Source organism: Austwickia chelonae NBRC 105200 (genome assembly GCF_000298175.1).
Taxonomy (GTDB): Bacteria; Actinomycetota; Actinomycetes; order Actinomycetales; family Dermatophilaceae; genus Austwickia; species Austwickia chelonae.
In genome coordinates this window covers 1-114194 of record NZ_BAGZ01000003.1, presented here as the reverse complement: position 1 = coordinate 114194, position 114194 = coordinate 1, and the positions used below count along the sequence as shown (strand labels likewise).

Annotated in this window: 105 protein-coding genes, 1 pseudogene and 1 riboswitch (1 of these 107 running past the window's edge); of the genes and pseudogenes, 64 read left to right on the top strand and 42 right to left on the bottom strand. The window is 67.9% G+C overall.

The genetic code is table 11. The features are described from left to right. From AUCHE_RS02265 to AUCHE_RS02250, 4 genes are all read right to left on the bottom strand, one after another. Positions 1 to 805 carry the 5' portion of a glycerate kinase gene (locus AUCHE_RS02265; RefSeq protein WP_006501640.1) on the bottom strand. The gene continues 317 nt to the left of window position 1, outside the view, so the window shows 805 of its 1122 coding nt (coding positions 1-805); the start codon lies at positions 803 to 805; the stop codon falls past the left edge of the window. Positions 806 to 982: 177 nt separating this feature from the next. Next, positions 983 to 1870: a 1,4-dihydroxy-2-naphthoate polyprenyltransferase gene (locus tag AUCHE_RS02260; protein WP_006501639.1), complete on the bottom strand. Its 888-nt coding sequence runs from the start codon at positions 1868 to 1870 to the stop codon at positions 983 to 985. Then, entirely contained in the window at positions 1870 to 2148 is a 279-nt protein-coding gene (locus AUCHE_RS02255) for a PLD nuclease N-terminal domain-containing protein (protein WP_006501638.1), read from the bottom strand. The genes AUCHE_RS02260 and AUCHE_RS02255 overlap by 1 nt, the downstream gene beginning before the upstream one ends. A gap of 61 nt (positions 2149 to 2209) precedes the next feature. After that, complete coding sequence (locus tag AUCHE_RS02250) at positions 2210 to 3535, bottom strand: AMP-binding protein (RefSeq protein WP_040321263.1); 1326 nt, start codon at positions 3533 to 3535, stop codon at positions 2210 to 2212. A 119-nt stretch (positions 3536 to 3654) separates the two neighbouring features. Here AUCHE_RS02250 and AUCHE_RS02245 point away from each other — a divergent pair, with 119 nt between their 5' ends. Next, positions 3655 to 4410, top strand: a complete 756-nt coding sequence (locus AUCHE_RS02245) for an SDR family oxidoreductase (RefSeq protein ID WP_006501636.1) — start codon at positions 3655 to 3657, stop codon at positions 4408 to 4410. Positions 4411 to 4461: 51 nt separating this feature from the next. On the opposite strand, the gene AUCHE_RS02240 is transcribed toward AUCHE_RS02245, so the two are convergent. Then, entirely contained in the window at positions 4462 to 5448 is a 987-nt protein-coding gene (locus tag AUCHE_RS02240) for a 1,4-dihydroxy-2-naphthoyl-CoA synthase (protein ID WP_040321260.1), read from the bottom strand. Positions 5449 to 5652: 204 nt separating this feature from the next. On the opposite strand from AUCHE_RS02240, the gene AUCHE_RS02235 reads away from it, so the two are divergent. Then, on the top strand, positions 5653 to 7674 hold the full coding sequence (locus AUCHE_RS02235) for a phosphate acyltransferase (protein WP_006501634.1): 2022 nt from the start codon (positions 5653 to 5655) through the stop codon (positions 7672 to 7674). 33 nt (positions 7675 to 7707) lie between these two features. After that, positions 7708 to 8721 (top strand): o-succinylbenzoate synthase, encoded by a 1014-nt coding sequence (locus AUCHE_RS02230; RefSeq protein ID WP_006501633.1) that lies wholly within the window; start codon positions 7708 to 7710, stop codon positions 8719 to 8721. Positions 8722 to 8752: 31 nt separating this feature from the next. On the opposite strand, the gene AUCHE_RS02225 is transcribed toward AUCHE_RS02230, so the two are convergent. Genes AUCHE_RS02225 through AUCHE_RS02215 form a run of 3 tightly spaced genes read right to left on the bottom strand, consistent with a single transcriptional unit; the run spans position 8753 to position 12029 of the window. Beyond that, a complete protein-coding gene (locus tag AUCHE_RS02225; RefSeq protein WP_006501632.1) occupies positions 8753 to 9619 on the bottom strand; it encodes an adenosylcobinamide-GDP ribazoletransferase in 867 nt (288 codons plus the stop codon). Continuing rightward, positions 9616 to 10752 carry a nicotinate-nucleotide--dimethylbenzimidazole phosphoribosyltransferase gene (cobT, locus tag AUCHE_RS02220; RefSeq protein ID WP_006501631.1) on the bottom strand — a complete coding sequence of 379 codons (1137 nt, stop codon included), beginning with the start codon at positions 10750 to 10752 and terminating at the stop codon, positions 9616 to 9618. Before cobT ends, AUCHE_RS02225 begins: the two co-directional genes overlap by 4 nt. Continuing rightward, positions 10749 to 12029 carry a class I SAM-dependent methyltransferase gene (locus AUCHE_RS02215; protein ID WP_006501630.1) on the bottom strand — a complete coding sequence of 427 codons (1281 nt, stop codon included), beginning with the start codon at positions 12027 to 12029 and terminating at the stop codon, positions 10749 to 10751. The genes cobT and AUCHE_RS02215 overlap by 4 nt, the downstream gene beginning before the upstream one ends. Before the next feature lie 409 nt (positions 12030 to 12438). Between AUCHE_RS02215 and groES the strand changes: the two genes are divergently transcribed. Both groES and groL read left to right on the top strand, forming a co-directional pair. Beyond that, complete coding sequence (gene groES / locus AUCHE_RS02210) at positions 12439 to 12735, top strand: co-chaperone GroES (protein ID WP_006501629.1); 297 nt, start codon at positions 12439 to 12441, stop codon at positions 12733 to 12735. Positions 12736 to 12865: 130 nt separating this feature from the next. After that, positions 12866 to 14482, top strand: coding sequence for a chaperonin GroEL (groL, locus tag AUCHE_RS02205; RefSeq protein WP_006501628.1), 1617 nt, complete (start codon positions 12866 to 12868; stop codon positions 14480 to 14482). Positions 14483 to 14574: 92 nt separating this feature from the next. On the opposite strand, the gene AUCHE_RS02200 is transcribed toward groL, so the two are convergent. After that, positions 14575 to 14871 (bottom strand): WhiB family transcriptional regulator, encoded by a 297-nt coding sequence (locus AUCHE_RS02200; protein WP_006501627.1) that lies wholly within the window; start codon positions 14869 to 14871, stop codon positions 14575 to 14577. 178 nt (positions 14872 to 15049) lie between these two features. Here AUCHE_RS02200 and AUCHE_RS17670 point away from each other — a divergent pair, with 178 nt between their 5' ends. From AUCHE_RS17670 to AUCHE_RS17870, 10 genes and pseudogenes are all read left to right on the top strand, one after another. Further along, positions 15050 to 15181: a hypothetical protein gene (locus AUCHE_RS17670; RefSeq protein WP_281242636.1), complete on the top strand. Its 132-nt coding sequence runs from the start codon at positions 15050 to 15052 to the stop codon at positions 15179 to 15181. 131 nt (positions 15182 to 15312) lie between these two features. Further along, on the top strand, positions 15313 to 15822 hold the full coding sequence (locus AUCHE_RS02195) for a sigma factor-like helix-turn-helix DNA-binding protein (RefSeq protein ID WP_162137212.1): 510 nt from the start codon (positions 15313 to 15315) through the stop codon (positions 15820 to 15822). Next, on the top strand, positions 15822 to 17309 hold the full coding sequence (locus AUCHE_RS17185; RefSeq protein ID WP_006501625.1) for a hypothetical protein: 1488 nt from the start codon (positions 15822 to 15824) through the stop codon (positions 17307 to 17309). The genes AUCHE_RS02195 and AUCHE_RS17185 overlap by 1 nt, the downstream gene beginning before the upstream one ends. Positions 17310 to 17440: 131 nt before the next feature. Beyond that, positions 17441 to 18958: an IMP dehydrogenase gene (gene guaB / locus AUCHE_RS02185; RefSeq protein WP_040321184.1), complete on the top strand. Its 1518-nt coding sequence runs from the start codon at positions 17441 to 17443 to the stop codon at positions 18956 to 18958. Between the two features lie 61 nt (positions 18959 to 19019). Further along, positions 19020 to 20141, top strand: a complete 1122-nt coding sequence (locus tag AUCHE_RS02180) for a GuaB3 family IMP dehydrogenase-related protein (RefSeq protein WP_006501623.1) — start codon at positions 19020 to 19022, stop codon at positions 20139 to 20141. A 99-nt stretch (positions 20142 to 20240) separates the two neighbouring features. Further along, positions 20241 to 21863 (top strand): succinic semialdehyde dehydrogenase, encoded by a 1623-nt coding sequence (locus tag AUCHE_RS02175; RefSeq protein WP_074788487.1) that lies wholly within the window; start codon positions 20241 to 20243, stop codon positions 21861 to 21863. Between the two features lie 64 nt (positions 21864 to 21927). Then, on the top strand, positions 21928 to 22485 hold the full coding sequence (locus AUCHE_RS02170) for an NYN domain-containing protein (RefSeq protein WP_006501621.1): 558 nt from the start codon (positions 21928 to 21930) through the stop codon (positions 22483 to 22485). Between the two features lie 98 nt (positions 22486 to 22583). Further along, positions 22584 to 23390: an SURF1 family protein gene (locus AUCHE_RS02165; protein ID WP_006501620.1), complete on the top strand. Its 807-nt coding sequence runs from the start codon at positions 22584 to 22586 to the stop codon at positions 23388 to 23390. Then, entirely contained in the window at positions 23387 to 23767 is a 381-nt protein-coding gene (locus AUCHE_RS02160; protein ID WP_006501619.1) for a DUF3817 domain-containing protein, read from the top strand. Before AUCHE_RS02165 ends, AUCHE_RS02160 begins: the two co-directional genes overlap by 4 nt. 484 nt (positions 23768 to 24251) lie before the next feature. Beyond that, a pseudogene (locus AUCHE_RS17870) lies at positions 24252 to 24452 on the top strand (serine O-acetyltransferase); the annotation flags it as partial. A 154-nt stretch (positions 24453 to 24606) separates the two neighbouring features. Here the strand turns inward: AUCHE_RS17870 and AUCHE_RS02150 are convergent. Then, complete coding sequence (locus AUCHE_RS02150; RefSeq protein ID WP_006501617.1) at positions 24607 to 25026, bottom strand: helix-turn-helix domain-containing protein; 420 nt, start codon at positions 25024 to 25026, stop codon at positions 24607 to 24609. Positions 25027 to 25137: 111 nt separating this feature from the next. On the opposite strand from AUCHE_RS02150, the gene guaA reads away from it, so the two are divergent. The 3 genes from guaA to AUCHE_RS02135 are packed head-to-tail and all read left to right on the top strand — an operon-like array spanning position 25138 to position 27916. Next, positions 25138 to 26715 carry a glutamine-hydrolyzing GMP synthase gene (guaA, locus tag AUCHE_RS02145; RefSeq protein ID WP_006501616.1) on the top strand — a complete coding sequence of 526 codons (1578 nt, stop codon included), beginning with the start codon at positions 25138 to 25140 and terminating at the stop codon, positions 26713 to 26715. Between the two features lie 4 nt (positions 26716 to 26719). Next, positions 26720 to 27517 (top strand): nuclear transport factor 2 family protein, encoded by a 798-nt coding sequence (locus AUCHE_RS17365; RefSeq protein WP_006501615.1) that lies wholly within the window; start codon positions 26720 to 26722, stop codon positions 27515 to 27517. 3 nt (positions 27518 to 27520) lie between these two features. After that, a complete protein-coding gene (locus tag AUCHE_RS02135) occupies positions 27521 to 27916 on the top strand; it encodes a hypothetical protein (protein ID WP_006501614.1) in 396 nt (131 codons plus the stop codon). Between the two features lie 89 nt (positions 27917 to 28005). On the opposite strand, the gene AUCHE_RS02130 is transcribed toward AUCHE_RS02135, so the two are convergent. The 3 genes from AUCHE_RS02130 to hemG all read right to left on the bottom strand — a co-directional run bounded on the left by AUCHE_RS02130 (position 28006) and on the right by hemG (position 31561). After that, the gene (locus tag AUCHE_RS02130) at positions 28006 to 28608 is read right to left on the bottom strand and encodes a superoxide dismutase (protein ID WP_006501613.1); all 603 of its coding nucleotides are present in this window, start codon (positions 28606 to 28608) and stop codon (positions 28006 to 28008) included. A 164-nt stretch (positions 28609 to 28772) separates the two neighbouring features. Then, positions 28773 to 29978: a TIGR04053 family radical SAM/SPASM domain-containing protein gene (locus AUCHE_RS02125; protein WP_006501612.1), complete on the bottom strand. Its 1206-nt coding sequence runs from the start codon at positions 29976 to 29978 to the stop codon at positions 28773 to 28775. Then, positions 29975 to 31561 carry a protoporphyrinogen oxidase gene (gene hemG / locus AUCHE_RS02120; protein WP_006501611.1) on the bottom strand — a complete coding sequence of 529 codons (1587 nt, stop codon included), beginning with the start codon at positions 31559 to 31561 and terminating at the stop codon, positions 29975 to 29977. Before hemG ends, AUCHE_RS02125 begins: the two co-directional genes overlap by 4 nt. A gap of 218 nt (positions 31562 to 31779) precedes the next feature. On the opposite strand from hemG, the gene AUCHE_RS02115 reads away from it, so the two are divergent. The 3 genes from AUCHE_RS02115 to AUCHE_RS02105 are packed head-to-tail and all read left to right on the top strand — an operon-like array spanning position 31780 to position 34842. Continuing rightward, positions 31780 to 32664: a phosphatase PAP2 family protein gene (locus tag AUCHE_RS02115; protein ID WP_006501610.1), complete on the top strand. Its 885-nt coding sequence runs from the start codon at positions 31780 to 31782 to the stop codon at positions 32662 to 32664. A gap of 49 nt (positions 32665 to 32713) precedes the next feature. Then, positions 32714 to 34051, top strand: coding sequence for a Mur ligase family protein (locus AUCHE_RS02110; protein WP_006501609.1), 1338 nt, complete (start codon positions 32714 to 32716; stop codon positions 34049 to 34051). Continuing rightward, positions 34048 to 34842, top strand: a complete 795-nt coding sequence (locus AUCHE_RS02105; RefSeq protein WP_006501608.1) for a type 1 glutamine amidotransferase — start codon at positions 34048 to 34050, stop codon at positions 34840 to 34842. The genes AUCHE_RS02110 and AUCHE_RS02105 overlap by 4 nt, the downstream gene beginning before the upstream one ends. Positions 34843 to 34934: 92 nt before the next feature. Here AUCHE_RS02105 and AUCHE_RS02100 read toward each other — a convergent pair whose 3' ends face one another. Both AUCHE_RS02100 and AUCHE_RS02095 read right to left on the bottom strand, forming a co-directional pair. Further along, positions 34935 to 36077: a lysylphosphatidylglycerol synthase transmembrane domain-containing protein gene (locus AUCHE_RS02100; RefSeq protein WP_006501607.1), complete on the bottom strand. Its 1143-nt coding sequence runs from the start codon at positions 36075 to 36077 to the stop codon at positions 34935 to 34937. 77 nt (positions 36078 to 36154) lie between these two features. Further along, positions 36155 to 37036 carry a PIG-L deacetylase family protein gene (locus AUCHE_RS02095; protein ID WP_006501606.1) on the bottom strand — a complete coding sequence of 294 codons (882 nt, stop codon included), beginning with the start codon at positions 37034 to 37036 and terminating at the stop codon, positions 36155 to 36157. Positions 37037 to 37220: 184 nt separating this feature from the next. Between AUCHE_RS02095 and AUCHE_RS02090 the strand changes: the two genes are divergently transcribed. Both AUCHE_RS02090 and AUCHE_RS02085 read left to right on the top strand, forming a co-directional pair. Next, positions 37221 to 38384 (top strand): glycosyltransferase family 4 protein, encoded by a 1164-nt coding sequence (locus tag AUCHE_RS02090; protein WP_040321183.1) that lies wholly within the window; start codon positions 37221 to 37223, stop codon positions 38382 to 38384. A gap of 5 nt (positions 38385 to 38389) precedes the next feature. After that, complete coding sequence (locus AUCHE_RS02085; protein WP_052024769.1) at positions 38390 to 39139, top strand: NUDIX domain-containing protein; 750 nt, start codon at positions 38390 to 38392, stop codon at positions 39137 to 39139. 51 nt (positions 39140 to 39190) lie between these two features. Here AUCHE_RS02085 and AUCHE_RS02080 read toward each other — a convergent pair whose 3' ends face one another. After that, complete coding sequence (locus AUCHE_RS02080) at positions 39191 to 39964, bottom strand: DeoR/GlpR family DNA-binding transcription regulator (protein WP_006501603.1); 774 nt, start codon at positions 39962 to 39964, stop codon at positions 39191 to 39193. Between the two features lie 243 nt (positions 39965 to 40207). Between AUCHE_RS02080 and AUCHE_RS02075 the strand changes: the two genes are divergently transcribed. The 7 genes from AUCHE_RS02075 to pcrA all read left to right on the top strand — a co-directional run bounded on the left by AUCHE_RS02075 (position 40208) and on the right by pcrA (position 49563). Further along, positions 40208 to 41251: an autoinducer 2 ABC transporter substrate-binding protein gene (locus tag AUCHE_RS02075; protein WP_006501602.1), complete on the top strand. Its 1044-nt coding sequence runs from the start codon at positions 40208 to 40210 to the stop codon at positions 41249 to 41251. Positions 41252 to 41416: 165 nt separating this feature from the next. Beyond that, positions 41417 to 42919: a sugar ABC transporter ATP-binding protein gene (locus AUCHE_RS02070; RefSeq protein WP_006501601.1), complete on the top strand. Its 1503-nt coding sequence runs from the start codon at positions 41417 to 41419 to the stop codon at positions 42917 to 42919. Continuing rightward, positions 42916 to 44085 (top strand): ABC transporter permease, encoded by a 1170-nt coding sequence (locus tag AUCHE_RS02065; RefSeq protein WP_006501600.1) that lies wholly within the window; start codon positions 42916 to 42918, stop codon positions 44083 to 44085. The genes AUCHE_RS02070 and AUCHE_RS02065 overlap by 4 nt, the downstream gene beginning before the upstream one ends. Beyond that, positions 44078 to 45100, top strand: a complete 1023-nt coding sequence (locus AUCHE_RS02060; protein ID WP_006501599.1) for an ABC transporter permease — start codon at positions 44078 to 44080, stop codon at positions 45098 to 45100. The genes AUCHE_RS02065 and AUCHE_RS02060 overlap by 8 nt, the downstream gene beginning before the upstream one ends. Then, on the top strand, positions 45097 to 46572 hold the full coding sequence (locus tag AUCHE_RS02055) for an FGGY-family carbohydrate kinase (protein WP_006501598.1): 1476 nt from the start codon (positions 45097 to 45099) through the stop codon (positions 46570 to 46572). The genes AUCHE_RS02060 and AUCHE_RS02055 overlap by 4 nt, the downstream gene beginning before the upstream one ends. A gap of 95 nt (positions 46573 to 46667) precedes the next feature. Continuing rightward, positions 46668 to 47018 (top strand): hypothetical protein, encoded by a 351-nt coding sequence (locus tag AUCHE_RS02050; protein ID WP_006501597.1) that lies wholly within the window; start codon positions 46668 to 46670, stop codon positions 47016 to 47018. 106 nt (positions 47019 to 47124) lie between these two features. After that, on the top strand, positions 47125 to 49563 hold the full coding sequence (pcrA, locus tag AUCHE_RS02045; RefSeq protein WP_006501596.1) for a DNA helicase PcrA: 2439 nt from the start codon (positions 47125 to 47127) through the stop codon (positions 49561 to 49563). Between the two features lie 59 nt (positions 49564 to 49622). On the opposite strand, the gene AUCHE_RS16040 is transcribed toward pcrA, so the two are convergent. After that, the gene (locus AUCHE_RS16040; RefSeq protein ID WP_006501595.1) at positions 49623 to 50471 is read right to left on the bottom strand and encodes a M23 family metallopeptidase; all 849 of its coding nucleotides are present in this window, start codon (positions 50469 to 50471) and stop codon (positions 49623 to 49625) included. Between the two features lie 529 nt (positions 50472 to 51000). Between AUCHE_RS16040 and AUCHE_RS02035 the strand changes: the two genes are divergently transcribed. After that, the gene (locus tag AUCHE_RS02035; RefSeq protein ID WP_006501593.1) at positions 51001 to 51393 is read left to right on the top strand and encodes a cobalamin B12-binding domain-containing protein; all 393 of its coding nucleotides are present in this window, start codon (positions 51001 to 51003) and stop codon (positions 51391 to 51393) included. Positions 51394 to 51420: 27 nt separating this feature from the next. Here the strand turns inward: AUCHE_RS02035 and AUCHE_RS02030 are convergent, their stop codons facing one another. The 4 genes from AUCHE_RS02030 to rpmG all read right to left on the bottom strand — a co-directional run bounded on the left by AUCHE_RS02030 (position 51421) and on the right by rpmG (position 53926). Further along, complete coding sequence (locus AUCHE_RS02030) at positions 51421 to 52926, bottom strand: hypothetical protein (protein ID WP_006501592.1); 1506 nt, start codon at positions 52924 to 52926, stop codon at positions 51421 to 51423. Positions 52927 to 53123: 197 nt separating this feature from the next. After that, positions 53124 to 53384, bottom strand: coding sequence for a type B 50S ribosomal protein L31 (locus tag AUCHE_RS02025; RefSeq protein ID WP_006501591.1), 261 nt, complete (start codon positions 53382 to 53384; stop codon positions 53124 to 53126). Positions 53385 to 53453: 69 nt separating this feature from the next. After that, on the bottom strand, positions 53454 to 53759 hold the full coding sequence (gene rpsN, locus AUCHE_RS02020) for a 30S ribosomal protein S14 (RefSeq protein WP_006501590.1): 306 nt from the start codon (positions 53757 to 53759) through the stop codon (positions 53454 to 53456). Then, the gene (gene rpmG / locus AUCHE_RS02015) at positions 53759 to 53926 is read right to left on the bottom strand and encodes a 50S ribosomal protein L33 (protein WP_006501589.1); all 168 of its coding nucleotides are present in this window, start codon (positions 53924 to 53926) and stop codon (positions 53759 to 53761) included. Before rpmG ends, rpsN begins: the two co-directional genes overlap by 1 nt. A 65-nt stretch (positions 53927 to 53991) precedes the next feature. Between rpmG and rpmF the strand changes: the two genes are divergently transcribed. Then, the gene (rpmF, locus tag AUCHE_RS02010) at positions 53992 to 54171 is read left to right on the top strand and encodes a 50S ribosomal protein L32 (protein ID WP_006501588.1); all 180 of its coding nucleotides are present in this window, start codon (positions 53992 to 53994) and stop codon (positions 54169 to 54171) included. An 84-nt stretch (positions 54172 to 54255) separates the two neighbouring features. Here rpmF and rpmB read toward each other — a convergent pair whose 3' ends face one another. Continuing rightward, a complete protein-coding gene (rpmB, locus tag AUCHE_RS02005) occupies positions 54256 to 54492 on the bottom strand; it encodes a 50S ribosomal protein L28 (RefSeq protein ID WP_006501587.1) in 237 nt (78 codons plus the stop codon). 108 nt (positions 54493 to 54600) lie between these two features. Between rpmB and AUCHE_RS02000 the strand changes: the two genes are divergently transcribed. The 4 genes from AUCHE_RS02000 to AUCHE_RS01985 all read left to right on the top strand — a co-directional run bounded on the left by AUCHE_RS02000 (position 54601) and on the right by AUCHE_RS01985 (position 59637). Then, the gene (locus AUCHE_RS02000; protein ID WP_006501586.1) at positions 54601 to 55701 is read left to right on the top strand and encodes a GTP-binding protein; all 1101 of its coding nucleotides are present in this window, start codon (positions 54601 to 54603) and stop codon (positions 55699 to 55701) included. 138 nt (positions 55702 to 55839) lie between these two features. Then, positions 55840 to 57027 (top strand): ADP-forming succinate--CoA ligase subunit beta, encoded by a 1188-nt coding sequence (gene sucC, locus AUCHE_RS01995; RefSeq protein ID WP_006501585.1) that lies wholly within the window; start codon positions 55840 to 55842, stop codon positions 57025 to 57027. 15 nt (positions 57028 to 57042) lie between these two features. Next, entirely contained in the window at positions 57043 to 57930 is an 888-nt protein-coding gene (gene sucD / locus AUCHE_RS01990) for a succinate--CoA ligase subunit alpha (protein ID WP_006501584.1), read from the top strand. A 240-nt stretch (positions 57931 to 58170) separates the two neighbouring features. Then, positions 58171 to 59637: a C4-dicarboxylate transporter DctA gene (locus AUCHE_RS01985; RefSeq protein ID WP_006501583.1), complete on the top strand. Its 1467-nt coding sequence runs from the start codon at positions 58171 to 58173 to the stop codon at positions 59635 to 59637. Positions 59638 to 59811: 174 nt separating this feature from the next. Here AUCHE_RS01985 and AUCHE_RS15405 read toward each other — a convergent pair whose 3' ends face one another. The 4 genes from AUCHE_RS15405 to AUCHE_RS01965 form a co-directional block, all read right to left on the bottom strand. Then, complete coding sequence (locus tag AUCHE_RS15405; protein WP_006501582.1) at positions 59812 to 60627, bottom strand: polysaccharide deacetylase family protein; 816 nt, start codon at positions 60625 to 60627, stop codon at positions 59812 to 59814. A gap of 58 nt (positions 60628 to 60685) precedes the next feature. Beyond that, the gene (locus AUCHE_RS01975; RefSeq protein ID WP_006501581.1) at positions 60686 to 61591 is read right to left on the bottom strand and encodes a glycosyltransferase family 2 protein; all 906 of its coding nucleotides are present in this window, start codon (positions 61589 to 61591) and stop codon (positions 60686 to 60688) included. Then, positions 61588 to 62631: a glycoside hydrolase family 26 protein gene (locus AUCHE_RS15400; RefSeq protein WP_074788486.1), complete on the bottom strand. Its 1044-nt coding sequence runs from the start codon at positions 62629 to 62631 to the stop codon at positions 61588 to 61590. The genes AUCHE_RS01975 and AUCHE_RS15400 overlap by 4 nt, the downstream gene beginning before the upstream one ends. 87 nt (positions 62632 to 62718) lie before the next feature. Continuing rightward, the gene (locus AUCHE_RS01965) at positions 62719 to 63753 is read right to left on the bottom strand and encodes a YveK family protein (RefSeq protein ID WP_162137211.1); all 1035 of its coding nucleotides are present in this window, start codon (positions 63751 to 63753) and stop codon (positions 62719 to 62721) included. 516 nt (positions 63754 to 64269) lie between these two features. Here AUCHE_RS01965 and AUCHE_RS01960 point away from each other — a divergent pair. The 5 genes from AUCHE_RS01960 to AUCHE_RS01940 all read left to right on the top strand — a co-directional run bounded on the left by AUCHE_RS01960 (position 64270) and on the right by AUCHE_RS01940 (position 69941). Continuing rightward, a complete protein-coding gene (locus AUCHE_RS01960) occupies positions 64270 to 65223 on the top strand; it encodes a glycosyltransferase family 2 protein (protein ID WP_006501578.1) in 954 nt (317 codons plus the stop codon). A gap of 119 nt (positions 65224 to 65342) precedes the next feature. Next, a complete protein-coding gene (locus AUCHE_RS01955) occupies positions 65343 to 66602 on the top strand; it encodes a hypothetical protein (RefSeq protein ID WP_143115120.1) in 1260 nt (419 codons plus the stop codon). Continuing rightward, positions 66599 to 68140, top strand: a complete 1542-nt coding sequence (locus AUCHE_RS01950) for an MATE family efflux transporter (RefSeq protein WP_143115119.1) — start codon at positions 66599 to 66601, stop codon at positions 68138 to 68140. Before AUCHE_RS01955 ends, AUCHE_RS01950 begins: the two co-directional genes overlap by 4 nt. Beyond that, complete coding sequence (locus tag AUCHE_RS01945; protein ID WP_006501575.1) at positions 68137 to 69321, top strand: glycosyltransferase family 4 protein; 1185 nt, start codon at positions 68137 to 68139, stop codon at positions 69319 to 69321. The genes AUCHE_RS01950 and AUCHE_RS01945 overlap by 4 nt, the downstream gene beginning before the upstream one ends. Then, positions 69318 to 69941 (top strand): acyltransferase, encoded by a 624-nt coding sequence (locus AUCHE_RS01940; protein WP_052024766.1) that lies wholly within the window; start codon positions 69318 to 69320, stop codon positions 69939 to 69941. Before AUCHE_RS01945 ends, AUCHE_RS01940 begins: the two co-directional genes overlap by 4 nt. A 71-nt stretch (positions 69942 to 70012) precedes the next feature. On the opposite strand, the gene AUCHE_RS01935 is transcribed toward AUCHE_RS01940, so the two are convergent. The 5 genes from AUCHE_RS01935 to AUCHE_RS16880 form a co-directional block, all read right to left on the bottom strand. Further along, positions 70013 to 71386 (bottom strand): glycoside hydrolase family 26 protein, encoded by a 1374-nt coding sequence (locus AUCHE_RS01935; protein WP_006501573.1) that lies wholly within the window; start codon positions 71384 to 71386, stop codon positions 70013 to 70015. A 111-nt stretch (positions 71387 to 71497) separates the two neighbouring features. Further along, positions 71498 to 72412, bottom strand: coding sequence for a glycosyltransferase family protein (locus tag AUCHE_RS01930; RefSeq protein WP_006501572.1), 915 nt, complete (start codon positions 72410 to 72412; stop codon positions 71498 to 71500). 390 nt (positions 72413 to 72802) lie between these two features. Continuing rightward, positions 72803 to 73891, bottom strand: a complete 1089-nt coding sequence (locus AUCHE_RS01925) for a hypothetical protein (RefSeq protein WP_006501571.1) — start codon at positions 73889 to 73891, stop codon at positions 72803 to 72805. After that, positions 73884 to 74630, bottom strand: a complete 747-nt coding sequence (locus AUCHE_RS01920; RefSeq protein WP_217994333.1) for an RNA polymerase sigma factor — start codon at positions 74628 to 74630, stop codon at positions 73884 to 73886. The genes AUCHE_RS01925 and AUCHE_RS01920 overlap by 8 nt, the downstream gene beginning before the upstream one ends. Further along, complete coding sequence (locus tag AUCHE_RS16880) at positions 74593 to 75261, bottom strand: prepilin peptidase (protein WP_006501569.1); 669 nt, start codon at positions 75259 to 75261, stop codon at positions 74593 to 74595. Before AUCHE_RS16880 ends, AUCHE_RS01920 begins: the two co-directional genes overlap by 38 nt. Positions 75262 to 75369: 108 nt before the next feature. Between AUCHE_RS16880 and AUCHE_RS16875 the strand changes: the two genes are divergently transcribed. The 5 genes from AUCHE_RS16875 (at position 75370) to AUCHE_RS01890 (ending at position 80247) form a co-directional block, all read left to right on the top strand. Next, the gene (locus tag AUCHE_RS16875) at positions 75370 to 76623 is read left to right on the top strand and encodes a cell division protein PerM (protein WP_006501568.1); all 1254 of its coding nucleotides are present in this window, start codon (positions 75370 to 75372) and stop codon (positions 76621 to 76623) included. After that, entirely contained in the window at positions 76620 to 77246 is a 627-nt protein-coding gene (gene purN / locus AUCHE_RS01905; protein WP_006501567.1) for a phosphoribosylglycinamide formyltransferase, read from the top strand. The genes AUCHE_RS16875 and purN overlap by 4 nt, the downstream gene beginning before the upstream one ends. A 2-nt stretch (positions 77247 to 77248) precedes the next feature. After that, positions 77249 to 77325: riboswitch (ZMP/ZTP riboswitch) on the top strand. A 52-nt stretch (positions 77326 to 77377) separates the two neighbouring features. Further along, the gene (gene purH, locus AUCHE_RS01900) at positions 77378 to 79000 is read left to right on the top strand and encodes a bifunctional phosphoribosylaminoimidazolecarboxamide formyltransferase/IMP cyclohydrolase (protein WP_006501566.1); all 1623 of its coding nucleotides are present in this window, start codon (positions 77378 to 77380) and stop codon (positions 78998 to 79000) included. Positions 79001 to 79111: 111 nt separating this feature from the next. After that, on the top strand, positions 79112 to 79963 hold the full coding sequence (locus AUCHE_RS01895; protein WP_006501565.1) for a bifunctional methylenetetrahydrofolate dehydrogenase/methenyltetrahydrofolate cyclohydrolase: 852 nt from the start codon (positions 79112 to 79114) through the stop codon (positions 79961 to 79963). Then, complete coding sequence (locus tag AUCHE_RS01890) at positions 79960 to 80247, top strand: DUF3017 domain-containing protein (protein WP_006501564.1); 288 nt, start codon at positions 79960 to 79962, stop codon at positions 80245 to 80247. The genes AUCHE_RS01895 and AUCHE_RS01890 overlap by 4 nt, the downstream gene beginning before the upstream one ends. Positions 80248 to 80343: 96 nt before the next feature. On the opposite strand, the gene AUCHE_RS01885 is transcribed toward AUCHE_RS01890, so the two are convergent. Then, positions 80344 to 81189: a Rossmann-like domain-containing protein gene (locus tag AUCHE_RS01885; protein ID WP_006501563.1), complete on the bottom strand. Its 846-nt coding sequence runs from the start codon at positions 81187 to 81189 to the stop codon at positions 80344 to 80346. Positions 81190 to 81479: 290 nt separating this feature from the next. Between AUCHE_RS01885 and AUCHE_RS01880 the strand changes: the two genes are divergently transcribed. From AUCHE_RS01880 to AUCHE_RS01865, 4 genes are read left to right on the top strand one after another with little or no spacing between them, the layout of a single operon-like run. Further along, positions 81480 to 82487: an ABC transporter substrate-binding protein gene (locus AUCHE_RS01880; protein ID WP_006501562.1), complete on the top strand. Its 1008-nt coding sequence runs from the start codon at positions 81480 to 81482 to the stop codon at positions 82485 to 82487. Beyond that, a complete protein-coding gene (locus tag AUCHE_RS01875; protein ID WP_006501561.1) occupies positions 82484 to 83524 on the top strand; it encodes a FecCD family ABC transporter permease in 1041 nt (346 codons plus the stop codon). The genes AUCHE_RS01880 and AUCHE_RS01875 overlap by 4 nt, the downstream gene beginning before the upstream one ends. Continuing rightward, positions 83521 to 84318, top strand: coding sequence for an ABC transporter ATP-binding protein (locus AUCHE_RS01870; RefSeq protein WP_006501560.1), 798 nt, complete (start codon positions 83521 to 83523; stop codon positions 84316 to 84318). The genes AUCHE_RS01875 and AUCHE_RS01870 overlap by 4 nt, the downstream gene beginning before the upstream one ends. Before the next feature lie 37 nt (positions 84319 to 84355). Next, the gene (locus AUCHE_RS01865; protein ID WP_006501559.1) at positions 84356 to 84901 is read left to right on the top strand and encodes a GNAT family N-acetyltransferase; all 546 of its coding nucleotides are present in this window, start codon (positions 84356 to 84358) and stop codon (positions 84899 to 84901) included. A gap of 109 nt (positions 84902 to 85010) precedes the next feature. Here the strand turns inward: AUCHE_RS01865 and AUCHE_RS01860 are convergent, their stop codons facing one another. After that, complete coding sequence (locus tag AUCHE_RS01860; protein ID WP_006501558.1) at positions 85011 to 86003, bottom strand: malate dehydrogenase; 993 nt, start codon at positions 86001 to 86003, stop codon at positions 85011 to 85013. Positions 86004 to 86155: 152 nt separating this feature from the next. After that, positions 86156 to 86944 carry a hypothetical protein gene (locus tag AUCHE_RS16440; protein WP_006501557.1) on the bottom strand — a complete coding sequence of 263 codons (789 nt, stop codon included), beginning with the start codon at positions 86942 to 86944 and terminating at the stop codon, positions 86156 to 86158. Between the two features lie 182 nt (positions 86945 to 87126). Here AUCHE_RS16440 and AUCHE_RS01850 point away from each other — a divergent pair, with 182 nt between their 5' ends. The 4 genes from AUCHE_RS01850 to AUCHE_RS01835 all read left to right on the top strand — a co-directional run bounded on the left by AUCHE_RS01850 (position 87127) and on the right by AUCHE_RS01835 (position 91915). Then, positions 87127 to 89346, top strand: coding sequence for an NADP-dependent isocitrate dehydrogenase (locus AUCHE_RS01850; RefSeq protein ID WP_006501556.1), 2220 nt, complete (start codon positions 87127 to 87129; stop codon positions 89344 to 89346). A gap of 184 nt (positions 89347 to 89530) precedes the next feature. Then, positions 89531 to 90511 (top strand): hypothetical protein, encoded by a 981-nt coding sequence (locus AUCHE_RS01845; RefSeq protein WP_006501555.1) that lies wholly within the window; start codon positions 89531 to 89533, stop codon positions 90509 to 90511. Between the two features lie 4 nt (positions 90512 to 90515). After that, on the top strand, positions 90516 to 91397 hold the full coding sequence (locus tag AUCHE_RS01840) for a helix-turn-helix domain-containing protein (protein WP_006501554.1): 882 nt from the start codon (positions 90516 to 90518) through the stop codon (positions 91395 to 91397). Continuing rightward, complete coding sequence (locus AUCHE_RS01835) at positions 91394 to 91915, top strand: 2'-5' RNA ligase family protein (RefSeq protein ID WP_074788512.1); 522 nt, start codon at positions 91394 to 91396, stop codon at positions 91913 to 91915. The genes AUCHE_RS01840 and AUCHE_RS01835 overlap by 4 nt, the downstream gene beginning before the upstream one ends. Here the strand turns inward: AUCHE_RS01835 and AUCHE_RS17665 are convergent. Next, on the bottom strand, positions 91861 to 94743 hold the full coding sequence (locus tag AUCHE_RS17665; protein WP_074788485.1) for a serine hydrolase: 2883 nt from the start codon (positions 94741 to 94743) through the stop codon (positions 91861 to 91863). The genes AUCHE_RS01835 and AUCHE_RS17665 overlap by 55 nt on opposite strands. Before the next feature lie 650 nt (positions 94744 to 95393). Between AUCHE_RS17665 and AUCHE_RS01825 the strand changes: the two genes are divergently transcribed. The 6 genes from AUCHE_RS01825 to AUCHE_RS01800 all read left to right on the top strand — a co-directional run bounded on the left by AUCHE_RS01825 (position 95394) and on the right by AUCHE_RS01800 (position 102684). Beyond that, complete coding sequence (locus AUCHE_RS01825) at positions 95394 to 96524, top strand: mannose-1-phosphate guanylyltransferase (RefSeq protein ID WP_006501551.1); 1131 nt, start codon at positions 95394 to 95396, stop codon at positions 96522 to 96524. Positions 96525 to 96877: 353 nt separating this feature from the next. Further along, positions 96878 to 97918, top strand: coding sequence for a BMP family lipoprotein (locus tag AUCHE_RS01820; protein ID WP_006501550.1), 1041 nt, complete (start codon positions 96878 to 96880; stop codon positions 97916 to 97918). A 95-nt stretch (positions 97919 to 98013) separates the two neighbouring features. Further along, complete coding sequence (locus AUCHE_RS01815) at positions 98014 to 99639, top strand: ABC transporter ATP-binding protein (protein WP_081578088.1); 1626 nt, start codon at positions 98014 to 98016, stop codon at positions 99637 to 99639. Beyond that, entirely contained in the window at positions 99636 to 100817 is a 1182-nt protein-coding gene (locus AUCHE_RS01810) for an ABC transporter permease (protein WP_006501548.1), read from the top strand. The genes AUCHE_RS01815 and AUCHE_RS01810 overlap by 4 nt, the downstream gene beginning before the upstream one ends. After that, on the top strand, positions 100814 to 102256 hold the full coding sequence (locus tag AUCHE_RS01805; protein ID WP_006501547.1) for an ABC transporter permease: 1443 nt from the start codon (positions 100814 to 100816) through the stop codon (positions 102254 to 102256). The genes AUCHE_RS01810 and AUCHE_RS01805 overlap by 4 nt, the downstream gene beginning before the upstream one ends. Continuing rightward, positions 102256 to 102684, top strand: coding sequence for a cytidine deaminase (locus AUCHE_RS01800; RefSeq protein WP_006501546.1), 429 nt, complete (start codon positions 102256 to 102258; stop codon positions 102682 to 102684). The genes AUCHE_RS01805 and AUCHE_RS01800 overlap by 1 nt, the downstream gene beginning before the upstream one ends. 88 nt (positions 102685 to 102772) lie before the next feature. Here AUCHE_RS01800 and argE read toward each other — a convergent pair whose 3' ends face one another. Next, complete coding sequence (gene argE, locus AUCHE_RS01795; protein ID WP_006501545.1) at positions 102773 to 103942, bottom strand: acetylornithine deacetylase; 1170 nt, start codon at positions 103940 to 103942, stop codon at positions 102773 to 102775. 182 nt (positions 103943 to 104124) lie between these two features. Between argE and AUCHE_RS01790 the strand changes: the two genes are divergently transcribed. Next, entirely contained in the window at positions 104125 to 105408 is a 1284-nt protein-coding gene (locus AUCHE_RS01790; RefSeq protein WP_006501544.1) for a thymidine phosphorylase, read from the top strand. Positions 105409 to 105542: 134 nt separating this feature from the next. Next, positions 105543 to 105896 carry a cupin domain-containing protein gene (locus AUCHE_RS01785; RefSeq protein WP_006501543.1) on the top strand — a complete coding sequence of 118 codons (354 nt, stop codon included), beginning with the start codon at positions 105543 to 105545 and terminating at the stop codon, positions 105894 to 105896. Here AUCHE_RS01785 and AUCHE_RS01780 read toward each other — a convergent pair. Further along, entirely contained in the window at positions 105865 to 106797 is a 933-nt protein-coding gene (locus AUCHE_RS01780; RefSeq protein WP_217994332.1) for an RDD family protein, read from the bottom strand. The two genes, AUCHE_RS01785 and AUCHE_RS01780, sit on opposite strands and share 32 nt — an antisense overlap. Positions 106798 to 106899: 102 nt before the next feature. On the opposite strand from AUCHE_RS01780, the gene AUCHE_RS01775 reads away from it, so the two are divergent. Beyond that, positions 106900 to 107895 carry a stage II sporulation protein M gene (locus AUCHE_RS01775; protein ID WP_040321179.1) on the top strand — a complete coding sequence of 332 codons (996 nt, stop codon included), beginning with the start codon at positions 106900 to 106902 and terminating at the stop codon, positions 107893 to 107895. A gap of 34 nt (positions 107896 to 107929) precedes the next feature. On the opposite strand, the gene AUCHE_RS01770 is transcribed toward AUCHE_RS01775, so the two are convergent. From AUCHE_RS01770 to AUCHE_RS01750, 5 genes are all read right to left on the bottom strand, one after another. Next, positions 107930 to 109255 (bottom strand): DUF58 domain-containing protein, encoded by a 1326-nt coding sequence (locus AUCHE_RS01770; protein ID WP_006501540.1) that lies wholly within the window; start codon positions 109253 to 109255, stop codon positions 107930 to 107932. 62 nt (positions 109256 to 109317) lie between these two features. Beyond that, positions 109318 to 110451 carry an AAA family ATPase gene (locus AUCHE_RS01765; protein ID WP_006501539.1) on the bottom strand — a complete coding sequence of 378 codons (1134 nt, stop codon included), beginning with the start codon at positions 110449 to 110451 and terminating at the stop codon, positions 109318 to 109320. After that, positions 110448 to 111587, bottom strand: a complete 1140-nt coding sequence (locus AUCHE_RS01760; RefSeq protein ID WP_006501538.1) for a DUF4350 domain-containing protein — start codon at positions 111585 to 111587, stop codon at positions 110448 to 110450. Before AUCHE_RS01760 ends, AUCHE_RS01765 begins: the two co-directional genes overlap by 4 nt. Further along, positions 111584 to 112273: a DUF4129 domain-containing protein gene (locus AUCHE_RS01755; RefSeq protein ID WP_006501537.1), complete on the bottom strand. Its 690-nt coding sequence runs from the start codon at positions 112271 to 112273 to the stop codon at positions 111584 to 111586. Before AUCHE_RS01755 ends, AUCHE_RS01760 begins: the two co-directional genes overlap by 4 nt. Beyond that, positions 112270 to 113355 (bottom strand): hypothetical protein, encoded by a 1086-nt coding sequence (locus AUCHE_RS01750; protein WP_006501536.1) that lies wholly within the window; start codon positions 113353 to 113355, stop codon positions 112270 to 112272. The genes AUCHE_RS01755 and AUCHE_RS01750 overlap by 4 nt, the downstream gene beginning before the upstream one ends. Positions 113356 to 113563: 208 nt before the next feature. On the opposite strand from AUCHE_RS01750, the gene AUCHE_RS01745 reads away from it, so the two are divergent. Continuing rightward, the coding region (locus tag AUCHE_RS01745; RefSeq protein ID WP_006501535.1) for a PH domain-containing protein at positions 113564 to 114194 on the top strand (631 nt) is incomplete at its 3' end.

Here is a 114194-nt window from a genome sequence, read left to right as displayed (position 1 = left end):
CGACGTCGATCCCCGGGCGCATCGTCGCGCCCAGCACGGCCTGGGCGGCATAGCCCACACCACCGGCGGCTCCGGCTCCGGGACGCCCGGTGTCATCCCGTCCGGTGGCCTCGGTGACGATCGCCGAGTAATGCGTCAGTGCCTTCTCCAACTCCGCGCACATAGCTTCGTCGGCGCCCTTCTGCGGGGCGAAGATCGCCACGCAGCCCTGCTCGCCGAGCAGCGGGTTGTTGACATCACTGGCCAGGGTGATCCTGCTGTGGGCGAGCGCCGGGTGCAAGGTCGTCAGGTCGAGAGTGGCCAGGCGGGCCAGCGCGGCGCCGCCGGGAGGCAGGTCGTTGCCCTGTTCGTCGAGCAGACGCGCGCCCAGGGCCTGCAGCATTCCTGCGCCGCCGTCGGTGGAGGCGCTCCCCCCGATGCCGAGCACGATGTCCCGCACTCCGGCGTCGAGGGCGGCGACCATGACATCGCCCACGCCGCGGCTGGTCGCGCCCAGGGCGTCGCGGCGTGCTCCTGCCCGGACGATCCCGCAGGCGTCGGCCATCTCGACGACCGCCTGCTCGCCACGGATCGCATAGGAGGTGTTGGTGGGTTCGCCGAAGGGCCCGGACGCGGTCACCGCCACCCGGGTGAAACCGGCGGTCTCGGCGGCGTCGAGGGTGCCGTCGCCGCCGTCGGCGATGAGGGTTGCGCTGACCTCCAGGTCGGGGACGGCGTCGCGCATCCCTTCGCTGATCGCGGTCAACACCTGGGTTCCGGTCAACGAACCCTTGAACTTGTCGCAGGCCACCAGGACGCGAGCCATGAACGGATGCTCCTCGAGATCGGCGCCCGTGGGCTGCCGAGCGCGACGGATGATGTAGAACGAGCGGGTTCCCCGTCGGTGGGAAAACTCGCTTCAGGGCATTCTCGCCTCTTCGCGAGGATCGCGCGAGGACTTTCGCGCAATGCCCTCCTCAACTCTCCCTCTCGGGGGATGCCGTCACGAGAGGGGGGTCGGTGCGAGCCACATCCCCAACCCCAGGAGCATCCCGTAGGCCAGGGTCAGTTGTCCGATCGAGCCGAGCACCGAGATCAACGCCGGACCCTTGGCTCCCTTGAGGACGCGGAAGACCGGACGGACGGCGAGCGCGAAGGACACGACCGCTGCCAGCGCACCTCGGTGGAAGGTCCCGGCGGTCACCGCGCAACCCAAGGCCAGGAGGATCATCAGGACGAAGGCGATGCGGGCCCGCTTCTCGCCGAGCCGGACCGCCAGGGTGCGTTTCCCGCTGACCGAGTCGCCCGGGATGTCCCGGATGTTGTTGACCATGAGGATCGCGCAGCTGAGCGAACCGCAACCCACGGCACCGGCCCAACCGGCGGGAGAGAGCGCCAGGGCCTGGGTGAACTGGGTGCCCAGCACGGCGACCAGGCCGAAGAAGATGAAGACGAAGACCTCGCCCAACCCCATGTAACCGTAGGGGCGTTTGCCTCCGGTGTAGAACCAGGCTGCGACGATGGCCGCGACGCCCAGGAGCAGGATCCAGTACGTATTGGCCAGCGCGCTCAGGGCCAGGCCGGCCAAGGCTGCGAAACCGAACCAGCACATCGCCATGAGCTTGACGTCCTCGGGGCTCGCCAGCTGCTGGCCGACCAGACGGATCGGTCCGATCCGGGCATGGTCGGTGCCACGGATCCCGTCGGAGTAGTCGTTGGCGTAGTTCACGCCGATCTGCAAGCAGATCGACACCACGAGCGCCAGGATGGCGGCACCGGCGGAGGGTCTGCCGAGGGCCGCGGCCGCGCCGGTCCCGATGACCACGGGTGCGATGGCAGCGGGCAGGGTGCGCGGGCGTGCGCCTTCGATCCATTGGGGGACGGTCGCCATCACAAACTCTTCAGGAAGTCGGGGTCGTCATCGGGTCCGCGGGGTCCTTTCGGCCGCGGAGGTTCTCGTAGGCGTTTCAGCAAGGAGGAATTGTCCTGTCCGTACGGTCGGCCGACCATGAACCAGACGACACCGCCCACGCCGGGGAAGGCCAGGACCATCATCACCCAGGTGGTCTTGGGCGGCCCCGAGATCCGCTCCTCGTCGGTCTGGATGCAGTCGGACACCGCATAGACCGTGAAGGCCAGGAGCGCCAGCATCAGCACCACCCGCAACACGTCCCACTCCTTGGTCTGATTTTTCGTCGGCGGGAGCCGACCTGGTCGCAAGCCGACCCGTTCAGCCCGGGACGGCAGGTCGATCACCGCTGTTCATTGTGTCAGCTCCGCTGAGGAACCTCTGCAGGACAGCGGCGCGGTCGACCTTGCCGACACCGATCGTCGGCAGTGAGGGGAAAACCGCCAGACGCCGGGGAAGGGCGTAGTGCGGCACTTGTCCACGTAGACGCTCGCGAAGCTGCGAAAGTTCCGGGGGGAGCCCCTCCAGAAAAGGGGTGATCGCGTCGGATTTGCTTGCAGAAGAAGCAAAATCGATACTCGCCCTGTCAGGATCTGCCGGTGGGACAGGAGCGAGCGCCACTGCCACGACCTGACCCCAGTGCGGGTCCGGCACCCCGACGACCACCACCGTCCACCCCGGCCGGACCAGCCCCGCCAAGGCACCCTCCACCACCGACGGCAACACCTTCATCCCCCCGGTGACGATCACGTCGTCGACCCGCCCCCGCACCGCGAGCACCCGCCGCCCGGTCCGCGGATCCTCCTCCCAACGGCCCAGATCGTCGGTGCGGAACGACCGGCCCCCCACCGACGCACCGAACACATCGCGGGACCGAGCGGCATCACCCAGATAACCGGCAGCCACCATCGGCCCGGAAAGGACGATCCGACCGACCCCCGCTGGCGAACCCGCCGACTCCAGAACGACCCCGGCACAGGACAACGGCACACCGTCGTAGACACAGCCCCCGCAGGTCTCACTCGACCCATAGGTCGTCACCACACGAACGCCCAGCTCACGGGCCCGCCCGACCAGCGCAGGATCGGCAGCCGCGCCCCCGACGAGAACCGCCGCAAAAGGACGCAGCGCAGCCACCCCCTCGGCGCAGCCCACCAGACGGTGCACCTGAGTGGGAACCAACGAGACATAGGACGGAGCACTCCCCGCCGCACGGTGCACCCGGGCCGCAGCATCGACGAACTCCGGCACCCGGAACGACCCGGACGACATCGCCGTCACCCGACCACCTCCGCAGACAGCCCGGAAGATCACCTGCAAACCCGCCACATGATGAGCCGGCAGCGCCAACAGCCAATCACCCGGGCCGTCCAACCGCTCCTCCGTGGCGCGCGCGCTCGCCCGCAGCGCCGCCGCGGTCAGCAGCGCCCGCTTCGGAACCCCCGTCGACCCGGAGGTCCCGACCGCAACGACCAGATCGTCGGGCAACTCTCCCGGATCATGTCCGGGCAGGACAGGCCGTGGCCCGTCCGCAGCGAAAGGCACCACGGCAGGCCCGGAGCCCTCCGCGGCGGCACGCAGAGCCCCCGCCACCTCCAAGGCGCGCTCACCCGGACGCACGGGGAACAGGACCAGGTCACGGGACACAACGACACCATAGGTGACCGGTCCGGCGCGCAGGGAAGACGTCCGCGGAGCGCCGCCCACCACCCGAGTACCCTGCCCACCCGGACCGATCCGACCACCGAAACGGGGAGAATGACCGCATGACGAATCGTGGAGTGGCAGTGGTGACCGGTGCGAGCAGTGGCATCGGCAGGGCGACCGCCCGCAGGCTCGCGCAGGACGGATTCGAGGTGATCGCCGCCGCCCGGCGGCTCGACCGCCTGCAGGAACTGGCCGCCGAGACCGGCTGCCGGGCCGTCCGGTGCGATGTCACCGACCCCGATGACGTCGCCGCACTGGCCGCGGAAGCCGGCGACCGGGTCACCCTGCTGGTGAACAACGCCGGCGGCGCCATCGGTCTCTCCCCGGTGGCCGAGGCCGACCTGGCCGAGTACCGGATGATGTTCGAGACCAATGTGCTGGGCACCGTCGCCGTCACCAAGGCGCTCCTGCCAGCCCTCGTCGCCTCCGGGCAGGGCACGATCATCACGATCACCAGCATCGCCGGCCAGACGGCCTACGAAGGCGGAGGTGGTTACAACGCCGCCAAGTTCGCCGAGGTCGCCGTCAGCGACGCCCTCCGTCTCGAACTCAACGGGCAACCCGTCCGGGTCTGCGACATCGCACCGGGCATGGTCGAGTCCGACGAGTTCTCCCTGGTGCGTTTCGACGGGGACGCCGAGAAAGCGGCGAAGGTGTACGAAGGCGTCGACCGCCCCCTCACCCAGGAGGATGTCGCCGAATGCATCGCCTGGGTGGCCGAACTGCCGCACCACGTCAATGTCGACAAACTCACCGTGAAACCGGTGGCCCAGGCTGCGGCACACAAGGTGCACCGCGGCCCCATCTACCGCTGATCCGGCCGGTGCCGGTGGGCCCGGAGCCATCCGAACCCACCGGCACGATGCTCAGAAATACCAGGGGAAGGGCGACCAGTCGGGGTCGCGTTTCTCCAGGAACTGGTCGCGGCCCTCGACGGCCTCGTCCGTCATATAGGCCAGACGGGTGGCCTCCCCGGCGAAGACCTGCTGACCGACCAGGCCGTCGTCCACCAGGTTGAAAGCGAATTTCAGCATCCGCTGCGCCTGCGGGGACTTGCCCAGGATCTCCCGGGCGACCTGAAGGGCCTCCGTCTCCAGATCGGCGTGCTCGCACACCAGGTTGACCGCGCCCATCCGGTGCATGTCCTCCGCCGAATAGGTACGGCCGAGGAAGAAGATCTCCCGGGCGAACTTCTGCCCCACCATCCGGGCCAGGTAGGCCGAACCGTACCCGGCGTCGAAGGAGCCCACATCCGCATCGGTCTGCTTGAACCGGGCATGCTCCCGGGAGGCCAGGGTCAGGTCGCAGACCACGTGCAACGAATGCCCACCCCCGGCGGCCCAGCCGTTGACCAGGGCGATCACGACCTTCGGCATCGTCCGGATCAACCGCTGCACCTCCAGGATGTGCAGACGCCCACCCTCGGCCTTCACCCGGGCCTCGTCCACCGACGAGGCGGTCTCGTCGCCGACCGCGGTCGCGTCCTGCGACGCGTACTGGTACCCGCTGCGGCCACGGATGCGCTGGTCGCCCCCGGTGCAGAAGGCCCACTTGTCGGCGGCGCCGGTGCCCTGCGGTCCGGGCCCGTTGCCGGTCAGGAGGACCGCCCCGACATCAGGGGTCATCCGGGCGTGGTCCAGGGCGCGGTAGAGCTCGTCCACGGTGTGCGGGCGGAAGGCATTCATCACCTCCGGACGGTCGAAGGCGATCCGGACGGCGCCCAGGGTGCGCCCCGGGACCGGTCCGGGCAGCACGCACCGGTGATAGGTGATGTCGGTGAACTCGAAGCCCGGCACCGGGGCCCAGGCCTCCGGATCGAAGGTCGGTGAGATCGGTTTCTCCGCTGGGGTCATGGGATCGCTGGTCACGTCGTCGATCCTAGGGGCCCCTCCGGGAGCACGGACAGCGAAGATCCGCCGCCAAGAACGACCTGCTAGCGGCGAATCCGCTTGTCCTCATGCGAAAAAGATTCGGAAATGCGCGTGAGCGGCCGATGTGACACCTGCAGGAGCCACACCCACCGGACCCGCACCGGCACACACCCGAGGGAGCCGCTCATGGCCCGCCGTATCCTCGTCGTCCCGCTGAACCCCGGGGCGGGGGTCACCTCCGCCTGCCTCGGACTGGTCCACGCCCTGGAAGGACGACACCTGTCGGTGGGTTTCGCCAAACCCTTCGGGGAGGTGCGTGGCGCCGTCGAGGACAGCTCCACCAGTCTGTTCCGCCTGGCGACCTCACTACGACCACCGCAACCCATCGACGCCGCCGACCTGGAGAACCGGCTCGCGCTGGGACGACTGCCCGGCGTGATGACCAATGCGGTGGAACTGATCTCCGAACTCGACGACGACCACCAGATCCTCGTCCTGGAGGGAATGGTGCCCTCGCGCGAGCAGTTCTACGCCAGCAGGATCAACGTCGAGCTGGCCCGCTCGCTGGACACCGAGGTCGTCCTCGTCGGCACCGTGGAGGACCACGACGTGACCAGGTTCGCCGAGCTGGCGGCCACCGTCGCCCAGGTCTACCAGGTGCACGGCCGGAGCCGGGTCGTCGGCGTCGTCGCCAACCGGGTCCCCGAGGAGGTCGACCACGCCGAGCTGGTCGACGCCCTGGGCGCCCACGACCTGTCCTGCGCGGCGATCGTCGACGACTACGACGAATTCGGGCGGCCACGGATCTCCGACCTGGTCCGTGACCTCGGCCTCGAGGTCTTCTCCGGCGACCTGTCCCGCCGGGTCTCCTCGACCGTCATCGCCGCACAGACGGTCCCCGGATTCCTGCCCTATCTGACCGACGGCGCCCTCGTCGTGGCCCCCGGTGACCGCCACGACGTCCTCATGGCCGTGGCCCTGGCCGAAGCCGCCGGTATCCGACTGGCCGGACTGCTGATGACCGTCGGCGTACGCCCCGACCCGCAGGTGATGAACCTGGTCGGACCGGCCCTCTCCGGGGAGCTTCCGCTGCTCTCCACCTCGGAGGCGACCTTCCCCACCGCTACCCGCATCGTGAACATGGACCACCGTATCCCCGCCGACGACGAGGACCGGGCCCGGCGGGTGATGGAAATCGTCGCCCAGAACTACGACCAGGCCTTCCTCGACGGTCTTCCGCTCCGGGCACAGACCACCCGGACGACCCCCGCCCAGCTCAAGGCCTTCCTGCGTGCCCAGATGTCGCGCGGCCACATCCACCTGGCCGTCACCGATGTCACCGACCACCGCCTGATGAGAGCCCTGTACCTGCTGCAGAGGCACGACGCGTTGAGATTCACCGCACTGGTGGACCGGTCCGTCCTGGACGAGCAACTGGCACTCTTCGGGGAGTCACGTCTCCCGATCAACGTCCGGGTGCTGGACCCGGCCGAGGGGTCGGCCACCGCTGCCGGACTGCAGAAGGAGCTGGCTTCGGCCGGGCTGCATCTCCCGCAGGATTCGCCGTTGCTGCACGCATTGGCCCTGATCCGCGACGGCGAGGTCGACGGGCTGGTCGGCGGGCTCGACGAGACCCGCTCCCATTTCCTGGACACCGTCCAGGCCGTGATCCCCCTGCTCGACGAAGCCCCGGTCATCTCTGCGGCCCAGGCCGTCCTGCTGCCCGACGAGGTCGTCTTCGTCGCCGACACCTTGTTCACCGCGCATCCCGATGCGGCCTCCGCCGCGGCCATCGCCGTCCGCACCGCGGAGACGGCCCGCATGTGTGGGGTGTCGACCCATGTCGCCTTCATCGCACCCAGTTCGTCGTCCCCGACCGCTGAGGCGGACCGCGCGACGATCGCCGCCGCCCGGGCCGTCCTGGCCGAGCACCGCCCCGACCTGGTGACCTGCGGCCCGGTCTCCTTCCACCAGGCGACGACCGGTTCCGTCCCCGGCCGAGGAAACCCCTCGGTCTTCGTCTTCCCCGACGTCGCCTCCGCGGCGGCCACGGCGAAAGCACTCGACCAGGGGAACGGCACCCAGGTCTATCCGCCGCTGCTCCAAGGGCTGTCGAAAGCGGTGAATCTGCTGCCCAAGGATGCCGACGTCGGCCAGATCATGGATCTCATCGTGGCGACGGCGGTCCAGGCCGCCGACCTGGGCTGAACCGGGCCGCGGGTTCCCGACTAGCCTGGGCGGATGGTTGAGCCCAGCGTCGGCGTGCCCGTCCCGCCGCCGGACCTGTCGGAGGTCCTCGCCGGGGCGCGGGTCGTCCGCATCCCCCTGAAGGTCCGCTTCCGCGGCGTGGACGAGCGCGAGGCCCTCCTGGTGCGCGGTCCTGCCGGGTGGGGCGAGTTCGCGCCCTTCCTGGAGTATCCGGACCGTGAGGCGGCCCGTTGGCTCGGCGCAGCCCTGGAAGCGGCCTGGATCGGGCATCCGGAGCCGCGGCGTCGCTCCGTCGAGGTCAATGCGACCGTCCCGGCCGTCACCCCTGACCGGGTGGCCTCGGTACTGGCCCGGTACGACGGGTGCCGCACCGTCAAGGTCAAGGTCGCCGAACGCGGTCAGAGTCTGGCGGACGACCTGGCCCGGGTGGCGGAGGTGCGTGCGCTCGTGGGCGCCGGGGCTCGGATCCGGGTCGACGCGAACGGTGCCTGGACGGTGGAACAGGCTGTCGAGGCGATCTCCAGGTTGGCCGGCCACGACCTGGAATATGTCGAACAGCCGTGTGCCCGGGTGGAGGAGTTGGCCAGGTTACGTCGGGAGCTGGCCCGCTCCGGGGTGGATGTCGCGGTCGCTGCCGACGAGTCGATCCGCAAGGCGAGTGATCCGCTGGCGGTCCGTGATCTGGGTGCGGCGGACCTGATCGTGGTGAAGGTGGCCCCGTTGGGCGGTGTCCGTAGGGCGCTGCGGATCGTGGAGGAGGCCGGTCTGCCCGCAGTGGTCTCCAGCGCCCTGGACACCTCTGTGGGCATCGCTGCCGGGCTGGCCTTGGCGGCGGCACTGCCCCGGCTGGAATATGCTTGCGGGCTGGGGACGATCGGCCTGGCTGCGGGGGATGTCGCCCGTGATCCTTTGCTTCCGGCCGGCGGGATGCTCGAGGTGCGGCCGGTGGTCTGCGACGAGGAACTCATGGCGAGGTGGGCGGCGCCGCCGGAGCGGGTCGACTGGTGGCGGGACCGGTTGATCCGCTGTCACCGTCTCCTGGGCTGATCCGGTCGTCTGCCGGGTTCGCCGGTCGCGGTCAGAGCAGGACCACCAGGAACAGGGCGACGGCCGCGATCTCGACCAGCGCGCCCAGGACGTCCCCGGTGATCCCCCCGAGTCGACGCACGACGAAGGCCAGGGCGAGTTCGCAGGTCAGAAGGGCGCTGAGGACGGCTGCCAGGGCGTTCGCCGGGACCGGGGTCCCGGGGAGGAATACGGTCGTCGAGGGATCTCCTCCGGCGGTGACGGTGCAGGTCGTGACGCCGAGGACGGCAGCGGCCGTGGCTGTCCAGCACAGGGTCCACCGCCACCAGGGCACGGCTCCGGCGACGGCTTCGCCGAGTCCTTCGGGGCGGGCTGCGGGGACACCGATCCGGGTGCCGGTGGCCAGTGCCGCCCGGGACGCGGCGATCAGCACCGCGGCGACGGCCCATCCCCAGGGACGGGCGAGGATCGGCCCGAGGCAGGTCGCCTGCAGGATCAGGACGACGATCAGCGCGGAGGCGCCCATCGGGCCGACGTCTCCGCGGCGCATGACGTCCAGGGCGCGTTCCCGGTCCCAGGAGGCGCCGAGTCCATCGACGGTGTCGGCCAGGCCGTCGGCGTGGATGGCCCGGGTGAGGGCGAGTACGAGACCGACGGTGACCAGCCCCGCCGCGGTGGGGGGGATTCCTGCGTGGGCGAGGAGTCCTCCGGCAGCGGCGGAGAGCACGGCCACCGGGATCATCACCACCGGGCCGATGACCATCGCCCAGCCGGCGACCCGGGGATTGACCGCGGTCGGTGGCGGGGTCGGGATGACGGTGAGGGTCCCGATGGCCAGGGCGAAGGCGTCGCGGGGCAGGACCCCGGGACCTTGCCCGGGGCGGGATTTGGAGGTGCTGGGGTCCTGCCCGGTGCTCACGGTTGCGGGGTCCTGTCGGTGACATTGTCGGGGTGGTCGACGTCGGTGAGCTCGCTGAGCAGCGCGAGTTCCCTGATCCCGGCGACGGCGGTGCGCACGATCGGGACGGCGCAGACGGCGCCGCTGCCTTCGCCGAGTCGCATGCCCAGGTCGACGATGGGGGTCAGTCCGAGTCGGCTCAGGGCTTGCCCGCAGCCGGGTTCGGGGGAGAGATGTCCGGCACGCATCCAGGCGCGGGTGCCGGGTTGCAGGGATTCGGCCATGACGGCTTCGGCGGCGGAGATGACTCCGTCGACGAGCAGGGGGACGCCTTGCCGGGCGGAGCTCATCATGAATCCGGTGGCGGCGGCGAGGTCGGCCGATCCGAGGGCGGCGAGGCGGTGCAGCGGGTCGTGGCGGCGGGCGCCGATCCGGGCGATGGCGGTTTCGATGACTTCGGTCTTGCGGCGTAGCCCTTCGTCGTCGACTCCGGTTCCGCGTCCGGTGGCGGCGGGCACGGGCAGGTCGTAGGTGGCGGCGATGAGCGCGGTGGCGGCGGTGGTGTTGCCGATGCCGACGTCACCGGCGATGAGGAGCTGGGCGCCGTCGGCGATCTCCTCGGTGGCGATCCGGGCGCCGAGTTGGAGCGCGTCCCTGGTTTCGTCGAGGGTGAGGGCGTCGCGCAGGTGGAAGGGTTCGCTGCCGCGTCGGATCTTGACCACGGGGCTGGCGTGGGCGGGCAGGGGGATGTCGATGTCGTCCAGGCAGGAGATGTCGACGACGCGGACGTGGATGCCGTGTGCCGAGGCGAGGGCGTTGACCCCGGCGGTGCCTTGGGCGACGCCGGTGGCGATGGCTGTGGTCACCGAGGAGGGGTAGGCGGAGACTCCGTGGGCGGCGACGCCGTGGTCGCCGGCGAAGACGACGACGCGGACGTCGTCGAGGGGGGCGGGCGGGAGCTGTTCCTGGCAGGCGCTGATCCAGGCGGCGAGTTCTTCGAGCCGGCCGAAGGCGCCGAGGGGTTTGGCCTGGGCGTCGCTGTAGGTGCGGGCGTTCTCGTAGGTCTGCGGTGAGGGCGGCGGCAGTGTTGTGCTCCGGGTGGTGTCGCCGGTGGGGACGTCGAGGGGGGTGTCCGTGGTGCTGATGGTGTTCATGCGGTGTGCTCCGACGTGGTGTGCGTGGCGGGTCGGGGGTTGACGGCGAGGAAGAACTGTTTCTCGCCGATGCGGGTGATGATGCAGGTGAGTTCGTGGCCGCGGCCGTCGAGCCGCAGGTCTTTGCGGAGCCGGTCCGGGTCGAGGGTGATGCCGCGTTTCTTGATGGTGAGTCGTCCGATGCCTCGGTCGCGGAGCCAGCTGCGCAGCGTCTTGTGGTGCAGGGGGAGTGCGGCGATGATCTGGTACCGCCGGGCGTAGGCGACGTCGGAGGATGTTCGGGCGGCGACATAGCCGGCTCCGGGGGCGAGCTCGTACCCGTCGGTGGCGGCGACGAGGGCGCCGGTGAGTCCTGCACGGACGACGGCTTTGTCCGGGTCCCAGATCCAGTCGCCTTCGGCCGGTGGGGCGGTGGCGGTGGGTCGGTCTTCGCCGGGGAGGGCGTCGTCCTGGGTGAGGGTGAGGTCGACGGCGGGGGTGGTGCCATCGGCCGACGACGGTCGTAGGACGAGTGCGGTGCGTCCGGGGTGGGTGACGAGGGGCCCCCACCAGAGGGCGCATTCGAGGACTTCTCCGGAGTAGGAGGTCCATTGGGCTTCGCAGCCGGCGGGGACGGCGGAGTGGGCGAGCGAGGGGCTGAGTTTGGCGCCGGTGGCGGGGATGCGGGCGGCGGTGTCCAGCAGGGTGTCGAAGGTGGGGGTGAGTTCGTCGAGTCGGAAGGTGCGTCGGGTGCGGCCTCGGGCGTCGTGGTGTCCGGGGCGGCGTCGTGCCGGGTCGAACCAGGCCCCGTCGGTGGGTTCGATCTCGGTGGCGACGGTGGCTGCGTCGCCGACCCTGGTCCGGGCGTCGGGGAAGTAGCGCAGGTTGGTTCCGGCGATGGCGGCGGTGGCGGGGTCCTGGTCGACGGCGGTGACGCGTAGTCCGAGTGCGGACATGGCCATGGCGTCGGCGCCGATTCCGCAGCCGAGGTCCCAGACGTGTTCGATGCCGGCTTGGCGGTAGCGGGAGGCGTGCCGGGCGCCCAGTTCGAGGCGGGTGGCTTGTTCGAGCCCGTCGGGGGTGAAGAGCATTCCGGCGGCGAAGTCGCCGAGTTTTCCTTGGGCGCGGGCGCGGAGTCGGCCTTGGGTGAGGGCGGCGGAGACCAGTTCGGGGTCGTATCCGGCTTCGCGCAGTGAGGCTCCGAGGTGGAGCGCGGTGGTGTCGTCGTAGGGCGGGAGCGAGCTGAGCAGCGCCCATCCTTCGGGGGAGAGCAGTTTTTCGACGACGCCTATTTCCATGGTGTTCATCCTGCCGCACGGGGTACGGGGGTGGACTGCGGCCCGGCCGGGGCGTCGTCGGTGCGGCGCGGTGGCGGGTGCGTCCGCCGGGGGAGGGTCGAGTGCTCTTCGGGTTCCGGCGGGGTGAGTTCTCCTCCCCTGTGGGCGGTCCGGGACGTCTGCTGGTAGGTGGGGCGCGGACGCCCCCGTGTTGGCACTCGAGTTGACCGAGTGCTAAGACCGGGCCTAAATTCGCTTTAGCACTCCATGCGGGCAAGTGCTAAACGCAGTCGCTCGCACCGGAGTGGATCAAGATCGCTTCCGTACAGCGTGCTTGGCGACCCCCGCGACGGCGTCAGGTGTGCGCAGGGAGTTGCCCATCAGTCCACCCGTGCCCAGGCGGGCACGGCCGAAGCGAAAGGTTCCTACCGTGTCGGTTTCCATCAAGCCGCTCGAGGACCGCATCGTCGTCAAGTCCAGCGAGGCCGAGCAGACCACCGCATCCGGACTGGTCATCCCGGACACCGCCAAGGAGAAGCCCCAGGAGGGCGAGGTCCTCGCCGTGGGCCCCGGGCGCGTCGACGACAACGGCAACCGCATCCCGCTCGACGTCAAGGTCGGCGACAAGGTCATCTACAGCAAGTACGGCGGCACCGAGGTCAAGTTCTCGGGCGAGGAGTTCCTCATCCTCTCCGCTCGCGACGTCCTCGCGATCGTCGAGCGCTGACCGCTCGTAGGCGATACCTCTGACGGCGCCCCGGCCCCACCTTCCACCAGGTGCGCGCCGGGGCGTGCGTCGTCCGTGAGCACCCCCGGTCGGTGAACCCGGCCCCCAGACTGCAGAGAGAAGGACTGACATGGCCAAGGAGCTGGAGTTCAACGACTCCGCCCGCAAGGCACTGGAGCGGGGAGTCGATGCCCTCGCCAACACCGTCAAGGTGACCCTCGGCCCCAAGGGCCGCAATGTGGTCATCGACAAGTCGTGGGGTGCTCCCACGATCACCAACGACGGTGTGACGATCGCCCGTGAGGTCGAACTCGAGGACTCCTACGAGAACCTGGGTGCGCAGCTCGCCAAGGAGGTCGCCACCAAGACGAACGACATCGCCGGTGACGGCACGACCACCGCGACCGTGCTGGCCCAGGCCATGGTGAAGGAGGGTCTGCGTAATGTCGCCGCAGGTGCGGCGCCCTCCGGGCTGAAGAAGGGTATGGACGCCGCGGTGGCCGCCGTGTCGGACAAGCTGCTGTCCAACGCGCGTGAGGTCGAGGGGAAGACCGAGATCGCTCAGGTCGCCGCCCTCTCCGCGCAGGACGCCACCATCGGCGAGCTGATCGCCGAGGCCTTCGACAAGGTCGGCAAGGACGGTGTCATCACGGTCGAGGAGTCGCAGACCGCGTCGACCGAGCTCGAGTTCACCGAGGGGATGCAGTTCGACAAGGGCTACCTCTCGCCGTACTTCGTGACCGACTCCGAGCGGATGGAAGGCGTCCTGGAGGACTGCTACGTCCTGATCAACTCGGGCAAGATCTCCAGCGTCCAGGACCTGCTTCCGCTGCTGGAGAAGATCGCCGGCGCGAAGAAGCCGCTGCTGGTCATCGCGGAGGACGTCGAGGGCGAGGCCCTGTCCACCCTGGTGCTCAACCGCATGCGTGAGGTCCTGAAGGTCATCGCCGTCAAGGCGCCGGGCTTCGGTGACCGCCGCAAGGCGATGCTGCAGGACATGGCGATCCTCACCGGCGCCACGGTCATCTCCGAGGAGGTCGGCCTCAAGCTGGACGCCGCCGGATTGGACATGCTCGGTGTCGCCCGCCGCGTCGTCGTCTCCAAGGACAACACCACCATCGTCGAGGGTGGCGGCCAGCAGGACGAGGTCGACGCCCGCGTCGCCCAGATCAAGCAGGAGATCGAGCGCAGCGATTCCGACTGGGACCGCGAGAAGCTCCAGGAGCGTCTCGCCAAGCTCGCCGGTGGCGTCTGCGTCATCAAGGTCGGCGCGCACACCGAGGTGGAGCTCAAGGAGAAGAAGCACCGCATCGAGGACGCCATCTCGGCGACTCGCGCGGCCATCGAGGAGGGCATCGTCGCCGGTGGTGGGACCGCTCTGGTCCACGCTTCCGAGGTCGTCGACACCCTGGCGCTCTCCGGTGACGAGGCCACCGGTGCGGCGATCATCAAGAAGGCTGCCGCCGAGCCGCTGCGTTGGATCGCGGAGAACGCCGGCATGGAGGGCTATGTCGCGGTCGCCAAGGTGCGCGAGCTGCCCGTCGGCCAGGGTCTGAACGCGGCCACCGGTGCCTACGGCGATCTGATGGCTGCCGGTGTCATCGACCCGGTCAAGGTGACCCGTTCCGCGCTGCGCAATGCTGCGTCGATCGCGTCGATGGTCCTGACCACCGACACCCTCGTGGTGGAGAAGAAGGTCGAGGAGGCTGCTCCTGCAGCCGGTCACGGCCACGGTCACGGTCACTGAGCCGACCTGACCCCAGACGGATGGCCCGCCCCCTGCACAGGGGGCGGGCCATCCGTCTTCCTGACCTCGGGTTAGGGTGGGGCCGTTCAGGGTCAGCTCGCGGCGGGAACCTGTCTTTCGTTGAGGTGGATGGATTCTCGCTCGTCTTCGGTGAGAGCGCCCCAGACTCCGTAGGGTTCCCGGACCTTCAGCGCATGGGTTCGGCACTCGACCAGGACCGAGCAGCGTCGGCAGACGCTCTTGGCGGCCTCGTCCCGCCGCCTGCGGGCGGAGCCGCGTTCACCTTCTGGATGGAAGAAGACATCGGGGTCCGATGTCCGGCACCTGCCGGCGAACTGCCATTCCCACTGGTCGGCTAGGGGTCCTGGCAGCCTCGATATCTCGGCCACGATGTCTCCTTACGGGTGATGGTCCACCAGGTTGCCGCGTTCTGGTCGGCGTCTGGCAAGGTGAATGAGAGAATGACTCTCTTCACCGGTCGTCGGACGCACGCCCGACGGGGCGTCAAGTCACGGGGTACCCGCTGAGGGGCCGGCCAAAACCTCTGGGAGGAAGAAAGACCAGCCCATGAGCCAACAGTCAGGAGAACAGCCTGTGATCGGGGTGCTGTGGGCGTCAGCCATCCGTGAGGACCCCGACGGGTCGGATGTCCGCGCCGGACGCCGTGAGAGCGGCCAGGAGAGGGAGTTCGACGGATGACGGGGGGCCACTCCAGGGGAGGGAGTGACTATCACCGGCGAGGACCGTTCGACCGGACGGGAATGGAACGCCATGGTGAGACGTCGGAGTCGGGGAGACCTTCGGAGTGGTCGGCACTGACCGAGCTGGCGATGGATGCACGCGCCGGTGAGGAGGAGGCGCGTGAGCGCCTGGCCGCCTGCGTCCATGACCGCGCCTATCGGTACAGCAGGGCGAAGCTCCCGCAGTTCCCGCAGGTGGCTCTGGCTGCCGAACGGGTGGCGCAGGCAGTGTGTGTCGCCGCGTTGGTCGAGCTTCTGTCGTACGACGAGTTCGCGCAGCCCTTCGACGAAGTGGTTCACACGATCTGTGCACGGGCGGTGGGTGAGGCCTGCCAAGCCGTGATGGACGAGTCGGAGCGGGGCGAAGAGCTGCCCGAACTGCTGGGGGGCAGTTCCGACGAGACCTGGGAGGCCTGGCATCTGTTGGACCAGCTTCCCGAGCAGCAGCGGGAACTGCTGATCCTGCGAATAGCGGTCGGACTCTCCGCCGAGGAGACCGGAGATTCGTTGGGGATGCCGGTGGGCTCCGTGCGTGCGGCGCAGCACCGTGCGCTCGTCCGTTTGCAGCGTCTGATGTACGAAGCCAGGGGTGAAGAGTGATGTCGGGCGATTTCTACGACGTGGACGATCAGCTCCTCGACGCATTGGCGCGGGGGGAGCTGATCTTCGACGATCCGACGGCTCTGCTCCTGCAGGCCTGGGCTGAACCGGTGCTGGTCGACGCTGCGGGATCGTGGCGTTCCTTCAGCCTGGAAGCGGTGGAGGAACGCGCTGCGGACGTCCTCCAAGAGGTCGTCGGCGCGGGCTGGGCCGGTCCGAAGGCTGGGGTCTCCGGGATCCTGGCCGCGGCCGGGCTGTCGGCTTCCACCGTGTTGTTGCGTGACGCCCCGGAGCATTTCGTGGACATGGCCAGGTTCGAGGCAGGGGCCGGGTCGCGGCAGTCCTTGAACGCCGGCCCTCCGGCGGGTCCGATGCGCCCGCCCGGTCGTCCTCCGGCGGGGCCTCGTCCCGGACCGGACCCCGAGACGGCCGGCCCGTCCACCGAGGACGTCCCCGTGCCGCGGGCGGAGGAGACGCGCTATCAGCAGGGTGGTCATCGCCCGGCCGCGCAGGATCCACACACCGAGCCGGTGGAACCGGTCGAGGCCGGCAGGGCTCCGGGGAACGCGGGGCAGGGTGACGCGCCCGGGAACCCGGTAGTTCCTGCGCCGCCTACCGCTCCGATCGAGATGTCCCCGGCCGGTCAGCAGAAGGCTCGCGGGCCGGTCCCGGAGCAGGACGGCGGGGGACACACCCGGGTCCAACCGGTGGCGGGGCGTACCGTGGCGGCACCGGTGGTGGCCGCGGCGACGGCGCGGGTGGCAGCGGTCGACCGCGGGTACGACGCCGAGGCCGGGAGCCCTCGGGAGGAGGCTCATACCCGGCGGATGCCTCCTGCTGCGGCGACCGCGTCCCTCGACCGGGACGCCACGGGCGACTCGGGCCGTTCTCCGGCGAAGACCCAGATCGCGGCTGCCGGGCCACCCAAGGGTGTATTGGCGACACTCGACGACCGGAACGAGGAGTTCTCGGCATCGGAGGAACGTCCGGCCAAGGGTGCGGTGGGTACGGCTGCGGTCGGCGGCGGCGTGGCCCTGTGCATCCTGGGGTCGGTGGCCTTGGCGATCGCCGGAGTCGATGTCCCTCTGCTGTCACCGATCGTGCGTCCGGTGAAGATCCAGAACCAGAACAACAAGCCGTCGTCGACGATCACGACGAAGAGCACTGCGGGCGCGACTTCCTCGCCGTCGTCGTCGAGCGTGGGGAATCGCACCTCGCCGGTGTCGGTGCCTGCCCATCGACCCAGTGACCCGGGTCGCCCCACGGTGGCCTCCCCGAAGGCTCCGACGCCGTCACGGGTCCAGCCGACGATCCGGGATCATCCGGTTCCGCCTCCGCCGCCGGCCGCTCCACCGGTTGCGCCTCCGCCGCAGCAGCCGCCGCCTCCGGTTGCGCCTCCGCCGGTTCCGCCGAAACCGCCGGTGCAGAAGCCGCCGGCGCCGAAACCGCCTCCGGTTGCGCCTCCGCCGGCGCCGGAAGCGCCTTGACCTGGGTCCGTCCTGGCGGCACGGTCCTCTTCGGACCATCCGCCAGGGCGGGTACTCGGCTGCCCGGGAGCTGCGGTGTCGTCCGGTCCTGCCGGGCGGGGTGACGCTCGCCTCGGTCTTAGACTGAGGTGATGAACGATGCGACCGGACCCGACCGGGATCCCTTTGCCACGATCGGCCTGACCTACGACGACGTGCTGCTGCTGCCCGGCGACACGGACGTCATCCCCAGCGAGGCCGATACGGCCACCCGGATCAGCCGCAATATCGTGGTGCAGATCCCGCTGGTCTCCGCGGCGATGGATACGGTGACCGAATCCCGGATGGCGATCGCGATGGCCCGGCAGGGCGGGATCGGCATCCTGCACCGGAATCTGTCGATCCAGGACCAGGCCCACCAGGTCGACGTGGTCAAACGTTCGGAGTTCGGCATGATCACCGATCCGGTGACGACCAGCCCTGATGCGACCTTGGCCGAGGTGGACGCCACCTGCGGCCAGTTCCGGATCTCCGGTCTACCCGTCGTCGACGACAGCGGTCTGCTCGTCGGCATCATCACCAACCGTGATCTGCGTTTCGAGACGGATTTCTCCCGCCGGGTGCGCGATGTCATGACGAAGGCGCCCCTGGTGACGGGGCCGGTCGGTATCGACAAGGAGGCGGCGCTGGCTCTGCTGGCGAAGAACAAGATCGAGAAGCTGCCGCTGGTCGACGCGGCGGGGCGGCTCTGCGGTCTGTTCACCGTGAAGGACTTCACGAAGTCCGAGCAGTACCCCTTGTCGACGAAGGACGATGCCGGTCGGCTCCGGGTAGGTGCGGCGGTCGGCTTCTGGGGTGACTCCTGGGAGCGGGCGACGACGCTGGTTGAGGCCGGGGTCGATCTGCTGGTGGTCGACACCGCCAACGGCCACGCCCGCGGCGTCACCGACATGATCCGCCGGTTGAAGTCCGACCCGGCGACGAAGGGGGTCGATGTCATCGGTGGCAATGTGGCCACACGTGCCGGAGCACAGGCCCTGGTCGATGCGGGCGCCGACGGGGTGAAGGTCGGTGTCGGGCCGGGGTCGATCTGCACGACCAGGGTCGTGGCCGGGGTCGGGGTGCCTCAGGTGACCGCTATCCATCAGGCGAGCCTGGCCTGTCGTCCGGCCGGGGTCCCTCTGATCGGTGACGGTGGCCTGCAGTACTCGGGGGATATCGCCAAGGCTCTGGTGGCCGGGGCCGACACGGTGATGTTGGGTTCGCTGCTGGCCGGGTGCGAGGAGAGTCCCGGCGAGTTGGTCTTCATCAACGGCAAACAGTTCAAGCAGTACCGGGGGATGGGTTCGCTCGGGGCGATGCAGTCCCGTGGCCGGGCGAAGTCCTATTCGAAGGACCGTTATTTCCAGGGTGATGTCACCGACGACGACAAGGTGGTCCCTGAAGGGGTGGAGGGCCAGGTCGCTTACCGCGGGCCTCTCGCGGCGGTGGTCTACCAGCTGGTGGGTGGTCTGCGTCAGTCGATGTTCTACGTGGGTGGGCGGTCGATCGACGAGCTCCAGAGCAAGGGGAGGTTCGTGCGGATCACGGCGGCCGGGCTGAAGGAGTCGCACCCGCACGACATCCAGATGACCACGGCGGCCCCGAACTACACCGGTAATTCGCGGTGATCGGAGGCCCGTTGCCGGGCACCCTCCGTCCGCGGGGTCGAACCGTAGGTAGATTGGTGCAGTGACCGACATCGAGATCGGCCGCGGAAAGCGCGGCCGCAGGGCGTACAGCTTCGACGACATCGCGATCGTGCCTTCACGACGCACCCGCACTCCGGAGGATGTGTCGATCTCCTGGCAGATCGACGCCTACCAGTTCGATCTGCCTTTCGTGGCGGCTCCGATGGATTCGGTGATGTCCCCGCAGACTGCTGTCGCCTTCGGTGAAGCCGGCGGGCTGGGCGTTCTCGACCTGGAAGGTCTGTGGACCCGTTACGAGGACCCGAGCGAGTTGTTGGCGGAGATCGCGGAGCTGTCCGAGGAGGCCGCGACCTCCCGGATGCAGGAGATCTACGCCGAACCGATCAAGCCGGAGTTGATCACCGAGCGGTTGCGCCATCTGCGTGACGCGGGTGTGGTGGTGGCGGGTGCGCTGTCGCCGCAGCGTACGCAGGAGCATTGGAAGACGGTCGTCGACGCCGGGGTCGACATCTTCGTCATCCGTGGGACGACGGTGTCGGCCGAGCATGTCAGCTCGCAGGCCGAGCCGTTGAACCTGAAACGTTTCATCTACGAGCTGGACGTTCCGGTCATCGTCGGGGGGGCTGCTTCCTATACCGCTGCCCTGCATCTGATGCGCACCGGTGCCGCCGGTGTCCTGGTCGGTTTCGGTGGGGGAGCTGCGCACACGACCCGCCAGACCTTGGGCATCCACGCGCCGATGGCCAGCGCGGTGGCCGATGTGGCTGCGGCCCGTCGGGACTACCTGGACGAATCGGGTGGCCGTTATGTCCACGTCATCGCTGACGGCGGTATCAGCCGTAGTGGTGACGTGGTGAAGGCGGTGGCCTGCGGTGCGGATGCCGTGATGATCGGTGCGGCGCTGGCCAGGGCCGAGGAGGCTCCCGGTCGGGGGCGCCATTGGGGTTCGGAGGCGCACCACCCGGATCTGCCTCGTGGTGAGCGGGTATACGTGGGGACGGCCGCGCCGCTGCAGGAGATCATGGTCGGCCCCGGCCGTACCGCCGACGGTACGACCAATTTCGCTGGGGCGCTGCGCCGTTCGATGGCGACCACGGGGTACAGCGATGTGAAGGAGTTCCAGCGCGTCGAGGTCATCGTGGCGCCGTACACCGCGGGCTGAGGGAGATGCTCACCTGATCGGGCACGACGAGGGCGGGCCGGGGTTCTTCAGGACCCTGGCCCGCCCTCGTCATGCTCTCGGAGGCCGTACGGTGGGGGTATGACTGCGACGACCGGTGTGGACGCTGCTTTTTCCGGATCGGGTGGGCGGCCTGGCCCTGCCGATGATCAACCGCATCACGTGTTGGATCCCGTATGGGTGCGGCGGTTGACCTCGCTGGCGGTGACCTCGCCCCGGGCGGAGGAGATCACGGCGGTGACACCGATGAACGGCAAGGCCCTCGCCCGGATCCCGTTGTCGTCCCCGGAGGATGTCCGCGTCGCGGTGGACGGGGCCCGGGCCGCACAGCCCGCCTGGGCGGCGTTGCCGCTGTCCGCGCGGGCGCAGGTGCTGTTGGACTTCCACGACCTGGTGCTCGCTCATCAGGTCGAGTTCCTGGATCTGATCCAGTTGGAGAGCGGGAAAGCCCGCCTGCACGCCTTCGAGGAGATCGTCGACGTCTGCCAGGTGTCGCGTTATTACGCCCGGACGGCGCAACGCCATATCGGACCTCGCCGACATGTGGGGCTGATCCCGGGGTTGACGCAGGTCACGGAGCTGAGGCATCCCAAGGGTGTGGTCGGTATCGTGGCGCCTTGGAACTATCCGTTGTCGATGGGCGTCACCGATATCCTGCCGGCTCTGATGGCGGGGAACAGCGTCGTGGTGCGTCCTGACCTGCAGACGTCGTTGACCTTGCTCCTGTGCGCGGATCTCCTGCGCAGGGCGGGGCTTCCTCCGCAGGTGTTGCAGGTCGTCCTGGGGCGGGGCAGCGTGGTCGGCAACGAACTGTTCGAACGGTGCGATTACATCGGTTTCACCGGGTCGACCAGGAACGGCAGGAAGGTCGCCGAACAGGCCGGTCGGCGGTTGGTGGCCTGTTCGTTGGAATTGGGTGGGAAGAACCCGATGTACGTGGCGGCGGACGCCGATCTCGACCGTGCGGTCGAGGGCGCGGTGCGGGCCTGTTTCGCCTCCGGCGGGCAGCTGTGTGTGAGCATCGAACGGTTGATCCTGCACGAGGCGATCGCGGACGATTTCCTCTCCCGGTTCGTCCCGGCTGTCCGTTCGATGAGGTTGGGCCCGCAGCTCACCTTCGACGCCGACATGGGCAGCCTGGTTTCTGCCGAGCAGTTCGACGTGGTCCGTCGGCATGTGGACGACGCCCGGGAGCGGGGCGCCGTGGTCCTGGCCGGTGGGCGGGAACGTCCTGACCTGGGGCCGTGGTTCTACGAGCCGACGGTGCTCAGCGGGGTCACCGAGGAGATGACGGTCTGTCGGGAGGAGACCTTCGGCCCTGTGGTGTCGATCTATCGGGTCGCGGGCGACGACGAAGCGGTCGACCTGGCCAATGACACCTGTTACGGGTTGAATGCGTCGGTGTGGACCAGGGATGTCGGGCGCGGGCGGGAGCTGGCTGCTCGGATCCAGGCCGGGACGGTCAACGTCAACGAGGGCTACGGGGCCGCTTATGCGTCGACGGCGGCTCCGATGGGTGGTTTCAAGTCTTCCGGGGTGGGCCGTCGCCACGGCGCGGAGGGCATCTTGAAGTACACGGAGGCACAGACGATCGCTGTGCAACGGGTGCAGGGCCTGGGTGTGCCGCCGCAGCTGTCGGTGGCCCGGTTCACCGACACGATGTCGTTCTTCCTGAAGGCTATGAAGGTGCTGGGTAGGCCGTGAGCAGGTGTCCGGGGCAGGATGGGAGTGCGGCGCGCCGGTGTCCGCCTCTGGAGGGAGCGTGACCATGTCCGCATCGGACGATGTGACCTACTTGCTCGTCGATGGTGAGAACATCGACGCGACATTGGGTGGGGGCATCCTCGGGCGGCGACCGCGCCCGGAGGACCGGCCCCGCTGGGACCGGGTGAAACGTTTCGCCGAGGAGCACTGGGGCCAGCCTGCGGTGCCCTTGTTCTTCCTGGCGGTCAACGGGGAGATCCCGATGCCTTTCGTGCAGGCTCTGATCGCGGTGGGTTACAAGCCGGTTCCCTTGTCGGGGCAACCTGATCAGAAGGTCGTGGACATCGCGATCCAGCGCACCCTGGAGGCTCTCCAGGAGCATTCGGCAGATGTGATGCTGGTCAGCCACGACGGTGATTTCCTGTCGTACATCGACGATCTGAACGACGGCCGTCGGCTGGCGGTTCTGGGTTTCGCCGAATTCCGCAATGCGGGTTTCTCCGCCTTGGGTCCTCAGGTGGAGCTGATCGACCTGGAGTACGACGTGAATGCGTTCACCGAGCGTCTGCCGCGTCTGCGGGTCATCCCGATCGACGAATTCGACCCGGCGGACTTCCTCTGAGGGGTGCGACCCGGCCGTTCGGGCCGCTCGCCGGTCGTGCGGGGAGAGGGGCGCGTCTTCGGCCCTGTCCCGGTGGCGTCGTGGTCTAGCCTGGCCACGTGCTGCGGACCGCTCTGACGCCGAAATGGCTGGCTCTGCTCGTCCTCGTTCTCGCGGTCGTCGTCGGTTTCGCGGCTCTGGGCCTGTGGCAGTGGGACACTGCGCACGAGCGGGGGGTCGCGGAGGCGACGAAGGAGGCGGCGGCGAAGCCGGAGGCGCCGCTGGTCCAGGTGATGCCGACCGACGGGACCTTCCCGGTGGGTGCCTTGGACCGGAAGGTGTCCATGACCGGGACCTACGAGGCGTCCGGGCAGGTGTTGGTTGCTGGGCGTCGGCGCGGGGAGACGGAAGGTTTCTGGGTGGTGGCGCCCTTGCTGGTCGAGGGTTCTCGGGGGCGTTCGGGTGATCCGGTGCGGATCCCGGTGTTGCGGGGTTTCGTCGCCGCCGGGGTCGAGGCGCAGCCTCCGCCGACCGGCCGGGTGGAGGTGAAGGGGGTGCTTGCGCAGGGGGAGCCGCCGCCGAATCAGTTCCGCCCGCTTCCCGAGGGCCAGGTGGCGACCTTGAATGTGCCGACCTTGCTGAACCGGTGGGGTGGTGAGGTCTACAACGCCTTCGTCTTCACGCTCTCCCAGTCACCGGCGGTTGATGACGACATGTTGACCCCGGTGCCGCCGCCGGCTCCGGGAAGCACCCAGTTGAACTGGCGCAACCTGGGTTACGCCCTGCAGTGGTTCTTCTTCGCCGCTTTCGCCCTGTACATGTGGTGGCGGATGGTGCGGGAGGAGAGCCGGGTGCGGGCGGTCCTCGCGGAGGCACAGGCCGTCCCTGCCGATTCGTCCACAGGTAAAGGAGAACCAGCGAGATGACCACGCCGTCCTCGCACATCATCGCGAGTCAAGAGGAGATCCGTCGGGCGCTCACCTTCTTCAAGGTGATGGCCGTCGTGGTCGGGATCGGGCTGCTCGTGCTGGTGTTGGAGATGATCCTCAAGTACGGGGTGGGGTTGCAGGGGCGGGACAACCCGTTGTGGTGGTGGCCGCAACCTCACGGTTTCCTCTACATGGTGTACGCGGTGGCCACGTTCTTCCTGAGCCTGAAGGTCCGCTGGCCGTTGGGCAAGCTGATCTGGGTGCTCCTGGCCGGGTGCATCCCGTTCCTGTCCTTCGTGGCGGAGGCCAAGGTGGTCGGTGAGGTTCGCGCTCTGATGGCGGAACGAGAACAGTCGGCAGGCTTACGGATGTAGGCGATCGGCCTCAACTCTACCCTTACGTAAGGGTAGAGTTGAGGCCGACCAAGCGCCGTTGCGCGCAATTCGCGCGTCGCACCGTGAAGGACGTCTCGTGAACACATCGAACACCTCGCTCCGGTCCCTCACCCCCGTGCCTCAGGACACACAGAACCCCACCCCAGCCAAGGACGGCTCCTCTTCCCGACACCCGTGGGCGGACGAACTGGGCAAGCGGTATCCGATCGTCAACGTCCTGCGCGAAGACCGTCATCGCAACGGCGGGATCCGCACCCCCGGTTTCCAGACCATCGCCTGCCACCGACTGGCGAACTGGGCCGAGAGCGACGAAGCACCGAAAGCGCTGCGCGCACCGGTGGGCAGGATGGCCCGAGCCGGTCTGCTGGTGGCCCGGGGGGTCTACGGCATCGAACTGCCCGCCAGTGTCGTCCTGGGACGCCGGGTCAAGGTCGCCCACCAGAGCGGGATCATCGTCCACCCGGATGTAGTCATCGGCGACGACGTTCTGATCAGGCAGAATGTCACGATCGGTCTGCGGGAGGACATCCAGGGCGACGCCTCCGAACACGTTCCGCGCATCCGTTCGGGCGCCTCCCTGGGCGCCGGCGCCGTGGTGGTCGGGCCGGTGGTCGTCGGCGAAGGCGCCGTGATCGGGGCGAACACCGTGGTCACCCGGGACGTGCCCGACGGCGGCACGGTCTCCCCACCGCGTTCGATCATCCGCGGACCCTCCGGGACGGACACCAGGGGCGAGCACGACCGCAAGCCGCCATCGGACAGTTCCCCTGCCGACCGCGCAGGGAAGTGAACCCGGCCGGCTGGATGTCCGACCCCGCTCAGTTGCGGTGAACGATATCCCTGGTCGCTGCACGCAGACGGTCCCGCAGCAGCCGGGACGGACCGAGAATCCGTTCGATCTCCTCGATGGCCTGGGCGACGGCGTCCTCACCGTCCTGCACCAAGGAGGCATCCTCCTGCGTTCCCTGACCGGTCTCGATGGCCCGGCAGGCGTCGACGATCGGCCGGATCTGCTCCAACGACAGACCGACCAGCTTCAGACTCATCACGAGGCGCAACCGCTCGATGGCTTCCGCGTCGTAGATCCGGAAACCGCCGGCCGTCCTCCCCTCCGGGGTGACCAGACCGAGATCCTCGTAATGGCGGATGGAACGCAGACTCAACCCGGTGAGTTCGGCGACGTCCCCGATCTGCAGAGGCCGACTCGGGATGGGCCCGGTGCCAGGAACGGTGAGCATGTGGTGACTCCGAGGTACGTTCAGATAATCGCATCATCCTAGCGAAGCGTCCTGCTGCTCCGGGCGGTCGAGGGTCGGAGCCTTCCCCGGTGGGCCGCTAGGCTTGTTCCTGTGAGCAAGGATCCCCACGCGCATCCCGTCCTCGTGATCGACTTCGGTGCGCAATACGCACAACTCATCGCCCGTCGGGTGCGTGAGGCCGGAGTTTACTCGGAGGTCGTCCCCCATACGGCCGCTGCCGCGGACGTCCTGGAACGAGAACCGTCCGCCATCGTCCTGTCGGGCGGGCCGTCCAGCGTCTACGCGGACGGCGCGCCCTCCCTGGACCCGGAGCTCCTGCGCGCAGGCGTACCCGTCTTCGGGATGTGCTACGGATTCCAGGCCATGGCCCAAGCCCTCGGTGGCGAGGTGGCCCGCACCGGCCTCTCCGAGTACGGGGCGACCCCGGTCACGGTCAGCGACACCGAATCCACCCTCTTCACCGGCCAACCGCACGCCCAATCGGTGTGGATGAGCCACGGCGACTCGGTCACCCGCGCACCCGAAGGCATGTCGGTCACCGCGTCGACCCCGGGAGCCCCGGTCGCCGCCTTCGAGGACGACGAAAAACGCCTCTACGGGGTGCAATGGCACCCGGAGGTGCTGCACACCACCTTCGGCCAGCGACAACTGGAGAACTTCCTGCGCCGCGGGGCAGGCCTGACCGCCGAGTGGAACCCCGAGTCGATCGTCGAGGACCAGGTCGCGCGGATCCGCGCCGAGGTCGGCGAGGACCGCGTCCTGTGCGCGCTGTCCGGAGGAGTGGACTCCTCGGTGGCCGCAGCTCTCGTCCAGAAGGCCGTAGGGTCGCAGCTGACCTGCGTCTTCGTCGACCACGGCCTGTTGCGTCAGGGCGAGGCCGAGCAGGTTCAGAAAGACTTCGTGGAAGCCACCGGCATCGACCTGGTCACGGTCGACGCCTCCCAGGACTTCCTCGGCGCGCTCGCCGGCGTGAGCGACCCCGAGGAGAAACGCAAGATCATCGGACGGGAGTTCATCCGCACCTTCGAGCGGGCCGCCCGGGAGATCGTGCAGGACCGGGGCGACGAGGAGCACCCGGTGAAATTCCTCGTGCAGGGCACCTTGTACCCCGATGTCGTCGAATCCGGTGGCGGCAGCGGTACCGCGAACATCAAGAGCCACCACAATGTGGGCGGTCTGCCCGACGACCTGCAGTTCACCCTCGTGGAGCCGCTGCGTGACCTGTTCAAGGACGAGGTCCGTCAGGTGGGGCTCGAGCTGGGTGTCCCCGAGGCGATCGTGTGGCGCCAGCCCTTCCCCGGACCCGGCCTGGGGATCAGGATCGTCGGTGAGGTCACTCAGGAACGTCTGGACGTCCTGCGCGCCGCCGACGCCATCGTCCGTGAGGAGCTCACCCAGGCCGGTCTCGACCGGGAGATCTGGCAGTGCCCGGTCGTCCTGCTGGCCGACGTACGTTCCGTGGGGGTGCAGGGCGACGGGCGTACGTACGGTCATCCGGTGGTTCTGCGTCCGGTCAGTAGCGAGGACGCGATGACCGCGGACTGGACCCGCGTGCCCTATCCGGTGCTCGCGGCCATCTCCACCCGGGTCACCAACGAGGTTCCTGAGGTGAACCGGGTGGTACTCGACGTGACCAGCAAGCCCCCGGGCACCATCGAGTGGGAATGACGTCGTGAGCCTCGGCAGACGCCCGCAGGTCCTGATCAATCTCGCAGTGATCGGGATGAACCTGCTGGTGCTGCCGAACTGGTTCTCACCTGGGCGTTTTCCGCTTCAGGCGAGATTGGCCTTCGTGGCTGTGCACGTGGTGGTGATCGCCCTGTGCTCGTGGTGGTTGTCGCGAGCGCTGGGCGTCAACCCGTTCACCCGTCTTCGTCGACCTGTCTACACCCCTTATGCCTTGGAACCGGATGAGGAAGGCCCCTCCTCCGCCTCGTCGTCCGGGGGCAGGCCCGGGAAGGGGAGCGGTCAGAGGTGGGGAAGGTCGGGGGAGTTCCGCGAGTTCGACCCGCACGAGGAGGAAGCCGACCCGCCGGTCGCTCCTGCCGGGGAAGATGCTCCCACGGAGGCGGGTGGGGCCGTAGCGTGTACCTCCATGAGCGAGGGACACACGTCAGATCATCGGCGCCGGACGGTTCAGCGTTACTACGAGGCTCTCGACCGTGACGACCTGGACGCGGTGCTGGAGTGCTTCTCCGGTGACGTCCTCTATCGGAGGCCGGGGTATCCGGTGATGACCGGTTCCGAGCAGCTCCGGGCGTATTACAGCGACGAACGCCGCTTGGCGCGGGGTCGCCATTCCGTGCGGAATCTTCTGGTCGACGGGCAGCAGGTCGCGGTTCAGGGCACCTATGAGGGGGAGCTGAGGGAGGGCGACCGGACCGTGGTCGATTTCGCGGCCTTCTTCGTGGTCGACGGTAACGACCGGATCTGTGAGCACGCCACGTACTTCTACGTCGAGCATGTCTGATCCGTGAAGTACGCGTTTCAGGCTTGTTCTTCAGCGGCGTCGGCGTTGGCGGTGCCCTTGGGCGTGCAGCTTCTGGTGGGGGACGAGGGGGCGGGCTTCTCGGGGTGGGTGCCCTTGGCCGGAGTAGAAGCTTTCCTCCTGATCTGCCTGATCGTCATGGCTGTGCTGAGGGGTGATCGTTATTTGGAAAGCCTTTTCCAGGTCCTGGGGATAGCGGCGTCGGCGTTGGCGGTGCCCTTGGGCGTGCAGCTTCTGGTGGGGGACGAGGGGGCGGGCTTCTCGGGGTGGATGCCCTTGACCGGAGTAGAAGCTTTCCTCCTGATCTGCCTCGCCGTCCTGGCTGCCTGCAGGGCAACGTTCTCCGCCGAGAGGAACAACACCCCGAAGGCCCCCGCCTGAGACAGCACGACGGGCCGGAGCGACAGCGCGGGAAAACCCGCGACATCGCCCCGGCCCGTCGGCGCGAACCGGTGGACGCAGACCGTTCGTCAGAGGGCCGTGCCGCGTGCAGCGGCGAAACGGCGGGAGACATCGTCCCAGTTGACGATATTCCACAGCGCCGACACGTAATCGGCCTTGACGTTCAGGTACTGCAGGTAGAAGGCGTGCTCCCACACGTCGAACACCAGCAGCGGGGCGGCACCGAAGTTCACATTGCTCTGGTGGTCGTAGTGCTGGCTGACGATCAGACGACCGTCGAGGGGCTCGTAGGCGAGCATGCCCCAGCCGGATCCCTGGATGGTGGTGGACGCCGCGGTCATGTGAGCCTTGAAGGCCTCGAAGGAACCGAAGTTCTTCTGGATGGCCTCGGCCAGCGGGCCGGTCGGCTCGCCGCCGCCCTGCGGGGAGAGGTTCTCCCAGAAGATGGTGTGCAGGGCGTGTCCGGCCAGGTTGAACGCCAGGGTCTTCTCTAGGCCGACGATGGAACCGAAGTCGTTCTTGTCCCGTGCGTCGGCCAGCTTCTCCAGGGTGTCATTGCACCCCTTGACATAGGTGGCGTGGTGCTTGGCGTGGTGCAGCTCCATGATCTGGCCGCTGATCGCCGGCTCGAGGGCCGCGTAGTCGTAGGGCAGGTCGGGCAGGGTGTACATCATGCCTCCTGGCATCTCGTGAGCGGTGCCCCACACACCCTAGTCGGGGTGGGGAAGAGTTGCGACATATCACCTTTCGTCCGGTGTGACATGTCATCCACTCTCGAACGTACCAGGAACGACCGAAGTGCCCCACTTCCCGACCGGGACGGGAAACCCTCGGATCAGGCGTGGGCATGCCCCGGACGTCGTACCGTGCGCATCGCCGAAGGCACGTACACACAGGTCGGATCCGAACCCAGGATGTCCCCGGTCACCGCATAGGCGTGTGAACGCGAACCCCCACAGACCTCGTTGAACTCGCACACCCCGCACTTGCCGTGGAATTCCTCGGGATGCCGCAGCGAGACCAACAGCGGATCGGTGCGATAGATCTCCGGGAAAGGCGTCTCCTTCACGCTGCCGCAGTGCTGCGGGAAGAAACCGGACGGATAGACCAGCCCGGTGTGCGAGATGAACGCGAACCCCCGGCCCGAGTTCACATCGATCGGAGGACGGGGCTTACGGCGGCGCACCGTCGCATCGGCGAGCAGATCGGCCGTGGCCGCGCGCAGCCGCCGGTACAGATCACCGTGCGGGACCTGCGAGGACGTCGTCTCCCCGTCCTGAGCCTTCGCCCGCATCCGCGCCCGCTGGATGGCGACCCGACGGTAGTGCGGAGCCTCCGTCGTCTTCACCGCGATGAGATCGGAGACATCGTGCAACCAGTGCAGGACGTCCTCGGCCTCGGCCGCGGTCAGCGTCTGCAGGGCGGACCCGCGCCCGGTCGGCACCAGGAAGAAGACACTCCACAACGACGCGCCGAGGGAATGCACCAGGCGCAGCAGCTCAGGCAGCTCCTCCACGGTGTCCCGCGTGATGGTCGAATTGATCTGCAGCCGGTAACCCAGTTCCTTCGTCCAGGCCGCAGCCTGCAGGGTCGCGTCGAAGACGCCGGGCACGCCACGGAAACCGTCGTGGATCTCGGCGCGGGCGCCGTCCAAGGACAAGGAGATCGCATGGACTCCGCTCTCCCGGAAGACCTTCAACGACTCCGGGGTCATCCGGGGAGTCACCGACGGCGAGAGCGCCATGTGCAGGCCGAGATCGGCGCCGTAACGCACCAACTCGGGCAGATCCGCCCGCTCGAAGGGGTCGCCGCCGGTCAACACCATGATCGGATGGGGTTTGCCGAAGGAGGCCACGTCGTCCAGCAGGGCCTTGCCCTGCTCGGTGGTCAACTGGTCCGGGTGGGCGACCTTCTGGGCATCGGCCCGGCAGTGCTTGCAGACCAGCTGACAGGCCCGAGTGGTCTCCCAGATGACGATCATGGGTCGTTCGCCGGCGTCATGATGCAGATGGCGGACGACACGCTCGGGCGTGACGGTCATGAAGCCTCCTCGGCGTCGAGATGTCGGACCAGCTGCTCGGCCGCGGTGTTCGCCGACGCGATACATGCGGCCAGACCGATGCCGTCGTAGGAGGCACCGGCGAGCACGACCCCGGGAAGATGTTCGTCGATCTCCGCCCGGATGTCGGCGACCCGGTCGAGATGCCCCACCGTGAGCTGAGGCAACCCCTGAGGCCAGCGTTGCACGCGGACCAGGGTGGGTGCCACCGACAGCCCGGTGAACTCCCGCAGATCCGCCAGGAGCCGCTCGACGAGCTCGCGGTCGTCCAACCGGTCGACCAGGTCCTGGCCGTCGCGCCCCGCGGACAGACGCACCAGATGGAGATCGCCGCCACCGTGCTGCGGCCATTTGGCCGACAGACTGGTCATCGCCTTCAACAGGGTGCCCGTCGTCGACGGCACGAGGAGACCGTTGGCCTGCAGCCCGGGAACCCCCGCCACCTCCTGGGCCGGGAAGCCGAGAAGCACGGTCACCGTGGAGGAGATCCGCGTCTGGGCGAGGGTGTCCGCCGCGCGGGGAAGCACCGGCTGCAGCAACTCCCGGGCGGCATTCGCCGGCACGGCCAGGACGACGGCGTCGGCCTCGGTGACGCCCTCGCTCGTCGTCAACCGGTAGCGCCGAGGTCGGGGTGCGCTCTCGCCGCCGCCAGGGGCGGCTTCCACCGTCTCGACCCTGGCCCCGAGGACGACCTCGACGTCCACCTCGGCCAGGAGACGGTCGACGACCTCCCGGAGACCTCCCCGCCAGGACAGGAAGTCCATCCGGGGAGCGGTACGCGGCGGAGCCGGCGCGAAGGCTCGCGGCAGCGCCGCCACCACCTTCTCCCGACGGGCCGGCGGCAGGAGCCGAGTCACCGCACCGGCGACCCGGCGGGGCAGATCCCCCACCTTCAACGGCATCAACGACCGGCCCTGCGCCGCGGCGGACACCAGGGTCGGCGTGGTGGCACGCAGGCTCAACTGGTGGACATCGCCGGAATGCAATCCGCCCAGCAACGGATCCACGAAACGGTCGACCACCTGACGGCCGAACCGGCCGGCGACGAATTCCCCGACGGCGACATCCTGGCCCGGCCCGAGCTGCGGTGCCGATCGCAGCCGGGCGGCCACAGGTTCCATCCCGGCGCGGAGCAGCCCGGGCAAGGACATGACCCGGCTGGCCAGGACCGGGCGCAACCGGGTGGGCCCGGCCGGACCGACCCCGGCCGGCAGGCGACGGCGTCCGCGAGGCGTCCACAGATAGCTCTCCCCGGCGCGGGCGACGATGCGTTCGTCGAACAGTCCGAGTTCCTTCAACAACGCGACCCCCTGCGGGGCCATGGTGTGCATGGCCTCGGCGCCCAGGTCGACGGGCACGCCCGGAGGAGGCGGATCGTCCTGATCCGAGGAGGTGTGGCCGGGGCGTGGCCGCGGGATGTCCACGGTGAGGATCTGCCCGCCGAGCCGGTGATCGCTCTCGTACAGGGTGACCCGGTGACCGGCCAGGGCGAGCCGACGCGCGGTGGTGAGCCCGGTGATCCCGCCGCCCACGACGACGACATGCCGGGCCTGTGAACCTTCCATCTGTCGTTTCCCTCCTGCGCATCCTCTCGCCCTCCTGCGAGCGGGCCTGCGCGACCATCCTAGGGCGGCAGGGTGTCGGCAAAGCCGGGGGATGCTCGCGCAGGTCATATCCGGTGTGGACGGGTTCGGGCGTCAGCCCTGTCGGGACCTTCAGAGCAGCCCATCCGTTCCCAGCTGGCTCACAGGAAAGGGGAAGGTCCGTCTCCCACCATGGCGTCATGGCCCTTCTTCCCACCCGCGCTGTGTCCGCGGTCCTCCCCGGTGGGCGCAAGGCCAGGGGCGCGGCCGTCGGATACGGATTCATCCTCATGGCAGCAGCATCCGTCGTGATGGCACTCCTGGTGCATTTCTTCCTTCAGGACGCTCGAGGCCAGGAACTGGAACGACGCATCCTGCGAGGCGTCGGCACGAGCTCCCTCATCGACCAGGTCCTCCAGGGCGGACTGGAACTGGTCAGCGTCGGAGCGATCGTCCTCGCCCTGGTCGTCCTGGCGGTCTTCGCCGTCATGCGTCGCCGGGCCGACCTCGGCCTGGGTGCGGCGATCCTCGTCGCCGGAGCGAATATCACCACCCAGGTGTTGAAGTACGGAGTACTGGAACGCGCCGACTTCGGTTTCTCCCGTCACAACTCCCTACCCAGCGGACATGTCACCGTCATCACCTCGCTGCTGATCGCGGCCGTTCTGGTGCTCCCCGCGGCCTGGCGTCCGATGCTGGCCCCGGCCGCAGCCTTCCTCGCGACCGGCGCAGGGGTGGGCACCATCGTCCTGAGCTGGCACCGCCCCAGCGACGTCATCGCGGCCTACGCGGTGGTCCTGTGGTGGGTGGGGGCCATCGTGGCCAGCCTGGCCCTGGCCTGGCGGCAGCAGGGGCCGGTCCCCCGTGGGCTGTGGCGGCCCTTCGGCTACGTCGTCGGAGGTTTCCTCGCCGTGGTCGTGGCCGCGATCCTGATGCTCGTCTCCGGGGTCTCCCCCCGCCAAGGGACCTACGACCTCGCCCTCGGACTGGCCGCACTCCTCCTGGTGGCCCTGTGCTGCGCCGCGGTGATCAGTCTGGCCGCCTATGCCACCGATCTCCTCGGCGACGACCGCGGGACCGGCTGAGTTATTGACGGTGAGCGGTGCTCGCTAGGGTGTGAGCGTGTTGAGGACCATGACCGCCGTCGCTGCCGGCAAGGCCGCCATGCTCGCCGCTCGCGTGCGTGGAGGAGGATCAGCTCTTCCCGGCCTGATCGTCGAGCGAATCGATCCGTCGTTCCTGGCTACCTCCTTGTCCCGAGTCAGGGGCGGGATCGTGGTCGTCAGCGGGACGAACGGCAAGACAACAACGACCAAGATGCTCGCCGAAGTGCTGCGGGCACACGACAAAGAGGTTTTCAGTAACCCGACGGGAAGCAACTTCACCCGCGGTGTGATCTCCTCGCTGCTCGGCAAGGTAGGAGTCGACGGCCGGATCCAGGCCGACTTCGCCGTGGTCGAGCTCGACGAAGCCCACTCGATCCCCTTCGCCCAGGCCGTCGCGCCGACCCATGCCCTGCTGCTCAACGTGGCCCGTGACCAGCTCGACCGGTTCGCCGAGATCGACCACACCGCGGAGCTCCTGGCCCGGCTGGCCAGCTACACCACCACCGGGTTCGTCCTGAATCGGGACGACTCCTTCATCTCCCGCATCGCCGGACGACTCGAGGAAGCACCACGCTCCCAACGGCCCGTCCCGCCCCGGATCGGATACTTCGGCGTCCACCCGGACATCGCCGACCGGCTGCCGGAACTGCTCGAAGCCGACCTGCGCTCGGACGAGGAGACGAACCTGCCCGACCTCGGCGCCGGAGACGGACTGCTCCGCCCGATCGACGAGAACTCCTTCGAGATCCTCTTCGGGGACGGCACCGCGGTCGGACCCCTCAAACTGCGCCAGCGAGGACTGGCCGCCATGATCAACGCCACCGCGGCGACGACGATGGCCCGGCAACTCCTCGGCACCGAATTCGACGTCGCCGCCGCCGAACGTGCCCTGCGCAACGTGGCACCGCCCTTCGGGCGCGGTGAGGTCGTCGACGTCGACGGCCAACCCCTCGAACTCGTCCTGGTGAAGAACCCGGCCGGCTTCACCGTCGCCCTGGGCACCTACGGTTCCTCCCCGGTCGCCACCATGATCGCCATCAACGACGACTACGCCGACGGACGGGACGTCAGCTGGCTCTACGACGTCTCCTTCGACTCCCTGGCCGAACGGGGCGTCGCCATCACCAGCGGCGTCCGCGCCTACGACATGGCTGTCCGTCTGCACTACGACGACATCACCACGTACGCCCAGGAGACCGACCTGGAAAAGGCCCTGGAACAGTTCCTGGAGACCTACCCGAACGAACCCAAACGGATCTTCTGCACCTACACGGCGATGATGGCGCTGCGGCGGATGCTCGCCGCCCGCTACGGCCTGGCCGCCATCGGCGAGGACACCCCCGGGAAGAGCGAGAGGCTGTCATGAGCACGCAGGATGTCGTCGTCACCCACCCGGAGGGGGAGAGCAAGGGCACCGTGGTGCTCGTGCACATCTACCCCAAGGAGATGAGCATCTACGGCGACCTGGGCAACACCCGGGTCCTGCAACGCCGGCTCAACTGGCACGGATACAGCTGCCGGCTCCACCGCCACCACCCCGGACAGGACTTCCCCGAGGACGCCCACATCGTGCTGGGCGGCGGAGGCCAGGACTCCGGACAGGCCCGGGTGGAATCCGACCTCGACCGCAACGGGGACGTCCTGAAGGCCCTGGCCGACGACGGCTGCCCCATGCTGATGATCTGCGGGATGTACCAGCTGTTCGGCAACGCCTTCGTGACCCTCGAAGGACGCCGCCTGCCCGGCCTGGGCATCCTCGACGTCACCACCACCGGGAACACCACCCGCATGATCAGCCCCGTCGTCCTGGAAACCGACTACGGCAAGATCGTCGGCTACGAGAACCACTCCGGGGCGACCGTCCTCGGACCGGGTCAGCAAGCCTTCGGACGGGTCCTCCACGGCTACGGCAACAACCCCGAGGACGGCACGGAAGGCGCGCGCACCAAACGAGTCTTCGGCACCTACCTGCACGGACCGATCCTCCCCGCGAACCCGGTCTTCGCCGACGCGCTCATCGCCGCCGCCGTCGAACGCGGACTCGGTCGCCCCTTCGACTCGGAGGACATCGACGACACCCTGGCCGTCCAGGCCCGGGAACGTCAGATCACCAGGCTGCTTTCCGGTAAGGAGAAGCGCGACCGCAAAGGGGCCTGACCGGGCACGGACAGCCACCGTCCGGTAGATCCCCCGCCTGTCGTGGGCCGCCCCGTCCATCCCGACGGGGCGGCCCACGACGGCATATCGGCTCAGTGGAAGGCCGGCAGACGACCGGGCGGCAGATCGTCCGGATCGTCCTGCTGGCCGACGTGGTAGTGACGCCTGGTCGCCGTCCACGCACCCGCGGACAACAGACCCAACGGGATCTCCAGGATGTGGCTGTAGATCGCGAAGAGCACCACCGCCGCCGCAGCAGCTGCATGGTCGGCCCCGAAGGCGATCATCAGACCCGCCGCGAGCTCGGTCACCCCGATACCCCCGGGAGTGACCGGGACCATCGTGAGCATCCGGGAGAGCGCATAACAGGCGAAAGCCTGCGACCAGGGCAGGTCGATCCCGAAAGCCGTCATGCACTCGCGGAAGAGGAAGAAGTAGATCCCGAGGAAGCCGGCGATGCCGAAGGTCAGCCGGAGCCACCCCGGCCGGATCACGTCGATCACCCTGGAACGCATGTCGACGGCCAGGGCCTCCACATCCTGGTGATATTCCTTCCGGAACAACCGCAGCGCCGGCTTCACCACCCGGTCCAGCGCACGTCCGATCCGGTGAGCGCCCTTGTCGGAGGCGATGATCCCGACGGCCAGGGAGATCATGACCGCGGCCACCGCGACCGCGCCCCACCCCCCGACCACGATCAGATGCGGCAGGTCGGTCGCGCCGTCGGCCAGCAACCACAGGATGGCGACCATCGGCAGCATCGCTCTGACCAGCAGGTTCCAGATGGTCGTGATGATCAGCGATGTGCCGATATTGCGGTGGCTGAATCCCCAGGAACGGAAGATCGCGTACTGGGCTGCGACACCCATGGCACCTCCGCCGGGCATCGCATTGGAGACCCCCGAACCGCACAGGTTCACGATGAGTGCAGGCGTGTGCCGCAGCCCCGGCAATGACGCGGACAAGGTGAAGGTGTAGGAGTACAGCCCACCCATCATCAACATGAACAGGAAGAAGGCCTTCGCCCAGCCGAGCCGCTGGAGCTCGGCGACGATCTGGGCCCACGAGGTGTGGGTGATCCAGGGCAGCACCCACCCCAGCAGGAAGGTCGCCGCGCCGATCCCGACGACGACCTGCACCAGTCGGGTGATCCGGTCCGAGGTCTTCGACCTCCCCGGCCCGGACGAGGGGACGGCTCCGGGGCCGGTGTCTTTCGCCGGTTCAGCGTGCTCCACAGGACCCCCCGATCAGGACGGTGTATCGGCGTCGGCCGTGAACGGGCGAAGTCGCCGAAGCGGTGACGGGCAACGGGTCACAGACCCACGAAGACATCCTTCTCGAGAGTACCCGCAGATGTCCGGAAGGTCGGATATCTCGTGGTGCGTCGTCGACGAACAGACTCCCCGGGCGCCAGACCGGACGCATCGGCGAACCACTCCCGACCGAAGGCCAGGGTATAGAGCGGGCCCGGCAGCCGGAGGAAAGCCGCCAAGGTGCGATCCGCCCCGTCGTCCGCCGCCGCCTGCGAGGCATGCGCAGCCATCGACGCCCGCTTGGCCGCGATATGCCGACGGACGTCGACCCGGAAGGTGATCTCCTCCCGCGGTGAATAGGAACGACGGAAGACCGTCGGGTCGAAGTCCGACGGAAAGCGGTACACCTTCCCCACGAGCTCCACCGACCGGGCGATCACCTCACGGGGGACCGTGGCCTCCAACAGTCGAGGCGTCCCGGCGAGCAGCGCGGCCCGACGTGCCACCTCGTGCACCCGCACATGATCCCGGTGACCGTACCCGCCGTTGGCGTCATAACCGAGCAGCACCTTCGCCTGCTCGGCCCGCAGGATCTCGACGAGCCGGTCGGTCACCTCCTGCGGGTCGGCCCGTAGGAAACGTTCCCGCCCCGGCGGATCCGGCGGGATCTCACCGGTCATCCCGGAATCGGCATAACCCAGATGGACGACCTCGGCCACTCCCAGGGCAGCCGCGCTGGCCCTCAACTCGTCCAGTCGACGCTCACCGAGCGTACGTCCGTCGCCACCCCGGTAGCCCTGCGAGGTGAGCCCCTGATCGCCGTCGGTGGCCACGACGAGCACCACCCGGTGCCCTCGCGAGGCCGCCTCGGCGAGTGTGCCCGCCTCGAGGAGGGCCTCGTCGTCGGGGTGTGCATTGAAGGCGACCAGAGTGTGACTCATGGTGACGATGATGGCGGACGGCGGGCAGGCCGGACATCTCCGGTGCCCTCGGGGTGTCCGCAGGTCCGGTTCTCCGGTCGGTTCACCTGCCGGTCACCCGATGTGCGGGACATAGTGGCTTTTTGGTTGATTTTGCGAGCGCTGGCTCCTGTTCGGCCGGGTGAATGTGTGATCCTTGGGCATTGTGAAGATCGCCCTCTTGTCCGACTGCTACCTGCCGCGTCTGGGTGGGATCGAGGTCCAGGTCCGTGATCTCGCATACCACCTGTTGGCGGCGGGGCACGAGGTGGAAGTGTTCACCGCTACCCTCGGCGACCACGACGAGCGCGGGGGCGTGGTCGAGGTCGTGGACGGTCTGCCGATCCACCGGATGGGCATCGAGCTGCCCGGGCGGCTGCCGATGAACCCTCTGGCCGCGCCGGAGACGAAGCGTCGGCTCGCTGCGGGGTCCTTCGACGTCGCCCACGTACACATGGGTATCACCAGCCCGTTCACCGTGGACTGCACCCGGGTGGCCCTGCAACTGGGGTTGCCGGTCTCCATGACCTGGCATTGCATGCTCGGGCCGGCCGAGCCGCTCTTCCACATCAGCCAGATCGCCCGGATGTGGGCACGCTGCGGGGTCGCGATGAATGCCGTCTCCCGGGTGGCCGCCGGGCCGGTGCAGCGGGCGTTGGGCCCGTGGGGCACCTGCCATGTCCTGCCCAATGGCATCGACGCCTCGACCTGGTGGCGGGAGCCCTCGGACCAGGCTGCCCTGCATCCGCCGTCCCGGGAGGGTGAACTCCAGGTGGTCTCGGCGATGCGTCTGGCCAACCGGAAACGTCCGTTGCCCTTCCTGCAGGTGATGCGGCGGGTGCGGGAGATGATCCCCGAGGTCCCCTTCCGGGTGACCATCCTGGGCGAGGGACGCCAAGGGCCTCTGGTGCGGGCCTATGTGAAGCGTTTCGGCATGACCGACTGGGTTGATCTGCCCGGCCGGGTCAGCCGGCCGGAACTGTTGAACCTCTACCGCAACAGCCATATCTACGCCTCGCCGGCGAAGCTGGAGTCCTTCGGTATCGCCGCGCTGGAGGCGCGTTGCGTGGGCCTCCCGGTGGTGGGCCGGGCCACCAGCGGGTGCGTGGAGTTCATCGAGGACGGGGTGAACGGCTGCCTGGCCGTGGACGACGACGGCATGGCCGAGGGAATGGCCCGGCTGCTCTCGGACCACGACCTGCGGGAGAGCATGTGGCATCACAACATGACCTGTCCCCCCGAGCACGACTGGCCGAGGGTCGTCGAGCTGACCATCGAGGAATATCGCCGGGCTGCCACCTTGCGTGGGTTGTCCCTGGCCGGTCGGTGAATCCGGTGTCGGGTCCGTCGACGGCCGCCGCGGGGATCGTGGTGCGGGCCCGGTGCGGCCCGGAGGAGGTCGTCCTCGCCCGTCTGCGGCACGGCCAGGATCCGGAGGATCTGCTGATCCGTCTGGGGTGGCGGGTGGAGCGTCCGCTGCGGGCGATCCGGCTCGGGGCGGACGTGCTGGTGGAGTTCTCCGTGCGGGCGGCCGCGTCGTGTTCCCCGCCGACTCCGTGGCGTGAGCTGGGCCCGGCCGCGGGGGCGACAGATGTCGAGAAAGTGGATGTCGTACGCCGGCAGCGGGTTTCGGCGGCCGTGCTGGTGGTTGCCGACCTTCTGCAGGGCATCGGCCCCGGGGGGAGGTCGGTGCTCGCCGCCCGCTACTCGGGGACGGTGGTGCGCTGGGAAGGCTCGTGGGGCCTGCCCGGCGGAGGACTCGACCCGGGGGAGGAACCTGCCGAGGCCGCGGCCCGGGAAGCCTTCGAGGAGACCGGGCAAGATGTCCAGGTGGGTGAGCTGGCCTTCGTGCAGAGCGCCCACTGGGTGGGCCGTTCGCCGACGGGCGTCCTGGAGGACTTCCACGCCGTACGACTGGTGTACCGGGGTAGCTGCCTCCGGCCGGTCCGTCCCGTGGTGCATGACCTCGGCGGCACGACGGCAGAGGCGGCCTGGGTGGAGCTCTCCCGGGCCGGGCAGCTCGACTGGGCTCCGGGGCCGCGGGAACAGTTGACCGTCCTGGGCGTGCTGCCGGCGCAGACCTGAGCGGTTCCGGGGCCGGCCGTCGGGAGACGCCGGCTCTTCCGCCGTGCCGGATCAGCGTGGATCGTCCTCGGCGGTGAGCATCCGTAATCCGGCGGGGAACGGACGAGGATCCTGCGGGGGGCGGTCCGTCACGACGAGATCGGCCTCGGCGAGCGGGGCGATGAAGCCTGCGTGGCGGGCGCCGAAGGCCGAACCGGTGGCGAGGACACATCGTTGTCGGCCCGCCCGGAGCATCCCGCGTTGGGCCGAGACCCGCCCGGGGACGGTGGTCGTGTACCCGGAGTCGGGGTGGATGCCGTCGACCTCGACCAGGGCCCAGTCGGTGGGGTGATCGGCGAAGAAGTCGGCGGTGGCCGGGCCGGAGGTCACGAGCGGTCCGTTTCCCTCGCGGAGCTCACCTCCCGCGATATGGACCCGGAAGGTCGCCTGCCGGGCCAGGATGTCCGCAGTACGCAGGTCGTTGGTGACGACGGTGAGCTCCTCGAGGTCCAGGAGCAGGGGGAGGAGCGCTTCGCTGACGGGGCCGCCGCTCAGGGCGAGGCACTGGCCCGGGGTGAGGAGCCCGCGGACGGTACGGGCGACGGAGGCGTGTCGTCGTTGTTCCCGGGCCGGGTCGGTGCTCTCGGCGCGGCGCGGGTCGGCCTCGGGTCTGATCCGTACGCCGCCGTGGAGCCGTTCGACGAGATCCGCCCGGGCGAGGGCCTGCAGGTCGCGGCGAATGGTGGAGGTGTCCACCTCGAGGTGGCCGGCGAGGACCTTGACCTCCATGTACTCGCCGGAGCGCAGCCGTCCCAGGATCATCCGTTGCCGGTCGTTGAGTCTCATCCCGGTCCTCCCCGTCCGGTGGTTTCGTCCTGCGTCCACGGTACGCACGACGGGCCGAGCTGCCTGGTTAGGGGACCTGGGCCGGGGCGTGTCGGCGAGGTGTCCGGACGGAGCAAGGAAGCGCGTCAAGGGACTTGACAGCCCCCCGCCCGTGCGAGACCTTTTAACCGCGGTGCACGTTTTCGTGCATCTTGTGCCTTGGACCGTGTGGTCGCAGTGCGCCGTTCTCGAGGGGGAGGAAACATGCGCCTTTCACCTGTCGTGGCTGCCGCGCTGCTCCTGTGTCTCCCGCTGTCCGCCTGCGGGTCGATCGACGCCGACCGCGCCGGACGGCCCGGGGGAGGCCGCGCGCCCGCCGCCGAGGGCGTCGACCAAGGCGCCTATGTCAACGTGGTGAAACTCACCGGCATCGCCTGGTTCGACCGGATGAAGATCGGCGTCGAGGACTTCGGCACGACATCGGGGCGCAAGGTCACCCAGGCCGGTCCGGCGACCGACAGCCCCGAGCAGCAGGCCTCCCTCATCCAAGGCCTGATCGCCCAACGCCCGGCCGGGATGGGCATCATCCCCTCCGACCCCCAGGCCGTCGACGCCGTGGTGAAACAGGCCCGCGGTGCGGGCATCCGCGTCGTCACCCACGAAGCACCCCAACTGACCAGCCCGGACGCCGACGTCGAAGCCTTCGACAACGCCGACTACGGCCGGAAGATCCTCACCGGCCTGGCCGCCTGCATGAAGGGCGAAGGTCAGTATGTCCAGTTCGTCGGCAAACTCACCGCGACCTCGCACATGGCCTGGGCCAAGGCCGTCGCCGACGAACAACGATCCGCCTTCCCCGCGATGGAACGCCTCGGCGAACCCGTGGAGAGCATGGACAGCGCAGAGGTCGCCTACGTCAAAGCCAAACATCTCCTGCAGACCCACCCCCGACTCAAAGGATTCTCCGGTGCCTCCAGCCAGGATGTCGTCGGGATCGCCCGGGCCGTCTCGGAGGCCGGACTCAACCACGAGACCTGCGTCCACGGCACCGGGGTCCCCTCGGAGACCAAGCATTTCCTGGCCGACGGCGCCATCGACGCGATCTACTTCTGGGACCCTGCCAGAGCCGGGAAAGCCGTGATGAAAGCCACCCAGCTGCTCGCCGAAGGAAAGAAACTCTCGGACGGGGAGGACCTCGGCGTAGAGGGATACCGCCGACTGCGGCAGTCGAAGGACAACCCGCTGGTCTTTCTCGGAGACGCCGCGCTCTCGGCGACCAAGGACGACGTCATGAAGTACGACTTCTGACGTCCCTGCGGGGTGGACGCCCTACACGCCCGCCCCGTACGGCCGCGCCCGGGACCACCCTTCCCCTCCCTCGCCGAAGGCCCGGGTGCGGCCGATCATCCGTTCCCCACGATCCTCCCCGGCGGCCAGCGCCGAAGCGGAGGAGTCGACCGGCAGGAGACCACAGTGAGCACCGAGGCCACGACCCCCGCCCCGATCGTGCGGGCCGTGAACGTGTCGAAACGTTTCGGCGGGGTGGTGGCACTGCGGGGGGTCTCGGTCGACTTCCACCCCGGCGAGGTCCACTGTCTCGCCGGCGAGAACGGCTGCGGGAAGTCCACCCTGATCAAAGTGATCAGCGGCGTGCACCGTCCGGTCACCGGGCACGTCGAGATCGACGGCCAGGAATACGCACGACTCGGGACGGCCCAGGCCCACAGCCTGGGGATCGAAGTGATCTATCAGGACTTCTCTCTGCTGCCCAACCTGAGCGCCGCCGAGAACATCGCCCTGCCGGGCTTCGTCGCCGAACGGCGGATGTTCATGCGCCCCAAGAAGAGCCGACTCATCGCCGAGGCCGCACTGGACCAGATCGGAGTGGACCTCCCCCTGGACGTCCCGGTCGAACAGCTCACCGTCGCCGAACGACAGCTGTGCGCGGTGGCCAGGGCGATGGCCCACGACGCCCGCTTCATCGCCATGGACGAACCGACCACCGCACTGACCTGGAAAGAGGTCGACGCCCTCTTCGACGCCGTCCACCTGCTGAAGGAACGCGGCGTCTCCATGGTCTTCGTCAGCCACAAGATGCAAGAGGTCTTCTCCATCGCGGACCGGGTCACCGTCATGCGCTCGGGCCGGGTCGTCACCTCAGGACTGCCCGAGGACTTCAGCCACGCCAGCCTGACCGAACGGATGACCGGACGCTCCTCCGATGAGATGCCCGCGCCGCCCCCGCCACAGCAGGGCGACAAACCGGCCCTGTCGGTCCGCGGCATGACCCACGAGCCGCTCTACGCCGATGTCAACCTCACCGTGGGGCGCGGCGAGATCGTCGGGGTGGCCGGCCTGCTCGGCTCGGGACGCACCGAGATCGTGGAAGGGATCAGCGGGATCAGACCCGCACCCCGCGGAATCATCGAGGTCGCCGGACGACGCATCCGACCCCGCTCCCTCAACGACGCCATCGACGCCGGTATCGCCTATGTCCCCGAGGACCGACTCACTCAGGGGCTCTTCCTCGACCAGTCCGTCGGCGACAACCTGATCGCCACCCGGGTCGGACGACGCGGAGGGCAGAGCCACTCCCGGAACGCTCTCCGCGCCGCCCAGGAGCAGGCCGTCGATTCGCTGAAGATCACCACCGACTCCCTGACCGGCCCGGTGCGGGCCCTCTCCGGCGGCAACGCCCAACGGGTGCTGCTCGCCAAATGGTTGATGGGCGAGCCGCAGGTACTCATCCTCAACGGTCCGACGGTCGGCGTGGACGTCGGCAGCAAGTTCGACATCGTCGAGGCCCTCCACGAACAGAGCCGCCGAGGAGTGGGCATCCTGCTCCTGTCCGACGACATCCCCGAACTGGTCACCACCTGCCACCGTGTGCTGGTCGTCCGCAGCGGACGGATCGTGGCCGAACTGACCGGTGACGAACTGACCGACGACGCGTTGGTGGAGGAGATCTCGGCATGACGTCCACGACGACGAAAACAGCCCGACCGGCGAGGCGCGCCACCAGGCCACCACGCCTCCCCGCGCTCCGCAGGTTCCTCGCCGCCCAGGAGAACCTGGTCCTGGGGCTGATCCTGATGATCCTGGCGGTCGTCGTGATTCAGGTGCCCGGCTACTGGCACGTGGAGACCCTGTTCACCGTCCTGCGCGCCTCCATGGTGGACATGGTCTTCGCCCTGGGCGTGCTGCTGGTGCTGGTCGCCGGAGGCATCGACGTCTCCTTCCTCGCCGTCGGGGCCTTCTCCGCCTATGTCGCCTGCAAGATCGCCCTGGACGGCTCGGAGACCAGCCCCGCCTGGACGATCTTCCTGATCGCGGTGGCGATCGGCGCCGTGATGGGGGTGATCAACGCCCTGGTGGTCATCGCCATGCAGGTCTCCACGCTGATCGCCACCCTGGCCACCTCGGCCGTCTACCTCGGGGTGCTCTTCGCCGTGGTGGGGGCCAATGTCATCACCGTCGTCCCCGAATCCCTCCGGGAGGTGGCCAAGACCCAGCTGTGGGAGGCCCCCGGCGCGGTACGTGGTGTCACCCGCCTCAACATCCTGATCCTGCTCGTCGCCCTGTGCTGTGTGGCGGTCGCTTTCTTCCTGCACGGCACGGTGGCCGGCCGGTCCGTCTTCGCGATCGGTGGGGACGCCGAGTCCGCGGCCCGCGCCGGTATCCGGGTGGACGCGTTGCGGATCCTGGTCTTCGCCCTCGCGGGGGCGCTCGCCGGGACGGCGGGGATCATCCAGGTCACTCTGGCCGGACGGGCCGATCCGACCACTTTCATGGGTCGGGAACTCGATGTGATCGCGGCTGTGGTGATCGGGGGCGCGGCGGTCACGGGGGGTCGGGGCACGGTGCGGGGGGTCTGTCTCGGTGTCGTCCTGGTCTCCTTGATCTCCACCTCCCTGGTTCCGCTGGGGGTGCCGAGCATCTGGCAGAAGGCGGTGGTGGGTGTCCTGCTCCTGGTGGGTGTCCTGTTGCAGAGTCTGTCGTCCCGGGTGCGGACGGAACGTCCCATCCTGGACGGTGACGCCCCGCCACCTCGGGTGCGGGGCACAGATCAGGAGGGTGCCCGGTCGCCGTCCGGGGAGGCTTTGTCCGCAGGCGCGGGGCGGGGGGTGTCCGCAGATGTCTGACCAGGGTGTGCAGTCCCGCTTGCGGGGGTTGATGCGGGCCGGCGGCGACCGGGCCGGTCTGCGTAGGATGCTCGTCGTGGCGGCCACGATCTTCGTGGTCTTCTCCGTGGCCGCTCCGCAGGCTTTCCTGTCGATCGACAATTTTCAGTACGTCGCCTTGTCCTCCCCGGAGATCGTCCTCATCTCCTTGGCGATGTCCTTGGCGATGTTGACCGCGGGGATCGATCTGTCGGTGGTGGCGGTGGCGAACCTGAGCGCCATCGCTGCGGCTCAGGTCATGGGGAGTTGGTCGTCCTCGCCGTGGGGGACGGCCGCGGGGGTCGCCGCTGCGCTCGGGGTGGCCCTGGCCTGTGGTCTGGCGAACGCCTGGTTGATCGCGAGATGTGGGATCCCGCCGATCCTGGCGACCCTGGGCAGTTCTCAGCTGTTCGCGGGTCTGTCGTTGGTGTGGTCCGGGGGTGCGGTGGTCAAGGGGTTTCCGCCGGAGTTCACCCGGTTCGCGCTGACGACCTTCGCCGGGATTCCGTCGCTGTTCTGGACGATGGCCGGGGTGGCCGTCCTGGTGGCCTGGCTGGTCGGTGGTACCAGGTTGGGTTTCCGGATGAGGATGGTCGGGGACAATCCGCAGGCGGCGGATTTCTCCGGGATCGATCGGGCCCGGGTGCTGGTCTGGACCTATGTGCTCAGTGCGGGTCTGGCCGGTGTCGCGGGGCTGGTCATCTCGTCGCGGGCGTCGGGGGCCAATTCCCAGTACGGGGCGTCGTACGTCCTGTTGGCCATCGTGGTGGCCGTCCTGGCCGGGGTGGACCCCGACGGCGGGCGGATCACTGTGGTCGGGGTGGTGATCGCGGTGGTCACGATCCAGATGCTCGGGTCCGGTTTGCTTGCTCTGCAAGGTAGTTCGCATGTGGTGAATATCGCGCAGGGCCTTTTGCTGATCGGGATGGTGCTCTTCAACACCTGGGGTCCACGTGCCGTCGATCATCTTCGTTCCAGGAAGGTTCCCCTCTCATGAAACCGGTCGTTCTCGGCATCGACATCGGGACAGGAAGTACCAAGGGCGTCCTGGTCACCGCGGACGGGACGGTCGTGGCGACCGCTCGTCGTACGCACCGGATCTCCCTGCCGCATCCAGGCCACGTGGAGATGGACGCCGAGCGGCAGTGGTGGGGGGACGTGACCTATATCTGCCGTGAACTGGCCTCGCCGGAGCACGAGGTGGTGGCGATCTGCGTGTCGGGGCTCGGTCCTGCCGTGGTGGCGGTGGACCAGGACTGGCAGGCATTGCACCCGGCGGTGCTCTACGGCATCGACACCCGGGCCCATGAGCAGATCGCGGGGATGACCGCCGAGCTGGGCGAGCAGGAGATCCTGCGACGCTGCGGCAAGAGTCTGTCCTCCCAGGCGGTGGGGCCGAAGTTGCGTTGGCTGCGGGAACATCGGGACGTCCCGGCGGCGGCACGCTGGTGCTCTTCGCACACCTTCGTCGCCGGCCGGTTGACCGGACGATGGTTCCTCGACCACCACACGGCCTCCCAGTGCGACCCCCTCTACGACGTGACGGCACAGGAATGGGCGCAGGACTGGTCGGAGAAGGTCCTGCCCGGGGTGCGTCTGCCCGATCTGGTGTGGCCTGCTGAGGTGGTGGGGCGGTTGACCCCTCAGGCGGCGGCGGCGACGGGGCTTCCGGCGGGGGTCCCGGTGGTGGCGGGCACGGTGGACGCCTGGGCGGAGGCGCACAGCGTCGGCGTGCACCGGCCCGGCGACCTGATGATGATGTACGGCTCGACGATGTTCCTGGTGCAGGTCCTGCCTGCACCGACGGTGGATGCAGCATTGTGGACGACCAGCGGGGTGACCCCGGAGTCGCACACCTTGGCGGCCGGGATGTCCACGTCGGGAACCTTGCTGGAGTGGGTGTCCGATCTGGTGTCGGAGGAGTTCGCCGCGTTGTTGGCCGAGGCCGAGGACGTCCCGGCGGGTTCCGACGGCCTGGTGATGCTCCCGTATCTGGCGGGGGAGCGTTCACCCTTGTACGACTCCGATGCCCGTGGCGTCCTGGCCGGCTTGCGGTTGACCCACACCCGGGGCCATCTGTTCCGAGCCGCCCATGAGGGGATCGCGTACGGGGTGCGTCAGATCCTGGAGGTCATGGAGCGTTCTGCCGGTGCGCCGGATCGGGTGGTCGCGGTGGGTGGGGGCACCCGGGGCGGTCTGTGGACGCAGATCGTCAGCGATGTCTGTGGGATCGAGCAGATCGTCCCGGAGACGACGACGGGGGCGTCGTACGGGGGCGCTCTGTTGGCGGCCGAGGGGGTCGGATTGGTGCCGGCGGGAACGTCCTGGATGCGTACTGCCGGGGTGGTGCGTCCACGAAAGCAGGTGCAGCGCCGTTATCAGGAGTTGTACCGGGTGTATCGGGACCTGTATCCGAGCACGAGGGGCTCGATGCACACGCTGGCCCGGCTGCAGGAGTGCACCGACTGAGTCGGCCCGGGGCCGGACGGGGTGTATGGCCGCCGCGGACGGGAAAGGCGATTCGGAGGAGCCTGGCGGGGGACCGCGCAGCCTAGGCTGTGACTATGGTCCTTGCTTTCCAGATTCTCGGCATCGTGCACATTGCGGTCGCTGCGCTCATCGTGGGCGGTTATGTGCTTTTCCTGTCCTCGAACCAGGTGCACCCGTTGATGGTCTGGGCGGCTCGGGCGCAGCTGCTCCTGGGGCTGGCGATGGTGGGTCTGGCCGAGGGCGGCAAGGTGCTGCTTCTCAACCATGGTTGGGTGGCGGTCAAGCTGGTGGTGGCGCTGGCCGTGGTGGCCTGTTGCGAGATCGCCGCGGTGAGGCACCGCCGGGGCAGCGCGGCGCCGGTCCTGGTGCATACGGCATTGGGGTTGACCTTGGTGAACATCTTGGTGGCCTACGCCTTCCGATGATCCCGGGCGAGGTGTGCCCTCTTCTCCGGGACGTCTCCGCCTGCCCTCCCAGGGATGCAGCTCCGGTAGGTGGGGGCCGGTTCGCCGCCCTAGGATGGACGCCGCGATGAGCCTTTTCGATCTTCCAGACGAGTTGCCCCTTCCCGGTTTCGCCATGGCACCGACGGGAGGTGACGTGGGTGCCGACGGGGTGCCACGGTGGGCGCGGCCCGGTTCCTCGGAGCGGTCTGCAGACGCTCCGGCCCGGGCTGTGGAGTCGGCCACCGTCCTGGACGGTGAGTCCCTGCTGGTGGGCTTGAACGAGCAGCAGGCCGAGGCGGTGCGTCACACCGGGGGCCCGCTGTTGATCGTGGCGGGGGCCGGTTCCGGCAAGACCCGGGTGTTGACCCACCGGATCGCCTATCTGATGGCCGAGCGGGAGGTGAAGCCGTGGGAGATCCTGGCGATCACCTTCACCAACAAGGCTGCCGCGGAGATGCGGGAGCGGGTGTCCGCGCTGGTGGGCCCGTCCGCCCGGTCGATGTGGGTGAGTACCTTCCACAGTGCGTGTGTGCGTATCCTGCGCCGGGAGAGCGAACGGGTCGGTCTGCCGTCGAATTTCTCGATCTACGATTCGGCGGATTCCCAGCGGTTGATGTCCATGGTCTTGCGCGACCTGGATCTGGATCCGAAGCGTTATCCGCCGCGGAGTTTCTCCGCGCAGGTCTCGAATCTGAAGAACGAGCTGGTCGACGAGGAGACCTTCGCCTCGCGGGTCTCGGAGACGAATCCGGCCGAGCGGGTGCTCGCGGAGGCGTACTCGGGATACCAGCGGCGTCTCCGCCAGGCGCAGGCCTTGGACTTCGACGATCTGATCATGACGACGGTGAACGTCCTCCAGGCCTTCCCCGAGGTCGCCGACCATTACCGCCGTCGTTTCAGGCATGTCTTGGTCGACGAGTACCAGGACACCAACTATGCCCAGTACGTGCTGGTCAAAGAGTTGGTCGGTCCGGAAGGCCCGGAGGACGGCCGTGTGCCCGGCGAATTGTGCGTGGTGGGTGACGCGGACCAGTCGATCTATGCCTTCCGGGGGGCGACGATCCGCAATATCGTCGAGTTCGAGCAGGACTATCCGCAGGCTCGGACGATCCTGTTGGAGCAGAACTACCGGTCGACCCAGACCATCCTGCGTGCGGCGAATGCGGTGATCTCCCGGAACACCTCGCGGCGGCCGAAGAATCTGTGGACGGATTCCGGGGAGGGCGCGAAGATCGTCGGCTATGTCGCGGACTCGGAACACGACGAGGCTGCTTTCATCGCCCGCCGGATCGACGAGCTGGGCGATCGGCACGGGGTCCGTCCTGGAGATGTCGCGATCTTCTACCGGACCAATGCGATGTCGCGGGCCTTGGAGGAGGTCCTGGTGCGGGTCGGTCTGCCGTACAAGGTCGTGGGCGGCACCCGGTTCTACGAGCGTCGTGAGGTCAAGGACGCGCTGGCCTATCTGCGGGTGATCGCGAACTCTGCGGACACGGTCAATCTGCGGCGCATCCTCAATGTCCCCAAGCGTGGCATCGGGGACCGGGCGGAGGCCTGCATCGCTTCCTTGGCGGAGCGGGACGGGATCACCTTCGCCGAGGCGTTGACCCGCCCGGAGGATGCCCCGGGGTTAGCGACTCGTTCGGCGGCGGCGATCACGCGTTTCGTGGCTCTGCTGGACGAATTGCGTGCGGTGGACGAGAGCGGCGCCGGGGTGGCTGCCGTGGTCGGCGCGGTGGTCGAGCAGAGCGGTTATCTGGAGGAATTGCGTCAGTCACGTGATCCTCAGGACGAGACCCGGATCGAGAATCTTGCCGAGCTGGTCGCGGTCGCTCAGGAGTTCGACGAGGCTCGGGCGTCTGCGGAGGACCTCTCCCCGGAGACCGCCTTGGCCGACTTCCTCGAGCAGGTCGCCTTGGTGGCCGATTCGGACGACATCCCCGACGACCCGTTGGCGGAGTCGCAGGGTGTGGTCACGTTGATGACTTTGCACACGGCCAAGGGCCTGGAGTTCCCGGTGGTCTTCCTGGTCGGCATGGAGGACGGGGTCTTCCCGCATGTCCGGAGTCTGGGGGAGGCCCAGGAGCTGGAGGAGGAGCGGAGACTGGCTTATGTCGGGATCACCAGGGCCAGGGAACGGCTGCATCTGACCCGCGCTGCTACGCGTTCTGCCTGGGGTGCTCCGCAGTACAACCCGGCGTCGCGTTTCCTGGAGGAGATCCCGGCCGAGGTGATCGAGTGGGAGCGGGTCTGCCCGGTGAAGGGCGGCCGGATGGCGGGGCGGGAGGCGTCCTCGCGCCGGGAGCCGGCGGTGGCGACCCTGTCGGGTCGGTCCGTGGGTCGCGGTGGTGGGCGGGCGCCGTTGTCCTTGTCGGCAGGGGATCGGGTCACCCATGACAGTTTCGGACTGGGCAAGGTGGTCCGGGTCGAGGGCGAGGGTGACAAGACGGTCGCTCATGTCGACTTCGGTGGCGACCAGGTGAAGCGGTTGCTGCTGCGTTATGCGCCCTTGGAGAAGCTGTGAGGGTGCCTTCTCCCCTGGGGTGAGCAGGAGGAGAAGTCGGTGGGATCAGCCTGGGGTGATCAGCGCGCGGACAGTCCGCGCGCTGCCATCCACGGTTCGGGGTTGATCGGGGCGCCGCCGCCCGGTCGGATCTCCAGGTGCAGGTGGGGGCCTGTGCTCTGCCCGGTGTTGCCGAGCTGGCCGACGAACTGTCCCGGCTGCACCTTCTGGCCGACGCGGACTGCGATGGAGTTCATGTGGCCGTAGTAGGAGACGGTGCCGTCCCAGTAGCGGATCTGGACGATATTGCCGTATCCGGACATCTGCCCGGCATAGGTGACGACCCCGGAGGACATGGCCCGCAGGGGGGTGCCGAGCGGCGCGGCGAGGTCGATGCCGTAGTGGAAGGTTCCCCATCGGGGGCCGAATCCGGAGGTGAAGGTGGCGCCGGTGACGGGGGCATTCCAGGTTCGGCTCAGGTCGACGACCGGCTTGGGGGGCGCAGGCGGTGGCGTCTGTACGGCGGGGGTGGCCGGCGCCGGTGTGGCTGGCTCGGGGTCGGGCGTGACCGGTGCCGTCGCGGTAGGGGGCGCGGCGGGAACGGGGGGGCCTGCCTCGGGTGCCGGTGAGGGAGCAGGGGTGGTTTCGGGGGCCTTGGGCTCCTCGGTCTGCGGGGACATCATGAGGGCGGCGGGTCGCACGATCGCATTCGCCTGGGTGATCTCGCCGAGGGGGGTGTTGGTCGCGGTCTGGACGAGCGCGAAGGTGGCGCCGAGGCTGACTGCGGAGACGGAGACCGGTTTGACGAGCGAGGGTCCGAGCTTTCGCTTTCCGGAGCGGTGACGGCCTGACGGGCCGGTGTTCGCGGAGGGTCTGGCGGTCGAGGTGCCGTAGGCGGGCCTGTGTCGGCCGTTGTAGGGAGAAGACACGTGGTGAATCCTGGGTGTTGAGACGTCCGAAGGGCTGAACATCGTGGACATGAGCGTCTTTATGAAGTTGCGACCTAAACGTTATCTCATGGTGATGCTCTGCCGCGAGTGACATGTATGCGGAAGGCGAACTCATTTCCGAAAGGGCGTTGACCTGCGAGTTCAACATTTCGGGTGAGAAGCCTCCGTTATCTTGCTCGGTCAACTCCGATCCAGCAAGCGCTCAGGAAAAACTCAAGAAAGGATTTTTCTGGGGCGGTGGCGGGGCCCGTGCCGGTCGGAGAAGAGCGACGCCCAGCCTCGTGACGTCCAGTTCTGTTGACTGTTCAGTCTTCCCACAAGCCGTGCCGGGGGCGCTCCGCCCGGGGGGCTCCGACGCAGTGGAAACCGAGTGGAAACTCGACATGAGAAATTTCACAGAGATGTCACCCGCCACCGGTCGACACCCGTCATCACCCGATGACGGCACCTGCGATGTCCGCGACGCCGGATCCCCCGCAGGCGCGGCGACCGCCGTTAACCTGGCCTCATGACTGACTCTCCACTGCGGATCGTCGTGGCCAAACCGGGGCTGGACGGGCACGATCGGGGCGCCAAGGTCATCGCACGGGCCCTGCGCGACGCCGGGGTGGAGGTCGTCTACACCGGCCTGCACCAGACCCCTGCTCAGATCGTGGAGGCCGCCATCCAGGAGGATGCCGACGCCATCGGGTTGTCCGTCCTGTCCGGAGCACACATGACGCTCTTCGCGAAGACGACGGAACTGCTCAAGGAACGTGGCGCGCAGGACATCGTGATCTTCGGAGGCGGGATCATCCCCGAGGGGGACATCCCGCTTCTGGAGGAGCTCGGCGTCGCCAAGGTCTTCACACCCGGGGCCACGACCACCGAGGTCGTCGACTGGGTGCGGACCCACCTCTGAGACCTCGGGCGGTACCGCCCGCCGGGCTCAGCCGCCCTGCCGACCCGCCTGCTGCCGCATCGCGGTCAATCCGAGGCCCCCGGCGAGCAGGAGCACCGCGTAGAGACCGGTGGCGATGATCTCCGTACCGGAGGTGGGCAGCCGCCCCGCCAGGGGTGCGGCCGCCTCGGCGACGGCTGCGGCCGAACGTACCGGGACGCGCTGCGGCGCCGAGCTGGTGATCCGATCGGGCGGACCGGTCAGGATCGAGGGCGCATTCAATCCCGGGAGAGGGTCCGAACCGGCTGCGGCCGGTGGGGCCGGCGCCTGACCCGGTGCCTGGGCCGGAACCGGCGGTGGCTGTGGCGCCATCGGGGCCTGGGCCGCGGAGTTCGCAGCACCGGGGTAGAGGACGAGGCCCGGTTGGTTGCGCAGCGGGGCTGTCGGCGCGGGTGGTTCTGTCACCGGTACGAGAGGGATCCCTCCGACCGGACGGTCGGGGTCGGGCGGGGGTGCCACGGGCGCGGGGGGTTCTTCCGCCAGTCGGGCGGCGAGGGGGACCGGCACTTCGGGGCCGTCCGTGCCGCCGTATCGCTGTCCCGGGGACCAGGCCGCCACGGTGGGCGAATCCACGGAACTCCCGTTGAGGGTGCTCTTCCCGGCGATCCGGTAGCCCTCGGCCCGGAATCCGTTGGTCCGAGCGGTGATCTCGAGGAGGTAGTGGTGCCCGCTGCGCAGGCGGTCCGGCGGGACGACGGCACCGCCCGGCCCTGGCCCGCCCTCGTGGCAGGTGAGGTCACTGATCTTGGCCCGTTCGTCGGCGCCGGGTCCCCATACGTCCCACAGGCTGGCATCGAGGCAGTTCAGACCTTCGCCCAGACGTGCGTCGAGCGAGAGTCGCGGAGCACGGTAGAGGGCGAGTTGGGAGAGGGTCGCGCTGCGGACCTGGCCGTGGACGACATTGCCTTTTTCCACGACGGCGCCGATCTGGGCGGTGGTGGTGCTGCGGAAAGGTTTCCCGGCGCAGGTGGGGCACGGCGGCATCGTGATCGGCGTGGACATCCGCATCGCTTCTTTACCGGTGAGGACGGTCCAGTCGACGATGGTGGTGCTGCCGGGTGCGTACCGTTCCCTGGGCAGGTCCAGGAAGACCGAGCCGGCGAAGGATGTCACGGGTGTCCGGGATGCCGACCGGTTGAACCGGAAGGTGACGGTCCCGTTGGCGTCCACGGACATGGTGACTCCGGGGAGGGCGTACGTCCCGCTGAGCACCTGTGTCCCGGCGGGGAGCCGTGGCCGGAAGACGACCTGGGAGCCGGGGGTGGTGGGGCATCCGGCGGGGAAGGTGCCGTTGAGCTTGATCTGTCGTGGTTCCCAGTAGTCGGGGGCCGGGACAACCTGTGGCTCGACACGGGGTAGGCAGGAGTGGGTGGGACGGGGCGTGACGGAGGCACTCGGCGCGGCGGCGGCCTGCCCGGCGAAGGCGCTCAAGGGCAGCAGCAGTGCCGTGACGCCGATGATTCGGCGGTTTCGCAGCCATGCGAGTGGAGGCATGAGGGGGAGCTCCTAGCAGCGGTCTGTGCTCAGGTATCCGATCGTCAGGCCTGTGGGCGAATTGAGAAGAACCGGACAACATTCTCTCCCAGCCTTCTTCGAAATCGGGGGAAGGCCTCGAGTGAACTTGAGCTTGGCTGCCGCGGGTGGGGCCCTGCGTCGTGGCGGCCCCACCCGTCGGAGTGGATGCTGACGGGTCAGCGAGCGTCGTTGCGCTTGGCTCCGTAGCGACGGTTGAACCGTTCGACGCGTCCTGCGGTGTCGACGATCTTCTGCTTACCGGTGTAGAAGGGGTGGCTGGCGGAGGAGACGTCGACGTTGACGCAGGGGTAGGTGTTGCCGTCCTCCCATTCGATGGTCTCGCGGGGGGTCGCGGTCGACCGGGTGAGGAAGGCGTATCCGGCGGCGGCGTCGCGGAAGACCACCGGTCGGTATTCGGGGTGGATTCCCGGTTTCATGAGGGCTCCTGTCTGGAAGGCTGTGCGGCGTCCGGGGAGCTGGTGTGGTCCAGGGTTCCTGGACCTGTTTCACCAGCTGGACTTGGTGACTCCGGGGAGTTCTCCGTCGTGGGCCATCTGGCGGAGCCGGACCCGGGAGATGCCGAAGGTGCGGAAGTAGGCGCGGGGGCGTCCGTCGACGGCGCAGCGGTTGCGCAGGCGGGTGGCGCTGGCGTCGCGGGGCATCTTCTGCAGGCGGGCCATGGCTGCGGCTTTGTCGTCGTCGCTGGTGTGCGGTGAGGCGATAGTCTTCTTGAGGGTCGCGCGCTCTTCGGCGTAGCGGGCCACGATCTCGCGGCGCTGCTGGTCCTTGGCGATCTTGCTCTTCTTCGCCATCAGCGTTCCTCTTTGAATTCGACGTGGCGGCGCACGACGGGGTCGAATTTGCGCAGGATCATCCGATCGGGGTCATTGCGTCGGTTCTTGCGAGTGACGTATGTATAGCCGGTGCCCGCAGTGGAGCGGAGCTTGATCACCGGCCGTACATCGGAGTACTTGGCCATGGGCCTGCCTTTCACTGAACTATCATGAGAATCATACTCAAATACATCGACCACGAGGAGCCCTGATGGCTGTCCCCAAGCGCAAGATGTCGCGCAGCAACACCCGTTCCCGCCGGGCCAACTGGAAGGCCACCTCGGCCGACCTGGTGCCCGTCGCCGTTGGCGGGGAGACCTACCGGGTCCCCCGTCGCCTGGTGCGGGGTGTCGAGCGCGGCTATGTCGACCCTGCGACCGTGGGCATGTGAGCTGACGGATCGAGTGGTGACGAGCGGGTGGGCCCTGTCGGGTCCGCCCGCTCGTCGCATTCCCGGCGAGGCGGGGATGCGGGGTCAGATCTTCTCGCCGCGCGCCTGGATCCGCTTGACGGCGGCCTCGATGCCGATGGAGTCGATCGTCTTGATCGACGAGGCCGACAGGCGCAGGGTGACCCGGCGGCCCAGGCTGGGCACGTAGTAGGTCTTCTTCTGGATATTGGGGTCGAATCGACGGGAAGTGCGTCGGTGCGAATGGCTGATGGTCTTTCCGAAACGAGGTTCGGCGCCGGAGAGCTGGCAATGGCGGGACATGACGTGCTCCTTGTGATGCGTTCTCTCCCGCTCTGCGGGGCGAGGTGTCTGATCCTGTTAGCCTAGGAGAACGATTCTCATTAATAAAATCTGCCCGGAGGTAAATCAGTGCCGCCTGTCCCGGTACACATCGTGGTCGGCCTCGATGCCCCCGATCAGGCCCTCGCCGCCATGGGGTTGCACGTGGACCTGACCGGCTCCGCCGTCGTCTCGGTGACGGTCGACGCCACCCAGGGCGAAGTGCGTTGGGTGGTCTCCGATCTCACCGGCATCGCCGAACAGGACCACGAGGATGTGGCCCACCCCTGCCTGACCTGTTCGATCCGGGAAGCCCTGCTGCCGATGCTGGTCCGGCTCGCTTCGTCCGGACGATGGTCATCCCTGATCGTGGTGCTCCCCGTGGCCGCCGACCCGCTGCCCATGACCCTCGCCGTCGCCGAGGGAGAAGTCCGAGGACGCCCCGTCGCCGACACCCTCGAGGTCGCCTCGGTGGTGGCCGTGATCAGCTGCACGGATCTCTGCTCAGGTGTCTTCGACGACCCGCTCCTGAACGAACTCGGCCTCAACATGGTGGAGGACGACCAGCGCGCCTACGGAGAAGTGCTCGTCTCCCAGATCGAGTTGGCCGATGACATCGTGCTCGTCCACGGACGCCCCGACGAGTCCGACGCGGCCCTCCTCGACCACCTACGTCGCCCCGACAGCCGACTGCACCACGGGATGGAGACCTTCGGCGGGTGCCCCACCGCAGCCGAACGCCACCACGACGTCCAGGCTTCCCGCACCTTCGTCGATCCCCGGTACCGGCGACCCTCCGGTGCAGCACCCTCCGGAGGCATCGTCACCATCGAACTGACCAGTTGGAAACCCTTCCACCCCGAACGACTCCTGGAGCGCATCGAGGATCTGGGCTCAGGTGACCTCCGCGGGCGCGGAGCCTTCTGGTTGCCCGGCCGTCCCGGCCTGGCCATCGCCTGGGAGGCCGCCGGTGCAGCACTCTCCATCGGCGCCGTGGGCCTGTGGGAGGACGCCGAACGCGCCACCCACTTGGTGGTCACCACCGACGAGGAGACGGCTCAGGTCGTCAGCTCGGCCTTCGACGCCGCCATCATGACCGATGCCGAGATGATCAGCGCCCAAGCCCGCTGGGCAGGCCGCGACGACGGCTTCGGGGAATGGCTGGGGGATATCGAATCCGGCGCAGCTTGAACAGGCACGACCCGACCGTCCGCACCGGGCGGCCGGGTCGTGATCTTTCTGCAGATCGGCGGCTTCTCCGCAGCTCCTCGGCCTGACCGTTCGGTAGGATCGGCCCCGGGTCAGACCATCAACGACGAGGGAGCTGCCGTGGACCTTTTCGAGTACCAGGCGCGAGATGTCTTCGAGAAGCACGGTGTGCCCGTGCTCGCCGGGAAGATCGCCGAGACGCCGGAACAGGCCAGGGCCGCCGCCGAGGAGATCGGCCCGCAGAGCGGCGGCGTCACCGTCGTCAAGGCCCAGGTGAAGACCGGCGGCCGCGGCAAGGCCGGCGGCGTGAAGGTCGCCAAGTCCGTCGACGAGGCCGAGCAGCTCGCCAGCCAGATCCTCGGCATGGACATCAAGGGCCACAAGGTCCGCGTCGTCATGATCGCTCAGGGTGCGCAGATCGAGGAGGAGTACTACTTCTCGATCCTGCTCGACCGCGCCAACCGCAACTACCTTGCGATGTGCAGCAAGGAGGGCGGCATGGAGATCGAGCAGCTCGCCGTCGAGCGCCCCGAGGCCCTCGCCCGCATCGCCGTCGACCCCAACGTGGGCATCGACGAGGCCAAGGCCCAGGAGATCGTCGAGGCCGCGCGCTTCGACGCCGAGACCGGCGCCAAGGTCGCCCCCGTGCTGCAGAAGCTGTGGGACGTCTACCAGAACGAGGACGCCACCCTCGTCGAGGTCAACCCGCTGGTCAAGGTCGCCTCCGGTGACATCGTCGCCCTGGACGGCAAGGTCACCCTGGACGACAACGCCACGTTCCGTCAGCCCGAGCACGCCGGCCTGGTCGACGAGGCCGCCGAGGACCCGCTGGAGGCCAAGGCCAAGGCGATGCACCTCAACTACGTCAAGCTCGACGGCAACGTCGGCATCATCGGCAACGGCGCGGGCCTCGTCATGAGCACCCTCGACGTCGTCGCCTACGCCGGTCAGGACCACACCGGCGGCGTCGCCAAGCCCGCCAACTTCCTCGACATCGGCGGCGGCGCGAGCGCCGAGGTCATGGCCAACGGCCTCGACGTCATCCTCGGCGACGAGCAGGTCAAGTCCGTCTTCGTCAACGTCTTCGGCGGCATCACCGCGTGTGACGCGGTCGCCAACGGCATCGTCGGCGCCCTGAAGACCCTCGGCGACAAGGCCACCAAGCCGCTCGTCGTCCGGCTGGACGGCAACAACGTGGTCGAGGGCCGCCGCATCCTGGCCGACTTCGACCACCCGCTCGTGACCATCGAAGAGACCATGGACGGCGGGGCGCGCAAGGCCGCCGAGCTGGCCGCCGCGGCGAAGTGAAGGACTGAATAACTCATGGCAATCTTCCTCAACAGCGACAGCAAGATCATCGTCCAGGGCATGACCGGCTCGGAGGGCATGAAGCACACCCAGCGCATGCTCGCCTGCGGCTCGAAGATCGTCGGCGGCGTCAACCCGAAGAAGGCCGGCACCGAGGTCGAGTTCGACGGTGGCGTGAAGATCCCCGTCTTCGGCACGGTGAAGGAGGCCATGGACGCCACCGGCGCCGACGTGTCCGTCGTCTTCGTGCCGCCGGCCTTCGCGAAGTCCGCGGTCATCGAGGCCGTCGACGCCCGGATGCCGCTGCTCGTCGTCATCACCGAGGGCATCGCGGTCAAGGACACGGCCGAGTTCTTCAACTACGCCAAGGAGAAGGGCGGCACCCGCATCATCGGCCCGAACTGCCCCGGCATCATCAGCCCCGGACAGTCCAACGCCGGCATCACCCCCGCCGACGTCTCCGGCCCCGGCAAGCTCGGCCTGGTCTCCAAGTCGGGCACGCTGACCTACCAGATGATGTACGAGCTGCGCGACATCGGCTTCACCACCGGCCTCGGCATCGGCGGCGACCCGATCATCGGCACCACGCACATCGACGCGCTCGAGGCCTTCGAGAAGGACCCCGACACCGTCGGCATCGTCATGATCGGCGAGATCGGCGGCGACGCCGAGGAGCGGGCGGCGGCCTACATCAAGGAGCACGTCACCAAGCCCGTGGTCGGTTACGTGGCCGGCTTCATGGCCCCCGAGGGCAAGACGATGGGTCACGCGGGCGCCATCGTCTCCGGCGGGTCGGGCACGGCCGACGCCAAGAAGGTGGCCCTCGAGGCCGCCGGCGTCAAGGTCGGCAAGACGCCCACCGAGACCGCGAACCTCATGCGGGAGATCATCAAGAACATGTGAGCTTGCCCCACACGGGGTGGAGACGCCGTAGGCCGGGGAAGGCTGCGGCGTCTCACCTGTCTGTCGCCGATGGCCGAGGAGGGGGTCGCCCGTTCGGAGACGGGCTCTTCCCTTTCTGGACGCTCGTCCGCCTGGCGCAGTCATCGACCGTCAAGCGCTTGAAGGTCGGGCGGGCCTCCGACAGGCGTCTCCACTCCTTAGAGTTTGCTCTCCCTCTGAGCAGGCATCGAAGGAGATGACATGGCGAACAAGGCCTATACGGCGGGAGCCCCGACCGTCGCGGATCCACCCCAGCCTCACCGGGATCGCACCCACTGGCTCTATATCGCCGTGATCGTCGCTGTGGTCGGCGGCATTGCCTTCGGTGCGTTGGCTCCGGAAGCGGCGAAGGAGATCAAGTGGCTCGGTGACGTCTTCGTCAAGCTGATCAAGATGATGATCAGCCCGGTCATCTTCTGCACGATCGTGCTGGGTATCGGCTCGGTCGCCGCGGCGAAGAATGTGGGCAAGGCGGGCGGGATCGCACTGCTCTACTTCGTCACGATGAGCACCTTCGCCCTGGCGATCGGTCTGGCGGTCGGGAACCTGATCCAGCCCGGTCATGGCCTGACCGTGGTCAAGGGCGGCGGTGACAAGTACGCCAAGGCTGCCGAGGGCAGCGGGGGCACCGTCGCCTTCCTGAAGTCGATCGTCCCCGAGACGCTGTTCAGCGCTTTGACCGCAGGGAGCGTCCTGCAGACGCTGTTCGTCGCGCTGTTGGTCGGGTTCGCCATCCAGCGGATGGGGAGTCAGGGGCAGCCCCTGCTCACCGGGATCGGACATCTGCAGAAGCTCGTCTTCCGCATCCTCACCATGGTGCTCTGGCTCGCGCCCATCGGCGCTTTCGGCGCGATCGCTGCTGTTGTCGGGGAATCCGGGACGGCCGCGGTCACCGAGATGATCAAGTTGATGATCGGCTTCTACATCACCTGTCTGCTCTTCATCGTGGTCGTCCTCGGGACCATCCTGGCCGTGGTGACCCGGCAGAACATCTTCAAGTTGATGAAATATCTCGGGCGGGAGTATCTGCTCATCTTCGCGACCTCGTCCTCGGAGTCGGCGCTGCCCAATCTGATGGCGAAGATGGAGCATGCCGGTGTGTCTCGGGGAACCGTGGGCATCGTGGTTCCTACGGGGTATTCGTTCAATCTGGACGGCACGGCCATCTACCTGACGATGGCTTCGATCTTCATCGCCGATGCGATGAACAAGCCGTTGAGTCTGGGAGAGCAGGTCGGTCTGCTCGTCTTCATGATCATCGCGTCCAAGGGGGCGGCCGGGGTCACCGGTGCCGGTCTGGCTACGTTGGCGGGTGGTCTGCAGAGTCACCGTCCGGAGCTGATCGACGGGGTGGGCATCATCGTCGGCATCGACCGGTTCATGTCCGAGGCCCGTGCGTTGACGAACTTCTCGGGGAATGCGGTGGCCACTCTCCTGGTCGGCCGGTGGACGGGCACCGTGGATCTGGAGCAGACGCGTCGGGTTCTTTCCGGACAGGATCCGTTCGACTACACCACGATGGTCGACGCACATGACTCCGAGGTGCATGTCGGCGTGCATCCCCCGGCGCCGGTGAACCCGGCGGATCGGATGCACCCCACGCCTTATCCGGTGACGGTGGGGGCTTCGGGGGAAACGGTGGCCGACGTACCGGCGCCGAAGCCCTGACGGTGGATCGGGTGGGACCTGGCCATGAGGCCGCCAAGTCCCACCCGACGGAGGCGAGCGTATCCACGTGGTGGGGGCTGCCGTCAGGAGCTGCCTGCCGGCTTCCACCCTTCGACGGGAAATGGTGGACGAAAGTTGGTGTAGATAAACGAAATTCGATGAATTTCGGGGTGTCTATCCGGCTGGGACCGCCGCTCGCGCGGCGGCTTTCCGCTCGAACCAGGGCACCCGTGCCTGGGGTGCTGCCGTAGCCAGGTCGCTCAATCTCAACGCGACATACCCCTCGTCGAGTACCGCCCGAGCCAGACGCCGGGTGAGCTCGCCCCGGTCGAAGCTCGGGACGGAGGTCGTCCCCTCGGCATCGGGCAACATCCCGGAGGAGGCATCGTGCAACAGCAGGATCCCCCCGGGATGCAGCGCGGCGACGGCCCGGTCGACCAACACCTGTGTGGGGACGTCTTCCCAGTCCCTGGCCCAGGCCGTCCAGACCGGGATGTCCAGTCCGGCGGCGCGGAGCGCGACCAGCTGAGACATGCGGATCGCTCCGTAGGCGGGCCGGTACCACCGGACAGGCCGTCCGGTCAGCCGGGACAGGGTCGCCCGTGCGCTCAGGATGCTCTGGACCGACACCCGGAAGTCGAGGGCCGAGACCCTGTCGTGGTCGAGGCCGTGCAGGCCGACCTCGTGGCCTTCCTCGACCATCCGTCGGACGAGCTCGGGGTGACGGATGGCGTTCTCGGCCAGGACGAAGAAGGTCGCCGGGACTCCGATGTCCCGGAGCGCGTCCAGCACCTGCGGGGTGTGATCGGGATCCGGCCCGTCGTCGTAGGTCAGGGCAATGATCCTGCGGTCGGTGACCGCGGAGCTGAGCACCGTGAACGGACTGCTCAGCAGCGCGAGTGGCCCGATCTGGGGGCCGAGACGTTCGAGGGGGCGGGGCCCGCTCTCATAGGCACAGACATAACGACGTCGGACGAGGACGATGCTCACGGTACGGTCCGTCTCTGGAGAGGTGGGACGCCTGCCGGGAGAGGCAGTGCGCGGGATGTCAGCTTCGGGGGAGCGGCGGTGGGGAGGCCTCCGGCGAGGGCGTGGCGGTGCGGCGTCCGAGATGCCACGCCAGCTGCCAGGTCACCCCACGTACGGTGGGGACCAGGAAGAGGGTGCGCAGGGCCGCGCCGACCGAGGACTCCGGGAGATGCTGACCTTGGGAGCGTTCCACCGGCGTCACCTGGGGGGCGAGACTGCCGTAGCGCTCCTCCAGTCGGGTGTAGCCCCGACCGTAGTCGAGTCCCTGCCGGAGCGTGCCGCCCAGCGTCGAACGGAGTCGGGTGTGCACCATCATGTCCGGGGCGTACTCCAGTGGAGTTCCGCGCAGCTGGACCCGCCAGCACAGGTCGGTGTCCTCCAGGCAGGGCATTTCCTCGTCGAAGCCGCCGACGTCCAGGAAGATCTGCCGGTGGATGGCCATATTTCCCGATCCGGCGTGGGGGAGTCCCAGGCTGTTGCTGCTCCCCGGCTGGAGACCTTCCTGCTGTTCCATACGGCGGGTGCGGGCCAGGCGCTCGGAGTTGAGCCGGGTGACGTCGATCTGGCCGGCGACGAACGGGTGGCTGTCCATGGCGGCGCAGGCTGCTGCCACCCAGCCGGTTCCGACGATGTCATCGGCATCGCAGAAGGCGACCCACTCTCCCTCGGCGGCCTCGACGCCGCGGTTACGGGCGTGTGCCGGTCCGCGGCGTTCTCCGGCGTCGATCACCCGCAGCGGGATCCTGTGGGCATAGGTCTCCGCGATCGCGACCGAGTGATCGGTGGACCCGTTGTCGGCCAGGATCACCTCCCATGGCAGATCGCAGTTCTGGGTGGCCAGGGACTCCAGTTGTTCGGCAAGAGTCTCCGAAGCGTTGAAGCAGGCGATGACGACGCTGAGTTTTGCCGGGGATGACCTTTTCATGAACTCTTTCCCCATTCTGCTTTGAAGTGGGCCCCGGCCTTCGGGAAATTTTTGACGAGAGAGTGGGTGTCACCCTCATTGTCCCATTCGAAATATGAATGCATGACGACTCGATTTGCCGGATCTTTGATGAATCCGTTCATGCGATCGACAAAATCGCTGTTGTCGTCTCCGCCCGGATATTTGGTTCCGGACCAGAGGCCCCATTCCGGGAAAGCCATGGGTTTGTTGCGAGCCCGTGCAAAGTCCGTCCAAAATTTCAGACCACGTTCGCCACCGTAGATGACGTTGTCCCACATGAAAGTGGAACGTTGCGCGCGGCATTCTTGGTCGCAGTCCGCTGGATATGGATACCCTTTCGGGTGGAATCCGGTGTCATAGATATCTATCCCGATGACATCCACCACGTCATCCCCGGGGTAAAAGCGGCTGGCGTCCTGAGTGACACCTTGGCTCCCGTTTCCCGGGTTCCAGATCAAGGTGAAGCGTTGCCCGGGGGTGGACCGGAGGACGGAGGCAATTCTGCGGAAGTAAGCATTGAACGATGCGGGATCCGTGGCATAGGAATACGAACCCTCCATGTTGTATTCCCAGCCGACCCGGATCATGGCATCTGCATATCCGCGTTTGACGAGTTCCTTGCCGAGGGTGGCGAAGTGGGCGTCATAGGCGCCCTTGGCGCCGGAGGCGTTGTCGGCGTTCTCCTTCAACGGACGCATCGGTACGGAGAGCACCAACCGGTAGGGCGAGCCCGCCCAGTGGTCGAAGAGATAGGACGGGTTGGAGAGCTGCTGCCAGGTCGCCGCGGCCTGGAAGTCGATCACGGCGTCGACCGGCTTGCCCAGCCAGGAGACGAACTCCTCGACCTGGCCGCGCTGGGTCCCCCGGAAAACCCCGGTCAGAGGTGGTTGCCCCGGCCCGGGCAGGACGGGATTGGCCGGGCCGGTGGGGGCAGCTGCGGACGTGACGGGAGGAGCTGGTTCCTTTCCGGTGCCGCAGGCGGTCGTCAGGAGGAGTGATGCTGTCACCAGCGCGGTCATGAATCGGGTGAGATCGTTCCTGCGCGCTGAATGAGCGACCATCTGTCTGTATTTCCCCTGGTCTGTAGCTGTGGAGGGTGGAGCGGGTCAGGAATTGTTCTTGATATGGACCCGTCGGGACGACGAGGGGGTGGTGCGGACGTTGATGGGCTGCGTGGTGGGCGGCCCGTTCAGTGCGGCTCCGGTCTCCTCGTCGAAGTCGGTGACCACCACGCCGATCACCGGGATCCCGGCTTGTCTGGTCACGGTCCGGGTCGTGTCCAGGGGGAGGGCGAGAGTGATCGGTGAGCACATGGCGATGACACCGTCGACCGCCTTCCCGTAGGCCACCACTCGATAGTCCTCGGCGATCTCCTCTGCGCTGATCAGGGTGATGGCGGCCTGGCGGCGCAGAGCCACGGCCGAGTCGATGTCGGTGAGGTCCTCGAGGCTGCGGATGGACACGGCCGGTTCGATGTCGCGCAGGGCCCGGGCCAATTGGCGGGCGGCCAAGGTGGCGTGTTCGGGCAGCCCCGGGGTGATCACCATCAGGACCAAGGGGGAGCTGCCGGCTGCGGCGTAGACCCCGGCCAGGCCTCGCTGCAGACGTTGTTCCCCACCTTCTCCGCAGCTGTCGGCGATCACCGGGACGCCGAGGCGGTCCGCGATGCGGCGGGCTCCTCTGATGCGGGGCGAGAGCAGGTGGCGGACGGTCAGGAAAGCGAGTGTTCCCAGCGCGCCGAAAAGGCCTGCGAAAACAGCATCCCGAAGTGGCTGGGGTGCAGTGGGTTTGCTAGGAGGCTGGGCGTTTTCGCGTAAAGCCAGGCCGTCTCCGTAGACGGACGCCTTGGTGTTCAGATCGTTCAGAGCCGCCGGGGTGTCGCTTCCCTTCGGCAAATTCTTGGCCTGTCCCTTGTTGGACGACTGTACATGTTCTGAATATGCCGACGTGACAGCGTTAACGATCTCTGCGGCCTGTTCCGCAGTGGGTGCTTTGGCGCTCACGACCACGACTCCGCCCTCCTTCTGGGCGACGGCGCGAACGCGTTCCCTCAGCTCCTCGGCGCTGGGCCCGCCCTTCAACTTGGAGTGGGCGGCGTTGATCACCGGTCGGGATTTGATCAGCTCCGACTGATTGACCATGAAGCGTTGAATGTCATAGCTGGGGCTCAGGTTGAACGGGTCGAATTCTTTGCTCGCGGAGAATACCAACCGGGCTGATGCCTCATAGGTTGTCGCCCTTGTCGAGGCGAACAGATATCCAGCTATAAAGAGGATGACTAATGCCGCGGCCGGGAGATAGCCATATTTCGCAAGGGCTAATCCTAGGCCCCGAACCCGGTTATCCATCACTTCCCCTTAGATGCTGCAGTGAGCTGAGCTCCTTTGCTCCGAGCCTCCTGCTGGCCGCTAGTCGTCGGTTCCCCCTGACCGGCGGCGGATGCCGGCCTAGACAGACTGATGGTCTGCCGTATGGCAGTATTCCACAGGAGGCGACTGTGATGAAATCATGGGCTACGATAATATGCACTGTGCCCCGCCAAGTGGGCAAGAAGCTATCGTCAAGATCTATCCCATGAGCTGGTATAGGGGCTGGGAGACAAGAGCTTTCACCGGACCCACGATCCTTTCTGGGACCGACAAGGGGGAGTCCTGTTAGTGGCTGTACCACAGTTCGAGATCGTGCTTGTCTCCTACCGCAGTGCCCCCCTGGTTGAACGTCTCGTTCATGCCTGGGGAGAGGCCATCTCCGTGATCGTGGTGGACAATGCAAGAGATGTCGATGGTTTGTCCTCTCTTCCGGAAAGTTGTCCCTGGGTAACTTATGTCGACGGCCAAGGGCAGGGATTTGCCCGGGCCGCCAATAAAGGTGCTTTACGGTCAAAAACGCCATATGTCATATTCGTCAATCCGGATTGCACGCCCACGGTCGACGATCTCTCGAATCTGGTCGAAGGTCTCAGCCAGGACCACACGGCGCTCTCCCACGCCGCCACCATGACGAGCCATGACGGTGAGATCGAGATCGGCGTCGGCGGATGGGAACCTTCCGTCCGTCGGGCCCTCGTGTTCGGTTTCGGTCTGCACAAGGCCCTGCCCTCCTCCGGTCTCTACGCCAAGCCGTCCCACAGCCAGCACATCGAGGTCGACTGGACGACCGGAGCCTGCATGGCTGTCCGCCGCCAGGACTTCCTCCGGGTCGGAGGTTTCGACGAGAGCTTCTACGTCTACTGCGAGGATCTCTCCCTGGGACGACGGGCACGCAACGTCGGCCTGCGCCAGGTCCTGCGCGCCGACGTGAAGGTCAAGCACGGCGCAGGGAATTCCGGAGCGCCCTCCGAGGAGATGCTCCGGATGCGAGGAGCCTCCATCGCGAACTACGTCAAGCGCTACCACCCGTTGGAAGCACCTGCGATCCGAGTCGCCCTGGCCGCCGGCAACGGCATGCGCGCCGTGCAACGACAGTTCCAAGGGGACAAGGACGAAGCCCGCGGGTTCTGCTCCTATGTCGCCGGGGTCGTCACCCGCAGCGCCCACGTCGGAGGGCAGGAGGTCGCACGCGCCCGGATGCAGGAGACCGAACAGCCCCCTGGGCGGCGTGGCGACCGATGAGGAAAGGCGCCGCTTCCGAAGCAGTCGATCGTGAACGGCCTGCGGAGACCGCAGATCTCTTCGCCCGCCCCGTACACGACCCCGACGCGGAACACCCGCGTCGGCAGGTTCGACGAACCATGGCACTGCTGAAGTGGCTCCTCGTAGGATCCATCGTCCTCCAACGCTTCCAGGTCCCCGGCGGGATCCCGGTCACCCTGCTCCTCCTCCTGCTCGGCGCCGCACTGATGGTGGCCTGGGGCACCGCGGTGATCTCCCGCCGGGCGACGGTGCTCTTCCTGATCGCCACGAGCTCGATGGCCTTCCTGTCCTGGCTGGCCGGACAGACCCAGGCGGAGGCCTCCATGACCTCCTTCCTGTTCCTGATGATGCTCTACACGCCCTGGATCCTCCGAGTACGCGACGACCTGCGCGAATGCATGACCGAACTCGGCCGGTTCTACGTGATGTTGATGAGCGTCTTCGGGGTCGTCGGTTTCGTCCAACTGACCGTGCAGTTCCTCCGGATCTGGTCGTACACCGACTATCTCGGTCAAGTTCCCGAAGCCTTCCTCATCCCCGGGTTCAACTCGGCGGCCATGCTCACCTACGGGTCGGGCATCTACCGGGCCCATGCCTTCGTCTTCCTCGAGCCGTCGATGCTCTCCCAGTCGTGCGGACTGGCCCTGATCGTCGGACTGGCCCTGCGGCTGCGGCTCGCCGCACTCGTCGGACCGGCTCTGGGGCTGATCGGTGCGACCTCCGGCACCGGGATGATGCTCCTCGGCGTCGGGGTCACCCTGATCGTCCTGCTGCGCCCCCGACTGCTGCGCCCGGCCTTCATCGCCCTGGCCGTGGTCGGGCTGATCGGTATGCTCCTCTCACCGGCTGCCGCCCCCCTGCTCGAACGCTCCGACGAGATCGGACAGAGCGGGAGCTCCGGGTCGCTACGTTTCATCGACCCCTACGACCAGGTGATCCAAGGGCTGGAGAAAGACCCGCTGAGAGTGGTGCGAGGAGCAGGCCCGGGAACCAGTGAACGGTTGCTCACCAGCGCTCGAGGCCTCGGCCAGGCCGTGGTCTACACGATCCCGGCCAAGCTGCTCTTCGAGTACGGGGCCTTCGCCGGCGGGCTCTTCCTGGCCTTCATCCTGTACTCGATGCTCAGACCCCTGTCGATCCCCCTTCTCGGGCCGAGCATGGTGTTCATGCTGATGTTCCTGTCCGGAGCACTGCTGCAACCGAACACCTGTCTGATGGCATGGCTCATGCTGGTGATCTGGCGTCGACCGCTGCCCGAACCCGGAGCCGAGGACGCCCCGGCCGTCGTGGACGGCATCCCCCACACCCGGATCGGGGACTGGCCTGCGAAGCGGATGCCCGCAGGGGCAGGCGCGTGAGGCGTGCCCGTCGCGATGACGATCCCGCCGGCCCGGGAAGACATGGCGACGACCCCTGGGAGGAGCTCCCCCCACGCGCTCCTCGGAGAAACGGCAGGGGAACACCCGCCTGGGACGACCCGCCGACCCCGCCACCCTGGGCAGGGAAGATCGAATACCACGACGCCGTGGTCGCACAGCTCCACGACCCCTGGGAAGGCGAAGAACCCGATCCGCCGATCCGCCAGGAACGACGACGGCCCTCGACGGACATCGAGCTGAAACCACCCGCCGAGGTGGAGGAACTGCACCCCCCGGCCCAGGCCGAAGGCGGATTCCTGAAAAAGTTCGGCGGTCCGGCCTTCTGGGTCTTCGCCGACCAGGCCGTCTGCAGCCTGTCCACCTTCGCGCTGGCGATACTCGTCGGACGTTCCGTCGGAGAAGAGGCCTTCGGCGCCTTCTCCATCGCCTTCCTGGTGTTCACCTTCCTGGTGGGGCTCTCCCGGTCCACGGTCACCGACCCGATGGTCGTGATCTACGCCAAGGAGGACGCCGAAGCCCAGGCCGCCGCCGTACCCAAGGCGATCGGACTGGCCACCCTGCTCGGGATCGCCGGTGCACTGCCCACCTTCCTGACCGGGCTCTTCCTGGGGACCTCCAGCGTGATCGGTGCTTCCCTGATCAGCCTGGCCCTGGTGCTGCCCGGGCTCCTCCAACAGGACGCCTGGCGTTTCGTCTTCTTCATGACCGGACGACCCCGGCCGGTCGCGATCAATGACACCATCCGGACTGTCCTGATGTTCGCCCTGGTGATCTGGCTCCACCGGAACTCGGTGATCAACAGCGCGACGATGATCCTGGTGTGGGGAGCCTCGGCCTATATCGCCTCGGCACTGGGCGCAGTGCAGGCCAGGAAACCCGCAGTTCTACGAGGTTGCCTGCACTGGTTGGGCGGGCACTGGAAACTCTCCGCCCAGTTCGGCGCGGACTTCACGATCAGTCAAGGGTCGTTCAACGGCACCAATGTCGCCCTGGGCCCGATCAGCTCATTGGCGACGGTCGGGGCGCTGAACGCCTCACGCAGCCTGCTCGGACCGTTGTCCATGCTGTTCGGTGGGTCGACGGCGATGGTGCTCCCGGCCATGTCGGCGCGCAGCCATCGGACCCTGATCGGACTGGCCTGTGTGGTGAGCGGAGGACTCTCCGCCGTAGCCGCGGCCTGGGTGTTCTGCCTGATGATGATTCCCCGCAGCTGGGGGGTCGCCCTGTTGGACCGTAACTGGGCCGGCGCGGAAGCCACCATCCCGGCCACAGGGTGGGCGGTGATCATGGTGGGCGTAGCCGTCGGCCCCAACCTGGCCTTGAAAGCCCGGGAGGAATCCGCCCGACTGCTCCGGATCACCTTGGTCCAGGCGCCACTGATGGCACTGTTGGGACTCTCCGGGGCCTGGATCGGCGGAGCCGTCGGAGCCGCTACCGGATTTGCCATCGCTCAGAGTATCGGTGCTGCTCTGACATGGAAGGTGTTCGTCGACGTCGAACGAGAGGCGGTCTTGTGACCCCACGACAGATCCTGCTCATCACCAAAGAGTTCGGCCTGCCCGCCCGCTCCGGGGGCATGCTGCGCACCTTGGCCATAGCCCGTGCCCTGGCCACGGTCGGGGAGGTGACCATCGCCCACCCCGGAGGTCTGTGGCAGCTCCCGGAAGGGTCCAGGGACGACTTCGTCACCATCGCACCGGGACGCACCCACGGCATCCGGGACAACCTGAAGACCTTCGCGACCTACCGGACCGTCGGCGGGGCCCGCACCTGCGGACAAGGGCTGCTGGACGCCGTTCGTGACGCCCTCCGCCAGGACGTCTGCTACGACGCGGCCGTGCTGGACCACACCTGCCTGCTCCGGGTGCGCAGCCTGCTCCCCGCGGACCTTCCCGTGGTGGCGAGCATGCACAACGTCGAGTCCGACCTGATGAAACAGCGCATCGGAGCCGAACAGGGCATCCGCAAGATCGTGGCCGCGGTCGAACACCGCTGGCTGCTCGCCCAGGAACGATCCGCGGCCGACCTGCCGACCGTCGTCTGCACGCAGGCCGATGTCGACGAGCTCCTCTCCCGCGGCGGAGCCAAAGCCTCCGTGGTCGCCCGCAACGGCGTCGACCCGGTGACCGACTCGGCCCGTGGCCCGGAGGCCGAGACCTCCCAGGAGCTGCTGTTCACCGGAGCCCTGGACTGGGGGCCCAACACCTCAGGCCTTCGCTGGCTGGTCGCCAGCGACGCCTGGAAGAGGCTCTGCGCCGAACGACCCGGGCTCGTCCTGACCGTCGCAGGACGTCGCCCCTCCCCGGAGTTCCTCGCCGACATGGCAGCCGCGCCCTCGGTGCGTGTCGAAGCGGACGTCCCGGACATGAAACCGCTCCTGGAACGGGCCAGGCTCGGCGTCGCCCCCCTCCTCGAAGGGGGCGGATCGCGGATCAAACTCCTGGAGTACATCGCTCACGGGTTACCCTCGGTGTCCACCTATGTAGGTGCCTCCGGTCTGGACCATCTGCCGCAGGGAGCTGTCACACAGGTCCCCGAGGACGCCGAGGTCTTCTGCGCCGCAGTACGCACCGCCCTCGACGAAGGCCCCGCGGTGCTCTCCGCCGATGCGATCGAACACGGTCTGCGGTGGTACAGCTGGGCGGCGGCACTCGAGCCACTGACCGAGCTCGTGGCGGACAAGAACGAAGAAGGGTGACCAGTGTGACGACCACCGACAGAGCGACACGCACGCCATCGACCGACGACGGCCGAGAGGGGACGACCGCAGCGGACGAAAAGAAATCCGAGGCCCTGCGGACCAGGGTGCTCCGCCTGGTGCGGACCGAGTGGAAGTTCATGTCGTACAACGCCCTGCTGAACTCGGTACTCGGCTCCACCCTCGTCCCTCGCCCGGTGCGCCTGCTCGGCTACCGGCTGATGGGCTTGGACGTCAAAGCCGTCGACATCTACCCCGGGCTGAAGCTCTACATCCGGGACGGCTCGTACCTGAGCATCGGCCGGAACACCACCATCAACCACGACGTCATGATCGAAGCCACCGGGAAGGTCACCATCGAGGAGGACGTGATGATCGGCCACCAGGTCGTCATCATCACCTCCCACCACCCGCGGCTCGAAGACGGCCGGATCTCCCGCGGCATGGAAGGACGACCCGTCACCCTGAGCAAGGACTGCTACATCGGAGCACGCGCACTGATCTGCCCCGGAGTCACCATCGGACCCAAGGTGCTCATCGGGGCCGGCGCGGTCGTCACCAAGGACTGCCTGGAACCCGGCGCCACCTACGTGGGTATCCCCGCCCGCAAACTCGGCTGACCCGGACAACAGCAGGACAACGCCCTGGGCGCCGGCGCTCCACCGCCGACGCCCAGGGCGTTCCCACAGGATCAGAAGAGCCGGGCGTACTCCGCCGAGGCCCGCGGCATCTGCACCGGCGACCACAACGAGTTCGACACCCCCGGTCCGGGCTCGTTGAAGAAACACTCCAGGACGAGCACATCGCTGTTCGCCATGAACCACTCGTACATCTTGCGGATGTAGAAGGGGTTGTCACCGGCACCCTGCCTGCTCACATCGGCCGTTCCCCACTCCGGAACGCTCATCCCCTTGCGGTGCGCCCGAGCGAAATCGGCGACATCGGCGATGCCCGGAGCCTGAGCGGGGCGGATGGTCCGGGCGAAGGAGGCCTCATCGGTCGACCGGGTGTTCCACCAGTCGTAGGTATCGCAGCCCACGAGGTCGACGACGTCGTCACCCGGGTAGAGGACGGTCAACGCGTCCAATCGGGAACGCTGCCCGGGAATCCCCGCACCACACCCGATGCCGAAGTCCACCAGGAGCTTCGGAGCGACCGATTTCAGCGTCCGGGACACCCGGGCGAAAGCAGCCCGGTAGGCCGGGGCAGTCGACACGGTGGCCTGCCAGGGCCACCAGTCCCCGTTGGCCTCCCATCCGATCCGGACGACCGCATCGCCTCGCCCGTGGGCGAGGAGGACACGGGCCTGCGCGCGCCAGATGTGGTCGTGGTCGCCGCGGGCCACGGTGCTCAACGAGCCGGTGCCGTCCTGGGGGAGCAGCGACAGTCCGTAGACGAGTTTCCCCGGGAAGCCGTTGAAGACCGAGACATTCCAGTCGCTCTCGGCGATCCGGGCGAAGGATTCCTTGTGGGAGTAGGAGACGGTGGCGTCATTGGGGGAGCCGCGGAAAGTGCCCCATTCCTCGGCCCGTTGAGGACCCCATGTTCCTCCGGCGACCCACGCTCCGGAGAACCAGGGCTTGCCGGAGCGGGAGGGGCCCAGCAGGCGCGAGGTCGCATTGCCCACCGGCGGGAGTGGCTCGGTGGTGGGCGGAGACGGGGTGAAGATTCCCGGCCGGGGGAAGACCGCCGAGGCCGACCGGGTGGCGCCGGTGTCCTGGTTGGTCACGACGAAGGTGTAGCGCTGCCCGACGACCACGTCGGTGAAGAAATGGCTCCGGCGGGCGCCCGGCACGACCTGGGTGTGGGTGCTGTGGCCCGTGGTCACGGAGACCAGCCATCCGGCGGCGGGAGAACGGTCCTCCGTCCACCGCACCTCGGTCGAATGGAGCAGGAAGCGCAGGACCAACTCGGTTCGTTCGGTTGCTGTCTTCGCGGCGGCGGACGGTTGCGGAGCCGCTGGTTCCGCGGCGGTGGCCGCGGACGGGAGTGTGCTGGAGAGGAGGAGCGCCGCGAGGGCGGTGATCACGACGGCGGAACGACATCGGGGCGGGCGCGGGAACATCGACGGATCCTCCTGGGACGATACGGCCCAGGCCGGGGCGGCCTGGATCTCATCCCCGAGTTGTTCGCCCCCTACCCGCCGTGGAGGCGGTCGAAACCTGCACCGGGCGGCTCAGGAGACCCGTCGTCCGGAGGAGAGGGTGTCGTCGATCCTGGTGGCGGAGACCGTTCCGTTGGTCGAAGCGTCCTCGGCGCGGACGAAAGGTTTGATCTCTCCGTACTCGGCGTAGCGTTGCCGACGCTGTTCGAAGGTGTGGTCGCTGCGCAGCTGCCACAGATCGGACAGGACGAAGCGGTCCCCTCGGGTGATGACCAGGGTCTTGGAGCCCAAGGCCGGACGCCATTCTCCGCCGACCTCCAGGAGACGTTCCACGATCTCTTCCTCTTCACCGATGAAACGCGCCGGGTCGATGTCCAGGTAGGCGCGGAAGGCCTCGGCCGAATCGGCGAAGTCGATCGCCATGTTGTGGCCGTGGGCCAGGGCCCGTTGCCCGCGTCGGTCGCGCACCTCGGCGACCATCACCTTGCGTACGCTGCGCAGCATGTCGGCCGCGCTGCTCTCCCCGTGGGTGAAGACCGAGTTCCCCAGGGTGACGACGGGTCGGGACCAGGCACGGCAGGTGCGGGCCATGACCGCCGCCCACTCCAGACCGACGAGGGTGTCGGCGTCGGTGAACAGGATGGGGCCGCGTCCGCCGCGGTGCTTCCGGAGGGTGGCCACGCCGTGCTGCAGGGCCGCCATCTTGAAACTCTGCGTGGACTCCAGGACGCAGGCCCCCATGCGTTCGGCGCGTTCGGCGGTGGCGTCGGTGGTGCCGTTGACGATGACGTAGGGGCTCACCGGGACCGACGACCAGGACAAGGTCAGCAGGGTCGCCGGCAGATCCGACTCCTCGTTGCGGGCGGCGATGAGCACGGGGACACCCCCGTCGGCGGAGAACCGTCGACGGGTCTCCGGGGCATGGGCGGCCACGACATCGGCGCCGTCGAACTTCCTCAGCTGGCGAACCTGCTTCAGCGCGAGCATCTCGTCCTCGTCCCCCTCTGAACGTCGTCGCCCGGTCGGAAGCCAGTCGCATTCCGGGCTTTTTCCCGTCGGCCTTCGGCGTGGTCAACGACTCGCCGTCGGCTGTCACGGTCGGGCCGAGGACGACGGAGGGCCACGCCTGCTGGGGCTGGGTCGAGTGTAATGGACGGGCGACCAGGACGGGGGTCCGATTCCCCATCCTGTCCGCTATGTCCCCCGGTGGGGCATGGGCGCTGACGGTGTGACCACGACGGCCCGCTCCGGCCGATGACGCTGGTGTCCAGCTCTTCCCCTCGGGGGCAGCCCGCCAGCGCGCGGTCCGGACGATCCCGAGCCGGAGAGTGTCCGGATCGCAAGACGACAGGGGTGTCGACCCACAGCGGGAAGCACTCAGCGGTGCAGGGCTCCCGCTTCTCCGGCCTCCCCGAAAGGCCCGGAGGGGTCCCGCCCCAGAAGGATCATGCCAGGCCCTACCCCCTTCCAGACGACCACGCCGTGAACCCCTTGACCGTGGCCGTCCAACCGGCCCAGCGTCGTAGTGCCCCCGAGCCCCGCCGACCGCAACGGGGAGGAGGACACCCGACCGTCCGCCGCTACGGTGAGCAGCACCAGTCGGTCGCCCACGACGGCATACAACGGTGGCACCCGGCCATGACCGTCCGGTTCGGCGCGTCCGCCCGCGGAGACCACCGCGAACACCTCTGCCGCACCGGAGGCGACGACCTCGTCGCGGGACACGCGCGGAACAGACCCGACGCCCACCTCCTCGACGACGACCTGGCGCACCTTCCCGGACCGGAGGAAACACAGGACGGACAACCGGTCCCCGCCGCGGTCCGTCGAAGCCGCCATCGCCGTGACCTCGGCACCCCCGACGAGCGGGAGGAACCGGTCCACGACGGGCCTACCCGCACCGCCCACCGTCAACCGGAAACGGCCGTCCACGTCCACCCCCACCGCGGTTGCCGTGCGGTGCCTGCCACCACCGGAGGAACCAGACAGAGCGGTCGTCGCGACCCGTGCGACATACGGCAACCGCCCGACCCCGTCGTCGAAGCCACCCGAGATCGTGCCGAACCGGGACCCGAACAATCCGTCGACGACAGCCTCCACCCGGACCGCGATCATCGGGTCCAGGGAGATCCGGGGTCTTCCAGCGGCGTCCTCTTCGACCGGTGCACTGCCGTCCGGTCTGGGCGACTCCTCCCCGGTGGCGGGGACCGGGGAGGCCGCCGCGGACATCCCGTCCGAGAACAGGTCGTCATTGCCGGACAACAGGCCGTCTCCGCCGCCCCGCCCGTCGAGCAGACCGAGCCCGCCCACGGTCACCAGCACCGCAGCCAGCACCGCCGTCGTCCCACGGGCTCGTCGACGACGGTCACCCCGGCGACGGATCTCCTCGGGCGCAGGCATGAGGACCTCCGCGCAGCAGGCCGAGGACAGCGGCGACAGGTGTCTCTGCAGGTCGCGGTCAGACACGGTCGACCTCCTCGGCCTGCTCGTCGAGTACCGAGGCCAGAGCCGTCCGACCCCGGGAGAGGCGGGCCTTGACCGTGCCGACCGGGGCACCGGTCAACGAGGCCACCTCCTCGACCGGCAGATCGCACAGATGGTGCAGCACGATGGCATGACGCTGACTCTCCGGTATCCGGCGCAGGGCCGACACCAGCAGGACATGGTCCAAGGACACCCCGGCCACCGATTCCTTCTCCGCCCGCCTCGTCCACGCCGTCGCGGCATTTCTCGCCCGACGCCACCGCGATACCGCCAACCGGTAGGCCACGGTCCGCAACCAGCCCTCGGGAGAGTCCATGAGGTCCAACTGTTCCCGACGCTCCCACGCACGTGCGAAGGCTTCCTGGACGACGTCCTGGGCTTCGGCGAGATCGCCGCACACCGCGTACATCTGCGCGACGAGCTGGCGCGAACAGGCGTGATAGAGCTCGTCGAAGGCCGCGGCGTCCATGCTGCCTACGAGCCCCCTCTCCTCGACGGTCGTCGTCCGTCGTCGAGTCAGCTTAGGGGGTGACATCCCTGCCCGGGGGAGGAGCGCGCCGCCACCCGTCGTCAGCATCATGAACTCCGTCGTCGTCGGGCCCGTCGAAGAGATGACGTCCGAACGGACGCCCAGGTTGCCTGCGCTGCCCGAACTCTTCCCGTCGCCGGCCCAGCCTCCGTGGTCACAGCGGTGCCGCGACGACCACCGTGCCCCAGGCACCGATCACCATGGACGGTCCGAAGGCGAGTCTGCTGCCCAGGTGGCTCCGTCGTCGGACAAGCAGCCAGAGCGCTGCGGCACCTCCGCACAGGAACATCGCGTAGACCCCGACCAGGAGATGCCCCCAGGAGAACCAGCCCAGGAGCGCGCCCAGGCTGCCGGACAGCTTCACATCACCCCAGCCGAGTTGTCCTCGGGAGAGCAGGGCCAGGAAGACGAAGAAGAGCCAGGTCGCGAGCCCGCCCCACAGGGCACGTCGGGCATCGGGCCATCGGTCGCAGGAGACGGCCACCGATGCCATCCCGGCGGCGAGAACCGGGTAGGCGGGCAGAGTGAGGACATCGGGCAGGCGGTGGACGTCCAGGTCGATCGCGCACATCACCACGTACCCGGGCACCACTGCGCCCAGGACCGATGCGGGGAGATCCCCGGCTGCGATGAGCCGCCAGACCACGACCGCGGTGAGCAGGGCGCACACGGGGGCGACCCAGCGGAATGTCGGCAACGGCCGTTCCCGTTCGTCGGCGTAGCGACGGTACCGACCGGTGGACAGGGCCCGGTGGGCACCGACTCCGCAGAGTGCGCCGTAGCCGGCCGCACAGGCTCCCAGAGCCACAGCCATGACGTCCATCGGACCATCATGCGCAGGGCATATGCCTTCGATGCGGGGGCGACACGGCCGTGGCGCGCGGCGTGTGCATTTGGGCCGTGGGAAGGGGCAAGGCACCATAAAGGCCTCATGGTCAAGCGATCGCCCAGAGTTCTCCCCGCCGTCGGCGGCCCCTTCGAAGGTGCCCCCGGCTGGTTCAGGGCACTCTTCGCCGCCGTGGAGAGCACCTTCCTCTCGGTGATAACGGTGGTCCTGCCGGTCTATCTGGCCTGGCTGGCCAGTCCTAATGCGGCGGTAGACGGGTGGCGCGCCATCCAGGTCGGGACGGCCGGGTGGTGCCTCGGCCACGGCGGAGGTTTCTACGCGAAGGTCGGTTTCGTCTCCGTCGTCCCGCTGTTCTTCACGGTGTTCGCCGTCGCGATCTGTTTCTGGTCCGCGCAGCGGCTCACGGCGAGGATGATCCGTTCCGAGGTCGTACGGATCCGGCATCTCGGTGGGCTCCGCTGGGACGTGGCCTTCGAAGGCGTGCTCTTCGTGGCGACCTACACGATGCTCGGTGCCTTCCTGGCCTCGACAGCGCACGCGCCAGGGATCACGGTGTCGATCCCGCGGAGTGCGTTGGGTTTCCTGCTGGTCTCCTCCTTCGGCTATCTGGGGGCGCTGCTCGCCCAGTTCCGGTCGGCTTTCCCCGAGATCGCCCCGGGATGGGACCTGCGTCGGAGACTCCCCCCGGGTCTGCGGATCGGGGTGCTCACCGGGGTCCGTTCCTTCCTCCTCCTGTTGGGGACCGCCATGGCCGGTGTCGGCCTGTTGGCGTTCATCCGCTTCGACCGGATCGCGGGGTTGTACGACCATCTGGGGCCGGGGCTGCTCGGCGGGGCCCTCCTGACCGGGCTGCAGATGCTCTATCTGCCTAATTTCGGGGTGTGGGCTCTGAGCTGGATGGCGGGCCCCGGTTTCGGGATCGGTCTCGATTCCAGCATCACGCTGACCCAGTCGTCCCCGGGGCCGTTGCCTTTCGTCCCAGTGTTCGCGGCGCTGCCCGAGGCCGGGGCGCTGCCGGGATATCTGCGGGTGGCGCTGTTCGTCCCGGTCGTCGCCGGTTTCCTGCTCGAGCGCAGGATCAGCTCCCGGGTCCCGGACGACCTGGTGGAACGGGCACTGGTCGCCGGGATCGGGGTGACGACCTGCGCCCTGTGCGCCGGCGTCGCGGCCTTCCTCACCGGGGGGTCGATGGGTTCAGCCCAGCTTCTCGACGTCGGCGCGCCGCCCTTCCTGCTGGCGGCGATGCTCGGTGGGGAGCTGGCCTTCGGCGCGGGGCTCTCCCTGGGCGTGCACGTGCTGCGTCGGGGGCGGCGACATCCCGAGGCTGAGCTAGCGTGACCTCCGTGGGATCTTCCAGAGCTGCCGTCGTCGTGCTCGTCTCCGGTGGGGGGACCAATCTGCAGGCCGTCATGGACGCCTGCGCGGATCCGGCCTACGGGGTCGAGATCGTCGCCGTGGGCGCGGACCGGGACGGGATTGCCGGTCTGACCCGCGCCCAGGACTCCGGGATCCCGACTTTCGTCTGCCGGACGTCGGATCACGAGGACCGGTCCCGCTGGGACGAGGCCTTGACCTCGGCGACCCTGCTGTACCGTCCGGACCTGGTGGTCGGGGCCGGTTTCATGAAAATCCTGGGGCCGGGTTTCCTGGAGGCCTTCGGCGGCCGCACGGTGAACACCCATCCGGCGTTGCTGCCGAGTTTCCCCGGAGCACACGGAGTGCGGGACGCCCTGGCCTACGGAGTCGCTGTCACCGGGTGCACCTGCCATCTGGTCGACGCCGGCGTCGACACCGGGCCGATCATCGCTCAGCGCGCGGTCGAGGTCCGGCCGGAGGACGACGAGGACTCCTTGCACGAACGGATCAAGACGGTCGAGCGGGAGATGCTGGTCGACTGCCTGGGCCGGATGGCCCGCGAGGGGTATCGGGTGGACGGACGCCGGGTGTACATCGGCCGTTAGGATGGCACGGACACGACTGGCGCAGGTGGGGCACCACCGGGGAGTGACGTCGTGGGCATCGCCCGCCTGGGTGCCCACACCCGTACGCGGGTGACCGATGTCCCCCGCAGCCGACCTCCAGGAGTGAACGGATGTCCTCTGTCGACGACGGCAGGCGCCCTCTGCGCCGAGCCCTGATCAGTGTGTACGACAAGTCCGGCCTCGCCGAGTTGGTCCGGGCGTTGCACGACGCCGGGGTCGAGATCGTCTCGACCGGGGGATCGGCGCGGACGATCGAGGAACTGGGCGTCCCCGTGATCCACGTGGAGGCGCTGACCGGTTTCCCCGAATGCCTGGAGGGACGGGTGAAGACCCTGCACCCGCGGGTCCACGCCGGCCTGCTGGCCGACACCCGCAAGGTCGAACATCTCGAGCAACTGGCCGAACTGGGTGTGGAGCCCTTCGAACTGGTCGTCTGCAATCTGTACCCCTTCCGGGAAACGGTGGCCTCGGGGGCGACCCCCGACGAATGCGTCGAACAGATCGACATCGGCGGCCCCTCCATGGTCCGTGCCGCGGCGAAGAACCACCCTTCGGTGGCGGTCCTCACCTCGCCGAGCCAGTACGCCGAGGCCGTGGACGCGCTCGCCGCCGGCGGTTTCACGCTGGAGTCGCGTCGCCGACTCGCGGCCGACGCTTTCGCGCACACCGCCGCCTATGACGTGGCGGTGGCCTCCTGGCTGAGCGACGGATATGCGGATACCACTGCCGGCACCGGTTTCCCGGAGTTCGTCGGCGCGGCCTGGACCCGCTCCTCGGGGCTGCGTTACGGGGAGAACCCCCACCAGCAGGCTGCGCTCTACCGGGGAGAGGGCGCCGGTATCGCTACCGCCGAGCTGCTGCACGGCAAGGCGATGAGCTACAACAACTACGTCGATGCGGATGCCGCCTTGCGGGCCGCCCATGATCAGGGCGACCGACCGACCTGCGCGGTGGTCAAGCACAACAACCCGTGCGGTATCGCCGTCGCCGAGGACATCGCCGAAGCGCACCGGAAGGCCCACGAATGCGACCCGGTGAGCGCTTTCGGTGGGGTCATCGCCACGAACCGTACGGTGACGGTGGAGATGGCCCGGCGGGTACAGGACATCTTCACCGAGGTCGTCGTCGCCCCCGACTTCGAGGCGGAGGCCTTGGCCGTCCTGACCGGGAAGAAGAACATCCGTCTGCTGCGGGTCGACGGTAAAGCGGTGCGATCGGACGGGCACTCCTGGGAGATGCGCCCCGTCAGCGGCGGCCTGCTGGTCCAGTCGGTGGACCGGCTGGATGCTGTCGTCGAACCGGTCGAGGGCGAGGCCTCCACAGCCGGGCACGGCGACGACCCCAGCAGGTGGACCTTGGTGGCCGGGGAGGCTGCGGACGAGGAGACCCTGCGCGATCTGGTGTTCGCGTGGCGTGCGGTCCGCGCCACGAAGTCCAATGCCATTCTGCTCGCTCGGGGCGAGGCTTCGGTCGGGGTGGGGATGGGGCAGGTCAACCGGGTCGATGCGTGCCGACTTGCGGTGGAACGGGCCGGTGCGGAACGGGCCCGCGGATCGGTGGCCTCCTCCGATGCCTTCTTCCCCTTCGCCGACGGGCCGCAGATCCTCGCCGATGCCGGGGTGCGGGCGATCGTCGCACCCGGCGGGTCCATCCGGGACGAGGAGACCATCGCGCTCTGCCATGAACGAGGGATCACCTTGTACTTCACCGGAGCTCGTCATTTCGCCCACTGAATGCCGCTGTCGGGAAGGGGCGGTCTCCCGGTCGTTGCCGCCCCGACCGGCGCAACGGGGACTCCCGGGGAGTGAGCACCTCGGCGGAGAAACGATGGCAGGATCGGACCTATGAGCTCGCAGATCCTCGACGGCAAAGCCACACTGGCCGCTATCAAGTCCGAACTGAGCACCCGCGTCGCCGCGCTCGCCGAACGGGGTGTCACCCCGGGCCTGGGCACCGTCCTGGTGGGCGATGACCCCGGCAGTCATTGGTACGTGGGAGCCAAGCACAAGGACTGCGCTGAGATCGGGGTTACCAGTATCCGGCGCGATCTGCCCGCCGGAGCTACCCAGGCCGAGGTCGAGGCGGTCGTCGACGAGTTGAACGAGGACCCTGCGTGTACCGGGTTCATCGTGCAGCAGCCCACCGGGCTCGACGAGTTCGCGATCCTGTCCCGAGTCCGGCCGGACAAGGACGTCGACGGTCTGCACCCGTACAACCTGGGCTGCCTGGTGATGAACCGTCCGGCGCCCCTGCCGTGTACGCCGGTGGGCGTGGTGGAGTTGTTGCGTCGCTTCGACGTACCGATCGCCGGTGCGCACGTGGTGGTCGTGGGGCGCGGGTTGACGGTCGGCCGTCCGCTGGGGCTCATCCTCACCCGTAAGTCGGAGAATGCGACGGTGACGCTCTGTCACACGGGGACCCGTGATCTGGCAGCTCAGGTCCGGCAGGCCGATATCGTCGTCGCGGCGGCCGGCGTGCCGGGCATCGTGACCCCGGACATGGTGAAGCCGGGCGCGGCCCTGCTCGACGTGGGCGTCTCCCGGGTGGACGGCAAGGTGGCCGGTGATCTCGTGCCGGGGTGCGCGGAGGTGGCTGGGTGGATCGCGCCGAATCCCGGCGGGGTGGGGCCTATGACTCGGGCGATGCTGCTGACCAATGTCGTGGAGGCCGCGGAGAAGCAGGCTGGTCTGCGGTGATCTTTCCACGTCGGGGCCGGCCCGGCCTCGGTGCCTGGTGGGTCCTCTCGCTGGGTCTGCTGATCGGGGGCGTCACCGTGCTCTTCGTCGGCCGGGCTCTGGTCGGCGGAGTGATCATGGGGTTGGCTTTCGTGGCGGCCGCGGTGCTGCGTCTGTTGCTGCCCGACGAGCGGGCCGGTGGACTGGCCGTACGTTCCCGTACCTGGGACGTGCTGATGTTGTTGACCTTCGCGGTGGTGGTCTTCGGGGCCTTCCTGGCGGTGGATCTGCGTCCGCGGAGGTGATCTCTGCTCGAGCCCGTCACGACGGGTGGCGCGGGGGTGGATCGGCGTCCCGCGCCACCGGTCGTGGCGGTTTCCTGTCGGGTCTCGACGGTGGGGTCAGGAGCTGGGCGTGGCCCGGTAGAGGTAGAGCGGGCTGGCGTCGGCGCTGAACTGGGAGAAGGGGAAGTGTTCGGCGGAGAGGTTCGTCACGCCTGCTCCGAGGAATTCGCGGGCGACGGCTGAGCCGGACTGGGCGTAGACCGTCAGGCCGATCCGGCGTTCCGAGCAGATGTCCCGGATGGTGTCGAAGGAGCCGTTACCCATGGTCATCCCGGTGGCGATGACGTGGTCCGCCTGGGTGAGGACGTCTTCCATGCTGCTGCTGACGGGGTCTCCCCAGTGGGTCTGTTCGAGGTTGTAGTCGCAGGGGAGGGGTTCGCATCCGTGTTCCCGGATGGCTTGGACGAGAGGGTTGACCACGCCGATCAGTGCGACCTTGGATCCGGTCGGGACAGGAGCTGCCGGGTCGTCCAGCAGTGAGGAGATGGCGGCGTCCCGGGCGATGGCCCGTTGGTCGGGGGTGCCGGTGGGTAGTTCGATCACGGTGGCCCTGGGGTCTTCCCGGTGTGGACGGACGCAGGCCAGATAGGCGTCGAGGGCGGCGAGGCGGAGCGCGGGTGCGGGGTGGTTCAGCAGTTCTTCGACGGTGCTTCCGGAGAGGTCGCAGATCTCGGGGGTGAACTGGCCGGTTTCGAAGGCGCAGGCTCCGAAGGATTGTTCGACTCGGACCAGGAGGTACTGGTTCCGGTAGGTGACCGGGCTGCCGGCCAGCCGGGTGCCGTGCTGTAGGTAGAAGACGCTGCGGGCGGTGAGGTCGCCCGGGTGCGGCCGGTTTCCGGGCTGCAAGGTGTGGGCGACGAGATCGTCGATGCCGGTGATGGTGTGTGGGCGCAGGTCGGTCATCGTTCGCTTTCCCTGTGGGTGGAGTCGCCAGTGGACAGGGGTGACGCACGCGGTGTGGGGATGTCGGGTTTGCCGGTGGTTCGAGAGGTCGGGGTGACAGGGGGGCCTCGAGGGTGGGGAGCCCCCGGGGACGGAGGTTGGACGACCGTTCCTATCATGTCCTTACACAACATGATTCAGCTGCTTCGTGTGAACATCGCCACGCCGTGAACGGGCGAAATTTTCTGGGGTTAGGATGACCTAAGCACCCCAATTCTGCTCAGTACGTGACATAAGGAGCACTGCGCTTCATGAAGCAGGCCGTTCGCACCACACTGATCGCCGCTAGCACGACTCTGGCCCTGACCACACTGGCCAGCTGCGGATCTGCGAACACCACGGCCTCCGGGGCGGGCAGCGCCGAACGTGTCGAGATCACCAACTGCGGGGTGAAGGTCAGCGTCGACGGGCCGCGCAAGAAAGCCGTGACCGCCGAACAAGGATCCACCGAGCTGCTCCTCGCGCTCGGACTGGAGAACCAGATGGTCGGCACCTCGAATATCAAGACCGAGGTCGCGCCCCAGTGGAAAGAGGCCTATCAAAAGGTCAAGGTCGTCACTCCACAGATCCTCACCCCGGAACTGACCCTCTCGGTCAGCCCGGACATCGTCGTCTCACCGCTGCGCAGCCAGTTCTCCAAGGACCGGGTCGGCACCCGCGACGAACTCACCGCGAAGGGCATCGCCAGCTACATCAGCGAAGCCGACTGCGCCCCCGACAAGCGCACCGTCAAGGACCCGATCGACGCCATCTTCACCGACTACCGGAACATCGGGAAGCTGTTCGGCGTGAGCGACAAAGCCGACAAACTGGTGGCCGAACAGACCAAGGAAGTCGAGACGGTCGAGAAGAACAAAGCCGGCGGAACCCCCCAGAAACTCGTCTGGATCTACTCGACCTTCAAAGGCCAGCCCTATGTCGCCGGGGGAGGCGGTTTCCCCGAAGCCATGAGCCGACGGGTCGGGGCCACCAATGTCTTCTCCGACATCAAGGACAGCTGGCCCGAGGTGTCCTGGGAGAAGGTCGCCGAGAGCGACCCGGACATCATCGTCGTCGCCGACCTGAAGGAACGGGGCAAGCCGGGCGACACCGCCGAGGAGAAGATCAAGGAGATCAAGGAGAACCCGGCGATGTCCAAGACCAGAGCCGTCCAGGCGAACAGCTTCCTCGTGGTCCCCGGGGTGGAGCTCGACGCCTCTCCACGTTTCGTGAACGCCCTCAAGATCGTCGCCGCCGAAGTGAACAAAAAAGCATCGTGAGCGCGCTCGACAACGCCATCGCCGCCAGGTGGCGACGGGTCCTGATCTTCCTCTGCGCGAGCACGGTCGCCCTCCTCGTCTCCGTGGTCGTCTCCTTGCAGCTCGGCGCCGCGGAGATCACCTTCTCCGATGTCGTCAATGTCTTCAGTGCCCACGTCGGACTCCCCAGTCAACCGGTCTCCCCGATGGTCGACTCGATCCTCTGGGACCTGCGTTTCCCCCGGGTGATCACCGCGATCCTGGTCGGAGCCGGGCTCGCCGTCTGCGGGTGCGCACTACAGGCACTCACCCGTAACCCGCTGGCCGAGCCCTACCTGCTCGGGATCTCCTCCGGTTCCTCGGCCGGTGCGGTCGCCGCCCTGGTGCTCGGTTTCGGTGGCGGCGCAGTAGGTCTCACCGGAGGCGCCGCCATCGGGTCGCTGTGCAGCATCACCTTGTTGTTGCTGCTGCTGCGCAAGAGCGGCCTCGACTCGGTGCGCATCGTCCTCACCGGTGTCGTCGTCGGTCAGCTCTTCTCCGCGATCAGCTCCCTGATCCTGATGGCGGCCGGAGACGCCGAAGCCACCCGCGCGGTGACCTTCTGGCTGTTGGGTTCCATGGGCGCCGCACGATGGGGGACCGTCGCCGTCATCGCCGTCGCCCTGGCCGTGGGTCTCGCGGTGATCATGTGGTATGCCCGGGCTCTCGACGCCTTGGGGCTGGGCACGGACACGGCAGAGTCCATCGGCGTCCAGGTGGAGAGGACCAGGCTCGTCCTGCTGGTGACCACCTCGGTGGTCACCGCAGCCGCGGTCGCCGGTGTCGGCGCCATCGGCTTCATCGGGCTCATCGTCCCTCACGCCATCCGTTTCCTGATCGGCCCCAACCACCGTTTCCTCGTGCCCTGTTCCGCGCTGGGCGGAGCCGTCCTCCTCGTCATCACCGACGCGATCTGCCGGGTAGCCTTCGCGCCCCGCGAGGTGCCCGTCGGGGTCGCCACCGCACTCATCGGCGTCCCCATCTTCCTCGTCATCATGAAGAAACGAGGTGACCTGTGAAACTCACAGCACAGCAAGTGACCTGGGGAGTGCCCGGGAAGTTGATCGTCCGTGGAGTCACCCTGGAGGCAGCGTCGGGCAGAGTACTCGGCCTCGTCGGACCGAACGGTTCGGGCAAGTCCTCGCTGCTGCGCTGCCTGGCCGGTCTGCGACGACCGTCGTCGGGCAGCATCCTCTACGACGACCAGGACTGTTTCGGGTGGACGCCCCGACAACGTGCCCGCCAGGTCGCCTTCGTCGAACAGAGCGGAACGGCACCGGACGACATCACCGTCGTCGACCTGGTCAATCTGGGGCGCGCACCTCATCAGGAACGATGGAAGTCGGCCAATGTCCAGGACCGTGCTCTCGTCGACCGGGCGATGAACGACCTGGGGATCACCCATCTCGCCGCCCGCCGGTGGCGTGATCTGTCCGGAGGGGAACGCCAACGGGCCAATATCGCTCGCGCTCTCGCCCAGGACGCCCGGTGCATCATCCTGGACGAGCCTACGAACCACCTCGACATCAGGCACCAGCTGGACCTCCTGCTCCAGTTGAAGAACTGCGGCAAGACCGTCATCACCTGTCTGCACGACCTGGGCCTGGCTGCTCGCTACTGCGACGACATCGCCGTGTTGACCGATGGCGAGCTCCTCGCCCATGGCACCCCGGAGAAGGTCCTGAACGGTGAGGTGATCGAGGCGTCCTTCGCGGTCCGGGCAGATGTCGGGCGGGGTCCTGGGGGAGAATGGGCAGCGAGCTATTCGCCGCTTCCCCTCGACGAGGAGCTCATGGTGTCCACCGTCGGTTGAGCGACTACTTCTGTTGAACGAGAAAGGAACTGCCTGAGTGCAGGACTTCCAGATCTATCGTGCTGTCACGCCGGACGACCTTGCACAGGCCCGAGACGTGATCCTGGCGAGCATGGAGAAGGACCAGGGATACGGCTACCAACCCGAATGGCACTGGGACATCGTCAACGCCCAGGAGATCTACGCCGACAACGAGCGGCACGCCATGATGATCGCCGTCGCGGACGGGCAGGTCCTCGGAACCTGCGCCTTGCGCACCGGTGGGCCGAAATGCCCGCCCCACCACCCCGAGTTGGCGGACCGTTACCGTGATCGTCCCGCGGTCGGACACATCTCCCGGCTGGTGACGGTGCCGGAGGCCAGGCGACGCGGTATCGCGGGAAGCCTGGTCCGCAGCTGCCTGGATCATGCCCGGACGGTCAGCCGATACCGGGTCGTCTATCTGCACACGAACGCGAAATCTCCCGGCGCCCTGGACTTCTGGTCCAGGAGCGGTGCAGCTGTCGTCCGGGACGACCGGGACGGGTGGGACCAGGATGCCCGTTTCGAGACGGTGCACTTCGAATTCGACCTGACCGCCTGACCGCTCCGATCGGTCGAGGAATGCCGACGACTGTGGGGCCGCCGACCTTCAACGGTCGGCGGCCCCACAGTCGTGCCGGCCCCGGCTCAGGAAAGGGGCCGCATCGGGGTCACTTGATGAGACCCAGCTCACGTACGGCGTCGCGCTCTTCGACGAGCTCGGCCACCGAGGCGTCGATCCTGCCACGACTGAAGTCGTCGATCTCCAGGCCTTGGACGATCTCCCAGTCACCGTTCTTCGTGGTGACCGGGAAGGAGGAGATGATGCCCTCGGGCACGCCGTACGAACCGTCGGAGACGACCGCCATGGACAACCAGTCGCCCTCGGGCGAGCCCTTCAGCCAGTCGCGGGCCGCGTCGATCGTGGCAGATGCCGCGGACGCCGCCGAGGACGCCCCGCGCGCCTCGATGATCGCCGCACCGCGCTTGGCGACGGTGGGGATGAAGTCGTTCTCGTACCAGGCCTGGTCGCCCACGGCCTCGTAGGCATTCCGGCCACCGACCTCGGCGTGGAAGAGGTCCGGGTACTGGGTCGCGGAGTGGTTGCCCCAGATGGTCATCTTGGTGATCTCGGTGACCGGCACGCCCAGCTTCGCGGACAGCTGACTGATAGCCCGGTTGTGGTCCAGGCGGGTCAGCGCGGAGAAACGCTCCTTGGGGATGTCAGGGGCATTGCTCATCGCGATGAGTGCATTGGTGTTGGCCGGGTTGCCGGTCACACCGATCCGGATGTCGTCGGCGGCGTGGTCGTTGAGCGCCTTCCCCTGGCCGGTGAAGATCGCACCATTGGCCTCGAGCAGGTCGCCGCGCTCCATACCCTTCGTCCGCGGGCGGGCACCGACGAGCAGCGCCAGGTTGGCGCCGTCGAAGATCTTGTTGGGGTCGTCGCCGATCTCGACACCGGCGAGAGTCGGGAAGGCGCAGTCGTTGAGCTCCATGACCGTGCCCTCCAGCGCCTTGAGCGCCGGCGTGATCTCCAGGAGCTGCAGTTGGACCGGAGTGTCCGGGCCGAGCAGCGCGCCACTGGCGATACGGAAGAGGAGGCTGTAGCCGATCTGGCCGGCGGCACCGGTGACGGCAACCTTCACGGGCGTTGTGCTCACGGTTCTCCACCCTTTGCGATGAGGGAAACACTGATGTGTCGAACCTATCAGCGACCACTCCTGCGAAGCCGTGGACCAAAGGCCCGGGATCCGTTGCGGGAAGGGGACGATGGGCTCTGAAGCCCGCCGTGCCCTTCCCCGCCGGTGTCGACTCAGCGGCGGCCGAACAGACGGCGCAGCAGACCGGGCTTTCCGCTCGGTTCGGAGGGGTTCTCGGAACCTTCCGGCTCCGCCGCCGGGATGGCGGGGGTCTCTGCCGGAGCGGGAGCGGCCGGCTCGGGCGCTGTGACCGGGACGGTGGGCTCGGGGGTCACCATCGCCGGCTCGGGGACCGCCTCGGGAGTGGGCGTCAGGTCTTCCTCGGGGCAGGAGGAGTCCAGTGAAGGGGTTGCCTCCATCCAGACGGTGGTCGGGTCCTCCTTGGCCGGGACCGTCGCCGCGGCGACCGGTTCGAGCACAGGTGCGGGGGACTCGGCGGGCTGCGCGACGGCCTCGGCAGAGGTCTCGTCGTCGGCCGGGGAGGCGACCGGGGCGTTCGTGGCGGTGTCGCCGTAGTCCATGCCCAGGAAGCGTCGGGACTTCTCCGAGAAGACCTCCACGCCGTCGTGCCCCTGCAGGGCGGCCACGAGACGTTCGGCGGTCGCCGCATGGGCACCTTCGGGATCGACGACACCGTGCAGGTCGATCAGGGCGGTGCACCGGGTCAGCCAGCGGCGGCTGCTGTTCTCGGGCAGGTAGGTCGCATAGTGTTCGGCGACGCCCTCGGCCTCCTCGAACCAGAAGCTGAAGGTGTATCCGTCCACCTCGAGATCCAACCGGAGCGGTTTGTCGGTGACCTCGCCGGCCGGGAAGACCTCGCGCAGCCATGCCGCAAGGGTGTCCTTGTCGAGGCCGGAGTCGGACAGGACGAAGACCATGTGCGGATAGCTGTGTGACGACATGCTCTCATCCTCCCGCATCCGGCTGCCGGATGCGAAAAGTGAGACTTGTCCCGCTCTCCGTCCCGATCCGGGAGGGTCCGTCCAGGTCCGGGCCTCGCTCCGGCGTGTCGACCGCAGGTCCGGCGGTAGGTTGGCGCAGAGAGTGCTGTTCGCCTGAACAAGCAGAGAACTGGAGAGACAGAATGACAGCGTCGAAAATCGTCTGGACCAAGATCGATGAGGCGCCCGCTTTGGCGACGTATTCGTTCTTGCCCATCGTGCGGGGCTTCACGAAAGCTGCGGGCGTCGATGTCGAGACCTCCGATATCTCCCTGGCCGGTCGGATCCTGGCCCAGTTCCCCGAGAAGTTGACTGAGGAACAGAAGGTCGCCGATCACCTCGGCGAGTTGGGGCGGCTCACCCAGGACCCGACGGCGAACATCATCAAACTGCCGAATATCTCGGCGTCGGTCCCTCAGCTCAAGGCGGCGATCACCGAACTGCGGACGAAGGGGTACGACATCCCGGACTTCCCCGAGTCACCGGCGGACGACGTCGAGCGTGAGATCGCTGCCCGGTATGCGCGGATCCTCGGATCGGCCGTCAACCCGGTGCTGCGGGAGGGCAACTCCGACCGGCGGGCACCGCTGTCGGTCAAGAGGTTCGCCCAGAAGAACCCCCACCGGCTCGGCGCGTGGACAGCGGACAACAAAGCCCGTGTGGCCTCCATGCACGAGGGTGACTTCTACGGCAATGAACAGTCCACCGTCATCGGGTCGGCCGACAGCCTGACCATCGAACTGGTCACCGCCGACGGGCCGACCGTGCTCAAGGCCGACCTCGCGGTGACGGACGGTGAGATCGTCAGCACCACTTTCATGAGCGCCAAGGCCCTGACCGCCTTCTACACCGAACAGTTCGCGGCCGCTGCGGACGAAGGGCTGCTCCTGTCCGTCCACCTCAAGGCGACCATGATGAAGGTCTCCGACCCGGTGATGTTCGGATACGCCGTGCGCGCCTTCTTCTCCGACGTCTTCGACGGACACGCCGACCTGCTGGCCGAGCTGGGCGTCAACCCCAACCTGGGCCTGGGCGACCTGGTGAACCGTCTGGCCGATCTCGACCCGGAGGTCCGGACCGCCGTCGAAGCGGCCATTGCCGGCCAGTACGGGAGTCGTCCGGCCCTGGCGATGGTCGACTCCGACCGGGGTATCACCAATCTCCACGTCCCCAGCGATGTCATCATCGACGCCTCCATGCCGGTGGTCGTCCGCGACTCCGGGCAGATGTGGAACGCCGAGGGGAAACAGCAGCAGACCCTCGCCTTGGTCCCCGACCGGTGCTACGGCCCGATGTATGCCGCGGTGATGGACGACTGCCGGGAGAACGGAGCGCTCGACCCGGCCACGATGGGCGATGTGCCCAATGTCGGTCTGATGGCTCAGAAGGCCGAGGAGTACGGATCCCATCCGACGACCTTCGTCATCCCCCAGGACGGGACGGTGCGGGTCACCACGAGCGGGGGCGCCGTCCTGTCCGAGCACGTCGTCGAGGCCGGTGACATCTGGCGGATGAGCCGCGTCCGGGACATCCCGATCCAGGACTGGGTGAAACTGGCCGTCACCCGCGCCCGGGCCACCGGTGCACCTGCCTGTTTCTTCCTGGACGACCGACGGGCCCACGACCGCCAGGTGATCGCCAAGGTGCAGGAGTACCTGCCGCACCATGACACCGACGGGCTGCAGATCCTGATCAAGGAACCGGTCGAGGCCATCCGGTTCTGCCTCGAACGGATCCGCCGCGGCGAGGACACCATCTCGGTGACCGGTAACGTGCTGCGCGACTACCTGACCGATCTCTTCCCGATCCTCGAGCTCGGCACGAGCGCCAAGATGCTCTCCATCGTTCCGCTGCTCGCCGGTGGTGGACTCTTCGAGACCGGCGCGGGGGGGTCGGCGCCCAAGCACGTCCAGCAGTTCGTCAAGGAGAACTACCTGCGTTGGGACAGCCTGGGCGAGTTCTCCGCACTGGGTGCGTCCTTGGAGCACCTGGCTGCTACCCAGGGCAACGAGGCGGCGAAGGTCCTGGCCGATGCCCTCGACGTGGCCATCGGTCGATTCCTCGACGAGAACCGCTCCCCGGCGCGTGCGGTCGGTCAGATCGACAACCGTGGCAGCCACTTCTACCTCGCGCAGTACTGGGCGAGGGCCCTGGCCGACCAGGACGTCGACGTCGACCTGAAGGAACATTTCACCCCGGTGGCGGAACGGTTGGAGTCCGACGAGGACCGGATCAACGAGGAGCTCCTCGCCGTGCAGGGCAGCCCGGTCGACATGGGCGGCTACTACCTGCCCGATGTGGAGAAGACCGCGCGGGCGATGCGTCCCAGCGCGACCTTCAACGCGATCGTCGACACGCTCTGATCCGGCGTCGGTGTCGGCCGTCCGCATCCAGAACGTGACCGACACCGACCACGGACCGATGAGGCGGCGTCCCTGGACAGGCGGCTGCCACCGCCAGTTGTGACCGACGCGGCGGGATCTCCCGACGGATTCCCGCCGCGTCCGTGTTCCCGGGCACACCTCGGGCGTGGATACGATTCAGTTGATGAGCCAGCAGCCTTCGACCACGACCCGGAGCCCCGAGGAGGTCTCCGGCGCTTTCTCCGAGGTGAGCTCGAACGAGGCGGAGTTCACCCAGGCGTTGCGTGCGGCCATCGTCTCCCGCGGAGTCAGTCTCGAATCGCTGCGTCAGTCGCTGGCCGATCGTGGCTCCCGGGTCAGCGTGGCCACCCTCAGCTACTGGCGGTCGGGACGGAGCATGCCCGATCGCGGAGGATCCATGATCGCGCTGGCCCAGCTGGAACAGGTCCTGGCCCTTCCTGCGGGTTTCCTGACCAGCAAGGTGAAACCCCGGAAACCGGGGAGCATGGTCGCCAGTGCGCTCCCGACCCATTACCGCACCGCGCAGACTGCGCCGGTCACGGTCCGCAACTGCGAGTCCTTCGACGACGCCGTCGTCCGGGCAGGGCTGGCCGAGCTCGGGATGGACTGGGACGACGGGCTGGACCGGGTCAGCTACCACGACCGCCTGCAGGTCCGACCGGACCGGACCGACGGAAGCCACGACGTACGTACCGTCTTCGTGGCGACACGCCCGGGAGCGCACCGCTTCCCGATCTGGTCGACCCATGACGACCGCAAGGCCTTCCCCTTCGTGATGGGCCTGTCGAACTGTCGTCTCGGCCGGGTCGTGGAATTCCGCGCGCACACAGCGGTGGCGGCTGAGATGTTCCTCGACCACACTCTCGACGAGGGGGAGTCGACGATCGTCGAACACCGTCTGGAGTCCATCGGACAGGATCTCCCGGTGACCCAGATGCTGCGTCGCGTCTCCACCCCGATCCGGGAACTCGTGATGGAGGTCCGTTTCTCCGGAGAACAGATCCCCCGGGCGGTGATGACCCGTCGTATCTCCGAGCGCGGGGACGGAGACGTCCAGGAACCTACGACCCTGGTCGGATCCTCGGCCTACCTGCTCGTCATCGATCCCGCGCCGGGGATCTACGGTCTCGAATGGACGTGGTGAACTCGTGAGCGGAAAAGACGACGAGAACGACGATTTCGCGATTGCACTGCGGGCGGCTATCCAAGCTCGCGGGCTGTCGCTCGAACGGTTGCGTTACCACCTGCTGCACCGCGGCCACGAACTGTCGGTGGCCACCATCAGCTATTGGCAGTCCGGCCGGAGCAGACCTGAACGAACCGCATCCCTGGCAGCGCTCTCCGCGCTGGAGAGCATCCTCGAGCTGGAACACGGAGCTCTCTCGGGCAAGCTCCCGGCCCGCCGCCGCCAAACCGGGCCAGGTATCGCGATCAGGCCGGAATTCGCTTTCCGATGCTACGGGCCGGCCGTCGAGGACGAAGTGGCCAGGATGGGCCTGTCCTGGGACAGCGGAGTCCACCGGGTCGCCGTCCACGACCGGGTCGAGATCGGCCCGGACGCGGCGCAGACCCGCCACACGGTGCGAGAAGTCCTGGTGGGGGAGCGGGAGGGAGCCGACCGTTATCCGCTGGTGTACCGGGCTTCACCCGACTCGCCGGTGCGGGTCCAGACCTTGCGCCACTGCCAGGTCGGACGTAGCACCTATCTGGCCGACGAAGGCATCGTAGTGGCGGAGCTCCTGCTGGACCGGCCGGTACCGGTCGGGGAGGCGATGTTCATCGAGCACTCGTTGAACTGGACCTCCACCGGTCGGGATGATTCCTCGGTCGCCAGGGGGTTCGTCCGGTCGGTGCACTCGGCGCATACCGAGGTCAGTTTCCACGCATCGTGTCTCCCGTTGTCGGCCGAACGGTTCACCGTCGTCGACGGATCACAGCAGATCGAACCGGTGGTGATCTCCGGTCACTCCCTGCACACCCTCGTACTGGATTTCGGACCTGGCATCTACGGACTGCGATGGACCTGGTGACCAGGGTCGGAGTGGCGATCGCCCTGCCGGAACCCCACGCGGGTGTCCTCCAGGACGCGCGACGCCGTTTCGGTGACCGCCAGGCGGACCTGGTGCGGACCCACATCACCCTGGCCGGCCCGCGAGAGGTCCTGACCCGGGAGATGACCCGGATCCAGGAGCATGTGGCCGTGGTCTGTGCCCGGAGCAACCCGTTCGACGTCCTGCTGCGGGGGACGGACTCCTTCCGGCCGGTCACCCAGGTGTCCTATCTCCGGGTGCGTACCGGCGCGGAGGAGTGCCGAGCGCTCTCCGCTGCGATCTGTTCCGGCCCGCTCGACGCCCCGCAGCGGTATCCCTACCACCCGCACGTGACCTTGGCCCACGACCTGCCCGAGGACGTCTTGGACCGCGCCGAGCAGGAGTTCTCCGAGTACTCGCTGGACTTCCGGGTGCAGAGCGTCGGTCTCTACACCTGCGACCGTCATGACCGGTGGCGTCTGCTCCGCGATTTCGTGCTGGAGCGGCTCTCTTCCTGACCGTAGCGTTCCCGCCGGGTCTGCGGGGCGCGATCGTCGCCGTCGTACCGGCCCGGGGCGCGTCGGTCCCGTCGGCTGGGCGGCATCGCGTCGGCACCCTGGTCGGGGAAACGCATGGCCCTGGTCTGGGTGAGGCCGTCCTGCTGGTCGTAAGGGGACTGGCCGCCGGAGCGGGAGGGGGAGTCCGAGGGCGACCAACCGTAGGGGTCGCGGCGTTCCGGGGGAGTGGCGGGCGCCCCCGTGGCCGAACCTTCACCGATGGTGAAGCCGTAGGTGTTACGGCTGCGGTCCGGCGTGGCATCGGGCTGGGGGAGGGCCTCGGAGACGGCCCGGTCGTAACGGTTCTGCTGGGTCGGCGGAGCCTTGGGCGGCGGCCCGGGGGTCGCCCAGTCGAAGTGGTCGCCGCTGCTGGGCGTGCGACGCATACTGCGGGTCGAGGAGGCCTGATCCGCCGAACTGATCGGGGTGCTGCTCGTCGCGGGAGAGGCCGCGCCGTATCCCCGGCCTCGGTTGTCGGACGAGGCGTTCTGCTCTGCGGCCCAGTCGTAGGGTGCGCGGGGGGTCGTCTCGGTCGGCGGGCCGGAGGGGGAGTTCCAGTCGAATCCGCCGGGGGCGGACGATCCGGGCGGCGCAGGGGTCGACGTCGAGCTGCCGTAGGGGGAGTCGGTGCCGTAGCCGCCGCCCGGGGTCGTCCCGTAGGAGGCGTACGAGCTGTCGTGACCGGAGGCGCCGTAGGGGGCGGGAGAACCGGTCGCTCCATAGGTGTTCCCGGAGCTCTGGGGGCCGGGCGCACCGTAGGGGGAGTCGGTGCCGTAGCCGCCGGCCGGGGCCGTGCCGTAGGAGGACGAACCGTAGGTGTCCGTTCCGTAGGCGCTACCGGAGCTGTCGGGCGAATTCTTCGCTGCGCCCTGTTCTGCGGCCCAGTCGTAGGGTGCGCGGGGGGTCGTCTCGGTCGGCGGGCCGGAGGGGGAGTTCCAGTCGAATCCACCGGGGGCCGATGAGCCGGCCGGTGCCGGAGCAGGCGTCGACGGGGACGGGGCGCCGTACAACGGCGCGGCGCCGTATGCCGGAGCGTTCGAAGGGGGGTTCCCGGCTGGTGGGGCAGCCGCGGGGGCTCCCGGGGGTGTCGCGCCCGGAGGTGAGTCCCATCCGAACTCCGGGCGGGTCATGAAGGAGGTGTCCTCCAACTCGGGTGAGGAGGAGGGCGCCGGGCCGGTCGGTGCGGGGCGGCCGGGTGCGGGGCGTTCCGGTGCTCGGCGTTCCGAGGAGGGCCTTTCGGGCGCGGGGCGGTCCCGTGTCTGGTCCAGCGCTCCGGATTCGGCGCGGTCGTAGGCGTCGCGTCGGCCGGGGGTGCGACGGTCGCGACGGCTCTGGGGGACTTCTCCGAGGGCTCCGGATTCGGCGCGGTCGTAGGCGTCGCGTCGGCCGCCGCCGCGGCGGTCGCGACGGCTCTGGGGGACTTCTCCGAGGGCTCCGGATTCGGCGCGGTCGTAGGCGTCGCGTCGGCCGCCGCCGCGGCGGTCACGTCGTCCGGCGGGTTCGAGGTCGTCGTCCTGACGACGTCCCTTCCGGGAGGGTGGGGCGTCGTCGTAGTCGTAGTCGTCGTCCTCACGGGAACGTCGACGTCCTTGGGACGATGACCTGCTGTCCGCACGGCCACGACGTCCGGAGGCGTTGTCGGCGTCGCGGCGACTGCTGCGGGCCGGCCGGTCGTCCTCGTCGTCGTAGTCGTCGTAGCGCTTGTCCGGTACTCGCGAGGTGCGACGTTTGCGTACGTCCTGGCGGCGTGAGTCCTTGCGGAGCTTGCGGATGCGTAGCACCACGATGAGCAGGATGATGACGCTGGCGGCGGCGATGATCAGGGTGGTCGGGTCACTGAAGTTCATCAGAGCGAACCCTGCTGTCGAAGGCGGAGGGGACTCGGCGACGGTCCGTGGCTGGTGTGAGGAAGGCGTGGTCGGTGGCTTCCCCGGTGCTGTGGGTTTGGCTTCCGCCGCGGACGGCAGCGATCCCACGGAACCGACCTTGTCCCCATGGGCGAAGGCCCAGTCGAGCAACTTGGCCGAGGGTTTCCAGTCATTGGTTCGAGCAGCCATGAAAGCGATGGCATAGGTGCGGTTTCCTCGTTTCACGGCGCCGACATAGGTGTGTCCGGCTGCATCGGTGAAGCCGTCTTTGCCACCGAGTGCGCCTGGATAGTTCCAGAGCAGTTTGTTCTGGCTCGCCACCTCGAATCCCGGTTTGCCGCTGTCGCCGGGGAAGGTGAACCTTTGCATGGTTAGTATCTGCGCGATCTTGGGGTTTTCAAGAGCCCCGCGCAAGATCGTCACTAGATCGTATGCGCTGGTCTTCTGTCCCGGTGCATCGAGTCCATGTGGGGTCTTCGCCACGGTGTTCTTGGTGCCGAGCTTGCCCGCCCGCTCGTTCATCTTCTCGAGGGTCTTCGGTAAACCACCTGGACCAGTGCGCGCCAAGGCTTCTGCGGCGTCATTAGCCGAGCCCATCAGGAGTGATTGGAAGAGCTCGCGTGCGGTGTATTCCCGGTTGGGCACCATGCCGACACGAGTGCCGTCCACTTGCGCATCGGAGGGCGTGGTGCGAATTTTCAGTTCATCCGGGATCTGCGGTGCGAGCACCTGGGCGGTCAGCAATTTCATTGTGCTGGCAGGCAGATAGGGCTGGTGGGCTTTTTTGCCGACAAGAACTTTGCCGGTTTCCATCTCGGCGAGGATGTAGCTCTTGGCCGCGATGGGTGGAGGCGCGGGAACACCTTTGGGCAGATCGGTCACCAAGTCGGCGGAGTTCAGCTTGTCTTCGCTCGGGAGCACCACCTGTGGGGCCGCCGTGGCAGGGGCGGGTACGGCAACCCCCGCGGTGGTGGTGCAGGCCAGAACGACAGCTGTGACGATTGCCAGGGCGGGGGGCCTCGTGACACGCCGCCTGGCAGCGCGTCGACGGCCCGCGTCTGGTGTAGGGGGCACAGGATCTCCTGGTCATGCGACGAGGGGGACTTCCCCCGAAGCTGTCGGTTATGCCATCTGGACGCTCGACCATTGTCGCGACATGTGTCGATAGTAGGCCAGGAGCATGGCGGTGAGCCTCGCCCAGGAAGCTCCTCCGTTCCGGATACCGCCCGTACCGTGCTGGCCCCGGAGTGGGACGTAGGCTTCGTCGCCGCAGCTCACGTGGAGGACAACGTGAGCGGTGGATCGGAGTCGCTCGTCCAAGAAGCCTAGGCGGACAAAGACGTCGAGGGCTAATCACGGTGCTGAATCGCTTGACGGAGGGGTGAAGGGTGGCTTTCTTCCCTCTCCCGGGCCGGATATTTGATCGATTATTTCGAAAATTCCGATAGCGCCGAGTTGTCGGTTCGGTCGGGAAACCCTGCGGTCCTTTGCGGCCGGGGTTTTCCACTCGGCGTGTCGACGTCCTCGGCTCCGGGCTGTGCTCGGTGGACCGGGTCGGTTAGGTTGCGAACATGGCCGACAATGTGTCTCCCTCCACAGGACCGATCCCTCCGACCGACGACTTCTGGTCGGTGATCCCGGCGGGGGGTGCCGGTACCCGGTTGTGGCCGCTCTCGCGGGCTGCCCGTCCGAAGTTCCTCCACGATCTCACCAGCTCGGGGCGATCGCTCCTGCAGGCCACTGCGGACCGGTTGCGCCCCCTTTCCGGGGAGCGTCTGGTGGTGGTCACCGGGACGAGCCATGAGGAGGCGGTTCGCGCACAGCTCCCCGAGCTCGATGCCCAGGGTCTGCTGGCCGAACCGCTCCCGCGGGACTCGATGGCGGCGATCGGTCTGGCGGCCGCAGTCGTCGAGCGTCGTGACCCCGAGGCGGTGATCGGTTCCTTCGCAGCGGATCACGTGGTGGGGGACGAGGAGTCCTTCCGGCGATGCGTGGGCGAGGCGGTGGTCCTGGCCAGGACGGGGCTGCTCGTCACCCTGGGCATCCGACCGACCTTCCCGGCGACCGGTTTCGGATACATCAAGGTCGGCGGTCCGCTGGGCGTGGAAGGTGCGCCGCACGGCCACGCGGTGGACCGTTTCGTCGAGAAGCCGGATGCACCGACGGCGCACAGTTATATCGAGAGCGGTGACCACCGGTGGAATGCCGGGATGTTCGTGGTCAAGGCGCGGGTGCTCCTCGACCTGTTGGCGACCTATCAGCCCGAGCTCTCGCAGGGGTTGCGGGCGATCGCGGCGGAGCCCGGGCGGTTGGCGGAGATCTGGCCGTCCTTGACCAAGATCTCGATCGACCATGCCGTCGCGGAGCCGGCGGCGGATGCCGGCCGGGTGGCTGTGGTCGAGACCGACTTCCCCTGGGACGACGTGGGCGATTTCGATTCCCTGGCCGAACTGTTGCCTCCGCAGGAGGGTGAGCTTCCTGTGGGGCTGCACGTCCTGGGGGATGCCGACCGGGTGCTGGCTCAGGAAGCCACCGGGATCGTGAGTCCGGGCAGTGGACGTCTGGTCTCGGTCATCGGGGTGGAGGACATCGTGGTGGTGGACACCCCTGACGCCCTGTTGGTGACCACTCGCGACCGGGCTCAGGATGTCAAGCGTCTCGTGGACGAATTGAAGGCCAGTGGGCGTGCTGATCTGACCTGAGGACCTAGGTCCCGGCCTGCCTCGCATATGTATGCGAGGCAGGCCTTTTTGATGTCATGACAAAAGCTCAAATTGAATCATGTTGTCGTAGAGGGAAAAAGAAATAGCCGATGGCCATGTGGAGTGGTTAGCGAGCCGACCATTCGGGATGCGGGGAGCTGTCAAATGCCCCTTCTCCTCGGGTATCCGATAGGAAAAACCTTTACTGGGAACATTTTTGGAACGAAGACGCGGAAATGCATCACACTTTCGTGTCGAGCTTCTCGAAGTTGCTGGTCAGCCTGCGCCGTACAGGGCTACCATCGGGCCTTGAGCCGGGTTCTCCGGCCGCCACACTGCAAGGAGGCCCTTGAATGCGTCATACGACTGCTGCCGTCGCGGTTCTGGCCGCGGCCAGCCTGGTACTGGCCGGCTGTGGAGGAGCGGATTCCAAATCCGGTTCGGGCGAGAAGAAAACCGACGGAAAAGGCCTGAAAGTTGCCCTGGCTTTCGATGTGGGCGGACGCGGAGACCAGTCCTTCAATGACTCGGCAGCTCGCGGAACGGATAAGGCGAAAGCCGAATTCGGTGGTGAGGTCAAGGATTCCACGGCCACCCCCGGTGAATCGGAGTCCAGCCGTGAGAACCGACTGCAGCAGTTGATCGACTCCGGCTACACCACCATCGTGGCCGTTGGCTTCGCCTACAAGGGTGCAGTCGACAAGGTCGCCAAGGACAACCCCAACGCGAAGTTCGCCATCGTCGACTCCTCCGACGCCCAAGGGCCCAATATCGCGAACATCGTCTTCGCCGAACACGAAGGCTCCTACCTGGCCGGTGTCGCGGCGGCCAAGAAGTCCAAGTCCGGCAACATCGGCTTCGTCGGTGGTGTGCAGACCGACCTCATCAAGAAGTTCGAAGCCGGCTACACCGCCGGAGCGAAGTCGGTCAAGCCCGACATCAAGATCCAGAGCAAGTACCTGACCCAGGCCCCCGACTACTCCGGTTTCTCCGACCCCGCCAAGGGCAAGACGGCGGCAGAAGGCATGCTCTCCGCCGGTGCCGACGTCATCTACCACGCCGCCGGCGGCTCCGGACCAGGCGTCTTCACCGCCGTCAAGGCCAAGAAGGCCATGGCCATCGGAGTCGACTCCGACCAGGCCAAGACCGCGGCCCCGGACGTCCAGGACATCATCATCACCTCGATGGTGAAGAACGTTGACGTCGGCGTCTACGACTTCCTCAAGTCGGTCAAGGACGGCGCCTTCAAGAACGGGGCACACAGCTTCGACCTGAAGAGCAAGGGCGTCTCCCTGTCGACCACCGGCGGCAAGATCGACGACATCAAGGCCGAGATCGACAAGGCCAAGCAAGAAATCATCGACGGCAAGGTGAAGGTCCCCTCCACCAACTGATCGCTCGACGCGATCGGCCCGGGCCTGCCCAGCGCACGGCCCGGGCCGCAGCACGCCCCCCACGCCCCGTCCCTCACCTACCATCGGGAAGTTCCATGGCAACGCAGCCACCCTCCGCGCCGCCCACGGCGGCCGGCTCACCCCCCACCGGATCCGCACCGGACGGCGTGATCGCCGTCCAGGTCGAAGGGATCACGAAACGCTTCCCCGGGGTGGTGGCCAACAAGGACATCACCTTCGCCGTGCGACGAGGACACATCCACGCCCTCGTCGGTGAGAACGGGGCCGGTAAATCCACCCTGATGAAGATCCTCTACGGGGTCCAACGGCCCGACGAAGGCACGATCACCGTCGACGGCCAACCGGTCACCCTCAAGAGCCCCTCCGAAGCCATCGCCCACGGCATCGGCATGGTCTTCCAGCACTTCATGCTGGCCGACAACCTCACCGTCCTGGAGAACGTCGTCCTCGGCGCGGAGAAACTCCACGGCATCGGCACAGCAGCCCGCACCGAGATCCGCAGGATCAGCGACGAATACGGCCTCGGTATCGACCCCGACCAGCTCACCGCAGAGCTCGGCGTCGGCGCACGCCAACGCGTCGAGATCCTCAAAGTGCTCTACCGCGGCGCGCGCATCCTGATCCTCGACGAGCCCACCGCCGTGCTCGTGCCCCAGGAGGTCAACGAACTCTTCGGCAACCTGCGCAAACTCACCCGCGAGGGCCTCACGATCATCTTCATCAGTCACAAGCTCGACGAAGTGCTCTCCGTCGCCGACGCCATCACCGTGATCCGCCGAGGCACCACAGTGGCCTCGGTGAATCCCCAGGACACCACGGCCCGCGGACTCGCCGAACTGATGGTCGGCTCCGAACTGCCCACCCCGGAGACCGAGGAATCCACGGTCACCGAACAGGAACTGCTCCGGATCGAGGACGTCGTCCTCGCCGAAGGCGGATCCCGCCCCGTGCTCGACCATCTGAACCTCACCGTCCACGCAGGAGAAGTGGTCGGCATCGCCGGAGTGGAGGGCAACGGACAGGCCGAGCTGATCGAAGTGATCATGGGCATGCGCGAACAGGACACCGGACGGATCCACCTGCGCGATCTGGACATCTCCGACTGGGACGTACGTCGGATCCGTGAGGCCGGTGTCGGCTACATCCCCGAGGACCGACACCGTCACGGGCTGCTGTTGGACGCGCCGCTGTGGGAGAACCGCATCCTGGGCCATCAGACCCAACGTCCCAACATCAAGGGGGTCTTCGTCGACTCCAAGGGCGCGCAGCAGTCCACCCAGGAGATCGTCGACCGGTACGACGTCCGCACCCCCAGCATCCACGTCACCGCAGGCTCTCTCTCCGGGGGCAACCAGCAGAAACTCATCATCGGACGGGAGATGGCACACCAGCCCACCGTCCTGCTGGCCTCGCACCCGACCCGCGGGGTCGACGTCGGAGCACAGTCCTTCATCTGGGACTGCCTGAAGGAGGCCCGACGCGAAGGCCTCGGCGTCCTGCTGATCTCGGCCGACCTGGACGAACTGATCGGACTCTCCGACAGCATCTACGTGCTCCTGCGGGGCCGCCTGACCGGCCCCTACGACCCGGACACGGTGACCGCTCAGGAACTGGGCGCCGCGATGACCGGTGCGGACGGCCACCAGCAGACTCCCGCCGAGGAGAGCAGCTCGACGACGGCCCAGGAGGAAACCCGATGAAGATCGACCTGCGCAGAATCGGTTTCAGTCTGGCCGCACCGTTACTCGCGCTGCTCGTCGCCTTCGCGGTCACCACCGTGGTGCTCTTCGCCGCCGGCGACCCGGTGGGCGCGGTCTGGCAGCAGCTGCTCAAAGCGCCTCTGCCCCGGGTCACGGTGAACATCCTCAACGAGGCGATCATCCTCTACATCTCGGCGATCGCCGTCGCCATCGGGTTCCGGATGAACCTGTTCAACATCGGTGTCGAAGGGCAGTACCGGGTCGCCGTCTTCGCCGCCGCCGTCGTCTGCGGCCAAGGCTTCGTCGGAGGCCCGGCCAATGTCGTGCTCGGCATCGTCGTGGCCATGCTCGCCGGGGGGATGTGGGCCGGGATCGCAGGCTGGCTGAAAGTGCGGCGCGGGGTCTCCGAGGTGATCTCCACGATCATGCTCAACGCCATCGCCACCGGACTGGTCGCCTACCTGCTCGGCATCGTCGCGCCGTCCGGTCAGACCGATGTCACCCGGACCTCCGAGATCCCCAAATCGTCCTGGTTGACCGGCCTAGCGCTCGTCCCCGGGGCACGGAACACGGTCTACACCCTCGTCTTCCTGTCCGTACTGGTCGGATTCCTGTACTGGTTCGTGCTCGCCCACACCCGGTTCGGCTACGACCTGAGAGCGGCCGGCCGCAGCGAGAGCGCCGCCGTCGCCAGCGGAGTCGACGCCAAGAAGATGGTGCTGATCACGATGGTGATCTCCGGCGCGGTCGGCGGTCTCGTCGGGATGCCGCTGCTCTTCGGCCAGGACCACGCCTACGGCGGCACCTTCCAGGCCGGACTCGGTTTCGCCGGGATCGGCGTGGCCCTACTCGGACGCAACCACCCCATCGGGATCGCCTTCGGAGCGCTGCTGTGGGCCTATCTCAACCAACAGTCGGGCCCGCTGCAGCTCATCCCCGTCTCCCCGGAGATCGTCTCCATCATCCAGGGCATCATCGTGCTCGCCGTCGTCATCGCCTACGAAGTGGTCCGACGCGTCGAGGCGAGACTCGAACAGGCCTCCGTGGCCAGACGGCTCGCCGCCGGTGAACGTGCCGGCGACAGCCGGCCCACCTCTGCGGACGACCGGGCCTCCGACGCCCGCACCCCCGCCGATGCCACCGCCGGGTCCGCCACCACGGAAAGGGACCACTCATGAGCATGGGACTTCAGCTCGACACCCACGTCGTGGCGGATACTCCACAGCGTCGACGCCACTGGACACCCTTACGTATCGCATTGACCGTCCTGGGAGCACTGATCGGACTGTCCGTCCTGCGGGTGGCCACCGGGGAGAACGACATCGCATCCTCGGGCGCGGTGGCCGCAGCCATCGGCCTGGCCGTCCCGATCGGTCTGGCCGGTCTGGGAGGGCTGTGGAGCGAACGGGCCGGCGTCGTGAACATCGGCCTGGAAGGCATGATGATCCTCGGCTGCTGGGGCTCGGCCGCCTTCGCCCTGAGCTGGGGGCCCTGGGCCGGGCTGATCGGCGGCATCCTGATGGGTCTGGTCGGCGGCGCAGTGCACGCCGTGGCCACCGTCTACTTCGGTGTCGACCACGTCGTCTCCGGTGTCGCGCTCAACCTGATCGGACCGGGAGCGGCGAAATACCTGGCTGCCCGGACCTGGCCTCAACTGCAGGGCGTACAGTCCCCGCAGCTTCCGGAACTGCCGAAGATCACCGTCCCCGGCCTGTCCGACGGGTTGCGCTCGCTTGAGGGCACCCACCTCTTCCTGGTCTCCGACATCGCAGGGCTACTGGCCGGGCTGGTCACCGATCTGTCGATGGTGACCGTCATCGCGATCGGTCTGGTCGTGGCCAGCTGGTGGGTGCTCTGGCAGACCCCCTTCGGCCTGCGTCTGCGCTCGTGCGGTGAATCACCGGCAGCCGCCGAGACGCTCGGCGTCGACGTCTACCGGTACAAGTACGCCGGTGTGCTCATCTCCGGTGCGCTGGCCGGCCTCGCCGGGTCCTATCTGACCCTGGTGGCAGCCAATATGTTCCGTGACGGACAGACCGGTGGCCGTGGATATATCGGCCTGGCCGCGCTCATCTTCGGTAACTGGCGGCCCGGCTCGTTGGCCTCCGGCGCGCTGATGTTCGGCTATTTCGATGCGATCCAGTTGCGGGGCAATGCCATCCACGGTGTCCTGCTCGCCGCGGGGGTCGCTCTGGTGGCGCTGGGGACAGCAGCCCTGCTGCGTCGTCGCCGCGGGCGGCAGGCGGAAGTCCTCCCGGCCCTCCTCGCCACGTCGGCGCTCGCGCTCGGATGGTACGCCGCTAGCGACTCCGCGCCCACCGCGGTCCGTCTGTTCATCGGATTCTCCGGTGCCGCACTCCTCCTCGGATCCACGATCGTGGCCTTCCTCACCCGGCGGGAGATGCTCCACCTGCCCGCAGGTTTTCCCGGAGCGTTGGCCATGGCAGCTTTCGGGCTGCTGGTGACCTGCTGGTATGCCTCCTCGGAGTCGGTGCCCAGCCAGCTGACAGGGGCCGCCCCCTATGTGGCTACGCTTCTGGTACTGGCCCTGGCCAGCCAGAATCTCCGTATGCCCGCAGCCGACGGGTTGATATATCGCAAGGGTGAGACGCACTGATGAACGATGAAGCAGGTGTGGTCGACGACACGATCGACTGGGAAGCACTGCACGCCGAGGCGGTAGCCGTGATGAAGCAGGCCTACGCCCCGTACTCCAACTTTCCGGTGGGAGTCGCTGCACTGGTGGACGACGGTCGGATCGTCTCCGGATGCAATGTGGAGAACGCTTCGTACGGGGTGGGGCTCTGCGCCGAGTGCGGGCTGGCCTCCGAGCTGGCCAAGACCGGTGGTGGGCGGCTCGTCGCGGTGTGGTGTGTCGACGGCCGCGAGATGACTCTCATGCCCTGCGGCCGGTGCCGTCAGGTGCTCTACGAATTCGGGGGACCCGACTGCCGGATCCAGACCCCGGAAGGTCTGCTGACGCTGAAGGACATCCTTCCCCAGGCCTTCGGCCCGGCAGACATCGAACTGGTCACGAAGGCTTGACCGGGCAGGACCCGGTCTGCGGAGGCCGGCACCCACGTCCCACGGGGTGTCGGCCTCCGGCCTCGGCCAGGACAGCCTGGGTCGAGGACTAGCCAGACAGTTCGGCGACCAATGCGTCGAGCATCTCCTCGCACATCGCCAGCTGAGCCAGCTCCACGTATTCGTCCGTGCCGTGCGCCTGGGCGATATCGCCGGGGCCGCAGACGACCGCGTCGATCCCGGCTTCGGAGAACTGTCCTGCTTCCGTGCCATAGGTGACCTTCTCCTGCGCCAACGGTCTGCCGAGGCGTCCGATCAGGTCGGCGGCCGCGCCCTGCGGAGAGGTCTCCAGCCCCGGCACCATCGAGACCACCGTGAAGTCGACCCGGCCGGAGGGGTGGCGGGCGCGCATGACGGCGGATTCCTCCTCGGCGAAGGCCCGCAGGGTCTCCACGACGGCGCGTGGGTCCTCGGCGGCGATCGTCCGGAAATCGGCCTGGATCAGGCAACGGTCGGCGACCGTGTTCGAGGCGATGCCTCCTCGGACGGTGTTCACCCCGATGGTGGTGTGCGCGATCTCGTAGGCCTCGTCGGTGGGACCTTCCGTGGCGAAATGCCCGCCCAACTCGCTGATCCGTCGGATGACCACGGCCGCATGCTCGATCGCGTTCAGACCGTGCGGTTTCAACGAACTGTGGCAGGCATGGCCGTGGAATTCCATCTCCACCAGGTTCACCGACTTGTGCCCGAGGACGGCTCGCATCATGGTCGGCTCGCCGATGATCGCGACCCGCGGGGTCAATCCGAGATCGGCCAGGTCCTTCACGATCTGGTCGCCGCCCAGGCAGCCGACCTCCTCGTCGTAGCTGAAGGCCAGATGGATCGGCTCACGCAAGGAGGCCTTCTGCATGTCCGGGACGGCGGAGAGCACGCAGGCCAGGAAACCCTTCATGTCTGCCGACCCGCGGCCGTACAGACGGCCTTCGCGGACCTGCGGGGTGAAGGGGGCACTGGTCCATCGCTGTCCGTCCACCGGCACCACGTCGGTATGCCCGGACAGGACCACGCCACCCTCGGTCGACCCGTCCGCCGCCGGGATCGTCGCGATCAGATTGGCCTTGCCCTCCTGGGGGCCGGGACGGACATGGCTGGTGACCCCGTGCTCGGCGAGTTCTTCCCGGACGACGTCGATCAAGGGAAGATTCGGGTCCCGACTGGTGGTGTCCAACGAGATCAGACGCATCGCCCAGTCGACGGTGTGATGGCGTGGAACGGACACGATGGCAGCCTCCCCGGACGACGGACCCCGACTCCGCACACGCTACCGGCCCGGGGGCGCACTCGGTTCGATCCGCGCTGCCAGGATCGAGGCGCCGTCCGAAAGTGTTGCCGGGCAAGGGGATCGGGCCGAAGGACTCTGTGCTCTCGCAGGTGGCGGCAAGGATGAGGCAGGATCGGGGCATGACCGAAGCCTTCGACGCCGTCGACATCATCCGCGCCAAGCGCGATCGGCAGCGCCTCTCCCCGGAACAGATCGACTGGGTGATCGACGCCTACACCCGCGGCGTCGTCGCCCACGAACAGATGTCCGCCCTCGCCATGGCGATCTTCCTCAACGGGATGGACCGCGACGAGATCGCCCGGTGGACCCAGGCCATGATCGCCTCCGGCGAACGGATGGACTTCTCCTCACTGTCGAAGAAGACCAGCGACAAGCACTCCACCGGCGGTGTCGGTGACAAGATCACCCTGCCGTTGGCGCCGCTGGTGGCCGCCTACGGAGTCGCCGTCCCGCAGCTGTCCGGACGCGGTCTGGGCCACACCGGCGGAACTCTCGACAAACTCGAGTCCATCCCCGGCTGGCAGGCCGCACTCAGCAACGAGGACATGTTGCGTCAGCTCGACGAGGTCGGCGCGGTCATCTGTGCTGCCGGATCCGGGCTCGCCCCGGCCGACAAGAAGCTCTACGCCCTGCGCGATGTCACCGGTACCGTCGAAGCGATTCCGCTGATCGCCAGCTCCATCATGAGCAAGAAGATCGCCGAGGGCACCGGCTCGCTGGTGCTCGATGTGAAGGTCGGCTCCGGGGCTTTCATGAAAGAGGTCGGCGCGGCGCGTGAGCTGGCCCGCACCATGGTCGACCTGGGCACCGACGCCGGAGTGCACACGGTGGCCCTGCTGACCGACATGTCCACCCCCCTGGGACTGACCGCCGGAAATGCGATGGAGGTCCGGGAATCGGTCGAGGTCCTCGCCGGTGGTGGACCTGCCGACGTCGTCGAACTCACCGTGGCTCTGGCCCGGGAGATGCTCGCCGGAGCCGGGATCACCGGGGTCGACCCGGCGGAAGCCCTGCAGGACGGCCGCGCCATGGACGCCTGGAAGGCGATGATCCGAGCCCAGGGCGGCGACCCGGACGCCACACTGCCGGTGGCGGCCGAACAGGAGATCGTCACTGCGGACCGGGACGGAGTGCTGACCTCGCTCGACGCCTATGCGGTCGGATTGGCGGCATGGCGACTGGGCGCAGGACGAGCCCGTCAGGGCGAGCCGGTCCAGGCCGGAGCCGGCGTGGAGATGCACGCCAAACCTGGGGACCGGGTCACCGCAGGGCAGAAGCTGCTCACCCTCCACACCGACACCCCCGAGCGTTTCGCCCGCGCCCAGGACGCTCTGCAGGGCTCCTGGACCATCGGGGAATGTGCACCGGAACGTCCGGCGCTGCTCATCGACCGCATCGCCTGAGCACCCTTTCCCGCCGCGTCCTGCCGGGCCCGTTCCCGGCGCAAGGACGCGGCGGGAAAGCTGTCGCACGACCGGACCACATTGGTACCCCCGCAGCTCTCATCGACCGAGAAATGTCCGATTACCCTTGGTAGGTGCCTGAACTCATCCAGAAACCGGTGCATATCGCCGCCGGCCAAGGTCGTACCGTCGACGAATACATCGGCCGGTCATCCACCGGACACGACATCGTGTCCGTCGCCCGGATGGGCGCCCCCGCAGGATGGGTCGGGAACTATCACCGTCCCGAACTCGACGCGATCACCGTGGTGCTCACCGGCACGATGCTGGTCGACCACGACGGAGGACAGGCCCGGGTGAGAGCCGGTCAAGCGCTGATCACCCGCGCCGGCGAACGGGTTCGTTACGTCAGCGGTGACGACGGCGTCGACTGCATGGTGGTCTGCCTGCCCGCCTTCAGCCCCGAGGCATCCCCGCCGGTGGAATGAACCCGGCGGAGACGCCTTGCCCGGGTGGAGGAACCATCGGAGAAACGAGCCGCTCTTCCGACAACACCGGAAGGCCACGACCGGTCAACCTCCGGCGGATCTCCTCGTCCCGCTGCAGGCGTTCCCAGTCACGCCGTCCACGCTCCACCAACACCGCTTCCAGGAAGATCTCGGGCGGCGTGCCCAGCGGAGGACCCGGAGAGACATAGCGCAGAGCCTGGGCGGCCAGATGCTGCGCCAACTGATGTCGAGGCTCCGGACGGATCTGCGGGGCCCGGCGCAGGAGCTCACGGATCGACAGGGACAACTGATCGGGCAGAGGCGCGATATCGGCGGTGGAGGCCCAAGCCGCCAGGGGCAGGGGCACCGATGCAGGGGTCGGCCAGGGAAAAGTCATCCGGTCGCGCACCACGTAGGTGCCTGCCGCGAAATCGCCCAGGCGCTTCGCACGCCCGTTCAACAGGCCGCTGACCAGCGCAGGAGAACCCAGCAGGGTGTACAGCTCGATCAGACCGACCATGTGCCGGGTGAAGGCGTGCCGGAAAGAGATCGGGCCGCCGTCGTCGCGCAGGGTCCGCAGACCGAGCATCATCTTGGCCAAGGTGCGGCCGGTCAAAGTCTCCGTCAACGTCGGGATCCCCACGACGACCAGGAAGACCGTCGGCACGACCATGGCCATCAGGGCGGCCTTGTCGACCTTCTCACCGAAGATGGTGAAGACCGTTCCCAAGGCGATCGGCATGACGAAGAACGTGATGACCATGTCGATGACCCCGGCAAGGGCGCGAACCCCCAAGGACGCCGGCGGCAGATCCAAGGCGACCGCCTCGCCGGTCAGCAGATACTCCCCGTCGTCGGCCTGCCCGGGACGCCCCTGTCCTCCCACGGTGCTCGTCGTCACCTACCCAGCCTAGCCCGCGGAGACCGTCCGGTCCCCGAGACGGCCACGGCAGTCGAGGCGGGGTATCACCGGACGGGCAATCGGGCACCGTACAGTGGCGAGGTGGACGTGGACGCCTACGTCGCAGCGCATCTACCGCAATGGCGACGCCTCGAACAGCTGATCAACTACCGGAATCTGACCTGCGCAGAAGCGGATGAGGTGCTCGACCTCTACCAGCGCACCGCCACTCACCTGTCGGCAGTCCGTTCGGCCTCGCCCGACCCCCAGCTGATCGCTTATCTCTCCTGGCTGCTCTCCCGCACCCGGGCGCACTCGGCGAAATCCGGTAGATCCGAATGGGGCATCCTCCTGAGGTTCTTCACCCACACCTTCCCCGGCACGCTCTACCGGATCCGCTACTGGTGGTGGACGACCCTGGCGGTCAACCTGCTCGTCGCCGTTCTCCTCGGCTGGTGGTTCCTGAACAACCCGCAGGCGGAACAGAGCATGATGACCGCCGGTGAAGTGCGCCAACTCGTGGAGCACGACTTCGCCAACTACTACGTGGAGAACGCCGCCAGCAGTTTCGCCTTCCGGGTCTGGACCAACAACGCCTATGTGGCCGCCTCGTGCATCGCCATGGGAGTCCTCGGATTCCCGGTCATCGGTCTGCTCTGGAAGAACATCTTCAACCTGGCCGTCATCGGTGCCCTGATGACCCGATACGACCGGGCCGACGTCTTTTACAGCCTGATCCTCCCGCACGGATTGTTGGAACTCACCTGCGTCTTCGTCGCCGGAGGCGTCGGACTGCGGCTCTTCTGGAGCTGGATCGAACCCGGAGCCCGTAGCCGGGGGCAAGCCTTCGCCGCAGAAGCCCGCTCCGCGATGTCCGTGGCGATGGGGCTCGCGCTCGTCCTGCTCCTCTGCGGTCTGATCGAAGGTCTCGTCACCCCGTCCGGCCTGCCCGCCGCCGTACGGATCGGTATCGGGGTGCTCGCCGAACTGCTCTTCCTGGCCTATGTCTACACCGCCGGGCGCAGCGCCTGTCTCGAGGGGGAGACCGGGGACCTGGCCGCCGACCGGGCGGGTTACGTCGGTATCGTCCGCGACTGACCAGGGCGAGGAGGAAGCGTCCCGGAAGGACGACTCAGAGCAGGCCCCGGGACTTCAACATCAGGTAATGCCGACACAAGGCCAGCGGCAGATCTTCCGGCCCGTGGTCCAGGACGGCCACGTCCAGCTTCTGCAGGACAGCGGCAGTACGAGCCCGCTGGGTCGCCGTCTGCTCGGCCGCCGCCGCCCCGTAGACAGCCTCCGAACGTTGGACGGTGGTCATCTCGGCCTGGGCGTCCGGTGCGAGAGGAATCCGTGCCCGCTCCACGGAAGGATCCTGCACCGAGGCGATCACCACCCGGTGGCGTGAGGTCAGCACCGGCAGCACCGGTAGCAGGCTCTCCTCGACCGCGGCCGGTTCCAAGGGGGTGACCAGGACGACCAGGGCCCGGCGACGGGCCCGATCGGAGACAGCACCGACAATTCTCGGCCAGTCCGCTTCCACCAGAGCCGGATCGATCGGAGCCATGGCATTCACCAGGCGATTCAACAGGTCGCCCCGCCGATCGGCCCGGACATGACTGTGGATATCCCGGTCACCCATCATGACCTCGACCCGGTCTCCGGCGCGGGAGGCCAACGCGGAGAGCAACAAGGCCGCATCCATCGACGAGTCCAAACGCGGCATGTCACCGATCCGGCCCGCACTGGTCCGCGAGGTGTCGACCACGATCACCACGTGACGGTCGCGCTCCGGCTGCCAGGTACGTACCACGACCTGGCGGCGCCGCGCCGTGGCCCGCCAGTCGATGCTCCGCACATCATCGCCCTCGACATAATCCCGCAGAGAGTCGAACTCGGTGCCCTGTCCCCTCGTACGCACCGCGGAGCGCCCGTCCAACTGACGCCACTGGGCCAACAGGCCGGGCAGATGACGGCGCGAGGGGAAACCCGGCAGCGCACGGAGCACCCCCGGCACCACGAACGAACGCTGGCGGGCACCCAGGCCCAGCGGACCGAAGACCCGCACGGTGAACCGGTCGGTCGACAGGTCACCCCGCCTCGACGGCACCAGATCCACCTCCACCGGGACCGAACGCCCCGGATGGAGCTCCACCCGGTGACGGTCCACCAGCGAACCGGCCGACGGCTGCCAGGCGTCACGGACATGAGCACGTACCCGACGTCGCATCGGATTGGTCAAGGTCAGCCGGCTACGCGTGGTCTCACCCACCCGGGCCGGCGGCACCGCGTCACGCCGCGTGGCCAAGGCCCCCGGCGACGGAGCCAGCGCCACATCCACGAACAACAGGGCCAATGCGCCCACCCAGTAGATCCGCAGCACAGCTGCGTCCGGCCACCAGATCAGCGGGATCATCCCTGCCGCGACAAGCACCACGAAACGCCATGTCACCGCCATGTGGTCACCCTGCCTTCCCGCACATCGTCGCTTCGATCACCCGAGAAGACGGCGCTCGGCACTCACCGGGGCACCGGCACCGAGGCCACCGCCGTAGCCAGCACCGTGGCGACCGACACCCCGTCGAGCTCCGCCTCCGGACGCAACCGGAGACGATGCGCCAAGGTGGCATGCGCCAAGGCCTTCACATCGTCAGGAGTCACGAACGACCTGCCGTTCAACCAGGCCCAAGCCCGTGCCGTCGCCAGCAGAGCTGTCGCACCACGTGGGCTCACCCCCAAGGAGAGCGACGGTGACTGCCGGGTCGCCCGGGCGATGTCGACGATGTACGCGGCGATATCGGGCGAGACCGTCACCCGGCGCGCCGCAGCCGCGGCAGCGATCAGGTCGTCCGGGGAAGCCACCGCCGACAGACCTGCCGATTGCAGGTCGCGCGGGTCGAAACCGCCGGCATGACGGCAGAGCACCGCCACCTCGTCCTCCCGCGGCGGCAACCCCAGTTCCACCTTGAGCAGGAAACGGTCCAGCTGGGCCTCGGGCAACGGGTAGGTGCCCTCGTATTCCACCGGGTTCTGGGTGGCGGCCACCAGGAAGGGCTTCGGCAGTGGACGGGACTGTCCGTCCACACTGACCTGCTTCTCCTCCATGGCCTCCAACAAAGCGGCCTGGGTCTTCGGCGGGGTCCGGTTGATCTCGTCGGCCAGGAGGAGGTTCGTGAAGACCGGCCCCGGGCGGAAGCTGAACTCCGCCGTGTTCGGGTCGTACACCAGTGAACCGGTGATATCACCGGGCATCAGGTCAGGGGTGAACTGGACCCGCTTGGTGTCGATGGACAGAGCCGTCGCCACCGAACGCACCAGCAGGGTCTTCGCCACACCGGGCACCCCTTCCAGGAGCACATGTCCCTGGGCGATCAGTCCGATGATCAACCCCATCACGGCGCTGTCCTGGCCGACCACAGCTTTGGCGACCTCGGTCCGCACGGCCAGCAGCTGGGTGCGGGCACGGGCGGACGCCGGGTCCTCCGGCTCCCCGGAGCCAGCGGGCGCGTCCACGACGGGTGCAGGCTGCCCGGCATGCTGCTGCTCGACATAGGGCTGCTGATGGTGCGGATGAGGCTGCTGGTGCGGCGGCGTCGAGGGCACCGGGCCGGAAGCATTCTCGGGCTGGGCCGGACCAGGGTACTGATCGCTCATGTGCGTCGGACCTCTCCTTCGAGACTGGCGAGCGCCCCGGCGATAGCCGACAGATCGGCGTCGTTCTGGGGAACACGGGTGAGGGTGTGCAGGATGTCGTCGGGGGAGCGCCGACAGACTCGGGAAGCGGCCTGCGCCACTGCGCCGGGGTCGGCCGATGGCGCGAGCGCGAGGGTGGCGGCCAGCCGCCGGCAGGTTGCCTGCTGGAGGATCGTCGCGGCATAGCCGGGTTCATGGGCGCGGCGATACATCCGGCCCCGGGCCAGAGTGGTCTCACCGGCTTGGACGACCACCGGCAGGGGCTCACGGGCGAGACGTCCGAAGCGTCGTCCCCGCCAGAACATCCCGACCACCACCGTCGCGGTCAGGCCCAGGACCATCGGTTGGAACCAGGGTGGATGCCAGGTCGCCGCCGCTCCGGGCTCGCCGTCGGTGGCCCTTTTCTCCGTGACGCCCGAATACCAGGTCAGCTGAGGGTGCCCGCTCAAAAGACGTAGCGCGACTGCGGCATTCCCGAGCTTGTCCAGACGGTTGTTGGTGAACATCTCCGGGTTGCCGACGACGAGGAGTCTGCGTCCCCCCTCCTCCCGGCCCACCAGGGAACCGGGCAGGCCCGTGCCGCCACCGACCTGTTTGAAACAGACCTGGTCGTCGCCTCGGTTGGACAGGTAGAGCGTGCTCCGTCCGTCGATCTCGTCCGCCGCGCGGATCCATCCGGCCGTGCAGCGGGCGTTGAAGGAACCCCCGTCGATCTTCGTCAGCGGTCTGATGTCCCTAGCGAACAGGTCGAGGGTCTCCTGGTGGGGGGCGATCAGCACGAGGGTTTTCGCCCGGGAGGCATGGCTGCGGACCGACCCCAAGGCTTCGGCGGGGATCTTGTTCTCCGTGGCGATCACGAAAGTGCCTTCGTGGGGATTGCCCAGCTCGGAGGACGTACGGGCCATGCGGACATCCACCTGAGCGCGTTCGCGTAACAAGGCGGACAATGCTGCGCCTCCGCTGGCGGTCGCGGAGTTCAGGTTCCCCTCTTCGGGCCCGATCCGGTCCCCGGATATCCAGTAGGTGCCGATCAAGGCGGCGGCGACGACTGCGAGGACGATGCCGATCGCACCCAACGGGCGTCCCATCGACTTCATCGAGGAACCCCCAGGGGGGTCATCTCAGCGTCGGACCTGTGCAGAACGGGTTTCTCCGCCCGCATCCGGGACTCCAAGGTCAAGATCTGCTCCACCGCCGTCCGTTCCGGTACCAGCCCGCCGTAACAGGCTGCCTCGAAGGTGGTGACCGCGCTGCCGCAGCCGGCTTCGCAGGTCGGGTAGGCCGTCGCGGCCTCGTTCGCGAACTCCCTGGCGGTACGCCCCGGATCGACGTCGACGACATGTCTTTCCTGCAAACCGGCAGCGATCGCCCGGTAGGCCTCCATCGCAGCAGTTCTCGGGTCGTCTGCGAGGGCGGACTGTGCTCGGGCGCGATATTCGGCAGCGCTCAGCGGAGCGAAGGGCAGCACAGCTTGATCGGTGTCCGGTTCCGGCTCGGCTTCGGGTTTGTCCCGCATCCGGGTCCGGGCGAACAGCACGATGATCGTGGCCACCACCAGCAGCACGGCCAGGGTCGTCACGACCGGGTGCACCGGTGACTGTCCGCCCCCGAAGGAGAAGAGTTCGTTCAGCAGGTCGATCAGCCAGGTGTAGAGCATCCGCGCGAAGTGCATCAACCAGGGTTCCTGGTAGGCGGGCTTGGCCAGTTCCTCCTGGGCCCACCGCCGGGCCTCGTCCGGGGAAGGGTCGATCATGGCCAGGGCCGACCAGAGCGGAAGGTTCACCGGTCGGCCTCCCGTCGGGCCTCGTCGACCAGCAGAACGTCCAGGCCTTCACCGCGTACCCGCAGGTCGATGTAGAACAGGGCGAAGACGACGGCCTCGAAGGGCAGGGTCAGTGACCCGGCGAGCAGGTCCATCAACATGTTCACCGCCGGAGACCACGCGGACTCCATCAGCTGGTAACCGGTGGTCTGGGAGAGGACCAAGATCCCCAACTGCAACGGTGCGGCGATCACAGCCGTCATGATGCCGATCAACAGCTTGCTGACCAGCACCATCAGGAAGGCCCGCCCGAGGAAACCACGCATCAGGGAGAAGGAGCGGCGCAGCGCCCGCACCGGTCCTGCGCCCTCGATCACCGACACGGCCGGAGCAGCGGAGAACGGGATCAGCAGGAGGAACTGGACCAATCCCAACGTCCACAACACGAAGGTCAGGTTGCTGAGCTGAGCTTCCCGTCCGCCCATCGCGAACCAGGCGAGAAAAGTGGTGCCACCGGTGATCGCGGCGATCACCGCGACGAGCTTCAACAGGGAGAACCGGTGCGCTGACAAGGCTTCTCGGACCTGCCCCCAGCCCAGGCGCCGCCCCAGGACGGCGTCTGCGGTGGGCGCGGCGAGCAGACCGGCCACGACGACCGCCAGGACCGGTTTCACCGCGGTGCTGGGCGACAGTCGGCTCGCACCGCCCGAGGCATCCATGAGCGTGACCCCGGCGGACACGTCGATCACGGCCCGGACGACGGTGGCCACTGCCATGCCCAGGGCGGCGACGCCGATGAACAGGCCGGGCCGTCGGCGGATGGTGCGGATCGCACCGTCGAGGATGTCGTTGATCGACAGCGGTCGCAGGGTGACGACACCGGGGCGGAAGGTCAGCAGGCGAGCGCCCGGCCGGGTCGGTGTCGACGGTGGGCCGGGCGGGGCGGTCTGGCTGGTGGCCGACAACCCCATCGGGGGTGGGAAGGTGCCGGACGTCCCCCATTGCGCTTCGTAGGCCGGCTCACCGTACCGGGCGCCGTAGACGGGCCCTGTCGGGCCTGCGGACGGGGGGCCGGGAGCGGCCAGTGACTCCCCCTGGCTCATGCGTTGCCTTCCCACTCATCGTGATCCGCTGTGAAAACGCCTGTCGGTACTGCAGAGACCATCATGCCCCACAACGCGGTCCTCGCAGATGAAGGTGGGAACTTTCCACCAGGTGGACGGCGGCGGCTCAGGAGCGCGCTGAAGAGCACGGACGATCGGGCCCGACTATCCTCGATGGCATCCGGTTCGTGACAGTCGAGGTAAACCCATGGAATGCCGTAATTTTCGCCAATGGGGTCAGCTGATGGTGGGGGGAACCCTGGCTGCGGTGGCCCTAGCGGTCGTCACGGCGATGGTCGGGGGGTGGATCGACCGGTCGACCACCGGGATCACCTGGAGCGTGGCCCTGACCGTTCTGGGTTGGGTCGTCTTCGTCCGTCCGTGCGTCCGGGTCGGTGAGGACGGTGTCCGGATCGTCAACATCCTGCGTGACATCCACCTTCCCTGGTCCTGCGTGGACGGTGCCCGGTCGTCGTGGTCCCTGGTCGTCGAGTCGGGGACCGTCCGATACTCCTCGTGGGCGATCTCCGGGACGGCCAGCCCCGGACGGGACGCCCTCCTGCGGCGCACCGTGCCGGCACAGCCCGGGGAACCGGCCGCGGCCACGTCATGGCATCGCACCGCCGGTGGCGGTCACCTGCTCACCGTCGAGGCCGACGACGTCCACGCCGGGTTGACCCCGCCCGCGTTGGGGGCCTCCGCGGCCGCGATCGCCGCGCTCATCGAACGGGCGCGCCTCGACCGGGACGAGCCTGGCGCGGGGGGACCCGTCGACCGGGTCACCTCCCGTTGGGCCTGGCCGTCCGTCGTCCTTCTGCTGTCGAGCCTTGCTGCCGTGG

Bases quoted from the DNA above. Each gene is read 5' to 3' on its own strand.
- AUCHE_RS16875 (WP_006501568.1), top strand. From the start codon at position 75,370: ATGGTCAAGCGATCGCCCAGAGTTCTCCCCGCCGTCGGCGGCCCCTTC.
- AUCHE_RS02105 (WP_006501608.1), top strand. From the start codon at position 34,048: ATGAGCACGCAGGATGTCGTCGTCACCCACCCGGAGGGGGAGAGCAAG.
- rpmF (WP_006501588.1), top strand. From the start codon at position 53,992: ATGGCTGTCCCCAAGCGCAAGATGTCGCGCAGCAACACCCGTTCCCGC.
- AUCHE_RS02095 (WP_006501606.1), bottom strand. From the start codon at position 37,036: ATGAGTCACACTCTGGTCGCCTTCAATGCACACCCCGACGACGAGGCC.
- AUCHE_RS02060 (WP_006501599.1), top strand. From the start codon at position 44,078: ATGTCTGACCAGGGTGTGCAGTCCCGCTTGCGGGGGTTGATGCGGGCC.
- rpmG (WP_006501589.1), bottom strand. From the start codon at position 53,926: ATGGCCAAGTACTCCGATGTACGGCCGGTGATCAAGCTCCGCTCCACT.
- AUCHE_RS02160 (WP_006501619.1), top strand. From the start codon at position 23,387: ATGACCACGCCGTCCTCGCACATCATCGCGAGTCAAGAGGAGATCCGT.
- AUCHE_RS16880 (WP_006501569.1), bottom strand. From the start codon at position 75,261: ATGGACGTCATGGCTGTGGCTCTGGGAGCCTGTGCGGCCGGCTACGGC.
- AUCHE_RS02215 (WP_006501630.1), bottom strand. From the start codon at position 12,029: ATGGAAATAGGCGTCGTCGAAAAACTGCTCTCCCCCGAAGGATGGGCG.
- hemG (WP_006501611.1), bottom strand. From the start codon at position 31,561: ATGGAAGGTTCACAGGCCCGGCATGTCGTCGTCGTGGGCGGCGGGATC.
- AUCHE_RS02235 (WP_006501634.1), top strand. From the start codon at position 5,653: ATGGCCCGCCGTATCCTCGTCGTCCCGCTGAACCCCGGGGCGGGGGTC.
- AUCHE_RS01815 (WP_081578088.1), top strand. From the start codon at position 98,014: ATGGCAACGCAGCCACCCTCCGCGCCGCCCACGGCGGCCGGCTCACCC.
- AUCHE_RS01975 (WP_006501581.1), bottom strand. From the start codon at position 61,591: ATGAAAAGGTCATCCCCGGCAAAACTCAGCGTCGTCATCGCCTGCTTC.
- AUCHE_RS01810 (WP_006501548.1), top strand. From the start codon at position 99,636: ATGAAGATCGACCTGCGCAGAATCGGTTTCAGTCTGGCCGCACCGTTA.
- groL (WP_006501628.1), top strand. From the start codon at position 12,866: ATGGCCAAGGAGCTGGAGTTCAACGACTCCGCCCGCAAGGCACTGGAG.
- AUCHE_RS02150 (WP_006501617.1), bottom strand. From the start codon at position 25,026: ATGCTCACCGTTCCTGGCACCGGGCCCATCCCGAGTCGGCCTCTGCAG.
- AUCHE_RS02055 (WP_006501598.1), top strand. From the start codon at position 45,097: ATGAAACCGGTCGTTCTCGGCATCGACATCGGGACAGGAAGTACCAAG.
- AUCHE_RS01805 (WP_006501547.1), top strand. From the start codon at position 100,814: ATGAGCATGGGACTTCAGCTCGACACCCACGTCGTGGCGGATACTCCA.
- AUCHE_RS02195 (WP_162137212.1), top strand. From the start codon at position 15,313: ATGGATGCACGCGCCGGTGAGGAGGAGGCGCGTGAGCGCCTGGCCGCC.
- rpmB (WP_006501587.1), bottom strand. From the start codon at position 54,492: ATGTCCCGCCATTGCCAGCTCTCCGGCGCCGAACCTCGTTTCGGAAAG.
- AUCHE_RS01790 (WP_006501544.1), top strand. From the start codon at position 104,125: ATGACCGAAGCCTTCGACGCCGTCGACATCATCCGCGCCAAGCGCGAT.
- AUCHE_RS01850 (WP_006501556.1), top strand. From the start codon at position 87,127: ATGACAGCGTCGAAAATCGTCTGGACCAAGATCGATGAGGCGCCCGCT.
- AUCHE_RS01765 (WP_006501539.1), bottom strand. From the start codon at position 110,451: ATGAGCGATCAGTACCCTGGTCCGGCCCAGCCCGAGAATGCTTCCGGC.
- AUCHE_RS01820 (WP_006501550.1), top strand. From the start codon at position 96,878: ATGCGTCATACGACTGCTGCCGTCGCGGTTCTGGCCGCGGCCAGCCTG.
- AUCHE_RS02075 (WP_006501602.1), top strand. From the start codon at position 40,208: ATGCGCCTTTCACCTGTCGTGGCTGCCGCGCTGCTCCTGTGTCTCCCG.
- purH (WP_006501566.1), top strand. From the start codon at position 77,378: ATGTCCTCTGTCGACGACGGCAGGCGCCCTCTGCGCCGAGCCCTGATC.
- AUCHE_RS02035 (WP_006501593.1), top strand. From the start codon at position 51,001: ATGACTGACTCTCCACTGCGGATCGTCGTGGCCAAACCGGGGCTGGAC.
- pcrA (WP_006501596.1), top strand. From the start codon at position 47,125: ATGAGCCTTTTCGATCTTCCAGACGAGTTGCCCCTTCCCGGTTTCGCC.
- cobT (WP_006501631.1), bottom strand. From the start codon at position 10,752: ATGAACACCATCAGCACCACGGACACCCCCCTCGACGTCCCCACCGGC.
- AUCHE_RS01955 (WP_143115120.1), top strand. From the start codon at position 65,343: ATGGCACTGCTGAAGTGGCTCCTCGTAGGATCCATCGTCCTCCAACGC.
- AUCHE_RS02260 (WP_006501639.1), bottom strand. From the start codon at position 1,870: ATGGCGACCGTCCCCCAATGGATCGAAGGCGCACGCCCGCGCACCCTG.
- AUCHE_RS01895 (WP_006501565.1), top strand. From the start codon at position 79,112: ATGAGCTCGCAGATCCTCGACGGCAAAGCCACACTGGCCGCTATCAAG.
- AUCHE_RS02110 (WP_006501609.1), top strand. From the start codon at position 32,714: ATGACCGCCGTCGCTGCCGGCAAGGCCGCCATGCTCGCCGCTCGCGTG.
- AUCHE_RS02080 (WP_006501603.1), bottom strand. From the start codon at position 39,964: ATGAGACTCAACGACCGGCAACGGATGATCCTGGGACGGCTGCGCTCC.
- AUCHE_RS02245 (WP_006501636.1), top strand. From the start codon at position 3,655: ATGACGAATCGTGGAGTGGCAGTGGTGACCGGTGCGAGCAGTGGCATC.
- AUCHE_RS01770 (WP_006501540.1), bottom strand. From the start codon at position 109,255: ATGGCGGTGACATGGCGTTTCGTGGTGCTTGTCGCGGCAGGGATGATC.
- guaB (WP_040321184.1), top strand. From the start codon at position 17,441: ATGAACGATGCGACCGGACCCGACCGGGATCCCTTTGCCACGATCGGC.
- AUCHE_RS01985 (WP_006501583.1), top strand. From the start codon at position 58,171: ATGGCGAACAAGGCCTATACGGCGGGAGCCCCGACCGTCGCGGATCCA.
- AUCHE_RS02050 (WP_006501597.1), top strand. From the start codon at position 46,668: ATGGTCCTTGCTTTCCAGATTCTCGGCATCGTGCACATTGCGGTCGCT.
- AUCHE_RS01845 (WP_006501555.1), top strand. From the start codon at position 89,531: ATGAGCCAGCAGCCTTCGACCACGACCCGGAGCCCCGAGGAGGTCTCC.
- AUCHE_RS01750 (WP_006501536.1), bottom strand. From the start codon at position 113,355: ATGAGCCAGGGGGAGTCACTGGCCGCTCCCGGCCCCCCGTCCGCAGGC.
- AUCHE_RS02240 (WP_040321260.1), bottom strand. From the start codon at position 5,448: ATGACCCCAGCGGAGAAACCGATCTCACCGACCTTCGATCCGGAGGCC.
- sucD (WP_006501584.1), top strand. From the start codon at position 57,043: ATGGCAATCTTCCTCAACAGCGACAGCAAGATCATCGTCCAGGGCATG.
- AUCHE_RS02230 (WP_006501633.1), top strand. From the start codon at position 7,708: ATGGTTGAGCCCAGCGTCGGCGTGCCCGTCCCGCCGCCGGACCTGTCG.
- AUCHE_RS02115 (WP_006501610.1), top strand. From the start codon at position 31,780: ATGGCCCTTCTTCCCACCCGCGCTGTGTCCGCGGTCCTCCCCGGTGGG.
- AUCHE_RS01885 (WP_006501563.1), bottom strand. From the start codon at position 81,189: ATGACCGACCTGCGCCCACACACCATCACCGGCATCGACGATCTCGTC.
- AUCHE_RS17185 (WP_006501625.1), top strand. From the start codon at position 15,822: ATGTCGGGCGATTTCTACGACGTGGACGATCAGCTCCTCGACGCATTG.
- AUCHE_RS01880 (WP_006501562.1), top strand. From the start codon at position 81,480: ATGAAGCAGGCCGTTCGCACCACACTGATCGCCGCTAGCACGACTCTG.
- AUCHE_RS02030 (WP_006501592.1), bottom strand. From the start codon at position 52,926: ATGCCTCCACTCGCATGGCTGCGAAACCGCCGAATCATCGGCGTCACG.
- AUCHE_RS01800 (WP_006501546.1), top strand. From the start codon at position 102,256: ATGAACGATGAAGCAGGTGTGGTCGACGACACGATCGACTGGGAAGCA.
- AUCHE_RS01935 (WP_006501573.1), bottom strand. From the start codon at position 71,386: ATGTTCCCGCGCCCGCCCCGATGTCGTTCCGCCGTCGTGATCACCGCC.
- AUCHE_RS02170 (WP_006501621.1), top strand. From the start codon at position 21,928: ATGTCCGCATCGGACGATGTGACCTACTTGCTCGTCGATGGTGAGAAC.
- rpsN (WP_006501590.1), bottom strand. From the start codon at position 53,759: ATGGCGAAGAAGAGCAAGATCGCCAAGGACCAGCAGCGCCGCGAGATC.
- AUCHE_RS02130 (WP_006501613.1), bottom strand. From the start codon at position 28,608: ATGTACACCCTGCCCGACCTGCCCTACGACTACGCGGCCCTCGAGCCG.
- AUCHE_RS02025 (WP_006501591.1), bottom strand. From the start codon at position 53,384: ATGAAACCGGGAATCCACCCCGAATACCGACCGGTGGTCTTCCGCGAC.
- AUCHE_RS01930 (WP_006501572.1), bottom strand. From the start codon at position 72,412: ATGCTCGCGCTGAAGCAGGTTCGCCAGCTGAGGAAGTTCGACGGCGCC.
- AUCHE_RS02065 (WP_006501600.1), top strand. From the start codon at position 42,916: ATGACGTCCACGACGACGAAAACAGCCCGACCGGCGAGGCGCGCCACC.
- AUCHE_RS01825 (WP_006501551.1), top strand. From the start codon at position 95,394: ATGGCCGACAATGTGTCTCCCTCCACAGGACCGATCCCTCCGACCGAC.
- AUCHE_RS01760 (WP_006501538.1), bottom strand. From the start codon at position 111,587: ATGAAGTCGATGGGACGCCCGTTGGGTGCGATCGGCATCGTCCTCGCA.
- AUCHE_RS01965 (WP_162137211.1), bottom strand. From the start codon at position 63,753: ATGGTCAATCAGTCGGAGCTGATCAAATCCCGACCGGTGATCAACGCC.
- AUCHE_RS02125 (WP_006501612.1), bottom strand. From the start codon at position 29,978: ATGACCGTCACGCCCGAGCGTGTCGTCCGCCATCTGCATCATGACGCC.
- AUCHE_RS15400 (WP_074788486.1), bottom strand. From the start codon at position 62,631: ATGACCGCGCTGGTGACAGCATCACTCCTCCTGACGACCGCCTGCGGC.
- AUCHE_RS02175 (WP_074788487.1), top strand. From the start codon at position 20,241: ATGACTGCGACGACCGGTGTGGACGCTGCTTTTTCCGGATCGGGTGGG.
- AUCHE_RS16440 (WP_006501557.1), bottom strand. From the start codon at position 86,944: ATGTCGTCACACAGCTATCCGCACATGGTCTTCGTCCTGTCCGACTCC.
- AUCHE_RS17670 (WP_281242636.1), top strand. From the start codon at position 15,050: ATGAGCCAACAGTCAGGAGAACAGCCTGTGATCGGGGTGCTGTGGGCG.